This window comes from Siminovitchia thermophila (assembly GCF_016909185.1).
Classification (GTDB): Bacteria; Bacillota; Bacilli; order Bacillales; family Bacillaceae_C; genus Siminovitchia; species Siminovitchia thermophila.
Map to the genome: position 1 here is coordinate 1 of NZ_JAFBFH010000013.1, position 115,343 is coordinate 115,343.

Genomic DNA, 115,343 nt, shown 5'->3' on the forward strand with positions numbered 1-115,343 from the left:
TTCTAGGCAATTCAAGTATAAAAGAATTGGATGTTTGCGTGTATATTTTTATGTGCAAATTATGTGGAAACCCCAACATTTAGTATAGAGCCTTTATATTACAGGCTTTAGATGTGAACCTCATGAACGACTCCTTGCCCTCATCGTTTTTCAAGAGAAAGAGCCTATCCTTGTCTGTCCGGGAATGGAGGCGGAAGAGGCGAGACGGGCCGGATGGAATGAAGAAATTATCGGATACAGCGACACGGACAAACCTTGGGACTTGATTCAAAAACGCATGAGTGCCCGTCTGAACAAGATCCGCTTATGGGCGATCGAAAAAGACCATTTGAATATTACAAAGTTTGAACAGCTTCGGAAATTGTATCAGGATGCTTCATTTCTCCCTGCCGAACCTTTTCTTAATGAGTTGCGCCTCATCAAAGACAGTAAAGAAATTGAGCTATTGGAACAGGCATGCGAACTCGTTGATTTTGCAGTAAAAGTTGGCGTGAATGAAATAGCCGAAGGAAGAACAGAGGTTGACCTCATCGCAACAATCGAATATGAAATAACGAAAAAAGGAGCCGGGATGGCCTTTTCTCCACTCGTTCTTGCCGGGGCAAACACCGCTTCTCCACATGGCGTACCGGGAGATACGAAAATACGAAAAGGAGATTTTGTTCTATTTGATCTGGGCGTCTCTTTTAATGGATATTGTTCAGATATTACAAGAACCATTGCCTTTGGCGAAGTAAGCGATGAACAGAAAAAAATATACGAAACGGTTCTGAAAGCACAGGAAACAGCCGTGCAACTTACAAAACCGGGAGTACCGGCAAAAGAACTGGACATTGCAGCCCGCAATATTATTTCTGAGGCGGGATACGGCCATTATTTCACCCACCGGCTGGGACACGGCCTTGGCATCGGCGTCCATGAATATCCGTCGGTACATGAACGAAATGATATGCCTTTAAAAACAGGGATGGTTTTTACAATCGAACCGGGAATTTATATACCCGGCTTTACCGGAGTCCGGATTGAGGATGACGTGCTCGTGACAGAAAACGGCGTCCGGGTCATGACAACATATCCCAAAACGTTGCAAATAGTAGAATAATTGAAAGGCAGAGCAACCGCTGTGGCAGACTAAGTCCGGATTTCGTAGAGTAGAGTTTCAGATGACAAGCGGGGATTTACATTGTGCGCGATTTTTTGATTTTCGCGGGTATTTCCCTCTATACGCGGGTAAGTTGCTCTCATACGCGGGTAACCTGCTCCATATGCGGGTATTTTCCCCTATACGCGGGTAAGTTGCTCCTATACGCGGGTATTTTTCTCTATGCGTCTCTATGCGCGGGTAAGTTGCCCCCATACGCGGGTAAGCTGCTCCCTTGCGCGGGTACTCCTGTTGATCCACCGGGATTTTCGCCGTTACCGCCCTATTTAGTCCGCAGTAGTGGCACGAGGTTGCTTTCGCTCGCCTCATGGTGAAACAAGAAAGCGAGTCTTCTAAAAAAAACGCCCGGAAGAACCCGGGCGATTGTTATTAGTATTATAGCAATTCTTTTGCGTCAACAAACTCGTATCCAAGGTCATCTGCGACAGCTTTGAATGTCACTTTTCCGTCTAGGACGTTGATTCCTTTTGATAGAGGTTCGTTATCTAAGCAAGCTTGTTTGTAGCCTTTGTTGGCGATTTGCAGTGCATATGGCACTGTTACGTTCGTCAAAGCCATCGTGGATGTTTGCGGAACAGCACCAGGCATGTTGGCAACAGCATAGTGAACAACACCGTGTTTTTCATATGTTGGGTTGTCATGAGTTGTTACTCTGTCGCTTGTCGCGAAAATACCGCCTTGGTCAATGGCAATGTCCACAAGAACAGAGCCCGGAGACATGGATTTCACCATTTCTTCGGAAACCAGTTTAGGGGCTTTTGCTCCAGGAATAAGAACTGCGCCAATCACCAAGTCAGAATCTTTCACGGCATTGGCAATGTTGAATGGATTGGACATTAATGTTTTAACGTCGTTTCCAAAAATATCATCAAGCTGGCGTAAACGGTCTACGCTTAAGTCGATGATCGTTACGTCGGCTCCAAGGCCTACTGCCATTTTTGCAGCGTTCGTACCAGCCTGGCCGCCGCCAATGACCGTGACTTTCCCACGTTCAACACCCGGTACACCTGCTAAAAGCTTTCCTTTTCCTCCATAAGTTTTGGATAGGAATTGCGCACCGATTTGAGTAGCCATCCTTCCTGCAACCTCACTCATTGGAGATAGCAACGGAAGTGAGCGGTTTGGAAGCTGTACAGTTTCGTACGCAATGGCAACCACTTTGCTTTCTATAAGCGCCTTCGTCAATGCAGGTTCTGCAGCAAGATGCAAGTATGTGAAAAGGATCAATCCTTCGCGGAAGTAACCGAACTCTTCCTCAAGAGGCTCCTTCACTTTCATGACCATTTCCGCATCCCATGCTTCTTTGGCGCTATTTACGATTTTTGCACCAGCTTGTACATATTCTTCGTCAGTGAAGCTTGATCCAAGCCCCGCCCCTGTTTCGATATGTACTTCATGTCCTGCTTGGGTTAATGTATAAGCACCGGCAGGTGTCATGGCTACGCGATTCTCATTACTTTTAATTTCCTTTGGCACACCAATAATCATCATATTTCCTCCTAACTGTTCTTACTAGCCACAATTTGAATATATCACTTTCATTCTATAAACGAAAGCTTTCCCGAAAAACATTTTTATTTTTTTCGTGAACAAACGGGGATGCTTTGAAACATCCCCGCTCCATTTGCGCTTAATGGTCAATTTTTATTTTGATGAAAAACTTCTTTTAGGGTTGAAATAATGAAATCGACATCTTCATCTGTACAGGAAAGTGGTGGAGATAATGTTAAAATATTGTTATAGTCCGCTACCGTGTCTCCGTTTTTACCAATAATGAGTCCTTTATCTCTGCATTCGGACATGATTTTCGCAACCCGCTCATTTTTTGCTGGTTCCTTCGTTTCTTTATCCTCCACCATTTCTATCCCCATCAGAAACCCCATACCCCGAATGTCACCGACATAAGGGTGATCCTTCAATACAGCCAGCTCGTTTTTTAAGCGCTCTCCCAATTCTGAAGAACGGGCTACGAGATTTTCTCTTTCCATAATCTCCAAATTTTTCAACGCCAATGCACAAGCCGCGGGATTTCCGCCAAATGTATTGACATGGCGGAAATGGCTGTTTTCTTCACTTTTCTTGAATATTTCGTAAATGTCCTTTCTGACCGCTGTGACTGAAAGAGGCAAATAGGCACTTGTCAGACCTTTTGCCATGGAAATCATATCGGGCTTTATATTGAAATGCATATGGCCAAACATTTTACCTGTTCTTCCAAAGCCGCAAATCACCTCGTCAATGATGAGAAGAACCCCATATTTCCTGCAAATTTCCTGGACTCTTTCCATATAAACCGGATGTGGGATAATGACTCCGCCGCCGGTGATGAGCGGTTCCATAATAATGCCGGCAATCGTTTCCTTTTGTTCCCAAATGATTTTCTTCTCAAATTCCCGGGCTTTTTGAATATTGAATTCTTCCACTGACATTCCTGCCGGCCTTCTATAACTGTCCGGCGGCGCCACATGCAAAAAGCCGGGCACGAGCGGTTCATACTTATACTTTCTCAAAGCCTGCCCTGTTGCAGACAGCGCTCCCATTGAACTTCCGTGATAGGCGCGATACCGGGAAATAAATTTGTAACGGGAAGGCTCCCCATTTTGTTGATGGTATTGTCTTGCAATCTTAAAAGCAACCTCGTTTGCGTCCGAACCGCTATTCGAGTAAAAAATCATATAATCGTCATCCAGGTATTCATTTAATTTTTCAGCAAGGTCAATTGCCGGCTGGTGACTTTGCGTCATCGGTGTATACGTCATTTTAATCATTTGGTCATAGGCCGCTTTGGCAAGCTCTTCTCTTCCGTATCCGACATTGACACACCACAACCCCGACATGCCGTCCAACACTTTGTTCCCCTTATGATCAATCATCCAAGCCCCTTTTGCTTCAGTAAAAATTGTCGGGGGACTTGTTTCCTTATAAGGAGAAATATGATGCCAAACATGTTTGCGATCTTTTTCAATCAATGGATCTGTTTGGGTTGTTGACATATGAAACCCCTTTCTTGTTCAAGGCCAGAAGCATCCCGCATAAATTGCGGGATGGCCGAACGATTATTTTCGTATTCTATTTTTCTACCGTCCGATAACAAACAAGATGCGAACACCAGGACTAGAAAAAATGCAACGCCTGATAGAAAGCGTGATGCGTGAGCTTTGGCTTCATTTCAGAGGAGTTCTCCCTTCCTCCATGTGGCAGACTGATCCAAAGCTCTGACCTTGGTAAATTGGTCCACCTACACATTTTCATCCGGCAATTTCCCAGACTAGGCGCCGCATCCCATTTTCCAAGATCAATAGGCGTGTCTCTGTGTCACCATTTTCTTGCGCGTGTAAAATTCGATGCCATCACGGCCGTTGGCATGCAAGTCACCATAGAAAGATTTTTTGTAGCCCGAGAATGGGAAAAATGCCATCGGGGCAGGCACGCCCAAGTTAATACCAAGCATCCCCGAGTCGATTTCTTCTCTGAATTTGCGAATCGCTTTCGCGCTGTCCGTAAACAAGCAAGCTCCATTTGCGAATTCGGACTTGTTTGCAAACTCAATCGCTTCATCCAAATTCTTCACACGTACAACTGATAAGACCGGAGCAAAAATTTCTTCCTTCCAAATTTTCATGTCTTGTGTCACATTTTCAAAAATGGTTGGTCCTACGAAGTAGCCGCCTTTTGCTAAAGATTCATCTTTCCGGCCATCACGCACAAGCTTGGCCCCTTCTTCGATCCCGGATTTGATGTAGCCGAGTGTTTTCTCTTTATGGGAATCGCGGATGACCGGACCGAGGAACACGTCTTCTTGAAGCCCGTCTCCCATTTTGATACTGTCGGCTTTTTCCACAAGCTTTTGAACCAATTCATCTGCGATTTCTTCAACAGCTACTACGACGGAGCAGGCCATGCAACGTTCACCCGCTGATCCGAAGGCAGCATTAAAAATGTTTGTTGCGGCGGATTCCAAATCGGCATCCGGAAGGACGATCGTATGGTTTTTCGCTCCGGCAAGCGCCTGAACCCTCTTTCCGTGGGCGGTTCCCGTTTTATACACATATTCAGCAACCGGTTGTGAACCTACAAAAGAGACAGCCGGAACATCAGGATGGCTTAACATCCCGTTTACGACATCGTGGGCGCCGTGAACAATGTTGAATACCCCTTTTGGAATCCCTGCTTCCTGAAGCAATTCCGCCAAACGATTGGCAAGAAGCGGCGTTCTTTCTGACGGTTTTAGCACAAACGTGTTGCCGCACGCAATCGCGAGCGGGAACATCCAGCAAGGAACCATCATCGGAAAGTTGAACGGCGTAATACCGCCAATGACGCCCAAAGGATAGCGGTACATTCCCGATTCGATATTTGTAGCGATGTCAGGAAGCTGCATCCCCATCATCAAGGAAGGTGCTCCGGCCGCAAACTCGACACACTCTATCCCTCTTTGAACCTCACCATACGCCTCGTTGAAATTTTTTCCATTCTCAACCGTAATGAGCCGCGCCAACTCGTCCCACTCATCGACAAGCAGCTGGTGGTATTTGAATAAAACTCTGGCGCGCTGGGGAACAGGTGTTTGTTTCCAAGTTTTATAGGCTTCTTTAGCAGCCTTGACCGCCTCATCCAAATCCTCTTTTGTTGAGATCGGAACTTTGGCAAGCAGTTCCCCGGTGGCGGGGTTCGGTACATCTTCATACTTTTCAGTCTTAGATTTTACCCATTGTCCATTTATGAAATTTGCAAGCGTTTTCGTATTTTCTGCAACTGTACTCAATTTTTCTCCTCCTTATCTTTACCATATTAATGGTTGACTCAAATTTATATTCCCTTCATAATCAATTTTACAAATAAATCTTAGGCAATACATTATACAAAGTGTAAAATCATCGCGCGATTCATTTTACATATTGGAGGCCAACGATATGATGAACGAATTTACGTTAAAAGTGGGAGACATTCTTTCAAGGGAACATTTTCACCATGCAAAAGTTTTAGCTGGTTCAGAGGGACTGAATCGGATTATTCGCTGGGTCCATGTATTGGAAGTTGTCGATTTCGAGTCGCTCATTCACGGCGGCGAATTGATTCTGACAACAGGCGTCGGTCTTCAAACAGATTTTCTTACCCAGCTTACATTTGTACGGAAATTGATTCAATCAAATGCTGCCGGTATTTGTATTGAAAAAGGACCCTACTTTCAGGAAATTCACGAAGATATATTGCAACTGGCCAACAAACATCACTTTCCCATTATCTTGTTTGAAGAGACTGTAAAATTTGTAGACATTACGCAAGACCTTCACAGTTTAATCATCAACAGACATCATGACCTTTTAAAATACCTCGATACGTCTTCCCGAAAGTTTATTGAGCTGTCAATGTCATCCAATGGAATCCAGAAAATTTTGCAAGAGCTCTATCAATATTTCCATCACACGGTTATGTTTTTACCGGCTGAAGGCAGGAACTTTTACTTTCCCGCAGACCAAAAGGAACTTCTTGACATAGCAGTACAATATGTCGAAATGGAGAGAAATGACATTCGGCAACAACAGATCATCAACATTGAACATGAGCGCTTCGTCGTCATGCCGGTCAAAGGCCTTGGACACACATGGGGATGCCTTTTCCTCCATACCGCAAGTTCCGCACCGGAAGAATTTCATTATCTCATTCTTGACCGGGCTGCCCTTTCAATTGCGCAAATCATGTTAAGAAATCGAACGATTGAGGAAAGAAAGCAGCATTCAGAAGATAAGTTCGTACGAAATATTTTACAAGGACGCGAGTTTGATATAAACGAAATGCACACCCATCTGCCCTTCATCCATATGGACATGTGCTACCGGGTATTTGTCCTTCAATTTCAGCCACACGATCAAGAAATCAGCGAAGAAGAATGGGAAGACATTAACTTGCAAAGGGCAATGCTTATACGCACCCTTTTTAAAAGACATGGATTTCTCCCCTCTGTATCAGCTACAAGAGATGAAATTGCCGTGATTGCAGCGATTACAGTTGAAGAAAAAGAAAAGGCAGTGGAACATTTAAAAAGAATTATCCACTATATCGACGAAAATAATGAGAAAAAAGGTTTGTTCGGAAAAACATTCACCATCGGAATTGGCCGGGAATATACCCGTATTAAGCAATTAACAAAAAGCTACAAAGAAGCAAAAGAAGTGATCGGCATTCAGGCAAACATCCATTTATATGATGAAATGGGCGTTTACAGGCTATTTCTTCCTTTAAAAAATACCGGCGAACTGGAAGCATATGTATTGGATTATCTAGGTCCCATACTGGAATACGACCGAACAACAGAAAGCGGACTTTTCCAAACCTTAAAAGTATATCTGGAGTGTGGCGGGGCAAAAAAGGAAGCTGCCGAAAAACTGTTTATCGTCAGACAAACCCTCTATCATCGGCTTGCAAAAATCGAGCAGTTGTTGGGCGCAGACTTCATGAATCCGGATAAAAGAATTGCAATCGAAACAGCTCTGAAAGCGTACGACTTGATAAAGGCTGTCAATTAATGTGGGCTGGGACTGCCTTCTCTTTGACAGTCGCCTTATAATGAAGTTTCACTTTATCCGGCATGTAAGGTGGTGTGAGAGGGGCGAAAAGTTATTTACTCGATTATGCTTAGAACTCCTTGCGTTTGTAAATTTGAAGCGTCACAAAGTATGAAATGATGAAAAGAAACAAGTTAATCAATAAAAAGCTTGAAGAAAAAAGTAGATCGTGGTTTGTGTTTGGACTAAGTGGCGCACCAAAATTTTCTAAAATCCCTTTATATATCCATTCACTCAAGAAAAATAATCCTATAGCTGCAAGTACACCCATCATCAGAATCATATCAGATTTCTCTGTACCGTAATGATAGGTTAAAGGATAAGTAACAAAACCTATAATCAGTGCTAATCCAACCCCATTCATTATTGAATAAACGGCTGTTGTTGTTTGATTTTGTCCCATTATTAGATCTGTTAAAACAAATAATACAAAAGTCAAAATAATCCCTGAAAGCATGATTAGTGAATAGAAAATATAATGACTTTGTACAACTTGACTTCTTTTGATTGGTAATGCTAACACAAATTTATTCCAACCAGATGAGGATTCGTGTTTTAAAGCTTCAAAAGCTGGAGTGATCATAAATAAGATAGGCAACCATGTGGCGAAAGACAACATCATCTCATTATTACTTATTATGAGAAGGCAGACTATAACAACACTTATAAACACGTAATTTCTAAGACTCTTTTCAACTGTAAAATATTGATTCAAAAATAGTCCTCTCATTTTTATAATCATTCCTTTCGCTTCGCTCAAGGCACAACACCGCATGAAAATGAAGGTTATGCCTTTTATCTTTCGTTTTAAAGTAGTAACCTATTTTTGAAGGAGCCTATATACACTACAAATCACGGGGAGGTGAATAAGTGCATGGTTTCACTACACGACCTCGCATTTTTATATGTGTAGCTTGGCTTTTCAAGAACAACTAACTATGACATAGAGAACGTAAACGTATCTTTGCATAAGCGTCTCGTTTATAGAGAGCCTTGCAGTCAATATATAGTTCTTCTTCAATCAAATGGATAGGAGGTAGCTAGCATGCTAAAAATCGTTTATCCGAATTGCTGCGGAATTGACGTTCACAAGACCTTTGTTGTTGCTGTCATCGCAATTACGGATGATCAAGGGTTTACTCAATATTGCGATTGCCCACCGTTTGTTAGTGGCAATTTATCATGTCCTTTTCAATAAAGAGCCTTATAATGCGGATTTATATCATGTGACTAGCTATATTTCTCCAGATAAGGAGCTTTTTATATAAGAGGCCATACAATTTGCAAAAGGTCACGGTTTTAAGATAGCGTATTTTTTTGCAATTTTTTTTATTTCGTATTGTCTTTTTCAAGAACTCCAAGGCTAACTCCTACAACTAATGAATTTCAAACTTTCTCACCTCGCATTAAAAGTAGAGTGATTTCATCTATAGAGAAAGATTCTTTCTTTATTAGATGTCTTACTTTTTCACGATCAGAAACCAGAACATCTGTATCATCTCCGTTTTGTTTATAAGCTACTACCAAGTCCTGATTAATTTCTTTAAATTCATGCTCGTTGCACGTAAGAATTGCATAGTTTTTTAAAAGTTCATCTTTTTGAATCTTTAATAGTATTTTTCCGCCCTTTATAAAAATGAGATTATTTGCGATTTTTTCGATATCACTTGTTATGTGAGAGGAAAGGAGAATCCCTCGATCTTGATCTTGAACAAAATCCTGTAATACATCTAGCAATTCATCTCTTCCCGTTGGATCTAGTCCTGCCGTAGCCTCATCCAAGATTAATAACTTTGCGTTGTGAGACAAAGCAATCGCAACTGATAGCTTCATTGACATCCCTCTTGAAAAGTCCTTAACCTTCTTTTTTAGAGGTAAAGAGAACATTTTTACGTAATAATCAAATTGATCATCATTCCAGTTTTTATAAATACCTCTAAAAACTTTTTTTAAGTTTAGGATGGTTAAGTCTCCAGGTAACTTCATGTCATCAAATACAACACCGATATCATTCTTTAGGTCTGGATCTTTTGGGTCTATTTCTTCACCGAAAATATGAATAGTCCCACTGTCTTTATATAAAGTTCCTAGTATTGAACTCATTGTTGTTGATTTACCAGCTCCGTTTTCTCCAATAAATCCGACGATATCACCATAATTAATTGAAAAAGAAACATCATCTAAAGCAAAATCAGAATCGGCATAGCTTTTCCTTAAATTACTTACTTCTAAGATAACGGCCAATATAAATCCTCCTCATGATTACTTGATTTAAGAGATAACGTCTATTTAGCTTCTCGCTGTATAAAACATTATATCTTCCAATGATGCTGGCTGCCCATTAACTTTCTTACCATCCCTGGTTGATCAACAAGACCTTCAAAACCCGTTAATGTTTCTCGAGTTTGGATAAAGTATTTACGCAGGTCTTTATTTAATAAATCTGTGGCACCTTTAACAATAGTAACGCTCTTTAAGCACCTCCTTACTATCATCAAAGATAATTTTGCCGTTTTGAATATACACGAGATAATCAGCAATTTGTTCTAAATTGATCCAGAATCCTGATATATTATATTCATACTCAACGAGAAGATCTGATCTTGTTAAAGTATCCATAGATGAACAACTTTAATAAATCTTTTCTCTCATAAGGTTGTTGTCCAGGATTATGTTTTTTATATTCTTTAATTCCCATATCGACCAAGCAGAGTGATTCTACGAAAGCATCAATTGCTCGAACAGGGTTTTCCTTATCAATCATTTCATCTAAACACAGTAATTGAAAACTTATTTGATTTCCTGAAAAACCGTGAACATTGCCCATTCTAAAGAATCTCCTCTGCTTATAAGTTACCTATATTATACCTTTTTTTGGTTTTATTTGTTAGACAGTCTGATGTAAGGTGCCGTAAGACGCTCCTACTTCAAAACATGAGTGAATACAAAAGGGCTAAGTGGAAGATAACGGCACCTAAATGCCCGATTGGTTCAACTAACATTCAGTAGGAGATGCAAGAAAACGGCTACTGAATGAAGTTTCACTTTATTGTTCGTTTTTTCATCAGCTGATTTAGTTGTGTGCCAGCCCCTAAAACATGATCTTGGTCTGTGCTGCCAATGTTAGTATATTGCATTCTTTTGATACAAAATTTCACCGTCAAGCATCGTCATTTCCACGGAAATGTGTTTCATGTCTTCCTTATTTGTTTGCAGAAGGCTGCGATCCAATACAACAAGATCAGCCAGTTTTCCCTCTTCAATACTACCTTTGAGATGTTCCTCAAAGCTTGCATATGCTCCATTATACGTATATGCCCTGACAGCTTCCATCACATCGACAGCCTGGCCCGGACCAGCCGCCTGTCCTGATTGGGTCATCCGATTTACCGCAGCATGTATTCCAAGGAACGGATTACAATCGGCGACCGGCGCATCAGACGCAAAGGCTGCCGGAATAGATTTATCCACATAATCTTTTGCCGGATACATGACATGTACTCGCTCTCCATAATGATGCATATACGATTCTCCATTCATATATATAAAAACGGGGTTGGGGATCGGAATAATGTTCAGCTGTTTCATCCGTTCTTGCAGGTTTGGTGCAGCAATCCCCGCATGCTCAATCCGATGGCGGTGGTCAGCGCGCGGGCACCGCTCAAGGGCCTGCTCAATACAATCAATCACCATTTCAATCGCCTTGTCTCCTTGGGCGTGGGCCGTAATTTGAAACCCTTTTTCATGGGCTTCCCCCAATATCCGGTTCAGTTTCTCCTGTTCAATATATTGAATCCCGTAATCATTTGGATCACTCGTGTAAGGTTTGCGGGTAGCAATGGTCGGACCGGTGCTGCTTCCATCAGTAAACAATTTAGCAGGACCGATTTTAAATTTCTCATCCCCGAGTCCCGTCACAACCCCTGCGCGGAGCATCGTTTGAATAAATTCTTCAGAATTGGTCAAGGAACCGATCATGGCATACACTCTTACTTTAATATCGCCGGATCTGACTCCTTTTTGCATCATCCTTATAATGTCCGGGCTACATCCATATCCTCCGGCATCATGTACACTTGTGATTCCGGCTTTGACGAACGTATCCGAAGCCAGCTTATGTGCGCTTTCCAACTCGTGATCGGTAAAAGATGCTGTATGGAAAAGTTCCATATGAGCATTTTCAATCAATTTTCCGGTCAATCGTCCATCTGAATCCCGTTCCCTCATCCCGCCTTCGGGATCGGGCGTTGCTTCATTGATTCCGGCCAACTCCAACGCTTTGCTATTGACGATGGAGAAATGATTACAAAATCGGGTAATCACGATGGGATGATCAAGCGAAATGGCATCCAACTCTCCCCTTGTCGGAAATCGTTTCTCGGTGATGTTCTGTTCATTAAATCCCCAAACTCTCACCCATTCCCCTCTTGTTGTTTCGTTCGCCTTTTTCTTTATATCTGTAAAAATATCTTGCAAAGATTGAACATGGGGAGCCGTACAATTTACCCCCAATAAGTTTAAACCGTAAACCGTTAAATGCAGATGAGCGTCTATGAATCCGGGCAGAAGCGATTTTCCTTCCAAATCAATGACAGTTGTATGATGGCCTATAAAAGACGTTATCTCGTCGTTCGTACCAACGGCCACAATTTTGTTTCCTTTTACAGCAACTGCCTCACTTACATCATTGTCGGCATTGACAGTCACCACCTCGCCATTCTTAAAAACGATATCCGCCTTCATTTCATCCATTCTTTGTAACATCTTTTTAAGCAGCATTGATATAATCATCCACTTCCTTATGATTTTGAGGCTTTGTCATATAGCTGATAACGATTGTGATCACAATATTCGCCATTAGTCCCAATATACCTGCATGAATCTCAAAAGGCGTTGAAGTTGCCACAAGCTGGAAGTAAAAATTGAAGACCGTCCCCACTATTAACCCGGCGATTACCCCGGATACAGTAGCCCTTTTCCAATAAAGCGCGCTATATATCGCGGGAGCAAACTGGACAATCGCCCCATAGGCGCCAATCAGAAGGGCGACTAACCCCTGTCCGCCAAAAATGGTAATGAGATAAGCAAGAGCACCAATTACAAATACGCCAATCCGCATGATCAGTAAAACGGTTCTATCGGATAGATTGGTCCATATGTTGCGAACAATGCCATCCGTTGTTTCCAGTGACGCACTATGGGTAATGGCATCAGCCGAAGACATCGCTGCCGCAAGCGCTCCCGCTCCAACGAGGCCATATATCCACCCAGGAAGATTCATAACAGTCGTAATCAAAAACGGAAATATTTGATCGGCACTTTCAAGATTCTGCTGATCCACGACCCCTTTTGCCGCAAAGCCGACGAGTATAAGTGGCACCAAAAATAATGCAAATAGTGGATAAACCAACACAGTCTTTTTAATCGTGTTCGGGGTGGAAGCATAAGATTTCGAAAATAAATGCGGCCACATCAGAAACCCGATCACTGATACGAGAATGGTCGTTGTGAAGGGAATGGCCCCCATATGGGATCCTTCTTTTCCAATCTGCAAAAAGGCTGGTTGCTCCTGAATAATGCCGTTAAACATTTCGCCTACGCTTCCATGAAGTTGAAAGACGATTGCCAAGCCAACAACCCAGGAAATGACAATCATGAGAAAGCCTTGAAAGACGTCCGACCATGCCGCCGCCCGCAATCCACCTGTTGCTACATAAATAACCACGATGCCATATGATACAAGAGCCCCCAGCCAAAAAGGCATCCTTCCTTCTGTCATCATGTTGAAAATATGGGCCATTCCCGTTAACTGTGTCGCCAAATATTGAATGCAGGCCAGAAATGTAATCAGTCCGACAATCACCGCCAGCGCCTTGCTTTGAAATCGTATTTTTAAAAATTCCGAAACGGTATAAATTGTATATTTCTGGCCGATTTTTCGAACCTTTGGACCGACAATATACCACGGTAAAATGGCAAAGGCTGAATAAATAACGATATAATATGCTGGTGCTCCCCTCTCATATGCCCACCCGGGCAAACCTAAAAAAGCAAATGCGCTAAAAATGGCCCCACCCATCAAAAACCACATGACAATCAGGCCAAGTTTGCCGCCAGCGACCGCAAACTCATCCAAAGATCCATGATCTCTTCCCTTCCCCGCAAGAATCCCGATAATAAGAGCTGTCACAAGATAGCCGGTCATAATAAATAACGCAATTTGCCAATGGGGCATTACATTTCCTCCTCTTCGTCTTTATTTGGATCGACATCATATAAAAAAGCAACCGCGATAAAAGTGACGGCAACCCATAACAAAACCCAAAAGAAGGAAAATGGCATTCCTAAAATGATTGGTGTTGCCTTGTTCCCGATTTCATACAATGGAAAGATCAAAAATAGGAACGGGATAACGCAAGCAATGGAAAAAATGAGGTTGAACTTTTTTGTACTCATGTATTTTCGCCTGCCTTTTTTTCCGCTATTTGCAGCATTGTCTTAAACAATAACTCGGCCCCAAGGGAAATATCTTCGGGGAAAAGAGTATTCTTTCGGATTGTGACTGACCTCGTCTTTGGAACGGACAAAGATCATTCCATAGTCACACACTGTAGACATGGCAAGGGCATCGTGGAACGCCCCGCTCATGAGCTCTGGTGGGTTTAACCCCATGTCCTCGCTTTCTTCCCGCATGATCTGTTTGATCCAATCAACACAATACCGCGGCTCACTTCGGATATCTTCGCTAATGTCATATGTTAACTGATGTTTTTTCACCGATTCCTTGATGACTTCTACTAATCTTGTTTCTATGGCATTTCTCCGCTCTTCATCAATGTCCCGCAAGTCGATCGTAAAGGACACTTTTTCAGGAATAATATTTCGAGAATTCGGAAAAAAACGTAAGCTGCCAACTGTACCGACCGTCGAAGTCTCAGGATCTTCACTTGCCAAATCGTTCAAAGCTGTAATAATTTTGGCAGCCCCGGCAAGAGCATCCTGGCGTATTCCCATCGAGACGGAGCCGGAATCGCCTGCAAATCCGTTCAATTCCACCGTCAACCAAAGCGGACCGGAAATGCCCGATACGATTCCGATCGGCTCTCCTTTCGATTCAAGCACGGGCCCCTGTTCAATGTGAAGTTCAAGGAAAGCATGGATTTGATCATGCCGATATTCACATTCAGGAAATTTTCCAGGATCGCATCCGAATTCGATTAGCGCATCTCTTCTCGTCATTCCTTCCTTATCCTGCCTGTCAAGCTCTCCATCTTCCAAAAGGCCAAGAATACCACTCGACCCAAACAATCCTTTATGAAAACGGTTTCCCTCTTCATCGGAAAAAGCGCCCACTTCCATTGACATGACCGGAACAACATTATTTTCGATCATGGTTTGAAGCGCTTCAAGGGCGCCTAAAACACCCACAGTCCCATCAAACCTGCCGGCATATGGTTGTGTATCGATATGGGAACCGACCATCAAAACGGGCAAATCAGAATGTGCGCCACCAAGACGTCCAATCAGATTTCCAAAATGGTCGATTCTCGTTTTGAGTCCGATTTCTTCCATCCACCTCTTCACAAGTAGCACTGCTTCCTTATCTTCCGGAGAATGTGCCAGCCTTCGTACTCCCGTTTTCCCTATTTGTCCGATTTTTGCAAGTTCCATTATACGACTGTATAATCGTTCGCCATTAATGGTAAAAAACCACATCCCGTCCCCTCCTTAAAGCTATTTTTGATATGTTATAAACAATTCACTATACTTTCAAATTATCTCAATTTATAAAATATTATGTGATGTTTTTACTTCCGATCGTTTGAAATTTTGAATGATCAGTAATCATCATCCGTATACATGTATAAAACCAAAATGAAATCGCTCGCAAAATTCACCCAAGGAGGAGAATGGATGTTTCATTTACCGCCTGAAACTTTTTGGTTGCTGCTGCCATGGCCGCTTATTTGGTTGAGCTTGGCTTTCTTTATGTATAACAAATTAAAAAAAGAAGATGAAGCAGAAGACAAGAGTGAATAATGATGAGTCGGGGGCGAAAAAATGAAACCGGATTTGATCGTTTTTATGATCTATTTGTTAGGATTACTGGGAGTTGGTTTGTATTTTTCCCGTAGAGCCGCGCAATCAGTGGATGAATATCTTTTGGGCGGTAGAAAATTGGGACCTGCTGTAACAGCTTTAACAATGCAAAGCACTGCTATGAGCGGATATATGTTTATGGGCGGCCCCGCGCTGGCTTTTCAACAAGGCTGGTACGCCTTATGGTATGCGATAGGGGATGCCGGCGGTTCGATTATTAATCTCTCTGTTTTGGGAAAGCGCATGAGACGCATGTCCGAAATACTCGGTGCCCTTTCACCTGTAGAATATTTGGAGAAAAGGTACGAAAGCCCGGCGGTAAGAATAGTGGCTTCCATTATTTCCATCGTTTTTTTATTCGCATACGTATTTGCCCAATTTATCGCCTCAGGAAAGGCGTTGTCAACTTTAACGGGACTTTCCTATGAAATTGCTCTTATTCTTGGGGTAAGTGTTATTATTATTTATACTGTGACCGGCGGATATCTCGCTGTTGTCTGGACTGATTTTATCCAAGGAATTATTATGGTGCTTGGCGTTGTAGCGATATTTGTTGTGGCTCTCGCGCATATTGGAGGGTTATCGGCATTAAACGAAAAGTTGGCTGCCATAGATCCCACTTATCTCAGCATATGGGGGAAAGACTTGGCGTATTATGGACAATGGGGAGTTGTCTTGGGAGCCATACTCATCTATTCGATCGGATATATGGGATTGCCTCATGTCGTTGTGCGCCATATGTCGATGGAAAGTACAAAGACGGTGAAAGGCGCGATCATGTGGTCGGCTCTATGGAATCAAATGTTTATTTTTACCCCTTATATACTTGGGTTAATTGGAATCGTCATGCTGCCAAACCTTTCAGACCCTGAAATGGTGATCCCCACACTTGCGTATACGTACTTCCCAGGGATCTTTGCCGCTATTTTGCTTTCAGCTGTAATGGCTGCCATTATGTCCACTTCCGACTCTATCTTAATGCAAGCCGGGACGATCCTTTCCCGGGATATATATCAACGGTTTATTCATCGGGAGGCAAGCCAGCCGAGAATGATCCTTGTTTCGAGAATATGTATTTTATTAGCCGGAATAATCGGGGTGGTTGTTGCTATATATGAACCTCCCTCCGTCTTTACACTCGTTATATTTGCCTTTGGTGCTCTTGGAAACAGCTTCCTTGTTCCATACGTAGCTTCCGTATATTCTAAAAAAGCAAACCATATAGGTGCTTTATGTGCCATGATCGGCGGGGGAACAACTAACATCATTTGGACTTCCATGGGGTTAGAAGGAGCAACGGCTATTCACCCGTTTTTGGCTGGATTGGTCATCTCTATTTTAGGCATGGTGATCGGCAGTCAGTTTGGGAGAAAACCTTCGCAGCCCATGCAAGATGCTTTTGAAAAAGCGAAAGGAAATAGACAAATACCGCTTAATATTGAGAAAAACATTGCCCGTGATCTAAGCCCGGAAACAAAAAATGTTTCCGATTTTCTCGCAGAAAGAAATCTGATGAAGGAATAAGACGATGGAAAAAGAAATATACACACAAGAGATAGAGATTTCGAAAGAAGATACAATCCGGTCTTTTAAGAACTTGCAGCCTTGATGAGTTATTATATTACCCATACTTATTTTTTGAACACTCATTTGCCAGAAAAAATCCATTATCACCTTTGAAAGGAATAATCGGCAGTACAGTTGATGGCATATCAGGCGTTGCCGCACTGGCTGATAAAGCCCCAACATTTCAGATCAAGACCGTTTCTGCTGAACGCCTTCTTCCCAGCACCATTCAGAAACATCGAGCGGTCCAAATCGCCGAAGACTATATATTTCGTACCCTGTCCACTAAAATAAAGGTGCTGCTAACTCCAAAAGTCACATTGCAAAAGCAATTATTATTTTACCGCCCCTATTGGATTGTGGATGCGAAACAGATCGGAAAAGACGATTTTAGATTAATGGTTGACGGGGTTAGCGGAAAGTATCATCCTTTATAAAGTGACTCTCTCATCCTAAATGCTTTTGTTTTTTTAATTTAAAAAGAATAAATGATCTTGCAGGCTTATAAAGCCGTTCCATGATCAAAAAAGAAGGAGGAGTGATGAATGGGGACAGATTCTCCAAACAAGCCCGATCCCCGCTTCAAAATTGCCCACCGTGAAGCGCTAATCGGAGTTGCGCTAGCCATTTTTAATTTTATTTGGTGGTACGGTTTTGCATATGGATTGGGCAGTAAGCCATTAAAAGAATACAAGTATGTTTTCGGCCTGCCTGCATGGTTTTTTTACAGTTGTGTACTGGGCTTTATTGTCATGGCCGTATTGGTGACCCTTGTAGTGAAATTTTGGTTTGTTGATGTGAGCCTGGATGTCGAGGAGGATGATCAAAAGTGAACTGGGCCATTATTGTTTCTCTCGCCTGCTTTGTGATCATCATATTTGCCATTGGAATATGGTCCAGCCGCTCTATCAGATCTTCAAACAATTTTTTGCAGGAGTATTTTCTTGGAGGCCGGGAATTAGGCGGCTTTGTCTTAGCCATGACGATGATTGCTACATATGGAAGCGCGAGCAGTTTTATCGGTGGTCCCGGTGTGGCCTATACCCAAGGGCTTGGTTGGGTGTTGCTGGCGATGACCCAAGTAGTTACTGGATATTTTGTCCTCATGATTTTGGGCAAAAAGTTTGCTATCATGGCCCGAAAATATAAAGCCATTACGATGGTGGATTATATGAAGGAAAGATATAAAAGTCCGTGGGTTGTTATCATTTCTGCTCTCAGCATTATCATCTTTTTGTTTTCCGCGATGGCTGCCCAATGGGTGGGCGGCGCAAGACTCATAGAGTCGATTACCGGAATGAGCTACTTCACCTCATTGGCCATTTTTGCCGCTTCGGTCATTATTTACGTTATCATCGGAGGTTTCCGGGCAGTGGCTTTAACCGACGCGGTTCAGGGCGTCATCATGTTGTTTGGGACGCTCATCCTTTTGATCGCAACCATTGCTGCCGGCGGCGGAATTTCCAATATTATAGCTGATTTAACGAGGGAAAATCCAAACTTGGTGACCCCATTTGGCGCTGAAGCTTCCCTTACACCGGCCTATGTATCGTCTTTTTGGATCTTGGTTGGCGTGGGAGTCGTTGCGCTCCCGCAAATAAGTGTCCGGGCAATGGCCTATAAAAGTACGCAATCCATGCATAGGGCCATCATCGTCGGAACGATCGTCGTTGGATTTATTATGCTGAATATGCATCTGATCGGTGTGTTTGCCAGACCCATTCTTCCCGGAATCGAGGTCGGGGACAAAGTGATGCCGCTGTTGGCAATGGAAGTGTTGCCTCCCTGGCTCGTCGGAATTGTACTGGCAGCCCCGCTGGCCGCAATCATGTCGACCGTTGACTCGCTCTTGATTCTTGTCAGCTCAACGATCGTAAAGGATATTTATTTAAACTATATAGAGCCGAAGGCAACGAAGGCCAAGGTAAAACAATTAAGCTTTGGTGTTACGGCGATTCTCGGGATCATTGTATTTTTAATGGCTTTGGATCCCCCCAACCTGTTAATTTGGCTGAACTTATTCGCATTTGGCGGATTGGAAGCAGCTTTCATTTGGCCGCTCATTCTTGGCTTATATTGGACGAAAGCGAATAAATATGGCGCTTTGACTTCCATGGTGATTGGCATTAGCTCTTATATTTTATTTGATACTTTTTATCCCCAACCCCTTGGAATGCACTCAGTGACCTTGCCTGTAGTCATGTCTTTGATTGGATTTGTCATTGTCAGTCTCCTGACAAACAAATATACCTCAAATCAAACCGATGAACATTTACAAAGGGGTGTGGGCAAATGAAAAAAGCAGAAACGACCAACCGCATATTGAAAAGTGAAACGGAGGAAGTCATCTTATTAACACAAGCACTTGTGCGCATTCCAAGTGTTTATCGTCCCGGAGAAAAAGACGGGAATGAGGAAAGGGTTGCCCGCTTCGTTTACAATTATTTAAAAAAGAACGGAGTGGAAGTCCACATAGAAGAGGTAGAGCCGGGGAGACCAAATGTCATAGGAATCATTGATTCTGGAAAGCCTGGCAAAACGTTATTGTTCGAAGGTCATACCGATGTTGTAACGGAAGGTAAGAACAGTTCATGGACATACGACCCTTTTGGAGCGGAGATTGTCAATGGAAAAATGTATGGCAGAGGCACAAATGACACGAAAGGAAATCTGGCCTGCATGATGACCGCCGGACTTTCCCTACATGAAGAAAAAGAAAATTGGAGCGGCAAAATCATATTGTGCATTCCTTGTGATGAAGAAGGCATGATGATTGGCATTAAAGACTTTATTAAGAGAGGTTGGGCCAAAGACGTTGATGGGGCCATCATTTGTGAGCCTTTGGATAAGGAAGTATGCATCACCCAAAAAGGCGCCATGAGAGTGATTATTCGAACATATGGAAAAATGGCCCACGGGGCCATGCCTTTAAGCGGTATTAATCCAAATCTCCGGATGGCACGGATCATCTGTGAGCTGCATACGCTTGAGGAAAAAGAGAAACAGCATCTCGGAAAACATCCCATGTTGGGATATCCGAGCATCACCCCTACCATCTTGCAAGCTCCTGTTGCCGGGGAGGCACAAATCAATGTAATGCCCGATGAATGCATGACGACCTTAGATATCCGAACAATTCCTGGCCAAAACCATAAGGAACTGGAACATAAGATCCAAGCCATTTTTGACCATTTGGCAAAAGATGATCCTGATTTTAAAGCAACCTATGAAGTCATCGAAGATCGTCCTTGGACCGAAACACCCATCGATGATCCGCTTGTCAAAAGTGTATCCCAAGCTGTGACAGAAGTGCTAAAAAAACCCGCCACGTACAATGGAGTTCCGGGAGCAACGGATGGAACATTCTTACACTTGGAAGGCATCCCCATTGTGACCATTGGAGCGGGCGACCGCGAAATTCCCCATCAAATAGATGAATATGTCGAAGTGGAAGACCTTGTGATCATGACGGAAATTTATCGCAGGGCAGCTTTACTCTTTTTACAAGAAAGCTAGGATGGAATACGGCGAAAACAACGGGACTGGGGCAGAAGCAAATACAATAGCAAAAGGGCCGTGAAAAAACCCTGTAAAAATGAAATAAACCGCATGGAATCACGTTTAAAAGGGTGGTTCCCCCTAAAACCTTGATTTCACGCGGTTTTATTCTGACGATTTTTACGAATATGAATCAGCTTTCAACTTATGTCCCAGCCCCTATATGTGTTAAAAAATCCCGATCATCGCTATGTCAAAATAGTGATGAGACGCTTTTGTTCATTTGAATGTTGAATAAAACTTATAGTAATTGATTGCATCCAATCTCGGCCATTCCCAAAAGATATCACCACTCGAAACGATATACCGGTCAACAAATAATTCAAGATTCATGTTTAATGGTGCGGGGTCTAAATATTCAATATAAAGATAGTTTGGCGTATTTTTGTTATTTTTCACCATAAGATACTCTTCACTTACCATGCCAATCGGATAAAACATGTGATCCATAGAAAGATTTTGATGAGCTTGGATGACTTCATCTAACGAAAACAATATTAAGCCTCCGCCAATGTTCATATCACCAAGATACGCTTGAAGCAATTGTGCCCCGTTATGCTGTAATAAGAACGCTTCATAATCCTTTGGTATATCCCAGTCATTATTTTCCTGAACCTGCTTTAAAGCTTCTGGATCTGCTGGAGGATTAAAACTACAACCTACGGTTATGACTTTACCTTTGGAAAAAATAAGTTCTAATCTGTTGTTATTTTTTTTTAGTTGTTGTTTCAAATTATCTAAGGTTTTTTTTATTAACATTTATAGACCCCCTCCTTGAACTTTAGTAAGCTCTCTACCAAGGAGTTACTACCTGTTGATGTATATCTCTAGGTAACGGAAATAAATTATCAAAACTATGATCCCCTCCATATTGTATTGGGACTACATGGTGAATATCATATTTACTCCAATCCCATTTAGGATCTTTGTAAGTATCAATAAATCTTTTAATATATTGCCCTCTTTCTTCACTAGTTAATGGGTCCACTCTCTTTTCTTTAGGCACTTCACGGTAATCCGCCCTAGCAGGCATAGGCAAATCCATTCCGTTAAAAGCAGTATGTCTAATTTCTGGATATGGTTGTGCTTTTTTATTAAGTAAGCGTTTATGGATAACCTGTTGTACTAAAGTATCTTCAACATATTATTGAAAAAACCTGCACAAATTTTAAAATATTATGTTTTTTATAAAAGATCGACAATACCTATATGAGCGCGTGGATTGAAATCTCCATGCAGCAGAGTTGTAAAAGGATTTCTTTTGGTCGCACTCTAAATAATTAAAGGTTCTATGTCAATTTTTTAACTTATGGGCATTATCAACGAATGAAACATTTACCTCCATTACCATTTCTCTTTTTCTTCAAATATATCACGAATATCCACAAACAGAGTGACCTCTTCGTAAATCACATTGTTCCATAGGGTTCGACGGATATTATTCCAATAGTTGCGACTGCAGATGAACTTACCTGCTTGGGCAGTTGCCGAAGCTCATCAATAAATTTCCCCGCTGCCACGAGTGCATTGAATCGGTCCATTGGAGGGCGCGTCGGCATGCCCGGATTTTCCATAAAAAGTAATTTTATACCATGATGGTCCAGGGAAACGGCATCCAAGACAATAAATCAGGCGGAAGAAAACAATTTATTTTCTTCCGCCTGTATGTTTATAATATTTTGCTCAAAAATGCTTTTGTCCGCTCGTGCTGTGGATTGCTGAACAATTCAGAGGGGTCATTTTCTTCGACAATATAGCCGTTATCCATAAAAATCACACGATCTCCGACTTCACGCGCGAAGCCCATTTCATGTGTGACAACAATCATGGTCATGCCGTCTTTTGCAAGCCGCTTCATGACTTCCAGGACTTCGCCGACCATTTCGGGGTCCAGAGCCGATGTTGGTTCGTCAAACAACATTATTTTTGGCTCCATGGCCAAAGCCCGGGCAATGGCCACTCGCTGTTTTTGTCCGCCAGAGAGTGAATCGGGATAGGCGGAAGCTTTATCGGACAGGCCTACTTTGGCCAGCAGATCGACTGCTTTTTGTTCGGCTTCCTGTTTTGCCAGTCCTTTTACATGAATGGGGGCCATTGTAATGTTTTCTAAAATGGTCTTGTGGGGAAACAAATTAAAGTGTTGGAAGACCATACCGACATTTTTGCGGACTTCATTAATGTCCGTTTTTTTATTTGTCAAGTCTTTTCCGTCAACGATCACTTGTCCTCCCGTTACAGATTCAAGCAGATTTAAACAACGAATAAATGTAGATTTCCCTGAACCAGACGGCCCGATGACAACGACCACTTCTTGAGGCTTTACTTCAAGAGAAATATCCTTGAGGACTTCATTGTCCCCAAAAGATTTTTTTAAGTTTTTTACAGAGATCATTCGGTCCTCATTCTCCTTTCAATATAGTTCATGAGCTGTGTTAAAGAAAGTGTGAGGATGAGGTAAATGATGGCGACTGTAATATATGGTTCCCATACGGTCATATGGGCACCTTGAGCCGCTCGTCCCCAATACATCAATTCAGGCGCAGCAATAATGGCCGCCAATGATGTTTCTTTTAATAACACAATAAATTCATTTCCAAGAGGAGGGATCATCCGCTTGATGGCCTGCGGTAAAATGACGAGCTTCATCGCTTGGTTATGACTCATGCCAAGAGAACGCGCCGCTTCCATTTGCCCCTTGTCAATCGACTGGATTCCAGCGCGAAAGATTTCCGCAATATACGCTGAAGAGTTCAGAGAAAGGGCAATAATAGCTGATACGATTGGATTGGCTGGTGTCATAAAGAGTGGTACAACCCCGAAATGTATCAGAAATATTTGCACCAGGAAAGGAGTTCCCCGGAAAAAGTTAATATACCAAACGAAAGGAAAGCGAACGACAGCAGAATTGGCCATTTTTCCCAATCCAATCATCAAGCCTAAAATGAGCCCGATCAAAGTCCCTGCTAATGTCAGACCCAAGGTTAATAAAGTACCCTTTAAAAAGAATGGAATATATTCAGTAATAATGTCAAAGCGAATATTCAATGGTTTTCACCTTTCTTTGTTACGATTCGAATCGGCCGTTACATACTTAACTGAAAAAACGGCCATCCATCAGTTAATGGACAGCCGCATGTAATCATTCTTTCGCCGCTTTACGTAGAGCTTCTATATCCGGCTCTGCACCATCAAACCATTTTTTATAAATTTCGGCGTACTTGCCGTTATCCAATATCGTATCAAGTGCTTGATCAAACTCGGCTTTCAATTCGCTTCCTTTCTGGAAGGCAATCCCATAATGCTCAATGGCAAATGCTTTGTCATCAGTAATTGTTTGAATGTTGCTATCAGGATATTTCTTCTTATATGCTTCTGCAACGGCTTTGTCGGTTACGACGACATCCACATTGTCACTTTGCAATGCTTGGAACATAAGTGCCGCAGATTCGTATTTGGAAATATCCGGGGAGTTTTCTCCTACAACTTCTTCCGCGTTAAATTGTCCCGTCGTCCCATTTTGCACGCCAATTTTCTTGCCTTTTATATCTTCAGCGCTTTTAATATCAGCTCCTTCTTTAAAAGCAATCATACCGATGGATTCAAAGTACGGTTTCGAAAAATCATATGTTTTTTTACGTTCGTCTGTCATCGTGATTCCCGCCATGCCGATGTCAATCTGTCCGCCCTGCAATCCCGCGAGCATGGCATCCCATCCGGTATTTTCAATTTTCACTTCATACCCAGCTTCCTCGGCAACCGCATTTAGCAAGTCCACATCAAATCCGGTTACCTCACCTTTTTCCATAAACTCAAAAGGAATAAAGGTTGCTTCTGTACCAACATTCAACACTTTTTTATCTCCCGATTTTTGCCCATCCTTCGATTCTCCCGATTTGGTATCTCCGCCGCCTCCCCCACAGGCTGCCAAAAGCAGGGCAGATCCGGCCAAAACGGCCATAAAAGATTTTTTTATAGAATACATCACTATAGATCCTCCTCTTGATACTGTCGTATCTTGATGAAATTTCGTATGATCACATTATAAAATGATAGCTTGTAATCGTTTTATAATCAATACAATTATTTGTATTATTTAAAATTGCCCTATTTTTATTTCGCATATAGAAACGTCCATATTGGATTTTCTTTTTTTGTTCGTAAAGTTTTCATGTTTCAATATCGTAAAAAAGAGAAATATTTGTATATAAATGATAAAATAATAAAAAAGGAGGCGTTTCAAAATGGAATTATCTTATAAAAACATTCTCGTTGCAGTTGATGGATCAAAACAGGCAGAATGGGCATTTAAAAAAGCGGTACAAATTGCCAAACGAAACAATAACGCAAAGCTGAACCTTATCCATGTTGTGGATACCCGGTCATATGGTGCTATCGAAGCTTATGATGTAACGATGGCGGAAAAAGCAAGGGCCTATGCCGAAGAACTGCTCGAAGGCTATCGTAAAGAAGCCGAATCCGAAGGTCTTTCGAATGTACATACGATGATTGAACATGGGTCTCCTAAAGTCGTTATTTCAAAAGAAGTGGCAAGAGACTTGAATATTGATCTGATCGTCTGTGGCGCCACCGGCCTTAACGCGGTTGAACGCCTGTTGATCGGGAGCGTCTCCGAGAACATCACCCGTTCCGCAAAATGTGATGTCCTGGTCGTTAGAACGGAAGTTGAACAATCATAAGAAAAACCAAGACGCGCAGCCTTAGTGGCAATGCCTAACAAATTGCGAAGAAACAGCATTTCAACCAACGAAATCTGGTAAAGAACAACGTTGAATACCGCATTGAAAACATTGCGGAAACGGCAATCAAGCAGAGCATATTACCATCTCAGCAAAGACGCCGAGGCGGTTGTTCCAGGAAAAGAGCGTTATCCCTTCCTTACGGGAAACGCTCTTTTATATGAGTTTCTTAGCTCGTTCCAATTGTATTTTTACTTGCTCAAATCCCGTACCGCCATAGGAATTTCTTCTTCTTACCGCTTCGATCGGTGACAGTACGTTATAAACATCATCGGAAATTTTATCGCAAGCGTCCTTGAACTCTTCCAAAGAAAGATCCAATAAATAACAGTTTTTATGAATGCAGTAGAGAACAAGCTTTCCAACGATTTCATGCGCTTCACGGAACGGAATGCCTTTGGCCGCCAAATAGTCGGCCAGTTCGGTCGCATTCGAGAAATCCTGATTGACAGCTTCTTTCATAACATCTGCCTTTACCGCCATCGTTTCAACCATTCCGGCAAAGATTTTCAATGAACCGACCATTGTATGGACTGTATCAAACATGCCTTCTTTGTCTTCTTGCATATCCTTGTTATATGTCAGTGGCAAGCCTTTTAAAATCGTCAGCATGGAAATAAGATTTCCGAACACTCTTCCGCTTTTTCCCCTGATCAGTTCTGCCATATCGGGATTTTTCTTCTGCGGCATGATGCTGCTTCCCGTTGCATACGTGTCATCAAGTTCAATAAAGCTGAACTCTTTGCTCGACCATAGAATCATTTCCTCGGCCAGCCTCGTTAAATGAGTAATGGCCAAGGCCGAATTGCTCAAAAATTCCACGATAAAGTCACGGTCGCTGACAGCATCCATACTGTTTTCATATACACTGGAAAAGCCGAGCATTTCCGCCGAATAGTGGCGGTCAATCGGAAAAGTCGTCCCTGCCAACGCACTGGCTCCCAACGGCGATATATCGATTCTTTTCAAGCTCTCTTCGAACCGTTGCTTATCTCGCTCCAACATCCAGAAATAGGCTAATAAATGATGACCGAAAGAGACAGGTTGCGCTCTTTGCAAATGCGTGTAACCCGGTAAAATGGTCTCCACGTTTTTTTCTGCCTGTGTTACTAGAGCCGCCTGCAATTCTTTTATATGCGCTATGATGACCTTGACTTGCTTTTTCAAGTACAAATGCATATCGGTTGCCACTTGATCGTTTCGGCTTCTTCCCGTATGAAGCTTGCCCCCGACCGGCCCGATTTCTTCAATGAGCATCTTTTCAATATTTAAATGGATATCCTCTTCGGAAACGGAATATTCCAATTCTCCTGCCTGCGCTTTTTTCTTCAGTTTCAATAGGCCGGCTTGGATCTGTTCACATTCGTCTTGTGAAAGAATGCCTGTTTTACCGAGCATTTTCACGTGTGCGAGCGAACCGTCAATGTCTTCCAAAACTAATTGCTGATCAAAGGAGATGGAGGCCCCAAACTCCTCGATCCATTGCTCTGGCGTCTTGGAAAAGCGGCCTCCCCACAATTTTTTCATTGTTGGACTTTATCCTTTTTATGGATCGTGCTGTGCACTTCCGTCGGCAATCCCCAGAGCTTTATGAAACCGACAGAGGCAGATTGGTCAAATTCATCATCCGCTGTATACGTAGCAAGTTTTTCATTGTAAAGCGAGTTCGGTGATTTTCTGCCTTCAACGATCGCATGTCCTTTAAACAGCTTGACGCGTACCGTCCCATTGACATATTGCTGTGTTTCTTTCAAGAATGCTTGGAGTGCCGGTGTGAGCGGTGAGAACCAGAGACCATCATAAATAAGTTCTGTCAACTTCTTGCCGATCACAGGTTTGAAGTGGCCGATATCTTTTACAAGGGTCAAGTCTTCCAATTCCTTATGGGCGGTTAGTAGAGTAACGGCTCCGGGGCATTCGTACACTTCGCGGGACTTAATGCCGACAAGTCGATTTTCAACATGGTCGATTCTGCCGACACCATGCTTTCCGGCCAGCGTATTCAAGTGAAGGATCAATTCACTTAATGGGTATTTTTTTCCGTCAACCGCAACTGGTACGCCTTTTTCAAACTCAATTTCAATGACATCCGGTGTGTCCGGCGTATCTTCCAATGCTGCTGTCAATTCATACGCATTTTCTGGAGGTGCGGCCCACGGATCTTCCAAAATCCCGCATTCGTTGCTTCTTCCCCAAAGGTTTTGGTCAATGGAGAACGGGCTGTCCAAGTCAATTGGAATGGGGACACCTTTTTCTTTTGCATATTCAATTTCTTCTTCACGGGACCAGCTCCAATCACGGACAGGCGCCAATACTTCCAAGTTGGGGTTCAACGCTTTAATGGAAACTTCAAAACGGACCTGGTCGTTCCCTTTTCCTGTACATCCGTGAGCCACCGCATCCGCATTTTCTTTTTCAGCCACCTCCACAAGCTTTTTCGCGATTAGCGGTCTGGATAAAGCGGAAACGAGCGGATATTTGTTCTCGTACAAAGCATGCGCCTGAAGTGCGGGAAGCACATATTCATTGGCGAATTCTTCTTTTGCATCAATCATATAGCTTTTAACAGCGCCCATTGTCAAAGCTTTTTCTTTTACAAAATTCAAGTCTTTTCCCTCGCCGACATCGAGGCAACAGGCGACAACTTCATATCCTTGATCAATAAACCATTTTACTGCAACAGAGGTGTCCAACCCTCCGGAATAAGCGAGAACAACTTTCTTTTTCACACAAAAAACCTCCGTTTGGGGTGTATAGTTATACATGAATGTTTATAATTAATCATTTAATATAAGAGATAATAACACACATTTCGCTATTGTACAATACTTATTCATCATTATGTATAAAAATAATAACAGGGACTCACCGAAAAATCGGGTAGTCCCTGCCATTATTTTTGTATTTCCCTGATGATATGTCCCAATTCGTTCAAAATTAATTTTTTCATAGCCAGCTTGACGGCACCGCTTGATCCAGGGGTGATAAATACAGCTTTATCTTGGCATACGCCTGCCGCCGCTCTTGACAGCATGGCAGCAGAGCCAATATCCTCCGTATAGCTGATCATTCGAAACAACTCGCCAAAACCGACAATTTCTTTATCAAATAACGGAACGAGCGTTTCAATCGTGACGTCTCGTTTGGCTATTCCCGTCCCGCCATTGACAATGACGGCTTGTACTTCTGGCTGCCGGATGGCATTGACGAATGCCGCTTGAATAGTCTCTCCGTCATCTTTGGCCATTTCATAATACTCAATAGAATGCCCGTGTGCTTGTAAGAGTTCTTTTATTAACTTTCCGCTTTTATCCGTCTCTTCCGTTCTTGTGTCACTGACTGTGATAACAGCACAGCGGACTGAGCGCGGCGCTTCTTTTTTATGCTCATGGACACTCATAGTTCTCCGCCGCCTTTTTGAAGCAAATGTTTATATTGGTAATACTTTAAAGCAAATTCAGTAATATTTCTAGTCGTCCTGTAGTTGATGCCCGCACCGATCAGCATGGAAAGAAACGGCTGGCCGGATATTTTTTTCTTGGCAAACATGACAATCAACGCTGTTTTTAAAACTTGTTTCATTGGCTCGTCAATCCAAGACTGGTCCGTCACTCGTTCGGGAATGTCGTAGTAATATTCCTCTCCCTCTTTTTTCAAGTCGTTCATCAGATCTTCCCAGCCGAACATTTTAAGGCGGTTCGGCATAATGGCTGTGTGGTATACTTTCAATGTTTCAAGGAGGCCGGCGGGGGACTGGACATTATAACCGAATGACATCGCGGTCAACTGGATGGCTCGCAGGTTAATGACGAGCATGGCCAGAAAATCGCTGCTCACCCATATGGCTTTCCCTGATCCGGTCATACCGCCTTGGATGAGGGAGTATAATCTGTGTCTTGCCGCCTGCTGTTCTGCCAAATACGTCAGCTTGTCTACAGAAAGCCTTCTCAAATCGGCTAATGTTTCGATGTCTCCGCTCATTGACCTGGCAACACTCAAGATTTTTTTAGGCGCTTCGGACTGCAATTGCGATCCCCGAAGCAATGAATTTAAATGGAAAAGCCATCCATCCACTTTTTCAAAAAATTGAATTTGCAATGAATCAGGCAATAATGAAAAGACTTGGTCTATCCATTTATCGTATGCGTTCTCAAAATCGGTCGGTTCATGTTCAAACATTGATTGCCGCCATTCTTGCAACTCTTCCCAAACGACTGCTTCCCTTTTTGTCCAATCCATTGCAATCATCCCTTCATCGTTTTATTCTTAAGTATAAAAAAGTAAGAGTAAAAACACAAAAAATAGATTCAGTGAATTACTAGACGCATTACATCGCGCGCAATCATGAGCTCTTCATTTGTCGGTATGACAAGAACTTTTACCGGCGAATGCGGATAATTTAGAAAAGCCTCTTTGCCGCGGATTTTATTTAAATCCGGGTCCCAATACACACCCATAAATTGAAGGCCGCTTAACACCTTCGCGCGGATCACATCGCTGTTCTCCCCGATTCCCGCGGTAAAAATGATCGCATCCACCCCCGACATGCGGGCGGCATAAGATCCCAAGTATTTATGAATACGGTCAGCAAATATGTCCAATGCCAGTTCTGCGCGGTGATTTCCTCTGCCTGCTTCCAATTCAATATCGCGAAGGTCGCTTGAAAAACCGGAAACACCAAGCAGACCGGATTTTTTATTTAAAATATCCAAGATTTCGTCTGCGGACTTCCCTGTTTTTTCCATTAAGTAGGGGATTAGCGCGGGGTCGATATTTCCTGACCTTGTTCCCATCGTCACCCCGGCGAGCGGCGTGAACCCCATCGACGTGTCGATCGACTTTCCTCCTTTGATGGCGGCGATGCTCGCTCCATTTCCAAGATGGCAGGAAATGAGGCGAAGCTGTTCAAGGGGCCTTCCAAGAAGCTCAGCCGCCCGCTGTGATACATACTTATGCGATGTTCCATGAAAGCCATATTTTCGAATGCCATATTTTTGGTAATACTCGTATGGAAGACTGTATAAATAGGAGCTTTCGGGCATAGTTTGGTGAAATGCCGTATCAAAAACAGCAACCTGCGGCACAGAGGGAAGGGCTTTTTGACATTCTTTTATCCCGACAATATTGGCCGGATTATGCAATGGAGCAAGTTCTATCAGTTGCTCCATTTTTTCTAACGTTTTTGGTGTTATGGGCACTGAATCATGAAAGATTTCTCCGCCGTGCACAACCCGGTGGCCAATCCCGCCCACCTCTTCCGGGGAGTTAATCGCCCCATTCGCCATCATACGGTCAAGCAAAAGCTTTATCGCCGCTTCATGATTGGGAATATCTGCTTTTTCCTTCAGCCTTTCTCCTTCAATCGTCATGGCCACCAGACCGTTGGGCAGGCCGATTCTTTCTATCAGCCCCTTCCCTATCACTTTCTCCTCCGGCATATCGAAAAGCTGAAACTTAATCGAAGAGCTGCCCGCATTAACAGCAATTACTTTAGCCAATAAAAATCATCCTTTAGCGGTCTGTTTATTTTATTTGTTTTCCTGAAACCATTTTTCCATCTTAACCAATATTTTGTCCAATGCTTCTTTATTGGACAGCTTTGGAAGAGCAGCCAAGAGCACTTCTTGGGGCGGCTTAATCCCAGGTTTCTTTTTTTGAATGATAAAAATGCTCTTTGCCGCCTGACTATTCGCGAACATGGAAAACGGCAATTGCAAGACTGCCTGAATGTAAGCTGTTTCTTTTAAGAATTGCTTCAGTTTTGGCGCTTCTTTTGTTTCAAATAAATCGTTTGGAATAAGGAAAAATAAATATCCTCCCGGCTTCGTATAGTTAAGTCCCTGCTCAATGAAGAGATGATGGGCATAAGAATGGCCTTCATCACTTTTTAAAGTAAATTCCGCAGCTCGTTCATCATTTGGATAGTAGCCCACTGGCAAGTCGCAGACAACGGCATCAACCGGATCGATCAACAAAGGGCCAAGCCCATCTTGATGGAATAACTCGATCGGATGCATCAACAGATTTGCTCCGGTGTATGCCAGCCTGATCAAAATATCGTCTACCTCGACGGCATAAGCATGCATGTTCACGTCCGGTGCTTTTTTATTTAAAATGGTTGTCAGTAAGTTGCCTGTCCCGGCGGCATGATCGAGAAGCCGAATTTCATTTTTCCCATTCATAAATTTTGGAAGCAGATAGCTGATAAAATATCCGATGGTGTCCGGTGTCATTTGATGGTTTTGCTGGACATGGTTCTTCATACCTTTTAAAATGGCAAATTGGTATGCCTTGCGGATTTCTTCGTTATGGTAGGCTGAAAGCTGAATCTCTGAATACTTTTTCGCCAATCTTTTTTCAGTCAGCTCGCTCAGTTCAGCTTGCATAACCTTTTGGTGAAACAGGTTATCCCCTGTTTCAGCAAGAGCTTCCAAATAGGTGCACTTTAATTCTTCTTGTAATATTTCAGTTGTTTCATTGATCACTTCAAACAGTTTTTCGATTGGAAATGTTTTCAACGTTCTACCTCCCGCGACAAACTACTCTTACTTATTTTATCTTTGCAACGTCTTGTTAACAAGGATTTGCTGTTTCGCTAATATATTTTCAATTTGGCCACTGACTTAGAAGGTCATTGCCGTGAAAGAAAAAAATCCCCTTACCGGGGATTAGATCTTGTTACTTCGCATTTTTTACTGCTTCGATGGCAGCTTCGTAATCAGGATGATCGGTTACTTCACTAACATATTCTGCATAAGCTATTTGATTATTGCTGTCGATGACGAATACGCTGCGGGCAAGAAGCCTGAATTCTTTTATGACAACCCCGTAGGCTTGTCCAAAAGACAGGTCACGGTGGTCTGAAAAAATCTTGGCGTCGTCAAGGCCATTTTCCTGGGCCCATCGTTTTTGGGCAAACGGCAAGTCTGCAGAAATGGTTAAAACAGTCGCATTTTTAAGGGCTGTTTCTTCATTAAAACGTTTTGTTTGTACCGCGCATACTCCCGTATCCACGGATGGAACAACACTGATGACGCGCACGCCGCTAAAATCGCTCAACTTCACTTCTGACAAGTCTTGGGCCAAAACGGTAAAATCAGGTGCTGCATCTCCCGGTTTGACTGGATTTCCATCAAGTGTAACCGGATTGCCGCCAAATGTCACTGCTGGCATAAACATTCCCCCTTGTCGATTATATCTCCCATCATGATGGATTTTATTCGAAATGGCAAGGAAAAAGATGCCAGAAAAAAACTAAATATGATAATCCAATCTTTTATCCTTTTGGTCATGTTTTTCATCGGAAGAATGCTTGTTCTTGGCAGATTGACTGTTTTTCATAAACCATTGGACTTTTTCGATCGCCGCGGGAGCCATATCCATCATTTTTTCAAGCAGATGAGTATTCTGTTCAAGGTGAAGCATATTGACGCCATCGGAATTGACGACCAAAAAGGCAATAGGCGTGATGGACACTCCCCCGCCGCTTCCACCGCCAAACGGCAGGTCTGTCGACTCCTCATCATAACCTCCTCCCGATTTGCTTCCTGCCGAAAATTCGCTTCCTCCCATGGCAAACCCGAACCCTACTTTAGAAACTGTTAAAATCACACCGCCATCAGGAATTTCAACCGGATCGCCGATGATCGTGTTCACATCGATCATTTCCTTTAGATTCTCCATGGCCGTTGTCATTACACCTTTGATTGGATGTTCCATCATCTGTCCTCCCATTTTGTAACTTTTTCCGTTGTAAATATAGTTGCAGTATCGTCCATATAGCTTTTCCTGTCCGGATCGATACCATACATGAAAGGTTCGTTTTCGCTGAGTAGGATTGAAAAGAAGGATCAAGGGAGATTTCCGGCTCACATTTCATGCAGGATAAGCTTTTAAGCCAGGCGGAAGCCGTCCCTTTTAAAGCCCAAACAGCACCGGACAAAACCCCTGTTGCGGCAGCATCATTCAAGCCGACGCTGGAATGCCAAACGAACCGGTGAATTTGTATCTTCGGAAACTGCTTCCATAAAAAAGACTTAATCCCTTTCATTTTTTCAACATTGGCTTCATCCTTTATTTTTTCCCGGAAACGAAAAACCTCTTCCGCCGTTTTGTTTTCTTTCAACTTTTCAGCAAGCTTTTTAAGATCAACATTTCTATTGATCCGAATGAGTCCGTATAAAAAACGTATTTGAATGGATAAGATGCACTTGGAAACATCCGCGCTCAACTGTAATGAAACTTTTATATTGGATAACAGGATGAAAATGACCAACAAGCCTGCCACCATCATCGCTGTAATCAAAACCGTACCCATAAGCTACCTCCGGCATCAGTTTTGCCGTATGAAAAAAAAAATAAACCTGCCTCTTTATAGGCAGGTTATTGAAAAACCCTCGAAAGCTTAAGCACGGCAAATCCATTCGCCGTTTTGGAGAGATTTTATATTTTTTCCCATTTCATATCGACGTTCGGGCGTTACGATCGTCTTTTGTGAGTTACGCCCTACTTGTGGGATTTGCGCATCCTCTTACTCGAGACTTTGGAAATTACGATCCATTTTGCAAATTATACTTGCAACTTGTGGGAATTACCTTGTGCGACTTACTTGCAACTTGCAAGAATTACTATCCACTTTTTTTGAGTTACTCGTACTTTTTGGATATTACTAGCCACTTTTGCCAGTTACTCGAGACTTTGGATATTACTAGCCACTTTTACCAGTTACTCGCGGCTTTGGAATTACAATCCATTTTTACGATTACTTGCAACTTGAAAAAATTTCCATCCACTTTTCATCTAGCCCATATTTCGATTTAACTCGTTCTTTTTGAGCAATTCCTATGCAGTTAGAATCTAACCTTGCCCTACTCATAGGCAGGTTTCATCGTGTTGGAACGCTCGTGTATAACGGTTGTCTCGGCAAACAAATCATGCAGTGCCTGTTTCTTTGGCGTGAAAGCGGCTATTACATACAAGATCTGAAAAGTGGCAGAAATATAACGTCCGATCCATTCCCGAAAAATAACCGTTGTCCAGCTTAATTCCCGATCGTTGAGGGGGACGACTTTTAATCCAAAGACCATTTTTCCAAGTGTCTGGCCAAAAAACTTTGTCATCAAAATAAAATATACATAAAATACGACAGCCGTTGTGATATTAATGGGTGTAAAAATCCCACTCGCGTCTAATGAAAGATCGAGAAGGCGAAAAATCGGCTTGATTAAGATGCCATTGATACCGGCGATCACAAGCAAGTCAAGTAAATAAGCCCAAAACCGCATCCAAAATCCGCCATATTCCCATGCTGCCGTCTTGTCAGGTTGCAGTTCATCCATTCATTGCCACCTCCCTTATTGCGTGTATAAATACATGAGCCGCGGTGAATTTGGACGATTCAAGGCGTGGAGAAGCTCATTTACCCCAGATGTTCCTGATAATTTTTGGGCTGCCACGCTGAAAAACGATCCAAAGCCGGCGTCGGAAGTAAATCGAATTACTTCGGCACCTTGCAGTTTATGGTCTTTTTTCATTCTTTCAATCGCATCTTCACTATAACCGAACTCGTCTATCAGATTTAATTCCTTCGCCTGATAACCGTCATATATGCGGCCATCGGCGATTTTCCGGACTTCGTCCTCAGACATGCCCCGCCCATCAGCAATGACCTTGACAAAGCCGTTGTACGAGTTTTCTATCATGCTTTGAAGGATCTGGGCTTCTTCATCTGTCATTTCTCTCGACGGACTCATAATATCTTTAAATTTGCCGCTTTTGATCGTTTTATAGTCGATACCGACCTTATCAGCCAATTCGCTATAATTTAAGCTTTGCATGATCACACCGAGAGAACCGGTGATCGTTTCAGGAGTTGCGAAAATTTTATCAGCAGATGCTGATATATAATATCCTCCAGATGCAGCCATAGAGCCCATCGATACATAAACGGGCTTTTTCGTCTCTTTTTGAATTTCGACTAATTTGTCATGAATTTCAGCCGACTCTTTCGTACCGCCTCCTGGGGTGTTTACATTGAGAACGATTCCTTTGATACTGTCATCGTCTTTAACCTGATTTAATTGCTTCATAAAGTCTCTGTGAAAATATCCTTCCGACATGAAGGAAGGTGCTTCACCTGTATCCTGAATAACCCCATCCACATTTAAAACAGCAATCCGCTTCATGGGATCTCCAGACTCCATAACTTCTTCGCTGAACGTCTGGGTTGCCAGAAAATTTTCCTTAAACATTTTCTTAAAATCGCCAAAGAAAAAAGCACTGGCCATGTTCATTATAATGGACACAAAAAATATACCCGCCGCAATACCAAGTGCGGCCCACCTTTTTCCATTCATTCGACTTCCTCCTTCCAATGATACATACGGATAAAGCTTTTAAAGGGTTTCACTTTCATGATAAACTTTATCAAAATAAGGAACATGAAGAAAGTGAAATGGGCGAAGGGAGAATTTACCAAATGGTCCGGAAAAAAATATACTTTTTCTATAAGCATATTTTCTATCAAAACGACAAGGCAGCGAGCGCCAAAATAGCCGTTCTTCATGAAACGGCAGAAAGACACGGCTTTACAATCGTTGAAAACGCTCGTGAAGCCAACATTATTGCCAGTATTGGGGGAGACGGGACTTTCCTGCAAGCCGTTCGGAAAACAGGATTCCGTCAAGATGCTCTTTATGTCGGAATTGATGACGACCGCTTCCGCGGTCTGTATTGCGACTTTCAAATAGATGATCTCCACGGAATGATCGATGCGATGACAATGGAGCAAATCGAGGTAAGAAAATATCCTGTCATTAAAGTGGATATTGATGAAGAAGGCTCCTTTTATTGTTTGAATGAATTTACCATTCGCTCCACAATCATTAAAACACTTGTACTGGACGTGTTTATAGACGGCTTTCATTTTGAAACATTCCGCGGGGACGGGATGATTATTGCTACACCGACAGGGAGCACCGCATATAACAAGTCAGTCAGGGGAGCCGTTGTCGATCCGCTCCTGCCCTGTCTCCAAGTAAGTGAAATGGCTTCCGTTAACAGCAATCGCTATCGAACGCTCGGATCCCCGTTCATATTAAGCAAAAACAGGACGTTGACCTTGAAAATAGCCCAAGGCGGAAATGAATATCCAACAATGGGCATGGACAATGAGGCTCTTAGCATCCAGCATGTGAAAGAAGTTGATATTCAATTAAGCGACCGCTATATAAAAACAGTCAAACTGAAAAACAATTCTTTTTGGGAAAAAGTCAAAAGAACCTTTTTGTAAGGATGTTATGCCGTTTTATCGCGCTGTCGCACATGTGTCCACTTAACGGAGGACAGGGAAAATAGGACGAGCGCTCCCCATATAAAAGTAAAAGCGACAAGCCTGACCGTTCCAAAAGGTTCCTTATACAGGAACACACCGAGTATCAACATGAGGGATGGCGCAATGTATTGCAAAAATCCCATTAGATAAAGTGGGATCCTCTGTACCCCTTTTGCAAAAAACAACAACGGCAAAGCGGTGACAGCTCCCGATCCCACAAGTAAAAGATCCACACTCCAGGAACCGGACAAAAAAGAGCCGCCCCCTTTAACAGCAAGGACTGCCAAATAGATAAGCGCTACAGGCATGACAAACATCGTTTCAATGGTCAGCCCCGAAGCTGAATCCATTACAACCATTTTTTTAATCAATCCGTATATTCCGAACGATAAAGCCAAAGCAAATGATATCCACGGAAATTGCCCATAGGCAAAAGTCAAAATAAGTACTCCGACCAAAGCGAGAAAAAAGGAAATGACATGTATTTTCCCCAGCCTTTCTTTTAATACAACAACACCTAAAACGATGCTGATAAGCGGGTTAATATAATAACCCAGGCTTGTTTCTACTACTTTTCCCACATTGACCGCCCAAATAAAAATAAACCAGTTGGCGCTGATCAAGAGAGAAAGAGCGAAAAAGGCAAGTATCGTTTTGGGACGACGGATCACTTCCCTTGCATTTTTCATAAAAAAATTCCACTTTCTGCTAAAAACCATTAACAAAAGCATAAACCAAAAAGACCAAAAGACCCGGTGCGCCAATAATTCTTGCGCCGAAATAGTATCCAGCAGTTTCCAATAAACAGGTAAGATCCCCCACATAAAGTAGGCGGCAGTTCCATAAAAAACGCCGCCTTGCTCTTTTTTAGTCATGGCCAATTTCTCCCGATATTTAGTTTCTCGAAATATTTTCATTATATCCGATTTTGAGAAATTTGGCTATATAAGATGCATTTTCTGAAAGACTAACTATTGAATTGCTTTTTTTCCTGATCTCGTTTCCGAAGCTCAACCCGGCGTATTTTTCCTGAAACTGTCTTAGGCAGTTCGTCAATAAACTCAATTTCCCTTGGATATTTGTATGGAGCGGTCATCTGCTTCACATGTTCTTGTAATTCACCGATCAGATCCTTACTATCTTCATATTGTTCTTTCAATACTACGTAGGCCTTTACGATATTTCCCCTGATTTCGTCTGGGCTGGCCACAACCGCACACTCCCTGACCGCGGGGTGCTTGATGAGGGCATCTTCGACTTCAAACGGACCAATCGTGTAGCCGGAACTGATGATAATGTCGTCACCGCGCCCTTCAAACCAAAAATACCCGTCGGCATCTTTTCGCGCTTTGTCCCCTGTAATATAGTAATCGCCCCGGTATTGCATCGCTGTTCTTTCAGGATCTTTATAATATTTTTTAAATAAAGCCGGTGAATTTCGGTGCACGGCAATATCGCCGACTTCATCAACCACACATGGACTCCCGTCTTCATCAATAATTTCAACGATATTGCCGGGTGTCGGTTTCCCCATCGAACCTGGACGGAGTTCCATCTCTTTCGTAATTCCTACAAGGAGCGTGTTTTCCGTTTGCCCGTATCCATCCCTGACATCAATATTGAAATGTCTCCTAAACACATCAATTACTTCCCGGTTTAGCGGCTCTCCCGCAGAAACGGCACTATGTAAATGCTCCAACTTGTATTGATCCAACTGATCCACTTTAGCCATCAGCCTATATTCCGTTGGCGTACAGCAAAGGACATTCACATGATATTTGTCCATTAAAGCCAAGTACTTCTCCGGTTCAAATTTTCCATGATAGACGAACCCCGTGGCTCCTGTTCCAAGCACCGAAAGGAAGGGGCTCCAAATCCACTTTTGCCACCCTGGACCTGCAGTCGCCCAAACAACATCATTTTCTTCAATGCATAGCCAATTGGGCGCGGCTGTCCGCAAATGGGCATAACCCCATCCATGCGTGTGTACAACGCCTTTCGGATTGCCGGTCGTCCCTGAAGTATAGGATAAAAATGCCGTATCCTCTCTTGTGGTAGGAGCAATTTTCATTTCGTCTCCGGCGCTTTCCATCATTTTTTCAAGGTGCTGCCACCCTGGGGCTTCCCCGCCAACAGAAAACTTTTTCAAACGACCAGCATACTCTGATTGATTTAATTGCTCAACGTAAGGACAATATGTGACAACTGCTTTTACGTCTCCATGGACAATTCGATATTCCAGGTCTTTCGTTTTGAGCATTTCTGAGCTTGGAATCACTATGATGCCGGCTTTAAGAGCCGCCATATAAACAGCATATGCTTCAATTAGCCGCGGAATCATCACGAGAATTGTATCCCCTTTTTTCAATCCGGATTGGAGGAAAACATTTCCAATTTTATTCGCCTTTTTCAACAGCTCGGGATACGTAATTTCTTGCTCTTTTCCCTCTTCATTTTCCCACTGAATCGCAATTCGCTTTTGTTGATCTGCAAATCGTTCCATTTCCAGCATGATGTTATAGTTTTCCGGCGCGATCAAGCTGTCTCGATCCACTTTATCCACTATGGTCTCCCCCTTTTTTTATTCGCCTATTATTATACAAAATAATAAGAAAATTTAATATCAAAAAGAACTATTTCATTACACTAAACGCAGCCGCTTTCTTATCGCTAAATAAAAGGAAAGGAAGCGGGACAAAGCCCGCTTCCATAGCCATACGTTATAAGATTGTTATCTTAATTGTCCGCCACCCATTTGTTGTTGAGCCATTGATACAAGGCGCTTGGTGATTTCACCACCAACAGATCCGTTTGCACGGGAAGTTGTGTCAGCACCAAGGTTGACACCAAACTCTTGAGCAATTTCCATTTTCATTTGATCGATAGCTTGCTCCGCTCCAGGAACAAGGATTTGGTTGCTGTTGTTGTTTGCCATGTGTTTTCACCTCCTTGTAAGGATAGATTGTGCGAAAACACACGGCATCATTCAAAAAAAACTTGGTAAATGTTCCTGCTTTTGAAAAAAGATTCTACAATTAGAATAAATGGGCGTGATCTTCTCCGGTTTCCTGTTCGATTCCGCCGCTTTTGACGACAACCGTCTCCGTTTGGTCAATGGCTTCGGATAACAGCGGTTTCCAATCAAACTTACTCTCATATTCAATGATTTTTTCTCTTTTTGGCCTTGTTTTTGGTGCTGGCGGGGTAAAAATGGTACAACAATCCTCATAGGGTCTGTTAGAAATGTCAAGAGTGTCGATATCTCTTGCAATTTGGATAATTTCATTTTTGTCCATCGCAATTAACGGCCTCAGTATAGGGGTATTCGTGACATCATTAATAGCCAACATGCTTTCCATTGTCTGACTGGCAACCTGTCCCAGGCTTTCTCCATTAATAATCGCAAGCGCCTCATGTTTTTCTCTCAGTTCATCTGTAATCCTGAGCATCATTCTTCTTGTGGCAGTCATGGAATATCCCTCAGGAATTACCTTATGAATCGTTTCCTGAATGTTCGTAAACGGAACGATATGGACTTTAACCCTTCCGGTAAAAGGAGCAAGCTTGGCCGCTATATCCAGCACTTTTTGCTTGGCCCGCTCACTCGTATACGGCGGACTATGAAAATGAACGGCCTCAATGTCAACTCCCCGCTTCATTGCCAAATATCCGGCAACGGGACTGTCAATACCGCCCGAAAGCATTAACATCGCTTTTCCAGATGAACGCGCGGGAAAGCCGCCTCTGCCTTGAATGATTTCTCCGGATATATAGGCGGCATCGTGCCTGATTTCAACAACCACATTAATATCCGGTTTTTTCACATTTACCCGAATGCCTTCCACGTTAATCAAAATATGGGCGCCAACAGCATGATTAAGCTCGTTCGTATCATATTCAAACGTTTTATCGGCCCGGCGCGCCGATATTTTGAACGTATTCCCCGGCTCGTACGTTTTTTGAACGACAAAAAGGGCTGCGTTCCTGATTTCCTCTATATCTTTTGGTGTTTTCACCGCGGGGCTGAACGATTGGATCCCAAAAACATGACGCAGCTTTGTCATAATTTGCTCGTAAGGCTCCCCATTTAAAATGATGTACATTCTGTCATGTGCCGCTTCTACTTTGGCATTGCGGAACTTATATAAAATATATTGAATGTTTTTCTTCAGCATTCTGATAAAATGCTTGCGATTTCTCCCTTTTAATGTCATTTCTCCGTATCTGATCAATATTCTGTCATATTTCATCCGTTTCGCCTCATTACTTTCGTTAATCTAACCAGCACTTTTTCAAGCGCGGCCACCATTTGCACCGCTTCATCCATTGTGTTTTCATACGAAAGGCTAATTCTGATCGCCCCATTTGCGATTGAATCAGACACCCCCATCGCCTTCAACGTACCGCTTGGTGTTTTATCTTTGGAAGAGCAGGCACTCGTCGTTGATACGATCATCCCTTCTTCCGATAAAGCATGAACAACGACTTCACCTTTTAGTCCCACGCAAGAAACATTGATGATATGGGGGGCCGCTTTTTCTTCAGGCGTGTTGACAAGCAAATCCGGCATTTTTTGGAACTCGTTGAACAAATAGGCGCGGATTTGCCACAGCTTTTCCATTTCTCGTTTCCGCTTTTCTTCCGCCATCCGGTAGGCCTTCGCCATTGCCACGATCCCGGCTGTATTTTCCGTCCCGCTTCTCATACCATTCTCCTGGTTTCCCCCTGATAAGAGCGGCGCGATTCTAACGCCATCTCTTATAAAAACAAACCCATTCCCTTTCAATCCATGAAATTTGTGGGCAGAAAAAGTGCAGATGTCAATGTTCGATTCATACAGATCCAAAGGCACCTTGGCCGCACCTTGAACGTGGTCGACATGGTATAGTACTTTCGGAAATTGTTTTAAAAGCTTGCCGATCTGGGCAATCGGCTGTATCATTCCCACTTCATTGTTTACATGAATGACGGAAACAAGAATCGTTTGATCAGTTATATGATGTGCTATATCATCTGGATGAATAAATCCATCTTTGTTTACGGGAATGTACGTCACTTGATATCCCAATTCCCGCAATTGTTCACAAGATTCCTTTACGGACGGGTGCTCCACGCTTGTCGTAATAATATGGTTGCCGCGGTCTCGATACATCATGGCCGTTCCTTTGATCGCCAGGTTATTTCCTTCGGAGCCCCCCGATGTAAAATAAATTTCACCGGGTGTTACAGCAGCAAGATGCGCGATTTGTTCACGTGCTTTTGTTAAAAGCTTTTCCGCTTCTCCTCCCATTACGTGAAGTGAAGAAGGATTGCCGAAAAATTGTCTGCTGACATCTGTAAATGCTTTTATGACAGCGTCATAAGGTTTTGTAGTAGCACTATTATCCAAATAAATCATGGTTACACCTACTAATGAATTCGATAGTCAATCATACATATTAACATACACAATGAATGATGAAAATATGGATGGCAAAATTTTAAGCAAAAAGAGCGAATCCCCTTCGGTTCGCTCTTTTTACACATGCAGCTCTTCATTAAACATTTGCTCAATCCGCTTTAAGGCACCGGGTTCTATTTTTTCAACGGCTGTGGCTGCTTGCTCCAATGCCGCACGGTATTCATAATTACGAAAGGCGCGCTCAGCCGTTTCCAAGCTTTCCCGAAGCTCCTTATCTTGTCCCCTGTACCGATTTGCATATTGAATAACCTGTTCGGCAAACCTTGCGTTTTCGATATGCTCTTCCATCCGATTATACAAGTGATCGACCGTATCGGTTGCCTCATATAAATATTTTTGAACCATTTCCATGTTCAATGGTTTTTCCCGCAGACAGCGAAACACATCTTCCACTTGCTCGCCCGCCTGTTCATAAAGCGACTCGACATCACTTGGCAATCCCGGCATACGGCTTTTTTGCACAAGCCGGACGATTTCGCTTATTTTCCTCTTGAGGTCGGCAATTTTTTCCCGTGCCTCCAGCTCATCTTTTCGCAAGCGTTGGAGATGTTCTGCAAAAGCTTTTTGCTCCTTTTCCAATTGTTCCAGCTCGCTTTCTATTTCGGCTAATTCTTCACCTAGAAAAGAAAAAGCTGATCGATCCTCTGCCAGTTTTTCTTTGAGCAACTCGTTGCGCTTTACTAGCTGGCTTAATGATTTTTCCAAATTTACTGGGATGTCCAAATGATTCTCCATTAATTGATAACTCTCTTGAACTTGATCAGTCTCCGATAGGAGTTTGGCATTTTCTTCAACCAGTTTAAGCAAAAAGGCTTCCGTCTCTTCGTTTTTTTGCATGATATATTGCCTTGCATATACTTCTTTTTCCAAAAGGTCATAAAGTGATTCAATTTTTTCTTTCGCTTCTTCCAGCCCTTTTTCCACTTCTTCGGTTTCGGTATTGGACAAAAGCTCCTTGTATGTTTCCATCTCTTTTTTGATACTTTCCATCATTTGATCCATTTGGATATGTTCCAGGACGTATCCTTGTTCGATCATTTCCCGATAGCCACTTGTCAACTCTTCCAATTTGGAAGGAATACTTGTCTGGCATTCCTTCAACAAGATCGGAACCTTTTGCAACTTTTCTTCCAGCAGCTTCAACTCATCAGCTACAGAAAGAATTACTTTCCGCGCCCCAAGATAGTCGCCTTGTTCCGTTAATTGCTCATAGTTGGCAATTTTTTCTCCAACTTCTTTTAACATGCTATCCAAACGATTCAGCGCACTTCCATATGTATGACCTTCTGTAATCAGCCTTTTCTTTGTTTTGTTATATGTCTCTTTCAACTGATCAAAATCAGTTCTATTTTTTTCTTCACTTTCAACAAGCTCTTTTAATTGATCGAGAATTTCTTGAATATCTTTATCAATTTCTGACAAGCTCGTTTCAATTTTTGCACGGACTTCTTTCACTTTGTTAAAATGGAATTTATCCGTAAATTCCTCCGCATCAAAGAGAAGCTCATCAATATGAGGTAATCGGACAGTGACAATTTCATCCCATGTTTTCCGCCATTTTTCAAATAATTCCTCCGTTTTTCCTGTCATATTCAACTGCTTTACTTTTGCCAATTCTGCTGCGACAGGCTGGTTCATGATTTCCATTTTTACCGCTTCCAGCTGATCAATGTCCTTGTAATACTTTTTTCGGATGATATAACCCACCACAAACAAAAGAATGACAAAGATGATCGCGCTGATGACGAGTTCAACACCGTATTTCATTGTCTGCCCCTGCTCCTTCCATCATTCAGCCCAAACATATATATATCAACTTTCGTATATCTTTTTATTTCCTTCTATAATACCATGTCGGCGACATTTTTTGACTGATAAATGCATATTTTTCTCAATTTATTTCTATAACGAATAAGGAAAAAAATTCGCTCCGCCTCTTGAGTTCCCATTTTTCAATCCATATCCTGCCTGTCTTTTGAGCTTAAACAATAAAAAAACGCCCTGTCATGCCGGGCGTTAAACACTCTTCAAAGCAGCAGGCTGAAGCGACTCAACATAGGCAGAATCTCGTCGGGACCCGATCGTTGCACCAACCCAGTCCTTGATAAATCCGTAATATTTTTCTATAAAATAAGAATCTTGCAGATGGATTCCCCACACTTCACTTACATATTGGCTGTTTAAATAAGGCATGGTCAGCATTCCCTTCAACTGGATAATGAACATACTCAACGGCAAAACTGTTTTCTTTTCCTCAAGCACCGCTGAAGCCAATATTTTCAGGTAATATCGTTCCTTCATCAAGTAGGATGAAATAATTTCCCGTGACACTTGGGAATCAATCGTGATCTCCCTCCATACAAGCCTTGTTAACAAATAGCATTCACTTTGATAATATAAAATCTTTTTAATCGCTCTATTGAAACAAATTTCCGGCTCTTCCCACTCCAACTTTTTTGCTTCTTCTTCCAGACACAGCACATAAGATTCAAAAAAGCGGATCAGACAAGCTTCAAGCAAACCTTGCTTTCCTTGAAAATAATAAGAAATATTCGCAGGATTAACCCTTGCCTTGGCAGCTATGTCACGGATCGTTGTTCCTTTGAAACCCTTGGCATGAAACAGTTCTATCGCCGCTTCAAAGATCAATTCTTTCGTATTATTTACAGAAACAGACAATGTGAAACCTCCTTTTGATCCATTGTCTTGAAGATCCGGAGCTCGTAAAAGACATGATATATACCATTTCGGTTCGGTCACGCCTTTCACCTGCGAAAATTTCTCGACATATTTTTGTAAAATGTGATAAAAATGATGTTTTTTGAGTGGGAATAGGGTCCACAGGCCAGTCGAACAATGGTCACATTTAGTTTTGAGGACCGGGCAGCGCTTTAGTGCCGAGATTTTCGCCTATGCGCGGGTATTTCCGGCTATACGCGGGTATTTCCAGCTATACGCGGGTATTTCCGGCTATACGCGGGTATTTCTTTCTATGCGCGGGTATTTCCAGCTATACGCGGGTATTTCCAGCTATGCGCGGGTATTTCCAGCTATGCGCGGGTATTTCCGGCTATACGCGGGTATTTCCAGCTATGCGCGGGTATTTCCGGCTATACGCGGGTATTTCCGGCTATGCGCGGGTATTTCCGGCTATACGCGGGTATTTCTTTCTATGCGCGGGTATTTCTTTCTATGCGCCGGTATTTCCAGCTATGCGCGGGTAAGGGCTTTGGCTTGCCCCGCGATCAGCCCGGAATTGGCGGCTTGATCATATGCTGCCAAAGAGTCTGCGCGAAATCGGATTTGCCGCTGCACCAAACGAAAAAGAGAATCTTGACTTTATACGTAATTCCCCATATAATTGAGCTTGTGTGTAAAATAATGCAGCCTGAAAGATTGCATGGATGTGCCGTATTTTATTCCTCTTTTGAGGTGCATCGCGTAACCCGCTGCTGCTAGGGCGAAGGTGCATGAAAATAAAATATCCGTCTATGTAAATCTCGTATCGGTTTTTATTTTACAACAAAATAAAACCAAAGGAGGAGTCATTTATGGCTCGTTATACCGGCCCAAGCTGGAAATTATCACGCCGACTCGGCATTTCTTTAAGCGGTACTGGAAAAGAATTGGAAAAACGCCCATATGCACCAGGACAACATGGTCCGAACCAACGCAAAAAACTATCTGAATATGGATTGCAGCTTCAGGAAAAACAAAAGCTTCGCCATATGTACGGTGTTACTGAGCGCCAGTTCAAAAACACTTTTAACAGAGCTGGAAAAATGAAAGGTAAACATGGTGAAAACTTCATGATCCTTCTTGAACAGCGCCTTGACAACATCGTTTACCGTCTAGGTCTTGCGCGCACTCGCCGCCAGGCACGCCAGCTCGTAAACCATGGACATATCCTGGTAGATGGACGTCGCGTTGACATTCCGTCTTACAAAGTCATCCCTGGCCAAGTCATCAGCGTTCGCGAAAAGTCAAGAAACCTTGACATTATCAAGGACTCTGTCGAGGCTACTAACTTTGTTCCAGAATACGTTTCTTTTGATCCAGACAAGCTTGAAGGAACATTGGTACGTCTCCCAGAGCGTTCCGAATTGCCTCCCGAAATCAATGAGGCCTTTATCGTTGAGTTCTACTCACGTTAATAAGATTGCTTTGTATAGCACAATATTTAAAAGCCCCAAACCCTTGGTATATAAAGGTTTTTGGGGCTTTTTATTTGAGTAACAGTATCATTTAGCTGTTTAGGGAAGTTCTTAATCAAAATGATCGGCCAGACGCCGGATTGATCACTTCATGTATCTTGCTTAACAATTCTTATCAAGATTTTTTATGTCGATTCCCAACTTTATCACTAATGTCTTTTTCAGCCAGCCCAAAAGTTTTTGGGGTGGAACAATATCACCATTGCATGTAACAATTCACATTCCAGTCCATTTGATCATATTTTCGCTAAAGCCTCTTTGTATAAAAAAACCCTGTCTTCTTTAGTCTTTGCTTCAATCCCACAAATTTTCCCATCAAAAATCCAACTCGGTTCGGCGTGGCAGGATTGGCTCAAAACCGAGTATCCTATCTAAAAGCTTTATCGTTCAATCCTTTTGGCGTCGTCGTTGTTAATGAAATCCAAACGTCCTTTCAAACGTAACTCAAAGCCAACGCGGATGCTGATGCTGACGCGGATTAGCTCCATATCATTCCACATCACTGCGTTATTCGAGGAACGTCTTTTTCCACTGGAACAGTATGGACTTTATCGAATGCTATTGGACATATATTTCGATAGTTCTTGTTCAGCAGTTCGGGTGTCCGGGTAAAACACTAACGTCGTTCCTTGATTGTGATTCGCTCCAAACGCCATCAACTGCGACGAAAGTTTCGAGATTAACAAAAAAGAGACTGCATCATGTTTCCTTCACCATCTTATATTCCGCCATACCTTCTTTTTCGTTTTCGGTATTCTTCAAGCGCGCGCAAAAATTCCTTCTCGGAGAAATCCGGCCACAGCACATCGGTAAACCAGAATTCCGTGTACGCCAGCTGCCAGAGAAGAAAATTGCTCAGGCGTTTTTCCCCACCAGTGCGAATAAGCAAGTCGGGGTCTGTCATACCAGCTGTATACAGATATTCTGAAAACCGCTTTTCATCAACGTCAGCCAGTGACAATTTCGCATCGTTTACATCCGCGAACATTTCTTTCATAGCACTCAGCATCTCGCTCCTGCTTCCATAGTTGAGCGCAAAATTCAACTGAAGACCGTCATTATGCCGCGTACGTTCAATTGCATACTGTAAGGCCTCCCATGTATGGGCCGGAAGATTGGCCCTGTCACCGATTACCTCGATGCGGACATTATTGGCTATAAGGTCTGGCAGATAAATATGCAGAAACTCCTTGGGAAGTCTCAATATAAAGTCTATCTCTGGCTTTGGACGTTTCCAATTTTCCGTGGAAAACGTATAAAGTGTCAGAACCTTCACTTTGCACTTGACTGCTGCTTTGACAATTTTTACGACGGCAGATACCCCTTCTTTATGGCCAGCAACCCTGGGCATGCCCCGCTTATGCGCCCAGCGTCCGTTTCCGTCCATAATGATGGATATATGTTCGGGTATATTATCTTCTGGATAGTGGAAGAGTTCTTTCGATTGCTTATTTTTTAAAAAAGGAATTTTCATTGACATTGTCTGTCCCCCGCGATATTGTTAAAATCTTGCCAATTACCCTCTGGACACAGTTCAAGACTGCAGACAGAGGCGGACACAGCACCTTTTCAGATGTAATTCAGAAGCCTTTATATATTTAAAAAGCTATTTTCCTTCTATTTTTATATGTTATTTAATATGCTGATATGATCGTTTCTCACCTTCTGAACATTAACCTGTTTGCATCTACTCTCGTGACATTTTCCCTCCTTAGCCTGCTTTAACGTCGCTACTGCAACATCCTAATAAAACTCATGAACCCACGTGAACAAGAGGTTTGATTTGGATATTCCCAAGCTCCAAAGAGGATGCGAGCTCTTCTGCTATGCATACATAAAAGCAAGTGCAAGTAGCATAAAAAGACGATAATAACGACTGATAAACACGGGCAGACGCCACCGCCCCACATATTGGTGGGTAAAAAGTTCAAATACAGCGCAGCTGCAAGGGGACAACTGCCACAAAGAGATATCTGCAAGCCTCACCACATCTGGCATAAATAACTACTACACTTGTGACATGAATACGTTGTAAAAAGGACTCCTGTAAGCAGGACCAAAAGCCTATATATGTCTGGAAAAATTTAAGAGAAGGCGGAACAACTCCATTGTTCAAGCTCAATGCTTTTTCGGAGATTATTGTTCGTTCATGAGTAGCAGTTTTTTTATACATTTGATTCATATGAAAAGATAAATCAACATTCAACAGGAGTAAGAATCAATTAAGTGTTTTCATCACTTCTGTATTCTAAAATATCCCCGGGCTGACAGTCCAAGGCCTTGCAAATTGCCTCTAAAGTTGAAAGTCTAATGGCTTTTGCCTTTCCATTTTTCAATATAGAAAGGTTAGCCATTGTGATTCCAACCTTCTCCGAAAGTTCTGTTACGCTCATTTTCCTTTTAGCCAGCATCACGTCAATATTGATTATAATCGCCATTGCTTTCACCTCAGACTGTTAAGTCATTTTCTGATTTTATATGAATCGCTTCTTCTAAAAGTCTTTGAAGAACAGCAGCAAAGACTGCGATTACCATTGAAGCAAAGATAAGGATCATTCCGATTATGATGAGACCTGGTGCATCATCCATCTCCGCCACGAGATAAACAAATGGCGTCATTACGACATACAAGCCACTGATCACCATTGCAGAGAATTTGATATTTTTCAGACGTTTAACAGATAATTCAGAGAAAGATTGGTGATTGTCAATATATCCTAAAAGCTTAAAAGCCTGAAACAATGCCACGAAAAATGGAATCACCGATACATACAAACCAATCCCAATTGGATAAAGTAGATGGGCATAATCTGGATTTACCGGATTTTTAACTAACCAAGTCAATCCATATATACAAAAAGCAAGAGCAGGCATTCCCATAAAAATAACAGCCGTCTTTAGAAAGAGTGTTGATCCCCGCTTCATAAAAAGCACCTCACTTCATTATTTTTAAATTGATTATAAGATACCATTTATCGAATTTCAATAAAAATTTTCTTTTTATTAATACATAATTATCGATTCATCAATTTTATTGAAAAGCAAAAAGCACTCTTCATTATAAGGAAATGCTATAATTTTAACTCTCTGTTGTGTTTAAGCGACAGTTATAAGTGGTTGTTCCACAATCTGCTTCTATAATAAAAAGGGCACAAATTCAGATTGTTGGAAACCACCATACAAGTGTTATGAAAAATGGTTGGAATATTGAATTCACTCTTAGCAAAACATCCTTTTGGGGAATTTTTGGCGGCAGTTTTTAAAGAATGCTTTGCTCCCGAAGTTTTTCCTTTGTCCAGCCGCCGCACCAAACAAATCAATAGCTCCCCCCACCTCCATTTCTGAGGGTCTTTGAGCATTAAAAAAATAGCAATTTAAAAGGTTGATTATTTTTCTTGTAACTTCAATATTGCTAAACAGACAACGCCAAAATTGATAATAAAGTGATTGCATGATTAACTTCAATTTTCCCTAAATACTTAAAACCAATGTACTTACACCCATCGCTAGTGCAACAGCAATGAATATAAATCTCATTAAATTTGTCCTCATTGACATCCTCCCCCTTCCAATATATTACATTGGGTAAAGACTTTAAACTATGACCGTGATTTGTGCGGTATGTATTAAATCCGCATATCAGGGCTTTCTGTCTATTGGGGATATTTCTTAAATTGGATTATTCCTAACGCAAAAATGTAGAATGCCCGCCGAGATTCATTTCATTCCTCCGCGGCTAAAGAAATGAGAACTGTATTGCGTTCTTCTTTTAACAAAAAGAGTGTGTAACCTCACTTTATGTAACAAGCCGGAAGCAAAAGCGGCCTCCATCCTTGGTATATAGGACGAAGGCCGCTTTTGATTTTCCCTTCCTACTTGCGGATTAAAAAACCGGCGAATAAACATTTATGAATGTGTTGTCAGCATAAGTTCATATATTTTGCGTGTTGTGTTAACATTTCTGACGGTCATTTTCTTGTATAAATTTGTGCCCACCAGTTTTGTCATCCCGCTTTTGGTCACATTTTTTCTGTCAATGGACCATAAAACAGCCCCAGGCACATATTGAACTGTATCAATCTCCGGTTTAATGACTAACTTGCCGAGTACTGATTCATCATCCACATCATCCCATAAAAACATCACATCACTTTTCATGTGTTGATCGTTTTTCCATGATTCAGGGAGGGAATCCATGATCATTGAAAAATCATCAAGGCTACGGACCAACACCTTAATGGATAATCCAAAATCTTCCTGTATCACTTCTTCCAACATGTGAGAGATTTCTGCTTTTGAAAGGCTATCGTTTGTAAAAATGATATTGCCCGTATTGATATATGTCACAACAGCTTTCATGCCCACCCGTTCAAATGATTGTTTCAGCACTTTCATATTAACTTTATTTTTTCCTCCCACATTAATCCCTCGAAGAAGTGCAACATGGATCATAGACGATTCCCCCAAAGTTTTTGTTACAGTTATTATACAACACGAAATTCGTATAAAAAACGCACTTTCTATCCCCCGCATTTGTCATGAAGTTGAGACCTCTCCGTTATTTAGGAAACATGCCCATTTCAACCATTTTCTCTTTGGCCCAATTAAAGTTTCCTCCAAAACAATACATTTCTTTTGAATGAATCCAATAAATCTTGTCGAACAGCTTGTTGAGAAAATAACGATCATGAGAAACCGCTAAAATGGTGCCGTCATAATCTTCAAGTGCTTCTTCCAATACTTCTCGGGATTCAATATCAAGATGGTTCGTTGGTTCGTCTAAGATGAGCAAATTCGTGTCTTGGTGCATCAGTTGAGCCAGACGAAGCCTCATTCTTTCTCCTCCACTCAGTTGTGAAACTTTGTGGAACACCATATGTCCATAAAATAAAAATCTCGCCAAAATATGCCTCGCTTCTCCCTCCGTCATCCTCACCTCATTGCGAAATGCTTCTAAGACGGTCTCACCTTTCACTTCCGAAAAAATATGTTGAGACAAATAGCCAATCTTTACATTACTGCCTATTCTCACTTCTCCTTCATCGGGGGCGAATTGTTGAAGAATCATTTTGATCAACGTTGATTTTCCTGTGCCATTTTCTCCAATAATCGCCACTCGCTGTGATAAGCCACATGCATGTTGACATCCTTAAATAGGAGCTTTTCTCCAAACCTCTTTGAGACGCCTTTGAGCCGTATGACATCTTTTCCACTTCGATCTCCTGCCGCCATTTCCAGTTTCATTTTCTTGCGTTGCAATACAGGCCTATTCAACTTTTCCATTCTTTCCAATGCCCTTTCCATATTTCTTGCTCGTTTATGAAGCCCTTCATTGGGAGGATTGGCCCTGTTTGCCCAATCGCGCAAGCGTTTGATCGCTTCTTGCATTTTCTTTATTTTCTTTTGTTGTTCTTCATAGGCACGGAATTCTCTTAGTAAACGTTCTTCTTTTTCTTTCACAAAGCCTGAATAATTTGTATGGTACTGCTCAACTTTCCCATCTTCCAAATCCAGCATTTTATCTACGACATCATCCAAAAAATAACGGTCATGGGAAACGACAACAACTGTCCCGTTATAAACTTGCAAAAAGTGTCCCAACCATTCCACCGTTGCCAAGTCCAAATGATTTGTCGGTTCATCAAGCAATAAAAAGTCAGGATTCTTGAGAAGAATAAAAGCCAAGCTTACCTTTGTCTTTTCTCCGCCGCTGAGGGCCGAGTATCGCTTATCCAATAAGTCGGAAATATTTAAGCCATTGACGATTCTTTCTATTTTGGCATCTATTTCATATCCGCCCTTTACGGAGAATTGATCTTGCACATGGCCATACTGGTCTATTAACTTCCCCATTGTTGCTTCGTTTGTTTCACGACTCATTTTCTCTTCAAGTTTCCTCAGCTTTTCTTCCATTTGTAAAAGTTCCGTGAAAGCGGTTTTTAATATTTCCCTAGCGGGCAATTGGTTGTGATAGTCCGGAATTTGTGCAAGATAACCGATGGAAATGCCTTTTTTCCAATGAATGAGACCCGAATCAGGCGTTTCGTTGCCAGCCAACAACTTCAATAACGTAGTTTTGCCGCTTCCATTTCGTCCGACCAACCCCACTCGGTCCCTTTCTTGAATGTCAAATGATATATTGTCAAATAAAAGATTTCCTCCATACATTTTAGAAAGTTTATTTACGCTGCAAATCATCATGTATACTTCCTCCTTTAGTACATAAACACAAAAAAGCCATGGGAAACACACTTTCCCCATGGCTTTTGACGCATAATGAATGGCACAAAAAAAAGAGCATGAAAGCTCCTCTTCAACCGTTCTTATATATCGTGGGTATAGAGATGTTTTCACCGTTTTAGATTTGCTATTAAGTTGTTAAAAAAGGGCATACGTGTCCCGTTAACAACTGCAACAGCAAATTTTGCACGGTTAAACAATAAGAATTCCGTCCAAAATCCGTGCACTAAAACAGCTTGATTCAACATCTCTCCCCACCTCCGTTTCATGATTCGTTGATTTCATTTTATCGGGTCCTCCTTCTTTTTTCAAGTAAGGAGACATATCTTTTACAATATATCCCGCCACCCGGGCATGCCCAAGCTTCCTTCCAAATCATTTGCGTTCACGAAAAAAGAAGCGAGGAATGCCAGTGTTCCGACGAGGGATATAGTGATCAATGTCCACACCGGAACCCGGGATAGCCCAGCTTTCATTTCCTTGTCCAAATTCCAGCACATTCTTGTCGATGTAGCTTCCCGCCAAAATGTCCGAAGTCAAAATAAGGGCAATACGGAAACTGCAAAATTAAACGGCACCCGCCTGGTCGAATACAAGTAAAACTGCCGGCGACATCCTTGCAAAAAAGCATTTCAGTTGAATTCACCATCACGCTTCTTTAGTATTTTTACTAAAGAAAAGTCCATTTGCCACGAGTGATCAACCATAAGAAAGAAGGGATTCATATGAAAAAAGTGCGGTTAGGGAAATCAGGCCTATTTGTCAATCCGATTGCCTTGGGAACAAACTATGTAGGCGGCCACAACTTATACGGTGATGTAGATGAAGAAGCCGGAAAACAACTTGTACGGACAGCGATTGAAAATGGTATCAATATGCTGGATACTGCCTACATATATGGGTTGGGCCGCTCGGAAGAATTGATTGGAGAGGTCATGAAAGAAAACTTCAATCGAACGGACGTGGTCATCGCGACGAAAGTGGCGCATAAGCAGGTTGATGATGAAATGGTATATGACAACTCCCCCGGATTTTTGCGTAAAGAGGTGGAAAAAAGCTTAAAACGACTGCAGACTGATTATATTGATCTGCTTTATATTCATTTTCCCGATAAAGACACGCCAAAAGATGAAGCGGTCGGCGCATTAAAGCAAATGAAAGATGAAGGAAAAATCCGCAGCATCGGACTGTCAAATTTTTCTCTGGAGCAGTTAAAAGAAGCGAATAAAGATGGCTATGTCGATGTTTATCAGGGGAATTACAATCTGTTAAGCCGGGAAGCAGAACAGGATATTTTCCCGTATGTGATTGAGCAGAATCTTTCCTTTATCCCGTATTTTCCGCTTGCGGCCGGACTGCTGGCTGGCAAATATACGAAAGAATCAACATTCAATGATTTGCGGGCTGACATGCCTCATTTCCAAGGGGAAGCCTTTGTTCAAAATCTGGAGAAAGTGGAGCGGCTTCGCACAATAGCGGATGAAAAAGGAGTCGAAACGGCAAACGTCGCGCTTGCCTGGTACTTAACGAGGGAAGCCATTGATGTCGTCATTCCGGGTGCGAAGCGAAAAGAACAAGTCCTAAGCAATTTAAAAACATTGCAAGTTACATTAACAAATGAAGAAATACAGGAAATTGATCGTATTTTTCAATAAGAAATATGGACAGACGCAGGCGGAGAAATTTCTCAGCCTGCTTTTTATCGCCCTTCGGATAACATGTCACATCGTCCCAGCAATAAGTTGGTGAAAACTTGCCTTCTGACATAGAACTCGTTATGACAGCCAGCTTATGCTTACGCAGTCTACATGTTCATCATTACGTTATGAGAGCCAGCTTGTGCTTACGCAGCCTACATGTTCATCATTACGTATGACAGCCAGCTTGTGCTTACGCAGCCTACATGTTCATCATTACGTTATGACAGCCAGCTTATGCTTACGCAGTCTACATGTTCATCATTACGTTATGACAGCCAACTTGTGCTTACGCAGTCTACATGTTCATCCATTACGTTATGACAGCCAGCTTATGCTTACGCAGTCTACATGTTCATCATGACGTTCTGTCAGTTCCTTGTCTTCCTCCATGTACATGAGAACGAGTTTTTCCATCCCTTCCCTATAAGCTTCTATTCATATATTCATGCTGAAGGATCCCCATGTGAATAATATCGTGCCATGACCCTTCCCTGAACAAACACTCACGACTGGTGCCCTCAGGTTGAAATCCCATCTTTTTGTATAATTTTATGGCTTTTTCATTAAATGAAAAAACCTTTAGAGATACCCTGTGCAGATTCATTTCCAGAAATGCGTAGTCAAGCAAAAGCTTCAACCCTTCTGAACCATAACCCTTTCCCCAATAATCTTTTTCTCCAATATCTATAATGCATTCAGCGTTTCTATTCTTATAATCAATGTTGATTAACGAGGTAATGCCAATGGGTGAATTCAATTCTTTTTCAATGATCATATAACTTTTTGCTGATGAGGAGCCCAAAATGATTTGCTCCACAAATTGTCTCGTTGCTTCTAACGGATATACATCTAAAAAAGGATTCGTTGTACGCATGACCTCTATATCATTTCTCCATGCATGATAAAGTTCTATATCCTCTGTTGTCATTTGTCTTAACCTTAATCTTTCTGATTCAAACAGCATTCTCCGTCACTCCCCGCAAGTTTTCAATTTCGGATCAACATATTTTCCAAAGAAAAAAGCTAGACTGATAATTGATCCTTTACTTTTGTTTTGTCGGTCCCCAACTGAAACATGTCCAGCCTTTCCATGAATAATATCACATTCGTCCTGGAAAATATGACCCATTATCAAACGTTAAAATTTCATATCATTACATCTTTTTAGAAAAAGCCCCTGAAGCTTTAGATTTGCGGCCCGCTCCCGATTCTAAGGCTTTTCCTTTCCTCATATTTCATCCCTCTCAGGACATATTACCAGTAGGAGGTGGAAACATTGGACAAGAAACAGAAAGAACAAAAGAACGTGAATGCTGAATTGGATGGCATGGGCCTTTTCGGAACGACATCTAATAAGAATATTGGCGGTTATGAAACTTCCGGCGACATTGAAAACGCCGGCAAGCCGGAGAAAGGTTTTCAAAAGCCTGACGAGGAAGAAATGCAGGCATCCATTCAAGAAGATGATCGGGAACAATCTTATTAAAGGAGGCAGAACGCGCGAAATGGTTCAAAAAGGAAAAAAGCAGTATCGAGTAACAACAGGCGATTATGAAAATAAAACAGGCGGACTACATTTTGGTTATGAATATAGCTCCGGAAATAGACTGAGCAGAAACAAAAACAATGAGCAAAGAGCACCAAAGGAAAAAAGTGGCGACAAACCAATTTAAATGGTAAAAGACGTATGCCATCGCCAATATTCCAATCCCTCCATATATTAATACAGGAGGTGTTGTGATTGCGAAGAGCCATGAGAAGAAGCCGGGGTCTTTGTATTTTTCCAGGGTACAATTGGTGCGGCCCCGGCTGCAGCGGCCCTGGAGCTCCCGTAAATGATGTGGATGCTTGTTGCATGAGACACGACTACTGTCTGCAGAACAATATTCATCCCTGTATATGCGATGATGAGTTTATGCATTGTTTAAAACCAAAAATCGAACCGTACACACAAAAAGGCCGGGCCAGTGCGCTTATGTACAACTTTATGAGATTAAAAACCGCGTTCTTTTGCGGCTAAAATAATCGGATTGAATTCGGGAATATTTTTCATGAAAAAACCCGGCAAGCCAGACGGCTGCCGAGTTTCACTTTTAATATTGAATTAAATGGTATTTTTTCTTCCCGCGACGGATGATCGTGAATTTTCCGCCGAGCCTGTCTTTTTCCCCAAGCTCATACCCGGTGTCGGTGATTCGGTCCCCATTAACGGAAATCGCTCCATTTTGAATATCTTCCCTCGCCTGCCTCTTAGACGGCGAAATTTTGGCGGCTACGAGCAAATCCACGAGTCCATTTGTTTCTTCAGCTTGATGCTCATATGAAGGAACATCTTTAAAGCCTTGTTCAATTTCTTCTATAGATAGCTCTTTTATATTACCGCTAAAGAGAGCTTCGGTAATCCGGATCGCCTGCTGAAGCGCTTCTTCCCCATGAATCAAACGTGTCATTTCTTCAGCAAGCGCCTTTTGTGCTTTGCGAAGATGCGGCTCTTCTTTCAGTGATTTTTCAAGCGCTTCGATTTCTTCCCGCTCAAGGAACGTAAAATACTTTAAGTATTGAACCGTATCTGCATCGGCTGTGTTAATCCAAAATTGATAAAATTCGTAAGGAGTCGTCTTTTCAGGATCAAGCCAAATGGCGCCTCCCTCCGTTTTCCCAAACTTTGTTCCGTCCGCTTTCGTAACGAGCGGAATCGTTAAACCGTAGGCTTTGGCATCCTCTCCCGCCATTTTGCGGATAAATTCAAGTCCTGTCGTAATGTTCCCCCACTGATCGCTACCGCCAATTTGCATTTTACAGCCGTATTCTTTATAGAGGTGCAGAAAATCGATCGCCTGCAGAAGCGTATAGGTGAATTCCGTAAAGGAAATGCCCGTTTCCAGACGGGTAGCAACAGTTTCTTTCGCAAGCATATAATTCACGCCGATATGCTTGCCAAAATCACGCAAAAATGTCGCTAAGTCCATCGAACCGAGCCACTCATAGTTGTTTGTCATACGAGCACGGTTTTCACCCGTAAAGTCAAAAATCCGCCTCAATTGGGCCTTAATGCCTTGAACATTTTTTTCAACCTGTTCCAGCGTTTGTAACTGCCTTTCTTCTTTTTTACCGCTCGGATCACCAATCTGTCCCGTAAATCCTCCGACCAAAACGATCGGACGATGCCCGTGTTTTTGAAAGCGGCGCATTGTCAGAAACGGCAATAAATGTCCAATATGCATGCTGTCTGCCGTGGGATCGACTCCACAGTATAAAGAAATTTTTTCCTTATCCAGAATTTCTTTTATGCCTTCTTCATCCGTTTGTTGATAAATAATGCCGCGCCACTTTAAGTCATCTAATAATTGCTTCAACATATTTCCCTGCCTTCTGTTTAAAAATAGAAAACGCCCCTTCGTTGTCTACGAAGGGACGATTTATTCACCGCGTTACCACCCAACTTGGGAAATCAAATTTCCCCGCTCATCGATATAACGGTTCTTACCGTTTGCCGCTACTATGAAAGTTCACGGCAAAAGCTCCTGGAAGTATTTCATCGTACTGTTTGTACCGGTTTTCACCAACCACCGGTTCTCTTCATAACAGGGACAGTCGACTACTTGATCCATTCTTAGCTCAATATATATCGTTGTATAGAAAATATTGTAGCTACAATGCACCGCCATGTCAAATTGTCACGAAAAAACGCCTTCCATATGCTATAATTAGTTGTGATTTCAGGAGGTATTTGTATGAAGAGTTTTTTGAAGGCACGATGGGAGCGACTTAAACAGCGTGCTTTTACCATTGAGAAAAAAGAATGGATGAAAGGTTTCCGGATTACATATGGCGTGGCGTGGAACTTGACCTTTCTATTGACGATATTTCTCGTACTGGGCGGCATCTTTGCAGGCGGAGTTGGCGCCGGCTATTTTGCATCACTTGTAAAAGATGAAAAAGTCCGGCCCGCTTCCAATATGAAACAGGAGATTTTCCATTATGAAGAAACATCCAAGCTTTATTTTGCCGACAATATTTATTTGGGGAAACTCCAGTCTGACATTGACAGAGAAGAAGTCAGCATTGAAGAAGTTTCGGATCATTTGAAAAAAGCCGTCATCGCGACAGAGGATGAGTATTTTTACGAGCATAAAGGGGTCGTTCCCAAAGCTTTAATGAGGGCTGTTTTTCAGGAGTTAACCAACTCTTCTGTCCAAACAGGCGGCAGTACTTTGACACAACAGCTCATTAAAAACCAAATTTTAACGAACGAAGTTTCTTTTGACCGAAAAGCAAAAGAAATCCTGCTTGCCCTAAGGCTTGAAAAGTTTCTTGAAAAAGATGAAATTTTAGAAGCTTATTTGAATGTTTCTACATTTGGCAGAAATTCATCTGGACAAAATATTGGCGGGGTTCAGGCCGCGGCAAGAGGAATATTCGGGGTGGATGCGAAAGAGCTGAACTTGCCGCAAGCAGCTTTTATTGCCGGCTTGCCGCAAAGCCCGTTCAGATATACGCCATTTGCCAATGGCGGCGGATTAAAAGAGGAATCGCTTCTTGAACCCGGCTTAAACAGGATGAAAACCGTTTTGGCCCGGATGCGCGCAGAAGAGTTTATTACCCAAAAAGAATATGAAGAAGCGATTCATTATAATATTGTAGGCGATTTTATCAAGCCACAGCCGCGGGCTTATGAGCAATATCCATATCTGACCGAAGAAATTGAAAGACGCGGCATTACCATATTGATGGAAATCCTTGCCAAGAAAGATGGTTACAGTGAAAAGGACTTGCAAAAGGACAAGGGCCTTTACAACAAGTATGAGACTTTGGCACGTCGGGACATCCGGCACAACGGCTATCATATCCATACGACAATTCATAAACAAATATATGACACTCATCAAAAAGTAAAAGATGAATACAACAATTACGGTTATACGAAAGTTAGGCAGGAGAGAAATCCGGAAACGGGAAAATTGGAGAAAATCAAAGAACCTGTCCAAGTGGGAGCCATTTTAATTGAAAATAAAACCGGTAAAATATTAAGCTTTGTCGGCGGCCGCGACCATAAACTGGAAGCAACGAACCATGCCACCAAGGCAAAGCGGCAAAATGGTTCAACGATGAAACCACTACTCGTCTACGCGCCTGCTATGGAAATGGGGCTCAGCGCTCCTGGCGCGGTTGTGGCAGATATTCCACTCTCAACAGGCGGTAAAGTTTTTAGAAACTATTCAGGCAGGTATTATGGACTTGTTTCATCCCGAAAAGCGCTTGCCCATTCGTACAACGCCTCCGCCGTTTATACGTACTTAAAAACGGTCAACAACAACCCGGCCGCTTATTTGGAAAAAATGGGATTTACGACACTGACGAAAGCGGATCATACCAACATAGCCGCTGCACTCGGCGGGGTTGAAGACGGGGTTACAGTGGAAGAAAACACGAATGCTTTCACGACATTCGCCAATGGCGGTAAATTCATCGATGCCTATATGATTGAAAAAATTACGGATCATGACGGCAATATTATTTATGAACATAAAGCCAAGCCTGTCGATGTATTTAGCCCACAAACATCTTATTTAATGATTGACATGATGCGAGATGTGCTCAGATACGGAACGGCTTCTGCTGTCCCCGGAATGCTAAAATTTTCAGCGGATTGGGCCGGAAAAACGGGAACAACGAATGGACCGAATGATGCATGGTTCGTTGCTTCCAATCCAAATGTCACACTTGGCGCCTGGATTGGATATGGGAAGCCAGCCCCACTTTCAACTGATGGAAGTGAAGGAAGACGCAATCTCAACATATGGGCAAGATTAATGAATGGCGCCTATGACGCGGCTCCCGACCTGGTCAAACCAAAAGAAAGGTTCAAGATGCCAGGTGGAATTGTACGGCGTTCGTATTGCGGCATTTCCGGAATGCTTCCATCAAAAGCCTGTTCAGCAGCAGGCTTGGTACAGTCTGATCTGTTTAACGCGAAATTTGTGCCGACGAAGGTCGATAATAGTTTAGGAAACGGGCGGTACGTCATGATCAAAGGAAAAAAATACATGGCTCTGCCTTCCACACCACAAGAATTTACAAAACCAGGCGGTATGCTCAGTCCAGAATTCGTGAAACAAATCTCACTTGGACGAGCGATTAATCCGGCTTATTTGATTCCGGACAATGATCCAAGGTGGAAAAACTTACTGGCTGCAGGAGCGATCATGCAGGACGATGGAAAGGCACCGGCAAGTGTTTCAACCACCATGTCTAACGGATTGCTCACTTGGAATGAATCTCCCAGCCATGATGTCGTTGGTTATCGGGTCTATTCCGGGTCAGGCAAAAGAGTCGCGTCTATCGCATCCGGTTCTTCTCTATCCTACCGGGCGGGCGGCGGTTCGTATTATGTAGTGGCCGTCGATATTGCCGGCCGTGAATCGGCACCGTCCAACAAAATGGAAACCAAGCAAGTAAACAAACCGGCAAAAACAGAGGATACTCAAAAGAAACAAACCGAAGTTGATAAAAACAAAGATAAAGATAACAACAAGGAACAACAAGCACCAACACCACCGGCTCCAAATACACCGCCGCCTAAAAAAGAGGAACCAAAAGAGGAGCCAAAAGACCAACAGAAAGATGACGGGAAAAAGGAAGAACCAAAAGAGCCTAACCAAGGTGGAAACGACGGGAACGGGAACGAAAATGGCGGCAATCCGGTTCCAGATAAAAAAGAGGAACCGAATCAATAAAATATTCCAAAAGAAACCTGCTCCCAGGGCGGAGCAGGTTCGCTTTTGAGCTGATGTTCCCTCATGACAAGAATTGACTTGAATGTGAAAGATAAATGCAGGGCAGTCGGTTTGGCCGAAAAAGAGCACAACAAACAGATTCAAGCGATTGAGAGAATATATGTGAAATTTACGATATCCTACATCTTTTTACAAAAGAAGGACCATGAAAAATAAAGAAATTCTTTACTCATGAAGTTCTTTGAGGGGCTTTATTTTTTCCCTTAACAAATGACCATCTTCAATTATTGTAATATAATGAATATACCGCATATAAAAAAGGGATTAAGGAGTATGAAAATTCATTTCAACAAAGATGAGTATTCACTCTCTATTCATGTTTTGTTTATGAGTCATACTAAACAGATTCCTCATAGCATTGGAAAACCCTGATTTTGTTGCATTTCATGAAAGCAATGTAGCTATAGAATGGATAAAGGTAAATGGGTTTTTTATGAATATTGTGTTATTTACTCCTCTTGTTTTATCAATATCATTTTTCTTAGCTTTTTTATATTCAAATGATCAATCAAATGAGTGAGTAACATTTTAAAAGAGGCTATTTAAAAAACTGATAGTTTCTGGCATTCAACAAGCAATCGTGTTTCAAATCACACAAGCACATTGAAATGTTGGTGAAGTCGTTTTCGTTGTTACTTTTTTAAAGCGAAGTTATTCCGAACGAGCAGAAGTGACAGCGCTCGTGAAAAAGCACCTGAATTTCAGGAAAAAATTTAATGAAATAGGTAAATAAGTCGTGGATGACAAGATCAGACGAAGGAATTTAAGCAAAAAGCCGCATTGAATGAATCAATGAAAAAATGGCCGCAGAACCATTTCAAGATTCTTGAATGTCCCAACGATTTGATGTATTCTCTGCTTTTGACTAGGTTGGATTTAATTGAACGCTACATGGCAGGGAAACTTCAGGCGATTGATCAGCATTTTGTTTGTACATGGCCCCCTTCATTGGATTTTCGCTCCTACCCTTTGACTTTCGTTCCTACCCAAAAATAGAAAACCTTGTAAACTTCAGTAGACCCAGATCATGAATTAATTCAAGGTCTATCAGCGCTAGCAATAAAGATGAAACGGCTTAAGCCCTCAAAAAATCAGGGTTCAAGCCGCTTCCACTGTCTACTTGACAGAAACATTTCACTTTTGGGACAGCTTTTTTATGGTTAGTCCTCCATCGTCGACAAGTCGCCTGCCGGCAGTCCGAGTTCCCATGATTTCAAGACACGGCGCATGATTTTGCCGCTGCGCGTTTTTGGAAGCTTGTCCCGGAACTCGATTTCACGAGGTGCGGCATGAGCAGCCAGCCCCGTTTTGACGAATTGGCGGATATCCTCTTTCAATTCCTCACTTGGTTCGTAATCTTCCATCAGTGCAACAAATGCTTTAATGATTTCCCCGCGGACAGGATCCGGCTTCCCGATGACACCCGCTTCTGCCACGGCAGGGTGTTCAAGCAGTTTGCTCTCTACTTCAAACGGACCTACCCGCTCGCCGGATGTCATAATGACATCGTCGATTCGGCCTTGGAACCAAACATATCCTTCTTCATCCATAAAGGCGGAATCTCCCGATACATACCATCCTCCTGGAAGGAAGTAAGAATCATATTTTTGTGGATTTTTCCATATCTCCCGCATCATCGCCGGCCAGCCTTTTTTAATGGCGAGATTGCCCATCCGGTTTGGTGGCAATATATTCCCCCGATCATCCACAATGGCGACTTCCACCCCAGGGATCGCTTTCCCCATCGATCCAGGCTTTATCTCCATACAAGGATAATTGGCAACCACAATGGCGCCTGTTTCCGTCATCCACCATGTATCATGAATACGTTTGCCAAACACTTTCATTCCCCAACGAATCACTTCCGGATTTAGCGGTTCGCCGACGCTCAAAATATGCCGAAGTGAAGATAGGTCATATTTTTCAACAAGTTCATCACCTGCACCCATCAACATCCGAAATGCCGTTGGAGCGCTATACCAAACCGTCACACCGTAGTCCTCAATCGCTTGGTACCAATTTTCCGGCTTAAAACGACCGCCTGTAATCACATTCGAAGTTCCCGTAAGCCAAGGACCGAAAATTCCGTAGGAAGTGCCCGTTACCCAGCCGGGATCGGCCGTGCACCAGTAAATATCGTCTTCCTGCAAATCCAACACCCAACGGGCAGTTTGATAATGTTGAATCATGGCATTATGAACGTGCAAAACACCTTTTGGCCTTCCCGTTGACCCGGACGTATAATGCAAAATCAGGCCGTCTTCGCGATCGACCCACTCTATCTCCAAATGCTTGTCCGCTTCTTTCATTTTCTTGTTAAAATTAATAAACGGCCCGGTTTCCTCAATGTTTTCTCCTACTAGAAAAATGGCTTTCAATGCAGGAAGTTCATCTACCGGAACCCTATGAACCAAGTCAGGCGTTGTCACAAGCACTTTTGCCTCACTGTCTTCAAGCCTGTCTTTGACCGCTCCTTCCATAAAAGCCTCAAACAGGGGGCCTACAATCGCGCCGAGCTTAATGGCTCCCAAAATAGAAAAATATAATTCAGGCGAACGCGGCATAAAAATAAAAACACGGTCTCCTTTATTGACACCGCCGTATGTTTTTAAAACATTTCCCGCTTTATTAGAAAGCTCTTTCATTTCTTCGAACGTATATGTTTCCTTTCTTGACTCGTCCCGGTAATAAAGGGCGACTTTATTTTTCCGAAAGGTTTCAGCATGACGGTCAATTGCTTCATAGGCCATATTAACTTGGCCGGTTTCAGCCCAAGAAAAGTGCTTTTCAGCTTCTTGCCAATCAAATGTTTGCCTTGTTTTATCATAATCTTGCAAATTGTAAACACCTTGGGCAGCAGGAATGCGTTGTGTTCCCATGAAGTAATCCCCCCTGTTAAGAATTATTCATTCATTATAATATAAAAGCCAAACATTCACAATTAGTTCAAATTTCTTCCAAATCATGTATAAAATTTGCTGTTTACAAATGTAAGCGTTGCACCATTCGTGTATAATGAAAAAAGAAATAGACAGACCGGAAATATCTGACCTATAAGGAGGTGCTTGAATGGAGCATAAAAAAAGATACAATGCTCTGGAATTGAAAACCCGTAAAGGGAATGTCCTGATCGAAGGACCTATTAGCAGCGAATCCCTCCAAGACATGGAGTTTCATAAAGATCTCATTTCTTTCCGCCCTCCCCAGAAACAGCAAGAAGCACTTGTTGAGATTGCCGCATTGCCCGAAGGACGCATCATTGTTGCCCGTGTCAACAATACAGTGGTCGGTTACGTCACATTCGTATATCCCGATCCGCTTGAGCGCTGGTCAGAGGGAAAAATGGATAATTTAATAGAGCTTGGAGCAATTGAAGTAATACCTGAATATCGTGGAGAAGGAATTGGGAAAGGCTTATTGAAAGTTTCCATGATGGATGACGCGATGGAAGATTATATTATCATTACAACGGAATATTATTGGCACTGGGATTTAAAAGGAACTGGCCTAAATGTGTGGGAATATCGAAAAGTGATGGAGAAAATGATGCAGGCCGGAGGCCTGGAATGGTATGCGACCGACGATCCGGAGATTTGTTCACACCCTGCCAACTGTCTCATGGCACGAATCGGAAAAAGGGTTGACCAGCGTTCAATAGAGCAGTTTGATCGTCTGCGATTTACGAACCGTTTAATGTATTAGCTTTAGTAATGAAAAGGAGTGGAGATGGATGATTGTCGAGCAAATCATGACGAAAAATGTATTGGTTCTTACGCCGGAAGACAATGTCAAGTCAGCCCTGTCCCTCATGCGTGAAAATAACATACGCCACCTTCCGCTAGTGAATAACGATGGAGAAATTGTCGGCCTTGTCACGGAACGTGATATTAAAAGCACCCTGCCTTCTTTTTTAAAAGGAGAAGCATTAAAGGAACACCTCGCCGCTTCTTTGTCCACCATCATGACGGAAAATGTGATTACAGGCCATCCTCTCGATTTTGTGGAAGAAGTGGCCGTCCTTTTCTACGATTATAAAATTGGCTGTCTGCCGATCATTCATGACCGGAAACTGGTCGGCATTATTACGAGCACTGATCTCCTGCACACGATGGTTGAATTAACCGGCGCCAATAAACCAGGGTCGCAACTGGAAATTCGGGTGAAAAATAAAACCGGAGTGCTATATGATGCGGCTGGAGTATTTCGCAAACATCGCGTCAATTTGCATAGTGTACTCGTTTATCCGGACCCAGATGACGATCAATATCAGATCCTCGTTTTCCGAATTGCCACGATCAATCCCATCCGGATGATTGAAGCTTTGAAAGAAGAAGGATTTGACGTACTATGGCCCAATCTGCCGGGGATATCATCATGAAAAAAGATTCAGTATTTATTTATTCGGATGAACTTTTAAAATATCGCTTTTCTGAACATCACCCGTTTAATCAGTTTCGGCTCACTCTAACAAACGATTTGCTAAAAAAAATGGGGGCACTTGCAGACGACGCTATCATTCCCCCCAGGAAAGCAACGGAGGAAGAGCTTCAGCTTAATCATGATCCGGCATTTATCCATGCAGTAAAGCAGGCAAGCAGTGGATATTTGCCGCCAAGCAGAGCGGAGAGTTTCGGGCTTGGAACCGAAGATACGCCCATCTTTGAAGGCATGCATGAAGCCAGCTCTTATATTGTCGGCGGAACGCTGACAGCTGTTGATTATGTGATGCAAGGAAAAGCGAACCACGCTTTGCATTTGGGCGGGGGGCTCCACCACGGATTTAAGGGAAAAGCTTCCGGATTTTGCATTTATAATGATAGTGCTGTAGCGATCAAATATATCCAAAAGAAATATGGCGCACGGGTTTTGTATATAGATACCGATGCCCACCACGGAGACGGCGTACAATGGTCCTTTTATGATGATGAAACAGTATGCACATTTTCCATTCACGAAACAGGAAGGTACTTGTTTCCCGGTACCGGTAGCACAAATGAATGGGGCCAGGGAAAAGGATATGGCTATTCTTTCAATATCCCACTGGATGCGTTTACAGAAGATGAATCTTTTATTTGGGCCTATTCTACGGCTTTGCGCGAGATTGTCGAATATTTCAAACCAGATGTTATTTTTTCCCAAAACGGTGCGGATGCCCACTATTTTGACCCACTGACACATTTGTCTGTCACCATGAATACATATCGGGAAATTCCGAAGCTGGAACATGCGCTTGCCCATGAGTATTGTGAGGGCAGGTGGATTTCCGTTGGCGGGGGCGGCTATGATATTTGGCGAGTCGTCCCTCGCGCTTGGTCCCTTATTTGGCTGGAAATGACAGGAAAACATGCTTCCGGTCCGCTACCCAAACAATGGCTGGATCGCTGGCAAAAGCTTGCTCCTTTTGAGCTGCCGAAAAATTGGGAAGATGAGCCAAATTTGTACAAGCCTATTCCGCGCAAGGAAGAAATTACACAAAAGAATGCACAAACAGTCGAGCGGGCCCTATATTTCCTACGCCAACAGTTGGAGAGGGAAAGAAAAAAAGGAGATGTCCAATAAGGTGAATTTTCAACCTTGGACATCTCTCTTGATTGGCACATTTTAGTGGAAAAATCGAAGCATAACGGTTTATTCTTTCGTAGACCCTCTTGTTTCCAGACGGTGTGGAAGAACAACAACGTTATCCTGTACTTTTTCTTTGTTCATATATTTTGTTAGCAGCCTCATGGAAACAGCCCCAATATCATAGAGCGGCTGCACGATTGTTGTCAATTGCGGGCGCACCATCAATGTGAGCTTTGTATTATCAGAAGTGATTACTTCCAGGTCATTTGGTATCGATAAGCCGTCATCTTGGGCACCGTGCAGGACACCAAGGGCCATTTCATCATCACCCGATACAACCGCTGTTGGTCTCGGGTCAAGTTGCTTCATTTTTTGCCACGCCTCAAGCCCGGTATCATACGTATATTCGCCTTCAATGACATATTCCTCTTTGAATTCCAATCCTGCTTGTTCCATTGCTTCCTTATAACCCACAAGCTTATGCCCATGATTAATTAAATCACGCATCGGCCCCATCACAAATGCGATGTTTTTATGCCCCTTTTCAATAAAATGCGTTGTCGCATCAAACGTAGCTTGTCTGTAGTCAATATTGACAGAAGGAAGCGAATTGGAAGACTCGATTGAACCCGCAAGCACGATCGGAACAGGAGACCGCTTTAACTCCTGGACAAATTCATCTGTAATATTTTGGCTCATGACGACAATACCATCTACTTGCTTTCCAAGCATCGTATTTAGCAAATGCAATTCTTTGTTTACATTTTGGTCTGAATTGCTCAAAATAATATTGTATTTATACATGGTCGCAATGTCTTCAATCCCGCGGGCAAGCTCTGCGTAAAAAATATTTGCGACATCTGGTATAATTACCCCAACCGTTGTTGTCTTTTTACTCGCAAGTCCACGCGCTACCGCATTTGGCCGGTATTCCAATCTATCGATTACTTCCAGTACTTTTTTCCTCGTGGCGGGCTTCACATTTGGATTTCCGTTGACCACCCTTGATACGGTCGCCATTGAAACATTTGCTTCCCTTGCCACATCATATATTGTTACATTCATCTTCTTCACTCTCCTGTTCAAAGCTTGCCACACGATGTATTTTCATTTATCCCGCATGTAAGGTTCCGTAAGACTCCCACTTCAAGAACTGAGTTGATACAAAAGGTCTAAGTGGGAGAAAACGGCACCTAAATGCCCGATTGGTTCAACTAACATTCAGTAGGAGATGGAAGAAAACTACTACTGAATGAAGTTTCACTGTATCCCGCATGTAATCTACCGTAATACTCCTACTTCAAGAACTGAGTTGTAACAAAAGATCTAAGTGGGAGAAAACGGCACCTAAATGCCCAATTGGTTCAACTAACATTCAGTAGGAGATGGAAGAAAACTACTACTGAATGAAGTTTCACCTTTATTATATACATTTTTCACTTCTTTCATAATCATACGCCAAAAAGCCATCCTGTTGCAAACCTTTTCACCTCTCGTCAATAAATTTTCATAACTTTTCTTTCACAAACGGAATTTGACAAAAAAGTTCGACTGTTGTCCATTTTTGGAGCACTGTTTTGCTTTGCGAAAAGCGACTTTTACCTCTCTGATGTACGATCGTTTCAAGTAGAAGACAGCGAGGCAGAACATCCCTGTTATTTGTAATGTCGGCAACACAAATCCATGAGAAATCGTAAAGTTGATATGTAACAACGTGAGTACAATCACTTCCTCATCAGATTATTGCCAACCCCTCCATCCATTTCGTGACACTGTTGCGTATTCCAATCAATTCCGAGTGGATTTGCTATTCATCATCCTTTTGAAGGTTTCCCCCAGTAACGTTCGGTTAATACGTTGACTTTATCAAAAACTGATAGAAAATTCAATCTTATTTTATGGATCAGCACCGAACAATCATTATTGTAACGCAGGATTGATGTCGTTATTCCGTGAGAGTCCTTCCCCTTTGATCGATCCGTACTATTATTAGCTTAAAAATGGTAACCATTCATGTTTCTTAATTATGGCCATTCACTATGTTCCTAAACGAAATTCCTCTATCAAAGCATTGCTGCTTTTATCCAGGACATCATTGTAGCTATACCCTTTGAGCAGGAAAAAGTAACAGCGTTTTTTATTCAATTGATTATCTTGTCCATAGTATTACGTTTTCAATGGCGTTTTTCTCACTTTACAAGTATAATTCGATAAACAACGCCATCTTGTATAAAATTAAAAACTGTTAAAATGGGTGGGACACAAACAATCGAAAAGGGGAGTTCCATATGGAAAAGGAAAAACCGTCTTTGGAAGAATTACTGTCGCAAGTCACCGAGGAAAATAAACATGAAAAAATTGATTTCGGAATAGTTGGAAAGGAATTAATTTGACAGGAAAGAGATGACCTTTAAAACCGGCTTGAACGAGACGGGAATTGGAAGTTGCTAGATTGACAGAAATTTTTTTCAAACTGGCCACGCGCTGGCGATCGAGAAACGAAATATCAGAGAAACACTTAAACTATCCCCATAAAGGGCAACCCCCGCCTTTCTTTGTCCAATTAAATAGACAGGCAACTTTTATCAAGCCGCCTGTCTATTTTTTAAGGGTTCATGGATTTATTGACTTTTTCCGCCAGTTGCTCAGCCTTCTCCGCTACTTCATCGCTGGCTTCGTTTGCCGCGGTTTGAGCTTGATCGGCAGCTCCTTTGGCATTTTCCGCGGTAAGGTCAACTGTACGATGGGCCGTTTCCTGCATTTGGTTCGCTCCGTCTTTAGCGGCTTCTGCCATCGTATTCGTTGTTTCTTTCGCCGTGTTGCGGAACTGACCCGCTTTCTCCTTTACCGTGTCTGCCAAATTGCTGCCTTTATCCATTGCGGCTTGGCGGAGCTGGTTCGTTTTTTCAACGGCCGTCGTGGTAAGATCACTGCTTTTTTCCATGACGGTTTCCTTCCATCCACTTGATTTATCCTTTAGTACATCCATTTGTTCACTCAAATCACTTCTCAATTCCCTGCCTGACTTTGGAGCCATCAATAATGCGGTTGCAGCTCCTACGATACTGCCGATGATCACACCTGTTAAAAAATTACCAGTATTATTGTCATGATTACCCATCTATTTCTCATCCTTCCTCAAATTGGTATGATTGATTTATCCTCTTCCGCCTTCCAACTGTTGAGTATGGATCATTACTTCAGACTTGGCTTCTTCACTTTGCTTGGCTTTTTTCTTTGTAAACCATTTATCCTTAATCTCTTTTGCGACTGCTCCCCATTGTAAAGCTTGGGCAATCTTGTCCTCATTTTTCACAACTGTAGAAGAGACCGTTTTCGTCACTCTTTGCAGCGATGTGTTGAGGTCCACCACAGTGTCGCCAACCCCTTGTACGGCGGTTCCCACACCTTTCACCGCATCTACAACTGTATCGAGTTTTTCTACTTTCACTTGAATATCATCAGCAAGGGCGTTCGTCTTATGTAATAGCATTGTTGTCTCGCCTGTTACACCCTTTAATTGGTTTTCAAGCCCATCTAAGGTTGTAGAAACACTTTCCATCGTTTCTTTCATTGCCTTTAATGTTTTCGTCAAACTAATGACAAGAATGAAAAATGCAATAGCAATTAAGGCAACGCTTAAATAAAGAATGATACTCATTCACTCCACACCTCCTGTATACAACATTTCCTACCCTAGTTTGTCCAAGGATAAACTCTTTTAACAATCTTCTTGATGCAAACATGCTTGTTCTTTTTCTCTTTACATATTATAAGGAAACCGCCCCCCAAAGGCGGTTTCATTGTGCTTTTTTTAACTGTTGCTGCAATAGATTTTCATATGCTATCTGGAATTTCTGAATGTCTCCAGCCCCCATAAAAAGGAGTACGGAATCATCCAACAATAAAAGCGGGGAAGTATCATCTTCCTGTAGTATCTCGGCACCTTCAATTTTGGCTTTTAAGTCATTGATGGAAAGCTCTCCCTGGTTTTCCCTGGCGGAGCCGAAGATATCGCATAAATATACTTTATCGGCTTCACCCAAACTTTCCCCAAATTCACGTAAAAACGTTTGTGTTCTGGTAAAAGTATGCGGTTGAAAGACGGCAACGATCGGTTTATCAGGATACTTCTGCCTGGCTGCATTTATCGTCGCTTTAATTTCAACTGGATGATGGGCATAGTCATCTACAAGAATCTGGCTTCCCATTTGTTTTTCGGTAAAACGGCGCTTGACACCGTTGAACGTTTTCAGTTGCTTCTGCAAAATCTTACAATCAATTTGCTCGTAGTGGCATAAGGCGATGACCGCAAGAGCATTTAAAATATTATGGTCACCATATGTTGGAATTTCAAATGTCGCATAAAAATGATTGCGAACGAAGACATCAAACTTTGTTCCGGCCGTCGATTTTATCATATTCCGGGCTTGGAAGTCATTTCCGTCGCCAAAACCGTAAAAAAGCACCGGCACTTTCGCTTGTATCTTTTGAAGTTGTTCATCATCCCCGTAAGCGATAATCGCTTTGTTGACCTGCAGAGCCATTTCCTGAAACGCACTAAAAACATCACCCACATCGGAAAAATAGTCTGGATGGTCAAAATCAATATTGGTCATGATGGCATAATCTGGATGGTATGATAAAAAATGTCTTCGGTATTCACAGGCTTCAAAGATAAAATAGACAGCCTCTTTATCCCCTTTGCCGGTCCCGTCTCCAATCAGATACGAAACGGGCTTGACACCTTGCATAACATGGGCAAGCAGACCGGTCGTAGAGGTTTTCCCATGCGATCCCGTTACGCCTATACTCACAAACTGTTCCATGTATTCGGCAATGAATGTGTGATAACGGATCACTTCTACCCCTTGACTTAACGCCTCATCTATTTCTTCATGTGAATCAGGAAAAGCATTGCCGGCGATGACTTTCATGCCCGGTCTAATATTTTCACGTTGAAAAGGTAATATTTTTATTTTTAGGTGTTCCAGAGCCTCTTGGGTAAAGAAATATTTTTCCACATCCGATCCCTGCACTTTATAACCCGAATGATGGAGAATTTGTGCAAGAGCGCTCATTCCGGAACCTTTAATACCGACGAAATGGTATACAGTCATAGCAGAACCTCCAGCGATCGTCTATCTGTATGTATTATATGAAGTGGAAAACTTTTTGCTCAAAGGTCTTTCTGGAATTGACTGCTCATTATATTATGAGCTTCCGACAACATTCATATGTATGAACAGATAGGTTTTTGTATTGTGTCATTATACCATTGTTTCCAAATGGGAACCAATGGTAAAGCGGCTTGGGGAAATTTTCCTTTTAATCACAAACTTTTTCAAGCCGCGGATTGGGACGGTGCCTTCTTCCTGCTTTTGCGGAAGGCTTTCCATTTAACATGACGCAGTCCCCGGTAAAACCGGTGTTAATTTTTAATAAACTGCTGCCGATACCATACATGTCAACCGGTACACCAGCTTTTTCAAACTCCGCTATTCTCTCTTCATTAAATCCGCCAGAAACAACAATTTTCACATGGTGAAATCCCTCGTCATCCAGCGCTTTTCGCAAAGCAAAAATAAGATTCGCGTTAACCCCGCGAGGATCAAAGGTGCCAAGTAAATGTTGGTTTCTCAGGAAGTATTTGTCAATCATAGTCCGGGACGTATCGACTCTTACTCCTTTTAATTCCGACCCAAATTCACGGGCAAGTTTTAAAGAATCGGTTATCACGTCGTTATTATAATCAACAAGCGAAACGAGTTCATCCTCCGGAAACGTCTCTTTATATGCTTTGGTGGCGGCAACGATATCGCCGTTAAAAAGCTGAATCAAGGCATGTGGCATCGTTCCCATTCCTTCTTTTCCCCACCATTCATTCATGGCCGGTGTGGCCTGGGCTGTTGATCCGCCAATATAAGCCGCATATCCGTCTCCCGCCTGCTGTGTGAAATGATCATCACGGTCCCCCATAAAGATGACGGGTTTTTGTTTTCCAGAAATGGCCGCGGCCTTTGATACATTATACACGTTTGTCGCAACCGAAGTTCTTCTGGAAAGAATACCGTCAATGATCCCTTCTAAAAAACCAAAATCCTGATATGGTCCCTTAATTGTTAACACTGTTTCAAAGGGAGTGATTTTATCTCCGTCTTTCAATGAATATATTTCCAAGTTTTCAGGATGATCGGCGAAGCATTTCACGAGCGCGATCGCTTCATCCGTTCCGCATAACACAGCATGTTTTCTTTGGAAAAACTGCATTAATACAGTATTGTCTTGTTTGTAACGCTTGGCAATTTCCCTCGTTTTTAAAAAATAAACTGCAGAGAACCACCCATCTTTCACTCGTTCATCAAACTTAAACGTTTCATTTGTAAGCCGTTTGATTTTTCCCTGCAGCTTTAAATCAATTTCCTTCATCGCAAATACTCCTTGTGTCATCGTCTGCCCAATAGGATAAAAAACAGGCATTGAGCGATCCACAAATAGAATACCATTTTCTTCACTATTGTACTAGCGAATCTTTTAACGAATGTAAATCTTCTTCTTTGATGAGGACATCTCGCGGACGGCTGCCACGTGCTCCCGTAATCACCCCGCGTTCCTCCATCATTTCCATTAATCTGGCAGCCCGATTATAGCCAATCCGGAATTGTCTTTGCAATAATGAAGTAGATGCATGGCCCTGTTTGATGACAAATTCGCACGCCTCCACAAACAGTTCATCTTCATTTTCCTGTAGCTCGGCTTTTTTTAACAGTTCTTCCTGTTTAAACAAATATTGCGGTTCCCCCTGATCTCGCACGTGTTCAATGACACGGTCGATTTCTTCATCTGATACGAATGTTCCCTGAAGGCGGACAGGTTTGACGGAACCGTTATTTAAAAACAACATGTCGCCACGCCCCAACAGTTTTTCTGCTCCGCTTACATCGATGACAGTCCGCGAATCGACTTGTGAAGAAACGGAAAATGCGATTCTCGTTGGGACATTTGCTTTGATCAGGCCAGTAATGACGTCAACGGAAGGCCTCTGTGTCGCGATTAAAAGATGAATTCCGCACGCCCGCGCTTTTTGGGCAATCCGGCATATCGACTCTTCGACTTCCGCTGGCGCTACCATCATCAAATCAGCCAGCTCATCAATGATAATCACAATATACGGCAATTTGTCGCTGTATTTTCCATTCTTTTCAGCCACTTTGTTAAATCGGTTTATATCCCGTACATTTGCATGGACGAACAACTCATAGCGGTGTTCCATTTCATCCACTGCCCATTTTAAAGCGGCGGTTGCCGCTTTTACATCAGTAATCACCGGGCTGACTAGGTGAGGAATATAGTTATACGGCGCGAGTTCCACCATTTTTGGGTCAACAAGCAGCAATTTTAACTCATCCGGCCTTGCTTTATACAGAAGGCTGACAAGAATGGAGTTGATGCATACGCTTTTTCCTGATCCAGTGGCGCCAGCAATGAGACCATGCGGCATTTTTCTCAAGTCCGTGACGACAGGAGCCCCAGATATATCTAATCCAAGAGCCGCTGTTAAAGGGGACGGAGAGCGAAAGAATGTGTCGCTCCCGATAATTTCACTGATTTGCACCGGACGGCTTTGTTTATTCGGCAATTCAATCCCGATGGAACGAGTTCCTGGTATCGGAGCTTCCATCCGAATATCCCTGGCCGCCATGCTCAGTTTAATGTCGTTGCTTAAATTCGTAATCTTGTTCACTTTCACGCCCGGGTCCGGCTGCACTTCAAATCGCGTTACGGAAGGGCCTTGGCTCGCTTTGACGACTCGGGCCTTGACATTAAAATTTTCCAAAGTTTCATCCAAAAGTGCCGACTGTTCGTTTACCCAGTCCTCATCATTTGTCCTGGCCACTGGAGGCTCAAGCAAATCAATTCGTGGAAAAACATATGACAATGAATGTCCATCGTTCGTTTCTTTCGACTCATCGGCTGACGATTTGCCCGGAATAGGAGAACGAGAATGAGCCGCTTCTTTGTTTTTTTGTTTCTGCCATTTGAGTTTATCCTGGGAAAGCATCAATACATTGAATGGCAAATGAGCCCTTTGTTTACTTTTGGATGTTTGGGCAGGCTCTTCGCGCTTCTTTTCTTCTTGGTTCGAAGAGCGGCTATCTTCTGGTTGCTGTACTCCGCTTTCAAAGTCAGTGCGCTTTTCCGCATTCTCCTGTTCTTCTAATGCCAGTGCTGTATGGGTCTTTTCTGTCTGATCTTGAATTAGGGACTCAACTTCTATAGATTCAGTTTGCGCAATCTTATCTTCAGCGTCCCCGATAGATGGAACTTTTTCGGTTGGTGAATCAAGGGTCGTGTCTGAATCCATGGTCTCAACATATTCGTCAACTTTTGCAGAAGAGGATGATTCGCTATAGGTTGTTGCATTAAGTTCCTTTTCGTCATCCACTTTGATATCTACTGGTGTTTTTTCCAACTTATTCTTCATAAGCACCGATTCATCATGATTCTCTGCAAATTCGTGTAGATCTTCGCTTTCTGTATCAGTTTTAAATGGCTTCTCTTGCCATGGCACTGGTTCCAATGCCGAGGCGGCTTCCTGAATAGCCTTTTCTTCTTCAGGAAATTCTATATCCGGAATTTCCTCTTCAAAAGGGTCTTCCTCGATATTTTCATGAGCCGGAAAAATTTCCACTTCCGAGTCCTGATTTGAACCGGAATTAAAGCCTGAATGTGTTTCAAATTCGTTCTTCAATTCTTCTTCTTTCACTTCTTCGCTAAACTGGCGGGAAAAAGAAGCCGTCAATTCAAATTCAGGGGCATTGTTTCTCTGTTTTTTGGGACGATGGAAGCCGTGAACTGGCGAAGGTATATTCGTCGGCTCAAAAGGCCGGCTGTTTTTTGGTTCAACCTTGCGCCACCCCTCTTTTACATATGGTTGCTCCCGGCTCTCCTTTGGGACGGACTGGGCAACGCGCTTTTGATCGGTTCTGCCCGTTTTGATCTCAGGGGAACGAGGAGACGGATGTTTAGATTGATTTTGTTCCTTACGTTCTGTCCGACTTTTTTGAGGCGGATCTTTGATTAAGGGGAAACGAAATTCTCCCTTCGGATATTGGTACGTTACGCGTGTTTTCATTTCAGTATGCTGTTTGCTCTTGTGAAGTTCATTGGCAGCAACATGTTCCTTTGTATCTTCAATCATTTCTTCTTCAGAAAAAAAAGTTGAAAGAAATTTTTTCCACCACTTCAATTATGATCACACTTTCCATTTGTGATTTTTTCTTTTTATTTTGTACAAATACTGCCAGCCTTCATTATAACAAATAATGCATAGAAATTGATTCGTTTGGAACATTAAAAAAGAATTACAGATTTGACAAGGAGGGGACAACATGAAATTTTTAAAGCCCATTATCGGTGCAGGATTAATCTCGTTAATGCTTGTAGGTTGCGGTGCCAATAATGATAATCACGATCGATTCGGCAGTGATGATAATCAGCCGCTCGGAGTTCGTTATGATCCTCAAAACAACCGTGACGGAATTTTTGATAATGATGATGGTCTCGGTGTTGATGACAACAGCGATAATCGAACCAACGTCAACAACACGAATAACGGAAACAATAATAACCAAAACGTTGATGTTGCCGATGATGTTGCTGACAAAATTACAGGGCTGGATGAAGTGGAGCGGGCATATGTGCTTGTCACAAACCGCAACGCCTATGTGGCTGTAAAACTAACCGACCGTGCCAACAACAAGTTGACTAGGGATACGGAAAGAAAAATCGCCAAGGAAGCAAGAAAAGCGAACGATCGCCTTGATAATGTGTACGTTTCGGAAAACCCGGATTTTTATAACCGGATGGAAGGTTACCGAAATGACATTAACAATGGCCGGCCTGTTAGTGGTTTCTTTGATGAATTTACAGAAACAATCAGGCGCGTTTTTCCGAATGCCAGATAAAACAGGAAAGGACTTCCCCGTTATGAATGCGGGAAGTCCTGTTCAATGCTTCCATTTCCTGAAGCTTTCATTTGCTCGGAGCCTTCTTCATAGTTCACGGCAATATTTACGACCACTCGTGCATCATGCGGCCATTTTGCCTGAAGTCCTTCACGGACATCCCCAATATAATCCTGCTTTGGCCCTCGGACTTGAAAGAACTTTAACTTTTTCACCCACACGACTCCCTTATTTACTCAAACTGGGAATAACACTTTGCTGATTACTTTCCACGAATGATTTTATGTAGTTCCCCGTACTTTGTCCGCATACTTTTCATATATCGGTTCCACCGCATCCTTGAATGGTTCATGATCTATGTCTTCAATGATCTCCATGCCATTTTCCTTTGCTGTCATTCTATACTCTTTTTTCAACTTTTGGACAACTCACGCTGATAGGTTCCGGCTTTTTTTGAAGCATCCAGCAAAATCTGTTGCGTATCGTCAGGAAGCGATTCAAACTTCTTTTTGTTCATAAGGATCATGCCAAACGAGTACATGTGAATTGTTATCGCTCTATAAGAAAGCGCTCCCTTTTTTCTCTTGCTGTTTTTCTTTATCATTGCTAAACATCCTGTTGCGACTGGTTAGGCAAAAGCCCCGTCCAGATTAAGATTAAATAACCGAGCAACACCGTAAATAACATCGGGATTCTCGCTCTTGTGGCGATACGATTAAACCCAATATCACCATCGCCGCGATGACTGGTTCCTGAAACATTTTATTCCTCCTTTGATTTGAAACCTAGTGAATTCTGTAAACAGAATGGCATACGAATCCAAAGCTTAACCCCAACCTCCAGAGCATTTTCATCTATATTAAATTTAGGATGATGATGGGGAAAATTTTCTTTATAATCAGGATGGCCGGCCCCTATGCCTATGAAGCAACCAGGAACTTTCTGTAAATAAGCAGAAAAATCTTCCCCGCCCATTATTGGAGGCGCTTCCAAAATCGAGGAAAAACCAAATGTTTCTTGAACCAACTGTTTTATTTTCAACGTCATATCCGGATCATTGTATACGGAATCGTATCCATATTGATAATGATAATCGTATGAAGCCCCATGCGCTTTTACGACTCCTGACGCAATTTTCTCGATTTGCAATGCGATTTTCTCGCGAACCCCCTTGGAAAAAGTTCTCACGCTGCCGCCAATTTGAACAGTTTCCGGGATAATGTTTTTAGCTGTTCCTCCCTTAAACTCAGTTATGGATACTACCGCTCTTTCAGCCGGGTCAATCTTTCGTGAAATAATATGTTGCAAATTATTAACGACCTGTGCTCCAATTGCAATCGGGTCGATTGTTTCCTGCGGCTCTGACGAATGGCCCCCTTTGCCGATAATATGTAAGTCGAATATGTCGGAATTAGCTGTAAAGATTCCGGATTTAATGGATATTGTTCCGGTTGGTATTGGAGAAAATAAATGCATCCCAACTATTTCACTCACACCATGTAATACACCAGCCTCCACTAATTCTTTTGCCCCGCCTGGAAACTGCTCCTCAGCATGTTGAAACAAGAATATGATTTTTCCCGGTATATCTTGTTGAATATGAGAAAGAAACTTTGCCGCGCCCAGCAACATGGCTGTATGCCCATCATGGCCACACGCATGCATGACTCCCTTGTTTTGAGAAGCAAATGATAAGCCAGTCTCTTCTTCTATCGGCAAAGCATCCATATCTGCTCGAAAAGCAATGGTTTTTCCGGGTAATCCCCCAGTCAATGTTGCCATTACACTTGTCTCAGTTGGCCTTGTAACTTCTAGATTATTGAAGTTACTCAACGTTTTATAAACAAATTGGGAAGTTTGCTTTTCTTTATATGATAGTTCAGGATATTTATGAAGATGTCTTCTCCATTTAACGACTTCATCGATATAGGAGCTGATGTCTACCTGATTAAAAACTGTCTTTTCCATCAGTTTTTCCCCTTTCACCATATGCCGCGCTAACAGCATATTATTTTCTCACCATAAAACAATGTGTATTGGTGTTGATCAAGTTATGGTTCCGATCCATTTCAAATCCGTAAATGATCAGTTCTTCTGACTTGTCAGCACTTCGCAAGATAATCTTCTGCCGTCAACCTTACAACGGAGTTGGTCACCAATTGTACCCTCATACAAACCTCCATTCCACCGGGATTCGTTTTCTTTATTGCTTTTGCGCACCAATTTTTAAGGGCTCATTATTGTTTATTCAATTCTGGCCGCTTCCATGATGGAAAGCTACATTTGAAAGCTTTTTCTTTTATCAGACTCAAATCTCAAAATTTTGGAAGAAAGAAACTATCCAAATAGATCGATCTGCAGACAAACAGATTTTGCCTGTCTGTTTGTCGTTGAATGAATTGTTCATGAAGTCAAAATGTTTACTCCAGTAAACAATATAATCTCCAGCCTACTTATTGACAACAGCCCAAAAAGGTTGCTGTAGACCCACTCGACTGTTGGTTGCTATCATAAGATGAACAAGCGGGAAGGAATGATATGTATGTCTCAGCAGTCTTATGAAAACCTCAAAATGGGTGAGCGTGGGGCCATTTTGAGTATTGGCGCGTACATTTTTCTTTCAATTCTCAAACTGTATTTCGGTTATACGGCCGGTTCAGAGGCTCTAAAAGCGGACGGCCTGAATAATACCACTGATATAGCAGCATCCATCGCCGTATTGATCGGATTGAAGCTTTCCCAAAAACCACCCGATAAAGACCACCGATACGGCCATTGGAAAAGTGAAACGATCGCCTCTATGACAGCTTCATTCATTATGCTCGGAGTCGGAATTCAGGTGTTAAATAGCGCTTTTAAGACGATCATCCATGGCCAAAATGAGCCTCCTGATACGATAGCCGCCTATGTTGCACTCTTTTCAGCCGCGGTCATGTACTTCGTATATGTGTACAACAAAAGATTGGCAAAGAAAATACGCAGCACCGCGGTTATGGCAGCTGCCAAAGATAATCTTTCTGATGCCTGGGTCAGCATTGGAACCGTTGTGGCGATCATTGGTTCCCAATTTCGCATGCCCTTGCTCGATTCCATCACCGCCTTTATTGTCGGGTTACTCATATGCAAAACGGCGTGGGATATTTTTAAACAGGCATCCCACGAGCTTTCTGATGGCTTTGATGAGAATAAAATTTCCTTGTACAAAAAGGAAATGAGAAAAGTGGATGGAGTAAAAGGAATTAAAGAAGTAAAAGGGAGGAACTACGGAAGTAATGAAGTGATCGATGTCGTAATCCTCGTAGACCAAACGTTGGATATTCAAGAAGCGCATAACATTGCCACACTTGTGGAGGAAAAAATGAAAAACGAACACGGAGTGTACGATGTCCATGTTCACGTTGAACCGGAGCCAAATGAATAGCCGGCACCTGTGCGGCACCGGCTAAGCCCCTGCTTCTATTAAGATTTCCTCAATCTCTTTAAAGCCCTTTTTACGAGCATGCTGCAACGGAGTGACCCCGTCTTTATCAGCAATACGAACATCTGCACCGTGTTGTATCAACATTCGAATCGTTTCCTGCTGCTTTACATCTCCATCGTTTAAGATAATTGCTTCCAAAAGAGCAGTCCAGCCCAGATTGTTTACATGATTGACGTCGATATCCGTTTTTTCAAGAAGCTCCTTGATTACATCCGTATATCCATGTTCCGCCGCCGGAATTAAGGCAGTGCCTCCATATCGGTTTGTCAAGGATGGATCTGCGCCTGCCTTTATGGTCAATTGCAATATGTCCAAATACCCTTCCGCCCCGGCATAGAGGAATGGATTATTCTTCATGTCATCCTGAATGTTGACATCCGCCCCTTCATGAATTAGCACTTTTACAGTATCTGTATCAGCATTGTAGGTGGCAATCATGGCAGGCGTCCGGCCTTTTGCATCTTGTCCGTTAACATCTGCCCCTTTTTTCAGGAGTTGTTGAATCTGCTGACGATCCCCTTGTTCTGTCGCCAGGAACAATTGTTCCTGTAACGTTAGCGATTCCTCCTTCTTCATGTTTGCATCCTCCTTCCCGCTCTCCGAACACCCCTGAAGCAACAACAACACTATAAATAGTAAAGTATGCTTTTTCAAACGAACACCTTTCTTTCAAGAGAGTCAGGCCTAGATGAACATAAGCCGACCTTTTTCTCAATTTATCCGAAAAAACGGCGGAAAAGGCAGTTTTTTTTCAGTTTACTTATGTATATCCATCGCGGCGATTTCCCATTCGTGGATTTCATAATGGCGTGCTCCCGTTATAACATATGGATCTTCTTTCACCCAAGATTCAACTTGCTCAAGACTTTCTCCCTGGTAAATGACAAGTCCGCCAGTCCCATCAACAAAACGGCCAAACATGACTGCTTTTTTTTCTTCTCGTTTGCGGGCCAAAAACTCCAAATGGGCGGGGCGGTTCTCCCTGCTCTTTTCTTCATCTTTCATTGGTAAAAAAACGGCAAAATATTTCATGTCTTTTCCTCCAGCACATCATCATTTTTCTTCTCATTATACATGAATTATGCTTGAACCGGATCATTCACTTTCATCACTGTCCCCCTATTTGATAACGCATTGTGTAAGTTGTCGGCGGCCAACTGAGCCATTTTCATCCGTGTGGCAATGCTCGCACTGCCAATATGGGGGAGTGTGACAACATTTGAAAGGGTCAATAAAGGATGAGAAAGATCTACCGGTTCTTTTTCAAAAACATCAAGGCCTGCTGCCCAAATTTCTTTGTTTTTGAGCGCATGATACAGCGCTTCCTCATCCACGATCCCCCCGCGGGCTGTATTGATCAACACAGCTGTTTTCTTCATAAAGGACAACTCATTTTTGGAAATAAGATGATGGACCTCCGGGCTGTATGGTAAAAGAAGACAAATAAAATCGGATTTTGTTAAAACCGTTTTAAAGTCGACATACGTGGCGCCAATTTCTTCTTCGGCTTCTCTTTTTCTCGAGCGATTATAATACAGCACTTCCATTTGAAACCCTTTTGCCCGCCTCGCTACCGCCTGGCCGATGCGGCCAAACCCGATAATGCCCAGCGTCGCGCCAAAAATATCCATCCCCGTCAACTGCATAGGTGACCAAGTTTGCCAGTTACCTTCGCGCAGATAACTGGATGCTTCCACAAGCCGCCTGGCCGTTGCCATGAGAAGAGCGAAGGTTAAGTCAGCAGTCGTTTCTGTTAAAACTCCAGGTGTATTGGTGACGAGAATTCCTCTTTTTGTCGCTTCATTAACATTAATATTGTTATAGCCTACAGCCATATTACTAATCACCTTCAAATTGGGAGCGGCTTCCATTACTTCTTCATCAATCGTTTCAGTCAACATGCAAAGCAATCCTTTAGCTTCTTTTACCTTTTCCAGCAAAAGCTCTCTTGGGATCGCTTCTTCTTCTTTTTCCCACATGTCGATATGAAAGGACTTTTCCAGCTTTTCTATAATACTGGAAGGGAGTTTGCGCGTAATGTAAATGTTCTCTTTCAAATTGTTTATCTCCTTTCCACATATCATTACATTTTATCATCTTATAATACTATTTCGACCACTTGCCGCAAATCTCCTTTTCAGCGAAACTCGATGAACGTATACTCAAATAAAAGAGGGGGGGATTGCTTGAAAGTCCATTTGAATATCAACCCAAACATTCAAGAAGACGAAATCATGATCGTAATCAAAGAAATGAATGCCAAAGTGGAAAAGCTATTATCTATCATTCATGATGAGAAAGAAAATGGGGTCATTTCTCTACAAAGGGAGGAGAGAATTTATCTTGTAGAACCGAAAGAAATTTCCCATGTTTTTTCAAAAGACAATAAATGCTTTGCATTTAGAGGTAAGCAGCAATACCGATACAAAGATACGCTCAAACAATTTGAAGAGCGGTACAGTCGGCATCACTTTGTGAGAATCTCAAAATATTGTTTGGCAAACGTGGAGTGGATGGATTACTTTGAAGCTACTTTCGGCGGCAGTCTGGTCGTCGCCTTTAAAAACGGGGAAAAGGAAATTGTTTCCCGAAAATATGCAAAGGAATTAAACAAAGCACTATTTAAGGAGTGAACACAACATGCTGGTCGTTAAATCAATCAGAAATATTTTAATTGGCTTTGGCATCGCGAACATTTTTTTACTTATTTTTATTCTGTTTGCGGGTGCAGCTGGCCAGACAGAAATCGATATTGACATATTAAGGACGCAAGTGATTGGCAGTATATGCTTCGGCGCATTTTGCGGAATCTTATCATTAATATTTGAAAGTCAACGATTATCCATTGTTATTAAAACTGGTATACAGCTTTTCGCTTTACTTATTGGATTTGCCGCTTTCGGCTATTATCTAGGGTGGTTCCGTTCACTTGAAGAGATGATGTTTATGCTCATCATTTTTATGATTATATACGTGATTATTTGGCTGTTCATGTATATCATTCAAAAAAAATTGGCTGACCAACTGAATAAAGGAATAAAGTAGCGGGTATATGTCTTACCCGCTTCTGTCATGTTAAGCACTGGCATTGATTCCTCGTTAAACACTGAGAAAACAGCGGGTCAGGTTTTATTCCAGGGTGATATTCTAACTCGCCTCAACAATAAAATCTGTATATGGCTTTCTTTCGAGTGAAACAGACACTTTCTAAAGCCCTTCTTTATTAAAAACCAACTTTGCGCCGCTCTGTTTGCCATCAACATCCCATTCAACGTTTTACATGTGAAGACATGGAAGATATCTTCTCAATTTTAAACAAGATACTTCTGTTTCATTAAACTCATCAACAACAAATAACCTTTTCATTGTTACGGACTGCACCTTGTTTTCGAGGTTTAAAGCATAGCAGTGGATGGCAGCTTGACGATGAATTGATGATAATTTCCGTCCGTTTCCAGGGCAACACTTCCATCCTGTCGTTCTGCCAGTTCCTTTACGATGGCCAGTCCCAGGCCATTTCCGCCCGATTCGCGGTTTCTTGATGTATCCACGCGGTAAAAACGTTCGAAAATCTGCGGGCGCGATGCTTCAGGAATGAATTGGCCTTGTCCTTCCACTTGCAAAACATAATGATCTTTTCTCCGCTTTCCTTTTAAATGAAGAGTCGTATTTTCGATACCATAGCGAATTGCATTATCCAATAAATTTCCAACGATTTGTTTCAGGGTATCTTCCGTTATATGGAAAGCCGCCTCTTCAACAGCAACTTCTATTTGAATATGTTTTTGATCCAGCTTCATTTGATGAATGGAAACCATATGATTGACGATTGTTTTGATATTTGCGGGATTGCTTGGTTTGGCATCCAAATATTGATTCCATTCCCGCTCCGAAAGATGATGCAGTTGCTCAATTAACTTGCTTAGCCGTTCAGCTTCGCCATGTAGAGAGTGCAGCACATTTTTATCCGGCTCGATGACACCGTTTTTGATGGCTTCCAAATAACCTGTAATATTGGATAATGGCGTACGGACTTCATGGGCTAAATCTGCCGCCATTTTATTGCGAAGCTCTTCACTTCTTTTGATTTTTTTAATCAGACTATTAAAATTTTCAGTGAGAAGCCCGACTTCATTCCTCGTTGTAATCGGAACGAGCCGCATTTCTTCCCCATCGCTCATACGTTTCGTCACATCAGAAAGCATTCGGATCGGAATAATGATTCTCCTGATCCAAATATAATGAATGACAACAGCTACCAAGAACGCAATAATACTTACCCGAATTAAGTAAAAATCCATCGTCTCGTCGAACGATGATTGCATGAATGGCCCGGCAATATTCATGTCATTCGCAAGAAAACAAGCATATTCTTTGACGGAAAAACCGGCAATGATAATGACAACTACAATAACTGCCAAATTGACCCACGTTAACTCCCAAAAAATCCCTGTTCTCCAAATCCCTTTCATATACGGTTTATTTGGTGACAAATTTATATCCCACCCCTCTTACGGTTTGAATCATGGGTGCAGAGACACCCCCTTTTTTAATTTTCTCTCGAATATTTTTCACATGAACGTCAATCGTTCGCTCAAAAATATCTTTCTCATGCAGCGGATATAACGTCTGTAGCAATTGTTCTCTTGTCATGACTTGATCAGGATGAAGCATGAGCTTTTTTAAAATGGCAAACTCGGAAGCTGTCAATTGGAGCTGTTTGGAACCGACCCAAACTTCATGTTTGTTCGGCTTTAAGGTCAGATTGCCGAAAGATACCTTTTGACAGTAATGACCGGCTCTCCTCAATACCGTTTCTACTCTTGTGACCAGTTCTTCCGGGCTGAACGGCTTTGTCACGTAATCATCCGCCCCCATCTTCAACCCGTGAATGCGGTCTTTTTCGTGGATTTTTGCCGTGACCATAATAATGGGAACATCACTGACAGCCGTTTCCCGAATATACTCACATACCTCTTCACCCGATTTTTCGGGCAGCATTAAATCCAGGATGACAAAACAAGGCGACTCTTTTTGAAACAGACGGATGGCTTCCGTCCCCGTCGCCGCAGTCACTACATCAAAACCGGCTTTTTGAAAATAAGCCGCCATGAGCTTTTGCAACATTTGGTCATCCTCAACGACCATAAGTGTTTTTGACATGTTCCTCACCCGCTACTGCAATTTATTGACCTCATTCTCCATCCACTGATACGTCATTGGACCAATGATTCCTTGCTGGATCACACCCTCTTGATCTATGATAAAGCTTTTCGGAATAGCGAAAGCTTCAAATTGTTGTCCAACCATCCCTGTTTCATCAAGGGGGATCGTAAATGCAACATTGAATTCATCAATAAATGTTTGTACCACTTCTTTGTTATTTTCCGCAGCAGTTAAGTTGACTGCCACAATCTCGACTCCCTTATCTTTGTAATTCTGATAAAACTTTTGCATATCCGGCATTTCCGCCCGACAAGGAGGACACCAAGTTGCCCAAAAGTTTAATATGACGATTTTTCCTTTATAATCAGCAAGCCGGAACTGTTGTCCATCCAGTGTGGGCAGTTCGATTGCCGGAGGGCGGATTCCTGCTGAAAGGCCGCTTTCTTCTTGACCGGATTCCGCTTGAGCGTCCGGTAACAGGACATCCATTTGACTTTCATCAGCTATTTCATACTTGTCCTTCCCGATATATTCTTTATACAAGAAAATACCCATGAATGCCACTAAGCCGACTAATAAGAGCCATCTCCACTTCATTGCTCATGCCCCCTTTATAAGTTAAAAACGGAAAACCGCGCAAAATAGGCACTTATTTTTGTCATCTGGCCGGTAAAAATCATCAGGCCGAGTAAAATCATGATCGAGCCATTCACAATGGAAAATTTCCCTAAATAGCGATTGATGGATCGAATCATTCGTACCGATTTAGTCATCATGAAAGAAATAAACAAAAACGGCAAAGCCATGCCCAATGAATAGACACCGAGAAGCAGCATTCCCTGCCCTACAGTAGTGCTTGCGCTCGCCAGCAGTAAGATCGTTGATAACGTTAACCCTACACATGGAGTCCAGCCGCTTCCAAATGCGACTCCAACCAGGACAGATGAGAACCAATTTTTCGGCTTTTGCAATTTATGCTCCCATTTCCGATCTTTCATTAAAAAATTCAGTTGGAAGACCCCGAGCATTTGCAGCCCAAAAGCGACAATTAAAATGCCGCTTATATGTTCAATCAACTTTCTGTTTGCTTGAAAAAACTGTCCGACAAAAGTGGCTGAAGCGCCCATTATCATAAATACAATGCTAAAGCCCACAATAAAAGCGATAGAACGTTGGAGCAACAAGCTTCTGTCAACACGCAGCTGCTGGTTCTGAACATTTCCTCCCGTTAAATGCGATAAATAAGCGGGCAGAACCGGAAAGATACACGGCGAAAAAAACGATAACAGCCCGGCTACAAATGCCACCCACATGGAAACCGATTCCATTTTTCCACTCCTCACACATCTTTTTCTACAGTCTGGGTTATGATTGTTAAAGTTTGATGAAGAACTTAAATAGCCTCGGCGCATGTGATTCTTCGGTAAGCCGAACGGGCTTCCTTCCTTAGCGCATCATAAAAGCCAATCAACCTCATGTGAAATTGACCGGCTTTCATGTAAAGTGATATCGTTTTTGAAAATGCCCATCCAACTCATTCATCAAGTTCCGTAAATATACGGCGCAATCGCTCTTTACTGACCGGACCTACAATCTTATGTCGAATAACCCCTTCTTTATCAACAACATAACTTGTCGGAATCGTCTGTGCTTGATACGTATTGCTTACTTCACCCGTCTCATCGAAAACAATCGGGAATGAGAGCTCATTTTGTTTGGAAAATGTCCGGACTGCTTCTTTATTTTTTTCCAAATGCAAGAGATTCACTGAAAGAAGCGCGATATTTTCCTCTTTGTTTTCCTCAAAAAAATTTTGTATATGCGGCATTTCAGCACGGCACGGAGGGCACCAGCTTGCCCAGAAATTTATAAACACATGTTTTCCTTTCAAGTCCGCAAGCGAGAGCTCTTCTCCCCCATCCGTCTTCAATCGAAAATCGGGTGCCCGCTGTCCGGGTAAATGGCCGACTCCTTCCGGCGCTGTGGATGTTTGCTTTTCGCGATCCTCGCTGAAATGCCCAATGAGAAAAAGCCCAATACTAAACATAATAAGCGACATAATCATCTTTTCTTTCATACGTTCTCCTTTACGAGCAAATTGTTGCTCAAAAGAATGGCGCATAATGGAAAAATAATCGCCAGACTCCATTCCGCCAGTGTCAACTCATTCGGCAGTTGAAAGATCATGGCATAGACAATGAAAATTAGTCCCGCTTTTTTCGGCAAGCGATCAAGCGCGTTTCTGTCCCACAGCCATACGATGAATAATGTCGTTGTGAATACAAAGGAAAGGATTATGAAAAGATTTTCCCCTTGGGTAATAGCGTGTAAAAATAAATACAAGCCATATCCTGCTGTACCAAATAGCAATAACGTCTCACTCAACTGTTTGTAAATCTTTTTCTTTTTTGCTTGGCGATACAGATACAAAAAACTTACAAACAGGCCAAGAAAAAACCCTTTCGTGCCGCCGGTAAAATATAAAACGGATGATACATGTGCTTTTACAGTGTCAAAATCAAACACGACAATGCTGAATTTCCACACAACCCCGATGACAAATAAAGCATTGATGATCATTTCCAGCGACTCTTTCTTCATTTGATGGTGTTTTACATAAACGCTCGTTAAAAGCCACCCGCCAACAAGCGAAAGCAGTGCCAATACCCAATGAAGGGGAATCGTGAATGTACCAAATTGCAAGAGTTGCATGACAGTTTCATTCCTTTTTCCAGAATTTCACCTATTATGCGATAGGTATGTTAAGAATGTGTGAATAAAGAAAAAGAACCGAATCATAACTCCAAAGATGGCCTTACGTCATTCGATATCAGAAGTGGTATCACAAACAAAATAAAAAAGTCTGGGACACAACTAAATCAGCTGATGAAAAAACGAACAATAAAGTGAAACTTCATTCAGTAGGGCTCCTACTGAATGTTAGTTGAACCAATCGGCAGTAGGGCTCCTACTGAATGTTAGTTGAACCAATCGGGCATTTAGGTGCCGTTTTCTCACACTTGGACCTTTTGTATTCACTCAGATTTTGAAGGGGGAGTCTTACGGCACCTTACATGCGGGATAAAGTGAAACTTCATTCAGTAGGGCTTCTACTGAATGTTAGTTGAACCAATCGGGCATTTAGGTGCCGTTTTCTCACACTTGGACCTTTTGTATTCACTCAAGATTTTGAAGGGGGAGTCTTACGGCACCTTACATGCGGGATAAATTGTCTCAGTGTATAATGCGCAAGCTTTTAGCGTAGTCAACATATGTAGACTCCTGCGGGAATAGCTCGAGTTGAAGATCCCTCAGGAAAGCGAAATATGTTGAGTAGCGATGATAGGAATTTTTTTTACACAAATAACGGGACAAAACCCTGTAAAAATGAAATAAACCGCATGAAATCAGGTTTAAAAACCTTGATTTCATGCGGCTTGATTCTCACGTTTTTTACGAATATGAATCAGCTTTCAACTTATGTCGCAGTCCCATTTCGTATTCGCTTATGTCCCGGCCTCGACAGTCTTTCCCAAAAACAAATGTAGCGCCGGACTTGTTTTTTGATGAAGCAAGCTATATCAATAGCTTTCATATGTTTTAAACACAATGCAGGACGCCCAAAACATGCAAGCGAGTAAAATGATGCTTGTTACTGCCATTGTCTCAAAGGAGTCCGCCCATTTGCCAGTCATTAACATACTACCCGCTTGATCTTGCGCATTGGCTGGACTCCATCCCATATATTTTGGAAAAAGGGAGCCGGAAAGCGCGATGGCTGCAACTGTAACCAAACTGGCACCAGCAATACCGGCGGCTTTTTTCAGCACTGTTCCTGCCAACAATGTAACCGTCAAGGCAAATAAAATCCATATGCTGTAAGCGGCAAAGCTTTTGATAAAACGGATAAGTGCCACGTCTTTAAATAAGAGATTTGTATAATAATAGGCGAGTCCGTAGCTCAACGCAAACGACAAAAGGTAGAGCAGCGCATGGGAGAGCCACTTGCTTCCGATATAGTGTAAGGCATGTACCGGCCTCGCCATGATGAGTGTCAGGGAGCCGCTGTTTCTTTCATCGGCAATGAGGTTCATAGCGCCAAGGACAAAGATGGCTGTTCCGATCAACCCAAATTGGGACAGCGTTCCTACCAGGACTTCTTCCCCGGACGGCATCGGAATTTGAATAACGGCTCCCTCGGGCAGATTTCCCGCCTTATCCAATATTTCGGGCATATAATACTGGGTGATCGGCTGTGAGATGGCCAGTAAAGATAAAACAACCGGCATCCAGATCAGTTTTTTATCGTGCCAAGCCTCCCGCCACTCTTTTTTAAACAATGTCCAAAAAATATTCATTCTTGAATCAACTCCATATAGGCGTCTTCTAATGTTTGCTCCAATATGGAAAAGCGGGTAATCGTCAACCCGTTCTCCATACATTCTGTCAGCAGGCGGTTGCGGTCATTTGGTTTTTCCAACATAAATTGCGCTGTTTTGGGTGTTGGGAAAAAAACGTCCTTTACATATTTTCTAGTCCCAAGCCACCCCTTCAAGTCTTCTTCTGTTTCGAGAATAAAGGAACTGCCCAGATGGTCCCTTTTTAAAGAAGAAAGAGGACCTGCCCACTTGACCTTTCCATCTTTTAACACGACAATATCATCACAAATTTGTTCGGCATCATGTAGAACATGGGTAGAAAACAGGATCGACATCTTCGTTTTCAACTCATTCATCATCATCAATACATCTCTGCGCCCTGTAGGGTCCAAAGCGGAAACAGGTTCATCCAAAATTAATAATTTTGGTTTATGAAGTAGGGCCTGTGCCAAACCAAGCCTTTGCTTCATCCCGCCGGAAAAGCCGCCGATTTGCTTCTTTTTAGCGTCTTCCAGACCTGCAAAAGCAAGCATCTCTTCCACTCTTTCCCTCAATATTTTTTTCGGTACGCCGGAAAGATTCCCGGAAAAATGCAAATATTGCTCGGCAGTCATCCACGGAAAGAAGGATGGATATTGTGGCAAATAGCCGATGTGCTGCCTATTGATGTTTGTCTTCCCCAAAAATATGATCCTGCCGGAATCCGGTGTTAAAAGGCCGGAAAGCATTTTGAGTGTTGTTGTTTTTCCCGATCCGTTTGGTCCCAATAAAGCGACACATTCCTTTTCTTTCATGGTGATATTTACTTGATCAACTGCTGTATGCAGCTTGAACGTTTTCACCAGTTTTTCCGCTGATAATATCATTTTGCACCCCTACCCTCTTTTTGGCCTGCCAAATACAAAATATAAAACCGGCCCCAGTATACTGATGAATAAAATAATGAGAATCCACAGCCATTTGGGTCCCCTTGTATGTTCTTCCTTTACGCAGCTGATAAGCGCTGTAACAATTAATACGAGATCCAACACAATGAGTGGAATGATCAATTCCCAAGATGGGGTCATGTGTAACTCTCCTCTCACTTTTGTTTTTTACGATAAGGCCTGACGACAAAGAAATAATAAAAGATAGTTGGAAACGGCAATTGAATGAGCCCCCACAGTCCCCAAAACCAGGCATATGCGCCCTTTTTTCTGGCATCCACGAAGAGAAGGATGCTTTGTGTCAGCATAAACGGCGATAGAATCAATAAGACAAGCAGTTTATCAGACTCCATCATCAATCTCAGCCACCTCTGCCGATTCATTCCGGCGTTTTCTTTCCACCATGTAAATAATCGGAACCGTTGCCAAAGCCAATCCCTGAATCCATAAAAATACTTTCGGCAACTTGAATGCGATCACCACATAAGACATGAAAATGACGAGAGCGGTGCATATAAATACGATCAACTCACGCTTCAGCGCTTGCCGGCGTGCTTTTTTACGTTCCATCAAGGCATTCATGATTTGATTGCGACTCGGTGTTGCGGCGTCCTGGGCATTTTCAATTTTTTTCAAGTCTTCGGTGAAATGTTTCATCCACTCTTTGTTCTCCTTCACGTCGGCCACTCCTTTCTTAATTGTTTTAACCCATGATGCACGCGTGATTTTACTGTTCCTTCTTTCAGCCGAAGTATAATAGCGATTTCTGCATACGTGTAACCGTAATAATGTTTTAATAATATCGGTACCCGCATTTCCGGTTCGAGTTCAGCGAACAGCTCCATATTCTCTGTCCATCTCTCTCCGTTCATGGCAAGTTGCCATTTCATTTTCCGAAGGGCTTCAGCTTTTGCCTTTTCAAATATTTTTCTTCGCCTTTTTTCTTTTCGCTGTAAATCAAGAAACAGGCGGGAAGCGATCGAAATAAGCCAAGTAGAAAACTTGGATTCTTCCTTAAAGCTTTGTATGTGAACGTATGCTTTTAGCATCGTTTCCTGGGCCAGATCTTCAGAAACATCCGGCCGGAGGCTCAGCTTGATTAAATATTTATATAAAAATGGATAATTCCTTTGAAATAACGTGGCGAATGCCTCGTCCTTTCCGCTTTTTGCCTCTTGAATCAATCTTTTCTCATCATCGCCCACGTTCAACCGCAGCCAAGCCTCCTTTCTTTCTGCTGTTCTCTCACTTATTATGACGCGCATGCGGACCAAATCGTTCAAAAATAAATAATTTTTTTGGGAATGACATAAAGGATTACAGCGATACAGAATGTAGTATGTAGTGCAAAATGATGCAAGGAGTGGATTTTCGTGAATTCATTACGTCAATTTCAACTGTTTCGCGGCCTCACGCTCCAAGTACTGGAGGATTTGAAAGAAACAAAATGGGATGCACAGCACCCGGGGCAGCCTAATACTATTTGCTGGAATACCGGCCATTTATACATAACGAGCGAGTTCCTCATGAATAAAACTGATCATCATTATGAAGTTCACCAACCGGAATGGAGCGCCTTTTTCGCTCCCGGAACAAGGCCTTCGGATGACGGAAGAACCGCCATCCCCTGCCAACATAATAGAAGCATTGAAAGAACAACAGAAGCAGCGAATCACCGATTATTTTTCCGGCAAACTGCAAAATAAAGCAACCGAAGCATTTGTTATAGCGGTTCAAAGCGTGCGTGGGATATGAGCGAGGATGATTTTTCAACCGATCCCATCTTTTTTAACAACAACATGGATACAGTCGACCTGCTCGTTCAGTTTACCTCCTATCACGAAGGCCTTCATAGCGGGATCATTAAAACTTTGAAAAATATTTTATAAAGTGAAACTTCATTCAGTAGGGCTCCTACTGAATGTTAGTTGAACCAATCGGGCATGTAGGTGCCGTTTTCTCCCACTTGAACCTTTTGTATTCACTCAAGATTTTGAAGTGGTGTATTTGGCACCTTACATGCGGGATAAAGCCAAAAAGGATCCTGTCTTGAAGCATTCATTCAAAACAGGACCCTTTATGAATTTCTACATTAGATGGAGGGAACCAAAATGTTCATTAAGTTTCGATCCCCTCATTGAAGCATTTGAGCTGGATACTGTGACACGCAAGTGATTGCTTGAAAAGGCGAATGCATATCGGCAAATATTCCGCTGACAGTGGCTAGATCGCGCGCTTTAATTTGCGAATATATCCCATTCGTATGAACAGGAAATAAATGACTTGGATGACAAAAAAGCTGCCTAGCACAAGTGTTGATTCTTTTACAAGTGAAAAATCAAACATATTGTGTAATGCCGTCAGTGCCACAGCTCCGTGAATCACCGCCACTAGTATGGGAGCGAAGAACAAAAGGCCAAGTTGGATCGTAACGATTTTGGAAAGCTCTTTATGAGTCAGCCCCAGCTTCCCGATCGCTGCAAACTTGCGCTTTTCCTCATCCAAATCCGTGTAAAGGCGGAAGTATAGAAAGCTGCCTGCGGCGACAAAAAAGACCGCTCCTATAAACAAACCAATAAATAACGTCGCGCCAAACGCTTGATTGATAAAGCTCCACGTAGCGGCAAGCGAAAAGAATTGATAGGGCTCTTCAAATCCTTCGGGCTGAATGGCACTGTTGATCTTTTTGCCAATCTCGCTCGTTTCCTTCCAATCTTTTGTATAAAATGCATAAAAAGTTTTTTGATTTTCAATCTTTGTCAGCTTTTCAAACAAGCGATCATCAACGATGATATAATCTTGATAGTCTGGAAATATACCGGCCTCTTGCGAAGTCGTTTGTTCCAAACTCACTTCATTTTTCTTCAGAACAATCGTCTTATGGCTCTCCTTTTCTACATTTCGTTGACTGCCATTTAATTCACGTTTCGGATAAACGACCATCGCTTCGTTCCCGCTAAGGTTTGCCTTCTTAAGCTCGAATTCACCACTTTGAATAAGATTATTATAATCCGACTCCCTTACAATACTGAGGGACTGATCATATTCCTCACCTGTAGCGAGCAGTTCTTTCACCACGACTTTCGTTTCTTGAAAAGGAATTCCTTCCTGATCCAATTCATCGCGAATAAAAGAAACATGTTCTGTTTCACTTTTGTTCTCTTCCCCTGATACATATTCAAACGCGAAGGGACTTTCCTCCACTAACGAAGTCGTCACCATCGACCGAAAACCGACAAGCGATCCAATAGCGGTAAAAGCAACAGTTGAAACAATGGCAACAAAGAAAAACGTACGCGCATTATCCTTCATTCGGTAGGCAAGGTCTGAAAAAAGCACAAGGTTCGTTTTTTTCCAAAAGAAAGATTGCCTCTTCTTTAAAGCACGGATCACAAAGACACTGAGCTGCGTGAACAAAAAATACGTCCCTATGATGACGACCGTTGTCACCGGGATCATCGCCACCGCCACCCCCAAACCTTTCACAAGCAATGCGGCGACATATCCACCGATGAGCAACACGGCAGCTAAAAGAGAAAGTAGCAACGATCCTTTCGGTTCAGCCTTCGGGACAGAACTTCCTTTCATTAAATCAACCAACTTGCTCCCTTTTAAAATAACAACTGTCGCAAAAGAAATAATCACAAACAGGAAGAGAAATGAAACAAACGTTAAAGCGAGTGCTTTTACAGGAAAGTAGAAAAGTAATGGCTCTTCCAATTCCAATATATTTTCCGCCGCCAACAGCAACATTTTTGAAAAAATAATCCCGAGGCCGATCCCCAATATTGTTGCAAAAAAACCGATGATTACATTTTCGAGGAACACCATTCTGCGGAGCTGCATATTTGTCATCCCATGCATGACAAGCAAGCCAAATTCTTTTTTTCGTGTTTTTAAAAACGAACTCATAGAAAATAACACGAAAATAAAGGAAAAGACATAAATGATCGCTTCCGCAAAATGCAATCCAAGCGAGACGCTTGAATGAATCGTTTCTTTATTAAAAGCGGGGTGAAAGGCAAACATGGCATAAACGAAAAACACCATCACCGCAAACGTGCTGCTTAAAAAATAGCCGGCATACGTCCGTTTGTTTCGCATGACATTATTAAACGCGAACTGTCGAAAGGTCATGCGAATCCCCTCCTAATAGTGATAACACATCAATGATTTTCTGGAAAAAAGCCTGGCGATTGTCTCCGCGATGAATTTCATTATAAAGCTTGCCATCTTTAATAAAAATCACACGATGACAATAACTTGCGGCAATCGGATCATGAGTCACCATCATCATCGTTGTTTGATCTTTTTGATTAATCTCTTCCATTGTTTCCATGACATCTTTTGACGATTTTGAATCAAGGTTTCCCGTCGGTTCATCCGCAAGCAGCATATCCGGTGAATGAATGATCGCACGCGCAATCGCCGTCCGTTGGGCCTGTCCGCCCGAAATTTCATAAATGCGCTTTTTTAGCAGTTTACTGATCCCAAGTTTTTCAGCGACTTTTTGCAACTTTTCTTTCATGACTTTCACTTTTTCACCGTCAAGAGTGAGCGGAAGCACAATATTTTCTTCGACCGTTAATGTGTGAAGCAGATTAAAGTCTTGGAAAACAAACCCAAGCTGCCTACGGCGAAAAAGAGCCAATTGCTCATTTGTCAGTTGAAACGGATTGTTTCCATTGATCAACACTTCTCCTGTTGTCGGCTGATCGATCGTGGCAACCATATTCAGCAGCGTTGTTTTTCCGCTTCCCGAAGGCCCCATAATGCCGACAAACTCCCCTTTATTAATCGTGAAATGAATATTCTCAAGTGCTTTGTAAGGTACTTTTCCGTCATATATCTTACTGAGCTGCTTGACATGTAACATTTCCATGCAAAAAAACCCCTTTCTTAACTCAAGTGTTAAAACTGGCACTATCATAAGCTTAATCGTTAAGCGGGGCCTCCATCTATCGGTTCACCTTTCATTTTCCTTACAATGACGTAAGGTTGTTCAAAACGTAATGCGAACGGTTGTCCCAACCCCAACTTCTGACTCAATATCAATGTGATGGCCGAGGCGTTCACACACTTCTTTGGCCAGATATAAGCCCATACCTGTCGATTCCCGATATATCCGTCCATTTTCACCGGTATAAAAAGGGTGGAACACACGCTTAATATCTGTTTTCGGGATGCCGATTCCTTGATCGCGTATTTCAAGGCAAATCCCTTTATCGCAGTGAAAGCCGGCAACGATTACTTTTTTATTGCTTTCTCCTGAATATTTCACGGCGTTGGTAATGAGCTGGTTCAGGATAAAGGTCATCCACTTTTGATCTGACTCGACTATTAAATCATCAGTCATTTTCACCTCGGGATAAACATGGCTTTTAATAAAAAGCCGCTTATTTTCATGAACCGACTGTAAAGCCAGCTTTTTTAATGAAACACGCTCTACCTTGAAGTCATGTTCAAAGGTATCAAGCCGTGCCGCATATAATACCATTTCAAGTCCTTTTCCAATTTTGTAAGCCTCTTCGCGAATACTGGAAAATTGCGGATTATCTTCTTCCTGAACTAATAATTCGATGACGGAAAGCGGTGTTTTCATCTGATGAACCCATTGATTGATAAATGTCGCGTGTGTATTTCGCTGTTCCTCATAGCTGTTGAGCCGATTGATGTAATAAACATATTGAGATTTCAACAAATTGCCCAGGGCAACGGGAAGAGGAGCATCTCCGTATGTTTGATTGACTTCTTCCAAATAATGAAGACTGGAAGATAATCGTTCATAAAATGCCTTATGACTGATATAGCGATACAATAAATAACAGCCGAAAATAAACAGCCCGATAAACAACGCATAAATAGCAACGGATATATGCCGGTAACCATCAAGCCAAATAATGAACAAGACAGCCAAAAGCTGAACAATGACGACAAACATGAAAGGGATATGATCCCGAATAAACAGTTTCATTTACGCTTCTTCGCCTCCCCATGTGGGAACGATCCGGTATCCTTCCCCCCGTATCGTCTCGATCGCATTGTCAATCCCAAGCTCATTCAGTTTTTTTCGGACACGGGTTATATTCACATTCAATGTATTATCGTCCACAAAAGATTGATCATCCCACAGCTTTTCCAATAAGGTTTCACGACTGACGACTCGCGGACATCGCTTGAGGAGCATTTCAAGCAAAACCGCTTCTTTTTTCGTTACAGAGACTTCCAAACCGTTAAAATGGATTTCCATTCTTTCTATATAAAGGGAGAGTCCCTCCTTCTTTATAATTCGTTCTTCCATTTGCGGCGCATATTCCCCATACGCCCTTCGCAAGTTGCTGCGAATTTTTGCGGTAACAACATCATAATGGAACGGCTTTGTAATATAATCATCCGCACCATGTTCCAATGCCATTATTTGATCCATCTCACCCGAGCGTGCCGATATGAATAAAATGGGACATGTGGACACATTGCGAATTTGTCTGCACCAGTAAAAGCCGTCAAAGCTTGGTAAATTCACATCCAATAGAACAAGATCAGGTTCTTCTTTCATAAAATATTCCAAAATGGCGTCAAAATGGTCGATCAATACAACAGCATAACCATATTTTTCAAGATGGGTCCGCAAAAGATCTGCCAGTTTCGGATCGTCCTCGACAATCATAATTTTTGACATAGTCCCTCTTCCTTTGTTTTCTTTTTATTGTAAATCCAATAGCAGGCGAAATACAAAAAATGGCTCTGCATTTGGCTATACTTGACGGTGTCGTCACGCTTTGAAAACGATGAATGTAACAGCCGGATCATAATAAACCTTTTTTTGAAAAAACTAATAAAGTGAACTCGCTCAACATCTGCTTATATTCTCGTTGACAACAATTGAACAAAGTGAGATCGCAAGCGGGCTTTTGGCAAGCTCAAGCAGCGAGATCATCAAAAAAACTTACAATTGTTCTTAATGCGATGACGATGTGGAGGGAGCTGTCCTTGTCCTGTCGTTTCGCTCGCGCTCGTCATCCTGTAAATCAAAACGCCCGCCCTTGTGCGACATCATCGAAAAAACTTACGGCTTTTTCTTCGTGCGATGCGTTTTGCCGATCCAAGCCAAGCGGGCTTTTACTGGCAGTTGATCCTACACTTACCATTTTCATTTTATCTCGACTTTTTGGAGTGGCGCTTTACTGCCGGTTAAAGTTGATAACATATGGCATAAAGCACTTTTTAATAGATTTGCATCTGTTTTTCAAATATTCTTAAAAATTCTCATCCCTTGAATTGCCTCGCCATCATTGTTAAGGTAAAACATGTTGATAGCAGTCCGAAGCATCTCCATAAATGGAAGGAGAGAAAAAGTTTTGTGGAGTAAAGTCTCTAGTGTTTTTTGGGTATCAACAGCCATACTATTGGTTGCGGTTTTATTCGGGGTAATTGCCCCCAGTCAATTTGAAGCAGCTACTTTTTCTATAAAATCTATGATTACCTCTAGTTTTGGCTGGTATTATTTAATCTTGGTTACTGTCATTGTTGCGTTTTGTCTTTTCCTCATTTTTAGCCCCGTAGGTGCCATCAAGCTGGGAAAAGAAGGGGAAAAGCCCGAATACTCCAAACCAACATGGTTCGCCATGCTTTTTTCCGCAGGAATGGGTATCGGCCTCGTTTTTTGGGGAACTGCCGAACCTATATCCCACTACGCTGATGTCCCACCCATGTCTGATCCTGGAACAGACGCCGCCATTAAAGAATCAATGAGATTTACTTTCTTTCATTGGGGAATTCACGCATGGTCCATATATGCCCTGGTGGGCCTTTGCCTGGCCTATTTTAATTTCCGCAAAGGAACACCAGGCTTGATTAGCGCAACGCTCAGTCCCGTTTTAGGCAAATATGCCCGAGGTCGACTTCCCATGTTGATAGATATTATTGCGGTGACAGTCACCGTTGTGGGAGTGGCGACGACACTCGGTTTTGGCGCTGCGCAAATCAATGGTGGTCTTTCATATTTGCTGGGCATTCCAAACAACTTTCTCATACAACTGATCATTATTGTCATCGTCACGGCATTGTTTTTAATGTCTGCCTGGTCCGGTTTAAGTAAAGGAATTAAGTATTTGAGCAATACGAACATGGTACTGGCGGTCGTGTTATTAGTACTCATCTTTATCCTTGGCCCCAGCCTGTTTATTTTAAACATGTTTACGGATACCGTTGGAGCCTATATCCAAAACATTATTCAAATGAGCTTGCGAATTGCTCCACTTGAACCCGGCTCCCGCGAGTGGATAAACGACTGGACCATTTTCTATTGGGCATGGTGGATATCTTGGTCGCCGTTCGTCGGCATTTTTATTGCCCGTGTATCAAAGGGCCGGACAATTCGGGAGTTTATGATTGGTGTGTTAATCCTTCCGGTCATTGTCAGCTTTATTTGGTTCGCGGCCTTTGGTTCCACAGCAATTGATGTTCAACAGGCCGGCGCTATTGATTTAACAGAATACGCCACGGAGGAAGTTTTATTTGCTGTATTTAATCAAATGCCTTTTTCCGCCATTCTTTCAATAGTGGCTCTCATTTTGATCGGAACCTTTTTCATCACTTCGGCGGATTCGGCAACCTTCGTACTTGGAATGCAGACATCCTACGGTTCTTTAACACCGCCAAACAGTGTGAAGATCGTCTGGGGTATCATGCTGGCTGCCATGGCTGCCATTCTCCTTTACAGCGGCGGTCTGGATGCGTTGCAAAACGCGCTTATCATAGCGGCCTTGCCTTTTTCAATAATCATGATTTTAATGATGCTCTCGATTTACAAGGCTCTGCGCAAAGAGCGGGCCGAGTTAGGTTTGACCAGAAGAAAAAAAATGCAACAAATGTAATCAGCGCGACTCAAAAAAAGCTGATTTCCGCTTTAAGGGAAATCAGCTTTTTAAGTTATATATTTATTTTACGATTAAAACAGGTGCCTTCACTCTTTTGGCGACTTTATGGCTGACGCTGCCAAGCACCATTTCCTGGAGTGTATTGAGCCCGCGGCTACCGACAATCACCATATCACATGAGCTTTTATTGGCATATTCCACGATCGCCGGTCCTGGATCGCCATGGAGCATGGTGAGTGTATGGGAAATGTTGGCATTCTTGAAAACTTCTTCTACAGGAATCAATTTTTTCCTGCGTTCCGCTTCCAATTCTTCAATATTTTGGCTCTGAAGCACCTCACTTTTCGCTTTTGAAAAGTCTACTACGTAAATAATTTCTACTTCAATACCTTCGGACATTTGCGCAAGTAGTGCCGCTTTCTCTGCTGCACGGAGCGAATTATTGGATCCATCAGCAGCAACTATTAACCTTTTTAACATGTTGATCTCCTGCCTTTGTCTATTCATGGCCTTTACCAACCATGCGATTTGCCAGTTTTTTGGAGGCGGCCGGTATATCAAAACCAGCCAATGTGGATGATTGCCAATTTCGGGATTCTAGTATATCGTGATCATTCTATGTAAGCCATCCTCAGTTGATTTAGAAACATCACAAGAAAAACGATATACTATTCTATCATCCATTTGGAAAACTTTTACCAACGGTTAACATCATAACATACAGCGCTCTACATTTCATCACCCATGAAAAAAACCCCGCTTTATTTCAAACGGGGTTCGTTGTTTGTTCACATTTTATCAATCATGCAAAGGCTTGACCCGTTTCATATTGATCGTCTTCTAATACGAGAATGCCTTTTTTCTCAGGTGCATTTGGGAGACCGAGCTCACGTGCCGAGCAAATCATTCCGCTGGAAGCCACTCCCCTTAACTCCGCATCCTTGATAACCATGCCGCTTGGCATGACGGCACCCACTTTGGCCACGACAACCTTTTGGCCTGCTTCCACGTTGGGAGCCCCACAAACGATTTGCAGTTCTTCCGACCCGACATCGACGAGACAGACACTTAGTTTATCTGCATTCGGATGCTTTTCTTTCTGTTTAACGAACCCGACAACAAACTTTGGTGAAAGATCTGCTTCCAACTTCTCTTCCATTCCGTTTTCTGCCAGCGCCTTCTCGATGTTCTTCACCAATTGCTCGGTCAGTTCCACTTTTCCATTTGCATCAATATCTATGTATTTGGATGCGTGAAAAAGGTTGAACCCTCCTGTTACATTCGTTTCCCCGTCAAAGATCCGGACCGCATCCCTTTTTCGTTCAAATTGAAACTTTTCCCGGTCTACATCCTTCAACACGATCATTAACGTATCGCCAATTCCTTCACGGTTATAAAATACATTCATGTATTGTTCCCCTTTCCATTGTCTACTCTTCTATTTTTACCCATAATAAATATCGGCTCAAGTTTGCCTTTTTCATATATAAATGAGAGCGCCGTAATGGGTACAAGGCCATTTGTAAAAAAGCTCATCGTCATTTGCGCCAGTACATCGTAGCCGGTCTCATTCCGCAAGTCGGCGATGATGAGAACATCTTGATGAGGAACCGCCACAGCCATTTCCCCTTTTATATTTGTTGCCGTTTCTTCTAAAAACTTTTCGTTTAATATTCGGCTTGCGTCGTATCCGTCATTTGTATTCAGAAAGTAGAACTCGTTTCCGGCCACCTCGTCTTTTTTCATGGCCGTCGGAAGCGAGCGGACATTGAATCGTGCCATTTCCCGGATTTCGTGCGGATCGAGACCCTCTTTCTGTATAAACTCATCATCAATCAGGCGATATGTTTTTCCAAGGTCGAGCGCATAATACACTCTTGTCTCTGCCGTATGCTCATCGGTAAGAAACTTATTGCCGTCTTCGGATTCAACGGGAAATGAGGTGGAGCGAATCACGGGAAAAATATTTTTTTCACTTCCGGCAACAACTTGTTCCCGATCCATGACACCAAGCGCTTCTTCGGCGTAATAAACGACTTCATCAATCGCTTTTTCCTTGCGCTCATGCCATTTGGCAACGATTCCCGGCAAGGAAATATCAATCCCTTTGCCATTTTCCGCATTTTCAACACGCAATAATTCTTTTTTTCGATCATATGTAATCGTCCGGCCTTCTTTGCTTAGCCGCGCCTCAAGCTCTTCTTTTAGTTTTCGCTCATTCATTTTCAATGAAAGACCCTCCCTGGGTAAAATACGCTACCATCCATCATACATCAAAATGACACGGGCTAAAAGAATGAACGCTTTACTCTTTTTTCGTATTACACCACTCAACCATGAAATGCAACAAAGTCTTCGTAAACTTGCATAACTGTTCAATGTTTATTTTTTCATCCACGGAATGAGCTTCTTCCACTGTTCCCGGCCCGTAAATAGCTGAAGGGATTCCCGCTTCCTGGAACCAGCCTCCATCCGTAACTGTTTTGGACATCCCTGTTTTTGCAGCCGTTTGCCATACGTGTTGATGAGACTGCTGCAGCCTCTTAATCGCGGGATGACTTTCGTTCAGCTCCAGAGCCGGAAAAATTTCACCCTTTTCCTCAATCATGGATCGGCCACCCCAGCGGAACTGCGGAGGATTGTCTTTTAGCCAAGGGTCAGCCTCAGCGACACGGCGAATATGGCTTTCGATCTCAGCAGTAACAGACTCATATGTTTCATTCGGATAATAATGAACGGTCACCCACAAACGGCATTCATCTGCTATAAATGCGGGATGCCTTCCTCCTTCAATTACGGCTGGATTAATGGTGTTCGCCCCAGCCGGAAAGCCCGGATAGTGCTTGGTTATCGCCCAATGGCGTTCTAATTCCTGCAACCCGGCAATGATTTTCATCATTTTTTCTATGGCGCTCGCTCCATATACCCCACCGCCGGCATGAATCATATGTAGACGCATAGCATCGTGGAAAACCTCACGGCTTTTCACGGTGATCCAGCCAGTTATCACTCCTCCCTGCCCATGGATTTCACTATCGCTCACATCCATGACAAGGGCAAAATCACCTGAGTATCCCCGTTCAATACAAGAAAGTGTTCCGGCTTCTCCCACTTCTTCCCCAATTACCGACTGGAATTGCAAATCGCCTTTCAGCTCAATACCATGCTCATTCAACAATTTAAAAGCAAAAAGCGCTGCCGCCATTGCTCCTTTCATGTCCGCAACGCCCCGGCCATAAGCAAAACCGTTCTTGGTTATCATGTCAAAAACAGGGACAGTCCATTCACTTTGATCCCCTACTTCCGCTACATCAATATGGCCATTGATAATCAAACTGTTGTAACGCTCCCCCTCGGTTCCCTTTTTGATCCCAACCACATTCGGATCATTCTCGTAAACGTCCCAGCTATCTGTTTCGAAGTGTACCCGCTGTAAAAACGATTCAATATATTGTTGGACTTCCCTCGTATTCCTCGCAGGAGGACTAACCGTTGGATAACGAACTAAATCCTTTAAAATATCCAGCAATTCACTTTGCCTCTGATCAACACTTGCGCTCAAATCATTTTGTATACTTAGCATGATGATTCTTCCTTTCTATATATGGTGAAAATCCCTGGCGAGTGCGCCTTAGGCCGATGATTCCCCGTCACAACTGGCATGTCAACTACATAGAGCTACTTCCATCCCTGACACTTTATTACGTTCCAAACGTGAAAAAAGCCGCTCTTCACGCAGGAAGGCAGCGGCTTTTAAAACAATGACAAAGCAGCCTGCTTCCCTACGCCAGCATAAACCGGATCAGGTTCAAAGGGTTTACTTCTCAGCCGTCAAGGCTCCCCCAGCAGAAAATATTTCCAATATTCTTCTATCATCATCTATCTTATCATAATATTACTGATTGTACACAATACCGGAAGGCGCCGCGCATTGAAGCATGAACGATCACAAAGCGCTCGGCCATCGAAAGAGATTGCGATACATAAAAAAGTGAAGCACGCTTCCTTCCAACCGCAAGCTTTTGAAAAAAACTGTCCAGCGTTTAACAGCTCCGGCGAATTCTTGCCGACTTTCGCTGAAAGCTGAGCGAAAAAGCGCTCCTTCACACTTACTCAGACAGGCCGTTTATAAAGTCCTCGATTTCTTCCAGCGTTTTTCTGTCTTTGCTTACAAACCTTCCTGCTTCTTTCCCGTCATGGTATGCGACAAAACTTGGAATACCAAAGATATCCATTTCTTGGCATAGTTCAAGAAATTCATCCCGATCGACGTATACGAAATGATATTCCGGATAATCCGCTATTAACCGCGGCAATACAGGTTCAAGCACCTTACAGTCCGGACACCAGTCGGCGGAAAACATAAAGATGGCACGTTCTTCATTCTTCAATTGCTCAAATTGTTCTTTTGATTGCAGTTTTTCCATATTACTTCCCTCCAGCATTTATAAGCATCTGGCCAGGTTTAATCCAGCCGCGCTTTCTCATATATTCTGATATGATTAAGCTTATCACAGCCGGACCAATAACATGGAGTACAATGACTTGGATCAGAACACTTGTTGAAAATCCCATCGTTGTAAATGTCATGATCTGCCCGACAAAACCGCTCGTTCCCATACCGGCTCCAGCGGCATTGCTGGTCATTCTCCATACGGTCGCCCCAATTGGAGCCAATAGGATGCCGGCAACTGTCGGTGGAATTAATATAAGCGGATAGCGAATAATATTCGGAACCTGCAACATGGAAGTCCCAATCCCGATAGCAAGCAAACCTCCCACTTTATTTTCCCTGTAGCTTGCCACCGCAAATCCGACCATCTGTGCACTGCAGCCAATCGTGGCAACGCCGGCGGCAAGTCCATTCAAATCAAGCATCAAAGCGATAGCCGCACTGGAAATGGGAGCCGTGAGAGCAAGTCCCATCAATGTGGCGACCACTATCCCCATGACGATCGGACGCTGGTCTGTAGCCCACATGATCCAGCTTCCGAAGACCGTCATAAATGTCGAAATGGGCGCTCCCACGAACTTTGCCACGGCAAATCCGGTAAAAATAGTAACAAGTGGAGTAACAATAATATCAACTTTCGTCTCCTTGCTAACCATTTTTCCAATTTCCGTTGACATTAACGCGGCCACATAACTTCCTGCGGGACCGCCAAATTCAGCACCGGCCGCACCAGTTGCCACTGCCGCAAAAATGACTAAAGGTGGCGCGCCAAGCCCAAAGGCAATCGCCACTCCGATTGCCGGCCCCATTAATCCCATCGCCATTTCGCCCATTTCAACGAAAAATGGCCATCCGAGTTGTTCACCAACCGTTTTCATAATCAAACCGATTATCAAAGAAGAAAAAAGTCCGAGCGCCATATAACTTAACGCATCAATTACATAAGCTTTTGCAGTTAAATGGACACCTTTCCTGTCGAGAAATTGTTTCAACGCCAAATCCTCCTGTAAAAAAATAAATACAAGTCCACTTAACTAGTGTAAAGACAACTGTATTTTTTGTCTATCTTTTATTTCATATTTTTCCCCATAAACAAAGAAAACACCCCCACACAATGGGAGGTGCCAATAGAAAGATTATGATTCAACAATATTGATATACATCTCCTCTGCTGGAGGAGCTTTTTCCACATAATCCGTATCTTCCAGCCACTGGATGACTTCATTCCATAAATCTTCCGACTGACTTCCAAACGCTTCGTTTTCCTTTTCCATTTTTGGAAGCAAAATATTCAAGCTTTCCTGTTCTACTTCTTTGTTGAGAGGAAAGTTTTCATCGTCCTGATTGTTTAATAAAATTTCCAGCGCTTCTTCCGGGTTTTCTTTCATAAACTCATACCCTTTTGAAGCTGCCTTCCAAAAAGAACGGATTGAATCTTCTTTTTCTTTCCATGTATCATCATTTGTGACAAACACCAGCTCGTAGTAACTTGGAACACCATAATCTACTGGATTAAAATGCTCCGTTTCTACTCCTTGGTTGGCAAGCATAGGGACTTCATGATTGATAAAAGCACCGGTAACCGCATCCACCCGCTTTGTCGCAATCGCCGCATTCAGCTCAAAACCGACGTCCGTCATCTTCACCTTGCTCATATCTCCGCCATCAGACTCCACGATTGTTTGTACGAGCGGTTCATTATGCGGCGTTCCCGGCCAGCCGACTGTTCTTCCTTCCAAATCTTTCGGTCTCTTTATATCACTGTCTTTCAAATAAATAATATGATTGAGCGGACTTCTGACAATCGCAGCGACCGATTTTACCTGTACCCCATCAGCCCTTGCCGTTATCACATCAGATTGATAACCGATGCCAAGTTCAATATCTCCTGTAGCTGCCAGATTAATAGGGTCCGTTGGATTGGCAGGAAAACGGATGTTCACATCCAGTCCTTCCTCTTCAAAAAAACCTTTTTCCTTTGCAGCATATAAATAACTATGGACGGCGTTGGGATACCAGTCCAGCATAATGTCAAAAGATTGTAATTCTTTATCCGTTTCCTTCGTTTTATCTGGGCTGGAAGCAGTTTCCCCCTGTTCTCCCCCACATGCCGAAAGCAGCATTACAGCGAATAATGCGCAATAGAATACAATTCTCTTTCTCATTTTATATTTCTCCATTTCATCGTTATTTTTTCAAGCCAAGCGACAAGCAAAAACAACATAATGCCCGTCAGCGATAAAAGAACGATTGGCGCAAACACTCCGGCTCCATCAAATTGTGTCATCATTCTTCGACTAAAGTATCCAAGCCCCTTGTCAGCTCCCAGCCACTCCCCGATGGCCGCTCCGATGACGCTCAATGTAACGGCTACTTTTAATCCCGAATAGAAATGGGGTAATGCCGACGGAAGCTCCACCTTATAAAATATCTGTCGTTTTGTGGCCCCCATCGCTTGAAGTGTTTCTTTTAAGTGAATATCGGCCGACCGCAGCCCGTCAAACGTATTAACCGTAATCGGAAAAAAAGTGATGAGCACGGTCACAACGATTTTGCTCCAAAGGGAATAGCCAAACCAAAGGACGAATATCGGCGCAAGCGCAATAATGGGTATCGTTTGCGAAGCGATAAGCAAAGGGAAAAACGCCTTCCTTACAATATCACTCTTATGCATCCAGATGGATAAGCCGACACCAAACACCAGTGACAATAAGAGGCCAATCAGCATGATCAGACTTGTGGACGGCAAATGTCCAACAAAAAGAACGCTTCTGAGTTCCCACAGTCTGTCCACAATTTGTAAAGGTGATGGCAGGATAAAAGGCTTTCCATATAAGCGGGCGCCAATCTCCCATACAACTAAAAGCAATAATACGAGCAGGATCGATAAGCCGTATTTTTTTAAAAAAGTCATAACGTCACCAATTTTCTTAAATCAAGCAATAATTTTTCTTTTAATTCGGTGAAAGCAGGATCTTTTAAATCCTCGACCATCCTCGGCCTGTCAAGCGGAACCAGAATTTCTTCCAAATGACTTACCGGCTTTTCGCTGAATAATAGTACGCGGTCGGAAAGAAACAGCGCTTCCTCAACATCATGAGTAATAAACAAAATGGTTCTCCCCGATTCAGCCCATTGATCAAGCAGCCATTCATGCATGACCGTTTTTGTAACGGCATCAAGTGCGCTGAATGGCTCGTCAAGTAGTAATAAGTCAGACCCGCCCAACAAGGCACGCAGAAACGAAACACGCTGCCGCATCCCTCCGGACAATTCATCGGGATAGCGATGCTCAACATCCTTCAAACCAAATGCTTCCAGCTTTTTAATGACCTCGGGCCACACTTCTTTTTTGCTGAACCCTTTTAATATAAGTGGCAAGGCGGCATTATCAACGACTGAAAGCCATGGGAGCAGCCCATCCTTTTGAGACATATATCCGACGTGCCCTTGCCTGTCGGCAAGCTCCTTTCCATTCACCAAAATGCGTCCGCTGTTTTGCTTCTCAAGCCCTGATACAAGTCGGAACAGTGTACTTTTCCCCGCACCGCTTGGACCAACAACACTTACAAACTCGCCTTTTTTCACTGAAAAGCTGACATCTTGAAGTACAGCCTGGTGTACATTCGAGTCATAAGCAAAAGATACTTGTTGAAAAACAAGAGCTTCACCCATCTTAAAAACTCCTTTCTTGAAATGGTTGCTTATGAGCCCTCCTTTCTTTTTTTTCGAGAAATACAAGGCACCATGCATGAAAAAAGAGCCCTTCTTAAAAAGAAGTGGCTCTGACCCATCTAATAAAAGGCATGCGTAAACAAACATGAGAATATGAATACGCATCTTCTCCACTTCCCTGCGCTAGCATTACCTAGATCAGGTTAAAAGGGTTGAGGAAATCCTCTCTCAGCTTTTGGCACCCCTAGTGTTTCCCGTATGTAATTAACATTCCTGCCCCTATATATATATCCTATTTATTCAAAAAAAGCAAATAGAGTTTGCAAGAAAAAAGGCGTAGTTGATGGTATGATAAATGTAAATGCAAAGGAGGAGAGAATATCGTGAGATTAACCGTATATTTGGCTGGAGAAATCCACAGCACATGGCGCGAGGAAATCAAAGAAAAAGCACAAGCCCTCAAGCTGCCGATCGACTTTGTCGGGCCAATGGAAGATCATGACCGCTCAGACGCCATTGGTGAAGAAATTCTTGGAGAGCAGCCCAATGCCATCTACCGGGACGCGGCAGCTTCCAGCTTTAACAATCTAAGAACACAAGTCCTCATGCACAAATCAGACCTCGTTATTGCCCTGTTTGGAGAGAAGTACAAGCAGTGGAATACGGCCATGGACGCGAGCGCTGCCGTCGCATTGGGAAAACCGCTCATCTTAATCCGTCCGGAAAATCTCCACCATCCGTTAAAAGAGTTGTCCCGAAAAGCTAACGCAACAGTGGAAACAGTGAACCAAGCAATAAAAGCGCTCTCATATATTATTGAATAGGTCCCTATCACCTGAAATTTGTTGAATAGAACCGATAGCAAATAGACAATAGAAATGAGAATACAAACGGTTGTCCACATTGTACTTATCCTTAGGACATGGACATAATTAACGGAAAATATGAAACGCGCAGGGAGCAGTTACAAACTGTGTCCCGCGCGTTTCTCTACTTCTTGACGTAATGTTTCTTTTCTCTTTGCCCGATCAGCAGCTTTATAATATGTTTGAACATTTCAGCCCGTTCAATTCGCCCATTCGTGAAAATGCCGATTGCTCCTTCATTGGAACTGATCCCACTCCGTTTGCTATAATCGTCCATCACGGGCCCCAACTCTTCTCCCATGCGCAGGCGACCCGCAATTTCCTCCGGCAGCAAAATTCGGGCTCCTCCAGCAAGCAGCGGCTTTTTTCCTTTTTCAGCCAATGCTCCCCAATTGCACAAAAATAACCCAAAAGTAGCTTCCGTAACACCGCCTTCCAAGCCAATTGCCACATCAGCTTTACTATTTTCCAAACAAAATTCGGCACGATGGATGGCCCCGTGTATCGTTTCTTCATCGGAAAAAGGCATGGCACTTACATGCGATGGCGCATCGACCGGCACAATTTCGGCTTCTATTTCCAGTTCTTGAAAAGCTCTCTGTACAGCTTTTAATTTCGCCTTGTTTTGTGAGCCAACAGCAACAATCATAAAGCCACTCCTACTCTACTGATCTTTTCTAAATGCGATTATTGTTGTCGAATCGTCTTCACTGCCGACCAATCACTTGCTTTTACAAGACGAACGAGCAGTTCTTTCGCCGCCGCATAGTCATCAACATGAACGATCGACGCATGTGTGTGGATATAACGTGCGCAAATCCCGATCACCGCACTAGGCACCCCTTCGTTGGAAGTATGTACACGGCCCGCATCTGTTCCTCCCGGGGAGACAAAATATTGGTACGGAATGTCATGTGTTTCGGCCATGTCCAAAACAAACTCCCTCATCCCTTTAAGCATAACCATTGAGCGGTCAAAAATTCTAAGCAATGCCCCTTTTCCAATGTGGCCGAATTCTTTCTCATCTCCCGTCATGTCGTTGGCCGGACTCGCGTCAAGTGCAAAGAAGAGATCAGGCTTAATCATATTCGCGCTTGATGCCGCGCCACGAAGACCAACTTCTTCCTGAACCGTAGCACCGGAGTAGACAATATTTGGCAGTTTTTCATTTTGCAGTTCTTTTAACAGCTCGATGGCCAGCCCGCATCCGTAACGATTATCCCACGCCTTGGCCATCACTTTCTTCGAGTTGGCCAGCGGCATAAATGGACAGACTGGAATAACTTGTTGTCCCGGTTTAATCCCTATCTTTTCGGCATCCTCACGATCATCCGCCCCAATGTCAATGATCATATTTTTGATCTCCATTGGTTTTTTCCTTTGTTCCTCGGTAAGCAAGTGCGGCGGAATAGACCCGATAACTCCCATTACCGGCCCGTCGTCAGTGATGACCCGAACCCGCTGGGCAAGCATTGCCTGATTCCACCACCCACCCAGAGGCTGAAAACGGATCATCCCGTTTTTTGTAATTTGTGTCACCATAAAGCCAACTTCATCCATATGACCCGCGACCATTATGTTAGGACCCGATTTGTCGCCGGTTTTGATCCCAAAAATACTGCCCAGCCTGTCTTGTACTACCTCATCAGCATATTTCTCAAGCTGTTTGCGCATAAATTCCCTGACTTGGTGCTCATTTCCCGGTGCGCCCGGAAGCTCCGTCAGCGTTTGAAAAAGAGCGAGTGTATCTTTCTCCAATTCTTCAACCCCTTTTCGGATATTTATTTCATTTTACCATTAAATCGTTTTTGTCAGAAATAGGAATCCTGTGATTTATGGTCGAACTGCCTGTCTTCTTCCTGTATACTTAATGTATGGTGATATTTTGGAGGTGCAGAATATGAACTGGAAAACATTTGTACTTGGAGCTGGCGCCGGGGTCATTGCGGGCTATTTTGCAAGTGAAGCCGTAAGAAAAAATTGTCTTGTACCAGAAGGAAAAGTATTGGCAGATGTGAAAAACGCTTTTAAACAAACAGGTGAAGTGGACGGATCATGGATTAAGTTTAAACCAGAAGAGTTTGAAAAACACGGAATTAAAACAAAGGTGTACCGCGGCGGCGTTTCCCATAAGCAAAATGGGAATTCACAACAGTTTGAGTTCATCGCTGACGCGTACACTGGAAGTGTTATAGACGTATACCCGGTATCACATTAAGAACTACATATTCATAGTCGAAAAAAGGGATGGACAGCGAAAAAAATGTTTCGTTGATCCATCCTTTTATTTAAGCACACGCTTCCCGGGAAAATATGATGAGAGCTGGAAAGCAGGTGGCTGAAAAATGGGCGAAACGGGACTCACCCGTTAAAAATATTCCTCCCTCAATATATGGTCAGGTTTCCTCTTTGAAGTTGGACTGTCGACATTTATTGTGAGACTGTATTTCACCAGCTTTTTGCATTGACATCATTTTTACGATCATAATGATGCACCAATTGGGGCCTTCGCCGGCGATGCAATACATCTCATCATTATAAATGAGAGATGTTTGCCCCTTCATTTTTGGGAGGGGGAGTTATATCCACTTTGCCGGATTATAGGGTTTTTGGCATCCAACTTTACAACATTTTTCCAAGTCTGCCCTGAATGAATGTTCGGTAAACATACTTTCGTAATTTGGTTCAATATATGGAATTTACACCAAAAATACGGAAAACATCCACAAATAATTTTCGTTATTAATTAAAGCCGATTTTTCCTATGTCAAAAATTCTCGGCTTCTACAATTTTTTATTCCAGTTATGATGAAAAGTAATATTTTCTCTCCTATTCTTGGTGTGCTCTTTTCTAAAATAGAGAACTGTGACTGTTAACAATAGAAAAAGGGAAAGAAATCCAAATGTAATGACGACCTTTTCAAACCCTATCATATCGAGTAATAAACCTATGGACACCATTGATATTTGTAATAATGTTCTATCAATCATAGATTTAAACGAAAAAAAACGCCCATGGAACTCATTATCAATCGTTTCTTGGCTTAGAGTATTAAAAACAGGATTAAAGATCCCATAAGAAAAACCAAATAATACAAAAGCGATAATTGGAAATAACAAAATATTAGAAAATGAAAGTAAAAACTGAACGATTACGATAAAAAAACTAGTAACCAACAAACTATAAATACGGGTTTTATGATTAATTTTCTTACTTATAAAAGTGCTGGAAAGGATGAGAGAAATGCCTTCAACAGCGTATAATACACCTTTAATAGAAGGATTGTTTTGAATAGAACTAATTTCAACTATAAATAAATTAAAACCCGCAATAAAAATGGTAGGAATTATAGATAAAAGTAGCATCATTTTAATATCAAATCTTTTTGATATTACTGAAAATACTTCTTTGAATTCAACCTTTTTCTTTTTCTCCCTTATAAAGCCAGCATCTTCAATTTTTAATAAAAATGTGATCATGAAAACAAATAAGAAAGCTCCAAATGAAATAGCATAGAGTAAATATAATGAAGCAACAGTTAATAATAATCCACCCATAGTTGCTCCAAAAATTCTTGATAGAGTTACAATATTCAAATTCAATGAATTCGCTATAATCAGCTCTTTTTCTTCAGTGATTTCAACTATAATAGCTTGTAATGCGGGTTCAAAAAATGAAGCTGAACAGCTTACACCAATACTATAGGCCAACATCCACCAAACGGATTCCGTCATTAACGCAATAAACATAAATCCAACAGAAATCATTCTCAATATACCGACTGTTAATAAAATATGTTTTTTGGCTACACCATCTATTAATCTGCCAGCATAAGGACCAATTATTACGCTAAATACACTGCCTGCCACCAAAAATATAGATTGTAAAAGATGTGATTCCACATTTTTTTGTAAAAATTGTAGATTCCCAATCAGTCCAATCCATAATGCTAATTGAAATAGTAATTGACTCGTCAGTACTATTACTAAATTGCTGTTGTTAAGTATTGTTTTTTTAAATTTCATTACTTAACTCCTTCACAAACCTTAAATCCCGTCCCATTTCTAGAGATTCATTTGATCTATATCCAATTCCTGAAACTCCTAGTACAATTTCTTGATCAAAATTGATTTTTAGTTCTTCTTCGACATATTGATCATTTAAGTGACCTGAAAAAAAGCATCCCAGCCCCAACCAATTTGCTACTAGAAAACAGGTTTGACTTAAATGTCCCATGTCCATCATTAGCACTCTATATGTTCTAGGACTTTGATATTTCCACATAGATCGTTCAACACAAGCTGTATAAAAAAATAATACAGAAGCACGTTTAACATAATTCTGTCCCGCAACCATATCAACAACTTTATCAATCATATCATGTTTATGTATAACTTCGAGTTCGTGATTTTCTACTGAGTAATGATATAGCCCGTTTTCTAAACCATTAACATTTAATATGACTGGATAAACTTCAATTGGGTGTCTACATCCTCCTGAAGGGCTAGTCTTAAAAAGAAGGTTATCTATTCCAATCTCATATTTGCAACTCTGTGCTCCATAAGTTAGATATAACATGGTAGAAAGGTTATTTAAAGTAATAGGTTCCTCATTAAAAGAACGTACTGTTTGACGACCAAGTAACGTTTCTAAAAATCCCGCTTCTCTTTTGTAAGAAGGCAACGGCAATTTGATTTTTTCTGCTCCATCTATATTTTTATAGATACTAGGTGGATTCTCTTTTTTCCTTTTAACACTTAATCGTTTATATTGGTCATTTATATCAGTATATTGATCTTTATGTAAAAGCCGAGTATTATAATGAAAATATTTGCAAGAAAAACCCCAGTTTTCCCAAAACTCCAGTTCTTTTTCCTGTTTATGTTCTTCGGAATCTCTTTTAATTAAAATTTTTGACTCTTTTAACTGAAAAAGAGCATCTTTCAAAAATTCTTCGGAAAAATTGTTTGTATGATTTAATAAAGTAAAAATTTCATTTTCCTCTTTCCACTTAGAAAACAATTCAAGAATAGGATAGATTGAAAAATCTAGGCTTCTTTGCTGATGATGTATAAAATCATCACTAATAAAATGCCCGTTTTTCCAAAAAAAGGCCATATTACTGTTAACCTTTAGTAACATTTCCATCCTCCTAACTTAATTAACTGTAAAAAGGAACCAATGGCTGGCAGAATATTGATGCCAACCATTGGTATTTTGCTTAATTCTCAGGAGATGTTTCACCGTACTCTGCATTGATACGTTGATCGTACTCACTTTCAAATGGTTTGAAGATAGACAATGATACCACCTCCATTATAGATAATATGGATATTTTCTCATTTTCTGCATTTTTTGTAAAGTGATTTTTCTAAAAAAACAAAATAATAAATCTTTTGGACTGCTTTAATTCGGGTTAGTATGGTTAAAAACTACTACGTAAATACATTCACATCAACTTGTCTTGTCGCATGAATTTTTCTTGCCGTTTGGCAGACGATTAAATCCAAATAATCGTTTTTGGTATTCTTGACAATCTCATTTCTTGGTCGAAAGCAGAGGATAACTTATTAAATAATTGGGAGATGTCGCACAGGGAAGCCGGACTTTTTTTATCCGGCTGGCACTTGAAGAGCTCATCGTCTAGGAACGTCTTGAAAAGGTTTTGCCGGATACCTTGTTGCCATGTTCCATTTGTTTATTGGGCGGCTATTTTTATCCTATAAACTCAAAATGGCTATTTTTTAGTCAAAAATATAGGTTGTTCAGTATTCCTAATTATTTTACCGGACACTCTTTTGGTCTTCCTGCCCCTGAGACACGTATTCGGCATCTCTATTAATAGCTCCTCCACAAACCAGACAAACGTACAAGCAATGGATTAAAGCAATCTGCACAAGTTTACAAGCATTGAAAATGACAGAACACACGCTCGCCAAGAAACACAACCAAGACATCTTTTCATGCGCTCTTTCCATTTACCTCCGGCTTTCAATCCACTAGTGTTGCATACTATTGTTTCAGAATTTTGACACGAAAAAATAAAAAAATCCTTTATAATAGATGGAGAGGTGAAAGCCTGTCCAAATCCATTACAAAGGAAATATCCCTATGGACAAGCATACACTATTCACGTCATTTGGTAAATGGGTGAAGCCCATCACCGACCAATTATTTGGCGATGGTGCTTTTCATGCCCCACAAGATCTGTATACAAAGAAACTGACTACCACAAAGTACTTGCTTTTATTCCTATATGCCCAGATGCAAAAGCGCGAGGGATTAAGGGCAATCAGCGATGATCTATTAATGAAAACCTTTCAAAAGGAATTGGGTTTAGATTCAATCAGCGCCTCGCAACTTTCGAGAAAAAACAGGCAGGTTGCCTTTTGCACATCTGGCAATCCCTGACGCAACGTGTTCGCATGGCTTCCGTCGGCCGAAAGAGACATATTCCGAATGTAAAGCTTCTGGATTCATCAACTATTCCACTCAGCCTCAACCTGTATGAATGGGCCGCGTTTCGTTCAA

At 42.3% G+C, this 115,343-nt stretch carries 114 protein-coding genes, 2 pseudogenes, 2 riboswitches and 1 other annotated feature (1 of these 119 running past the window's edge); of the genes and pseudogenes, 32 read left to right on the forward strand and 84 right to left on the reverse strand.

What is annotated here, in order from left to right; translation table 11 throughout:
* Nucleotides 1-97 precede the first annotated feature (97 nt).
* On the forward strand, nucleotides 98-1,102 hold the full coding sequence (locus JOC94_RS10320) for a Xaa-Pro peptidase family protein (RefSeq protein ID WP_321189668.1): 1,005 nt from the start codon (nucleotides 98-100) through the stop codon (nucleotides 1,100-1,102).
* A 435-nt stretch (nucleotides 1,103-1,537) separates the two neighbouring features.
* On the opposite strand, the gene ald is transcribed toward JOC94_RS10320, so the two are convergent.
* The 3 genes from ald to JOC94_RS10335 all read right to left on the reverse strand — a co-directional run bounded on the left by ald (nucleotide 1,538) and on the right by JOC94_RS10335 (nucleotide 5,927).
* The gene (ald, locus tag JOC94_RS10325) at nucleotides 1,538-2,650 is read right to left on the reverse strand and encodes an alanine dehydrogenase (RefSeq protein WP_077111176.1); all 1,113 of its coding nucleotides are present in this window, start codon (nucleotides 2,648-2,650) and stop codon (nucleotides 1,538-1,540) included.
* Between the two features lie 149 nt (nucleotides 2,651-2,799).
* Nucleotides 2,800-4,155 (reverse strand): aspartate aminotransferase family protein, encoded by a 1,356-nt coding sequence (locus JOC94_RS10330; protein WP_205179268.1) that lies wholly within the window; start codon nucleotides 4,153-4,155, stop codon nucleotides 2,800-2,802.
* Nucleotides 4,156-4,457: 302 nt separating this feature from the next.
* A complete protein-coding gene (locus tag JOC94_RS10335; protein WP_205179270.1) occupies nucleotides 4,458-5,927 on the reverse strand; it encodes a CoA-acylating methylmalonate-semialdehyde dehydrogenase in 1,470 nt (489 codons plus the stop codon).
* Nucleotides 5,928-6,075: 148 nt separating this feature from the next.
* Between JOC94_RS10335 and JOC94_RS10340 the strand changes: the two genes are divergently transcribed.
* Nucleotides 6,076-7,689 carry a PucR family transcriptional regulator gene (locus JOC94_RS10340; RefSeq protein ID WP_205179272.1) on the forward strand — a complete coding sequence of 538 codons (1,614 nt, stop codon included), beginning with the start codon at nucleotides 6,076-6,078 and terminating at the stop codon, nucleotides 7,687-7,689.
* Nucleotides 7,690-7,798: 109 nt separating this feature from the next.
* Here JOC94_RS10340 and JOC94_RS10345 read toward each other — a convergent pair whose 3' ends face one another.
* Complete coding sequence (locus JOC94_RS10345; RefSeq protein WP_236017056.1) at nucleotides 7,799-8,488, reverse strand: ABC-2 transporter permease; 690 nt, start codon at nucleotides 8,486-8,488, stop codon at nucleotides 7,799-7,801.
* Between the two features lie 285 nt (nucleotides 8,489-8,773).
* Here JOC94_RS10345 and JOC94_RS10350 point away from each other — a divergent pair, with 285 nt between their 5' ends.
* Entirely contained in the window at nucleotides 8,774-8,926 is a 153-nt protein-coding gene (locus JOC94_RS10350; protein ID WP_171973958.1) for a hypothetical protein, read from the forward strand.
* Between the two features lie 188 nt (nucleotides 8,927-9,114).
* On the opposite strand, the gene JOC94_RS10355 is transcribed toward JOC94_RS10350, so the two are convergent.
* The 6 genes and pseudogenes from JOC94_RS10355 to JOC94_RS10380 all read right to left on the reverse strand — a co-directional run bounded on the left by JOC94_RS10355 (nucleotide 9,115) and on the right by JOC94_RS10380 (nucleotide 15,444).
* Complete coding sequence (locus tag JOC94_RS10355) at nucleotides 9,115-9,972, reverse strand: ABC transporter ATP-binding protein (RefSeq protein WP_077112956.1); 858 nt, start codon at nucleotides 9,970-9,972, stop codon at nucleotides 9,115-9,117.
* 340 nt (nucleotides 9,973-10,312) lie between these two features.
* Nucleotides 10,313-10,555, reverse strand: a complete 243-nt coding sequence (locus tag JOC94_RS10360; protein ID WP_205179274.1) for a hypothetical protein — start codon at nucleotides 10,553-10,555, stop codon at nucleotides 10,313-10,315.
* A 296-nt stretch (nucleotides 10,556-10,851) separates the two neighbouring features.
* Nucleotides 10,852-12,471 carry an amidohydrolase gene (locus JOC94_RS10365; RefSeq protein WP_077110870.1) on the reverse strand — a complete coding sequence of 540 codons (1,620 nt, stop codon included), beginning with the start codon at nucleotides 12,469-12,471 and terminating at the stop codon, nucleotides 10,852-10,854.
* A 25-nt stretch (nucleotides 12,472-12,496) separates the two neighbouring features.
* Nucleotides 12,497-13,963 (reverse strand): sodium:solute symporter family protein, encoded by a 1,467-nt coding sequence (locus JOC94_RS10370; RefSeq protein ID WP_077110856.1) that lies wholly within the window; start codon nucleotides 13,961-13,963, stop codon nucleotides 12,497-12,499.
* Complete coding sequence (locus JOC94_RS10375; RefSeq protein ID WP_077110855.1) at nucleotides 13,963-14,184, reverse strand: DUF3311 domain-containing protein; 222 nt, start codon at nucleotides 14,182-14,184, stop codon at nucleotides 13,963-13,965. The genes JOC94_RS10370 and JOC94_RS10375 overlap by 1 nt, the downstream gene beginning before the upstream one ends.
* Nucleotides 14,181-15,444: pseudogene (locus JOC94_RS10380) on the reverse strand (M20 family metallo-hydrolase). Before JOC94_RS10380 ends, JOC94_RS10375 begins: the two are co-directional and overlap by 4 nt.
* Before the next feature lie 198 nt (nucleotides 15,445-15,642).
* Between JOC94_RS10380 and JOC94_RS23210 the strand changes: the two are divergent.
* The 6 genes from JOC94_RS23210 to JOC94_RS10405 all read left to right on the forward strand — a co-directional run bounded on the left by JOC94_RS23210 (nucleotide 15,643) and on the right by JOC94_RS10405 (nucleotide 20,910).
* Nucleotides 15,643-15,768 (forward strand): hypothetical protein, encoded by a 126-nt coding sequence (locus tag JOC94_RS23210; RefSeq protein WP_268920976.1) that lies wholly within the window; start codon nucleotides 15,643-15,645, stop codon nucleotides 15,766-15,768.
* Nucleotides 15,769-15,789: 21 nt separating this feature from the next.
* Nucleotides 15,790-17,352 carry a sodium/proline symporter gene (locus JOC94_RS10385; protein ID WP_077110853.1) on the forward strand — a complete coding sequence of 521 codons (1,563 nt, stop codon included), beginning with the start codon at nucleotides 15,790-15,792 and terminating at the stop codon, nucleotides 17,350-17,352.
* A 152-nt stretch (nucleotides 17,353-17,504) separates the two neighbouring features.
* On the forward strand, nucleotides 17,505-17,831 hold the full coding sequence (locus JOC94_RS10390) for a hypothetical protein (RefSeq protein WP_077110851.1): 327 nt from the start codon (nucleotides 17,505-17,507) through the stop codon (nucleotides 17,829-17,831).
* 108 nt (nucleotides 17,832-17,939) lie between these two features.
* Nucleotides 17,940-18,227 (forward strand): YhdT family protein, encoded by a 288-nt coding sequence (locus tag JOC94_RS10395; RefSeq protein ID WP_077110850.1) that lies wholly within the window; start codon nucleotides 17,940-17,942, stop codon nucleotides 18,225-18,227.
* The gene (gene panF, locus JOC94_RS10400; RefSeq protein ID WP_205179276.1) at nucleotides 18,224-19,690 is read left to right on the forward strand and encodes a sodium/pantothenate symporter; all 1,467 of its coding nucleotides are present in this window, start codon (nucleotides 18,224-18,226) and stop codon (nucleotides 19,688-19,690) included. Before JOC94_RS10395 ends, panF begins: the two co-directional genes overlap by 4 nt.
* Complete coding sequence (locus JOC94_RS10405; RefSeq protein ID WP_205179278.1) at nucleotides 19,687-20,910, forward strand: M20 family metallopeptidase; 1,224 nt, start codon at nucleotides 19,687-19,689, stop codon at nucleotides 20,908-20,910. Before panF ends, JOC94_RS10405 begins: the two co-directional genes overlap by 4 nt.
* 261 nt (nucleotides 20,911-21,171) lie before the next feature.
* Here the strand turns inward: JOC94_RS10405 and JOC94_RS10410 are convergent, their stop codons facing one another.
* From JOC94_RS10410 to JOC94_RS10430, 5 genes are all read right to left on the reverse strand, one after another.
* Entirely contained in the window at nucleotides 21,172-21,711 is a 540-nt protein-coding gene (locus tag JOC94_RS10410) for an SMI1/KNR4 family protein (protein WP_077110844.1), read from the reverse strand.
* A 34-nt stretch (nucleotides 21,712-21,745) separates the two neighbouring features.
* Entirely contained in the window at nucleotides 21,746-21,958 is a 213-nt protein-coding gene (locus tag JOC94_RS10415; RefSeq protein WP_139345595.1) for an HNH endonuclease signature motif containing protein, read from the reverse strand.
* Between the two features lie 663 nt (nucleotides 21,959-22,621).
* The gene (locus tag JOC94_RS10420; protein WP_077110840.1) at nucleotides 22,622-23,344 is read right to left on the reverse strand and encodes an amino acid ABC transporter ATP-binding protein; all 723 of its coding nucleotides are present in this window, start codon (nucleotides 23,342-23,344) and stop codon (nucleotides 22,622-22,624) included.
* Nucleotides 23,341-23,997 (reverse strand): amino acid ABC transporter permease, encoded by a 657-nt coding sequence (locus tag JOC94_RS10425; protein WP_077110838.1) that lies wholly within the window; start codon nucleotides 23,995-23,997, stop codon nucleotides 23,341-23,343. Before JOC94_RS10425 ends, JOC94_RS10420 begins: the two co-directional genes overlap by 4 nt.
* Before the next feature lie 94 nt (nucleotides 23,998-24,091).
* Nucleotides 24,092-24,934, reverse strand: coding sequence for a basic amino acid ABC transporter substrate-binding protein (locus JOC94_RS10430; protein ID WP_077110836.1), 843 nt, complete (start codon nucleotides 24,932-24,934; stop codon nucleotides 24,092-24,094).
* Between the two features lie 259 nt (nucleotides 24,935-25,193).
* Between JOC94_RS10430 and JOC94_RS10435 the strand changes: the two genes are divergently transcribed.
* Nucleotides 25,194-25,649 (forward strand): universal stress protein, encoded by a 456-nt coding sequence (locus JOC94_RS10435; protein ID WP_077110834.1) that lies wholly within the window; start codon nucleotides 25,194-25,196, stop codon nucleotides 25,647-25,649.
* A gap of 216 nt (nucleotides 25,650-25,865) precedes the next feature.
* Here JOC94_RS10435 and argH read toward each other — a convergent pair whose 3' ends face one another.
* From argH to sppA, 11 genes are all read right to left on the reverse strand, one after another.
* Nucleotides 25,866-27,236 carry an argininosuccinate lyase gene (gene argH / locus JOC94_RS10440; protein WP_077110832.1) on the reverse strand — a complete coding sequence of 457 codons (1,371 nt, stop codon included), beginning with the start codon at nucleotides 27,234-27,236 and terminating at the stop codon, nucleotides 25,866-25,868.
* A complete protein-coding gene (locus JOC94_RS10445) occupies nucleotides 27,233-28,438 on the reverse strand; it encodes an argininosuccinate synthase (RefSeq protein ID WP_328799792.1) in 1,206 nt (401 codons plus the stop codon). The genes argH and JOC94_RS10445 overlap by 4 nt, the downstream gene beginning before the upstream one ends.
* 164 nt (nucleotides 28,439-28,602) lie before the next feature.
* Nucleotides 28,603-29,109, reverse strand: coding sequence for a MogA/MoaB family molybdenum cofactor biosynthesis protein (locus JOC94_RS10450; protein WP_077110829.1), 507 nt, complete (start codon nucleotides 29,107-29,109; stop codon nucleotides 28,603-28,605).
* The gene (locus JOC94_RS10455; protein WP_077110827.1) at nucleotides 29,106-29,948 is read right to left on the reverse strand and encodes an EcsC family protein; all 843 of its coding nucleotides are present in this window, start codon (nucleotides 29,946-29,948) and stop codon (nucleotides 29,106-29,108) included. The genes JOC94_RS10450 and JOC94_RS10455 overlap by 4 nt, the downstream gene beginning before the upstream one ends.
* 68 nt (nucleotides 29,949-30,016) lie before the next feature.
* A complete protein-coding gene (locus tag JOC94_RS10460; RefSeq protein ID WP_077110825.1) occupies nucleotides 30,017-31,207 on the reverse strand; it encodes an acetate kinase in 1,191 nt (396 codons plus the stop codon).
* 30 nt (nucleotides 31,208-31,237) lie between these two features.
* Nucleotides 31,238-32,227, reverse strand: a complete 990-nt coding sequence (locus JOC94_RS10465) for a class I SAM-dependent methyltransferase (protein ID WP_077110823.1) — start codon at nucleotides 32,225-32,227, stop codon at nucleotides 31,238-31,240.
* Nucleotides 32,228-32,387: 160 nt separating this feature from the next.
* The gene (gene tpx / locus JOC94_RS10470) at nucleotides 32,388-32,882 is read right to left on the reverse strand and encodes a thiol peroxidase (protein ID WP_077110821.1); all 495 of its coding nucleotides are present in this window, start codon (nucleotides 32,880-32,882) and stop codon (nucleotides 32,388-32,390) included.
* A gap of 81 nt (nucleotides 32,883-32,963) precedes the next feature.
* Entirely contained in the window at nucleotides 32,964-33,431 is a 468-nt protein-coding gene (gene ytfJ, locus JOC94_RS10475) for a GerW family sporulation protein (RefSeq protein WP_077110819.1), read from the reverse strand.
* On the reverse strand, nucleotides 33,337-34,026 hold the full coding sequence (locus JOC94_RS10480; protein ID WP_077110818.1) for a DUF2953 domain-containing protein: 690 nt from the start codon (nucleotides 34,024-34,026) through the stop codon (nucleotides 33,337-33,339). The genes ytfJ and JOC94_RS10480 overlap by 95 nt, the downstream gene beginning before the upstream one ends.
* A 550-nt stretch (nucleotides 34,027-34,576) precedes the next feature.
* Nucleotides 34,577-35,047: an RDD family protein gene (locus JOC94_RS10485; protein ID WP_077110816.1), complete on the reverse strand. Its 471-nt coding sequence runs from the start codon at nucleotides 35,045-35,047 to the stop codon at nucleotides 34,577-34,579.
* Nucleotides 35,048-35,062: 15 nt separating this feature from the next.
* On the reverse strand, nucleotides 35,063-36,064 hold the full coding sequence (gene sppA, locus JOC94_RS10490) for a signal peptide peptidase SppA (RefSeq protein ID WP_077110814.1): 1,002 nt from the start codon (nucleotides 36,062-36,064) through the stop codon (nucleotides 35,063-35,065).
* A gap of 122 nt (nucleotides 36,065-36,186) precedes the next feature.
* Here sppA and JOC94_RS10495 point away from each other — a divergent pair, with 122 nt between their 5' ends.
* Nucleotides 36,187-36,999 (forward strand): NAD kinase, encoded by an 813-nt coding sequence (locus JOC94_RS10495; protein WP_077110868.1) that lies wholly within the window; start codon nucleotides 36,187-36,189, stop codon nucleotides 36,997-36,999.
* 5 nt (nucleotides 37,000-37,004) lie between these two features.
* On the opposite strand, the gene rarD is transcribed toward JOC94_RS10495, so the two are convergent.
* The 7 genes from rarD to refZ all read right to left on the reverse strand — a co-directional run bounded on the left by rarD (nucleotide 37,005) and on the right by refZ (nucleotide 45,181).
* On the reverse strand, nucleotides 37,005-37,916 hold the full coding sequence (gene rarD, locus JOC94_RS10500; RefSeq protein WP_077110812.1) for an EamA family transporter RarD: 912 nt from the start codon (nucleotides 37,914-37,916) through the stop codon (nucleotides 37,005-37,007).
* A gap of 92 nt (nucleotides 37,917-38,008) precedes the next feature.
* Complete coding sequence (gene mbcS / locus JOC94_RS10505; RefSeq protein ID WP_077110866.1) at nucleotides 38,009-39,595, reverse strand: acyl-CoA synthetase MbcS; 1,587 nt, start codon at nucleotides 39,593-39,595, stop codon at nucleotides 38,009-38,011.
* Between the two features lie 177 nt (nucleotides 39,596-39,772).
* Nucleotides 39,773-39,976: an alpha/beta-type small acid-soluble spore protein gene (locus tag JOC94_RS10510; RefSeq protein WP_077110810.1), complete on the reverse strand. Its 204-nt coding sequence runs from the start codon at nucleotides 39,974-39,976 to the stop codon at nucleotides 39,773-39,775.
* 100 nt (nucleotides 39,977-40,076) lie between these two features.
* Nucleotides 40,077-41,291 (reverse strand): tRNA uracil 4-sulfurtransferase ThiI, encoded by a 1,215-nt coding sequence (thiI, locus tag JOC94_RS10515; protein WP_077110808.1) that lies wholly within the window; start codon nucleotides 41,289-41,291, stop codon nucleotides 40,077-40,079.
* Nucleotides 41,288-42,439 carry a cysteine desulfurase family protein gene (locus JOC94_RS10520; protein WP_077110806.1) on the reverse strand — a complete coding sequence of 384 codons (1,152 nt, stop codon included), beginning with the start codon at nucleotides 42,437-42,439 and terminating at the stop codon, nucleotides 41,288-41,290. The genes thiI and JOC94_RS10520 overlap by 4 nt, the downstream gene beginning before the upstream one ends.
* Before the next feature lie 120 nt (nucleotides 42,440-42,559).
* Entirely contained in the window at nucleotides 42,560-44,269 is a 1,710-nt protein-coding gene (gene ezrA / locus JOC94_RS10525; RefSeq protein WP_077110804.1) for a septation ring formation regulator EzrA, read from the reverse strand.
* A gap of 249 nt (nucleotides 44,270-44,518) precedes the next feature.
* The gene (gene refZ, locus JOC94_RS10530; RefSeq protein WP_077110802.1) at nucleotides 44,519-45,181 is read right to left on the reverse strand and encodes a forespore capture DNA-binding protein RefZ; all 663 of its coding nucleotides are present in this window, start codon (nucleotides 45,179-45,181) and stop codon (nucleotides 44,519-44,521) included.
* A gap of 142 nt (nucleotides 45,182-45,323) precedes the next feature.
* Between refZ and JOC94_RS10535 the strand changes: the two genes are divergently transcribed.
* The gene (locus JOC94_RS10535; RefSeq protein WP_205179280.1) at nucleotides 45,324-45,770 is read left to right on the forward strand and encodes a hypothetical protein; all 447 of its coding nucleotides are present in this window, start codon (nucleotides 45,324-45,326) and stop codon (nucleotides 45,768-45,770) included.
* 283 nt (nucleotides 45,771-46,053) lie between these two features.
* Nucleotides 46,054-46,656 carry a 30S ribosomal protein S4 gene (rpsD, locus tag JOC94_RS10540; RefSeq protein ID WP_077110798.1) on the forward strand — a complete coding sequence of 201 codons (603 nt, stop codon included), beginning with the start codon at nucleotides 46,054-46,056 and terminating at the stop codon, nucleotides 46,654-46,656.
* 778 nt (nucleotides 46,657-47,434) lie between these two features.
* On the opposite strand, the gene JOC94_RS10545 is transcribed toward rpsD, so the two are convergent.
* The 7 genes and pseudogenes from JOC94_RS10545 to JOC94_RS10575 form a co-directional block, all read right to left on the reverse strand.
* Nucleotides 47,435-48,196, reverse strand: a complete 762-nt coding sequence (locus tag JOC94_RS10545) for an isoprenyl transferase (RefSeq protein ID WP_077110796.1) — start codon at nucleotides 48,194-48,196, stop codon at nucleotides 47,435-47,437.
* A gap of 742 nt (nucleotides 48,197-48,938) precedes the next feature.
* Nucleotides 48,939-49,154, reverse strand: a complete 216-nt coding sequence (locus JOC94_RS10550; RefSeq protein ID WP_077110794.1) for a helix-turn-helix domain-containing protein — start codon at nucleotides 49,152-49,154, stop codon at nucleotides 48,939-48,941.
* 10 nt (nucleotides 49,155-49,164) lie between these two features.
* Nucleotides 49,165-49,641, reverse strand: a complete 477-nt coding sequence (locus tag JOC94_RS10555; RefSeq protein WP_077110793.1) for a DUF2975 domain-containing protein — start codon at nucleotides 49,639-49,641, stop codon at nucleotides 49,165-49,167.
* A gap of 981 nt (nucleotides 49,642-50,622) precedes the next feature.
* On the reverse strand, nucleotides 50,623-51,168 hold the full coding sequence (locus JOC94_RS10560; protein ID WP_077110789.1) for a DUF1697 domain-containing protein: 546 nt from the start codon (nucleotides 51,166-51,168) through the stop codon (nucleotides 50,623-50,625).
* Nucleotides 51,169-51,295: 127 nt separating this feature from the next.
* Nucleotides 51,296-52,977 (reverse strand): annotated as a pseudogene (gene abc-f, locus JOC94_RS10570) (ribosomal protection-like ABC-F family protein); the annotation flags it as partial.
* 89 nt (nucleotides 52,978-53,066) lie between these two features.
* Nucleotides 53,067-53,183: an RAxF-45 family protein gene (locus JOC94_RS23540; RefSeq protein WP_321189662.1), complete on the reverse strand. Its 117-nt coding sequence runs from the start codon at nucleotides 53,181-53,183 to the stop codon at nucleotides 53,067-53,069.
* A gap of 102 nt (nucleotides 53,184-53,285) precedes the next feature.
* Nucleotides 53,286-53,456: a hypothetical protein gene (locus JOC94_RS10575; protein WP_205179287.1), complete on the reverse strand. Its 171-nt coding sequence runs from the start codon at nucleotides 53,454-53,456 to the stop codon at nucleotides 53,286-53,288.
* Between the two features lie 225 nt (nucleotides 53,457-53,681).
* Between JOC94_RS10575 and JOC94_RS10580 the strand changes: the two genes are divergently transcribed.
* Nucleotides 53,682-54,611, forward strand: coding sequence for an aldo/keto reductase (locus JOC94_RS10580; protein ID WP_077110785.1), 930 nt, complete (start codon nucleotides 53,682-53,684; stop codon nucleotides 54,609-54,611).
* Between the two features lie 466 nt (nucleotides 54,612-55,077).
* On the opposite strand, the gene JOC94_RS10585 is transcribed toward JOC94_RS10580, so the two are convergent.
* Nucleotides 55,078-55,620 (reverse strand): GNAT family N-acetyltransferase, encoded by a 543-nt coding sequence (locus JOC94_RS10585; RefSeq protein ID WP_077110783.1) that lies wholly within the window; start codon nucleotides 55,618-55,620, stop codon nucleotides 55,078-55,080.
* A 312-nt stretch (nucleotides 55,621-55,932) separates the two neighbouring features.
* Here JOC94_RS10585 and JOC94_RS10590 point away from each other — a divergent pair, with 312 nt between their 5' ends.
* The 3 genes from JOC94_RS10590 (at nucleotide 55,933) to JOC94_RS22925 (ending at nucleotide 56,676) form a co-directional block, all read left to right on the forward strand.
* Nucleotides 55,933-56,142, forward strand: coding sequence for a hypothetical protein (locus JOC94_RS10590; protein WP_077110781.1), 210 nt, complete (start codon nucleotides 55,933-55,935; stop codon nucleotides 56,140-56,142).
* 19 nt (nucleotides 56,143-56,161) lie between these two features.
* Nucleotides 56,162-56,329, forward strand: coding sequence for a hypothetical protein (locus JOC94_RS10595; RefSeq protein ID WP_171973855.1), 168 nt, complete (start codon nucleotides 56,162-56,164; stop codon nucleotides 56,327-56,329).
* Between the two features lie 80 nt (nucleotides 56,330-56,409).
* Nucleotides 56,410-56,676: a phospholipase gene (locus tag JOC94_RS22925; RefSeq protein ID WP_077110864.1), complete on the forward strand. Its 267-nt coding sequence runs from the start codon at nucleotides 56,410-56,412 to the stop codon at nucleotides 56,674-56,676.
* 73 nt (nucleotides 56,677-56,749) lie between these two features.
* On the opposite strand, the gene tyrS is transcribed toward JOC94_RS22925, so the two are convergent.
* Nucleotides 56,750-58,015 carry a tyrosine--tRNA ligase gene (gene tyrS / locus JOC94_RS10600; RefSeq protein WP_077110779.1) on the reverse strand — a complete coding sequence of 422 codons (1,266 nt, stop codon included), beginning with the start codon at nucleotides 58,013-58,015 and terminating at the stop codon, nucleotides 56,750-56,752.
* A gap of 48 nt (nucleotides 58,016-58,063) precedes the next feature.
* Nucleotides 58,064-58,280, reverse strand: a binding site (T-box leader).
* A gap of 110 nt (nucleotides 58,281-58,390) precedes the next feature.
* Between tyrS and JOC94_RS10605 the strand changes: the two genes are divergently transcribed.
* Complete coding sequence (locus tag JOC94_RS10605; RefSeq protein WP_077110777.1) at nucleotides 58,391-61,393, forward strand: transglycosylase domain-containing protein; 3,003 nt, start codon at nucleotides 58,391-58,393, stop codon at nucleotides 61,391-61,393.
* Nucleotides 61,394-61,456: 63 nt separating this feature from the next.
* Complete coding sequence (locus tag JOC94_RS10610; protein WP_171973854.1) at nucleotides 61,457-61,609, forward strand: hypothetical protein; 153 nt, start codon at nucleotides 61,457-61,459, stop codon at nucleotides 61,607-61,609.
* Nucleotides 61,610-62,613: 1,004 nt separating this feature from the next.
* Here JOC94_RS10610 and acsA read toward each other — a convergent pair.
* Entirely contained in the window at nucleotides 62,614-64,332 is a 1,719-nt protein-coding gene (acsA, locus tag JOC94_RS10615; protein WP_077110775.1) for an acetate--CoA ligase, read from the reverse strand.
* 190 nt (nucleotides 64,333-64,522) lie between these two features.
* Here acsA and JOC94_RS10620 point away from each other — a divergent pair, with 190 nt between their 5' ends.
* From JOC94_RS10620 to JOC94_RS10630, 3 genes are read left to right on the forward strand one after another with little or no spacing between them, the layout of a single operon-like run.
* Nucleotides 64,523-65,155: a GNAT family N-acetyltransferase gene (locus JOC94_RS10620; RefSeq protein ID WP_077110773.1), complete on the forward strand. Its 633-nt coding sequence runs from the start codon at nucleotides 64,523-64,525 to the stop codon at nucleotides 65,153-65,155.
* A gap of 28 nt (nucleotides 65,156-65,183) precedes the next feature.
* Entirely contained in the window at nucleotides 65,184-65,831 is a 648-nt protein-coding gene (locus tag JOC94_RS10625) for an acetoin utilization AcuB family protein (protein ID WP_205179290.1), read from the forward strand.
* A complete protein-coding gene (locus tag JOC94_RS10630) occupies nucleotides 65,828-67,012 on the forward strand; it encodes an acetoin utilization protein AcuC (protein ID WP_077110862.1) in 1,185 nt (394 codons plus the stop codon). The genes JOC94_RS10625 and JOC94_RS10630 overlap by 4 nt, the downstream gene beginning before the upstream one ends.
* Before the next feature lie 69 nt (nucleotides 67,013-67,081).
* Here the strand turns inward: JOC94_RS10630 and ccpA are convergent, their stop codons facing one another.
* From ccpA to JOC94_RS10660, 6 genes are all read right to left on the reverse strand, one after another.
* Nucleotides 67,082-68,083 (reverse strand): catabolite control protein A, encoded by a 1,002-nt coding sequence (gene ccpA, locus JOC94_RS10635; protein WP_077110770.1) that lies wholly within the window; start codon nucleotides 68,081-68,083, stop codon nucleotides 67,082-67,084.
* A gap of 1,540 nt (nucleotides 68,084-69,623) precedes the next feature.
* Nucleotides 69,624-70,139 (reverse strand): YtxH domain-containing protein, encoded by a 516-nt coding sequence (locus JOC94_RS10640; protein WP_077110768.1) that lies wholly within the window; start codon nucleotides 70,137-70,139, stop codon nucleotides 69,624-69,626.
* Nucleotides 70,140-70,175: 36 nt separating this feature from the next.
* Complete coding sequence (locus JOC94_RS10645) at nucleotides 70,176-70,679, reverse strand: DUF948 domain-containing protein (protein WP_077110766.1); 504 nt, start codon at nucleotides 70,677-70,679, stop codon at nucleotides 70,176-70,178.
* A 139-nt stretch (nucleotides 70,680-70,818) separates the two neighbouring features.
* Nucleotides 70,819-72,138, reverse strand: a complete 1,320-nt coding sequence (gene murC, locus JOC94_RS10650) for a UDP-N-acetylmuramate--L-alanine ligase (protein WP_077110764.1) — start codon at nucleotides 72,136-72,138, stop codon at nucleotides 70,819-70,821.
* A gap of 208 nt (nucleotides 72,139-72,346) precedes the next feature.
* Entirely contained in the window at nucleotides 72,347-73,447 is a 1,101-nt protein-coding gene (locus JOC94_RS10655) for a nicotinate phosphoribosyltransferase (RefSeq protein ID WP_077110762.1), read from the reverse strand.
* A gap of 85 nt (nucleotides 73,448-73,532) precedes the next feature.
* Nucleotides 73,533-76,268, reverse strand: a complete 2,736-nt coding sequence (locus JOC94_RS10660) for a DNA translocase FtsK (protein WP_408021914.1) — start codon at nucleotides 76,266-76,268, stop codon at nucleotides 73,533-73,535.
* A gap of 142 nt (nucleotides 76,269-76,410) precedes the next feature.
* On the opposite strand from JOC94_RS10660, the gene JOC94_RS10665 reads away from it, so the two are divergent.
* Nucleotides 76,411-76,986 carry a YhcN/YlaJ family sporulation lipoprotein gene (locus tag JOC94_RS10665; RefSeq protein ID WP_077110761.1) on the forward strand — a complete coding sequence of 192 codons (576 nt, stop codon included), beginning with the start codon at nucleotides 76,411-76,413 and terminating at the stop codon, nucleotides 76,984-76,986.
* Between the two features lie 20 nt (nucleotides 76,987-77,006).
* Here JOC94_RS10665 and JOC94_RS10670 read toward each other — a convergent pair whose 3' ends face one another.
* From JOC94_RS10670 to JOC94_RS10680, 3 genes are all read right to left on the reverse strand, one after another.
* Nucleotides 77,007-77,201, reverse strand: coding sequence for a hypothetical protein (locus JOC94_RS10670; protein ID WP_077110759.1), 195 nt, complete (start codon nucleotides 77,199-77,201; stop codon nucleotides 77,007-77,009).
* 197 nt (nucleotides 77,202-77,398) lie between these two features.
* Nucleotides 77,399-77,590 (reverse strand): hypothetical protein, encoded by a 192-nt coding sequence (locus JOC94_RS10675; RefSeq protein ID WP_077110757.1) that lies wholly within the window; start codon nucleotides 77,588-77,590, stop codon nucleotides 77,399-77,401.
* Between the two features lie 158 nt (nucleotides 77,591-77,748).
* On the reverse strand, nucleotides 77,749-78,954 hold the full coding sequence (locus JOC94_RS10680; protein WP_077110858.1) for an amidohydrolase: 1,206 nt from the start codon (nucleotides 78,952-78,954) through the stop codon (nucleotides 77,749-77,751).
* Between the two features lie 574 nt (nucleotides 78,955-79,528).
* On the opposite strand from JOC94_RS10680, the gene JOC94_RS10685 reads away from it, so the two are divergent.
* Nucleotides 79,529-80,407: a cation diffusion facilitator family transporter gene (locus JOC94_RS10685; protein ID WP_205179292.1), complete on the forward strand. Its 879-nt coding sequence runs from the start codon at nucleotides 79,529-79,531 to the stop codon at nucleotides 80,405-80,407.
* 21 nt (nucleotides 80,408-80,428) lie between these two features.
* Here JOC94_RS10685 and JOC94_RS10690 read toward each other — a convergent pair whose 3' ends face one another.
* The 3 genes from JOC94_RS10690 to JOC94_RS10700 form a co-directional block, all read right to left on the reverse strand.
* Nucleotides 80,429-81,121, reverse strand: coding sequence for an ankyrin repeat domain-containing protein (locus tag JOC94_RS10690; RefSeq protein WP_205179294.1), 693 nt, complete (start codon nucleotides 81,119-81,121; stop codon nucleotides 80,429-80,431).
* 102 nt (nucleotides 81,122-81,223) lie between these two features.
* Nucleotides 81,224-81,499, reverse strand: a complete 276-nt coding sequence (locus JOC94_RS10695) for a YciI family protein (RefSeq protein WP_205179296.1) — start codon at nucleotides 81,497-81,499, stop codon at nucleotides 81,224-81,226.
* 47 nt (nucleotides 81,500-81,546) lie between these two features.
* Complete coding sequence (locus tag JOC94_RS10700) at nucleotides 81,547-82,524, reverse strand: 2-hydroxyacid dehydrogenase (RefSeq protein ID WP_205179298.1); 978 nt, start codon at nucleotides 82,522-82,524, stop codon at nucleotides 81,547-81,549.
* 129 nt (nucleotides 82,525-82,653) lie between these two features.
* Between JOC94_RS10700 and JOC94_RS10705 the strand changes: the two genes are divergently transcribed.
* Complete coding sequence (locus JOC94_RS10705; RefSeq protein WP_077110747.1) at nucleotides 82,654-83,100, forward strand: LytTR family DNA-binding domain-containing protein; 447 nt, start codon at nucleotides 82,654-82,656, stop codon at nucleotides 83,098-83,100.
* Between the two features lie 7 nt (nucleotides 83,101-83,107).
* Entirely contained in the window at nucleotides 83,108-83,512 is a 405-nt protein-coding gene (locus tag JOC94_RS10710; protein WP_077110745.1) for a DUF3021 family protein, read from the forward strand.
* 350 nt (nucleotides 83,513-83,862) lie between these two features.
* Here the strand turns inward: JOC94_RS10710 and JOC94_RS10715 are convergent, their stop codons facing one another.
* The 12 genes from JOC94_RS10715 to sigY all read right to left on the reverse strand — a co-directional run bounded on the left by JOC94_RS10715 (nucleotide 83,863) and on the right by sigY (nucleotide 92,143).
* Nucleotides 83,863-84,960 carry a sensor histidine kinase gene (locus tag JOC94_RS10715; protein WP_077110743.1) on the reverse strand — a complete coding sequence of 366 codons (1,098 nt, stop codon included), beginning with the start codon at nucleotides 84,958-84,960 and terminating at the stop codon, nucleotides 83,863-83,865.
* Nucleotides 84,947-85,630, reverse strand: coding sequence for a response regulator transcription factor (locus tag JOC94_RS10720; protein WP_077110741.1), 684 nt, complete (start codon nucleotides 85,628-85,630; stop codon nucleotides 84,947-84,949). The genes JOC94_RS10715 and JOC94_RS10720 overlap by 14 nt, the downstream gene beginning before the upstream one ends.
* A gap of 12 nt (nucleotides 85,631-85,642) precedes the next feature.
* Nucleotides 85,643-86,230, reverse strand: a complete 588-nt coding sequence (locus tag JOC94_RS10725) for a TlpA disulfide reductase family protein (protein WP_205179301.1) — start codon at nucleotides 86,228-86,230, stop codon at nucleotides 85,643-85,645.
* 14 nt (nucleotides 86,231-86,244) lie between these two features.
* A complete protein-coding gene (locus JOC94_RS10730; protein ID WP_077110737.1) occupies nucleotides 86,245-86,961 on the reverse strand; it encodes a cytochrome c biogenesis CcdA family protein in 717 nt (238 codons plus the stop codon).
* A gap of 206 nt (nucleotides 86,962-87,167) precedes the next feature.
* Nucleotides 87,168-87,710, reverse strand: a complete 543-nt coding sequence (locus JOC94_RS10735; protein WP_077110735.1) for a TlpA family protein disulfide reductase — start codon at nucleotides 87,708-87,710, stop codon at nucleotides 87,168-87,170.
* Nucleotides 87,707-88,345 carry a hypothetical protein gene (locus JOC94_RS10740; protein WP_077110733.1) on the reverse strand — a complete coding sequence of 213 codons (639 nt, stop codon included), beginning with the start codon at nucleotides 88,343-88,345 and terminating at the stop codon, nucleotides 87,707-87,709. Before JOC94_RS10740 ends, JOC94_RS10735 begins: the two co-directional genes overlap by 4 nt.
* Nucleotides 88,346-89,214: 869 nt before the next feature.
* Nucleotides 89,215-89,991: an ABC transporter permease gene (locus JOC94_RS10745; protein WP_077110005.1), complete on the reverse strand. Its 777-nt coding sequence runs from the start codon at nucleotides 89,989-89,991 to the stop codon at nucleotides 89,215-89,217.
* On the reverse strand, nucleotides 89,988-90,875 hold the full coding sequence (locus JOC94_RS10750) for an ABC transporter ATP-binding protein (RefSeq protein ID WP_077110012.1): 888 nt from the start codon (nucleotides 90,873-90,875) through the stop codon (nucleotides 89,988-89,990). The genes JOC94_RS10745 and JOC94_RS10750 overlap by 4 nt, the downstream gene beginning before the upstream one ends.
* A gap of 12 nt (nucleotides 90,876-90,887) precedes the next feature.
* A complete protein-coding gene (locus JOC94_RS10755) occupies nucleotides 90,888-91,079 on the reverse strand; it encodes a PLDc N-terminal domain-containing protein (RefSeq protein WP_077110004.1) in 192 nt (63 codons plus the stop codon).
* 14 nt (nucleotides 91,080-91,093) lie between these two features.
* Entirely contained in the window at nucleotides 91,094-91,291 is a 198-nt protein-coding gene (locus JOC94_RS10760; protein ID WP_077110011.1) for a transcriptional regulator, read from the reverse strand.
* Nucleotides 91,281-91,616, reverse strand: coding sequence for a YxlC family protein (locus JOC94_RS10765; protein WP_077110003.1), 336 nt, complete (start codon nucleotides 91,614-91,616; stop codon nucleotides 91,281-91,283). Before JOC94_RS10765 ends, JOC94_RS10760 begins: the two co-directional genes overlap by 11 nt.
* Nucleotides 91,613-92,143: an RNA polymerase sigma factor SigY gene (gene sigY / locus JOC94_RS10770; protein ID WP_077110010.1), complete on the reverse strand. Its 531-nt coding sequence runs from the start codon at nucleotides 92,141-92,143 to the stop codon at nucleotides 91,613-91,615. The genes JOC94_RS10765 and sigY overlap by 4 nt, the downstream gene beginning before the upstream one ends.
* Before the next feature lie 168 nt (nucleotides 92,144-92,311).
* Here sigY and JOC94_RS10775 point away from each other — a divergent pair, with 168 nt between their 5' ends.
* Nucleotides 92,312-92,644: a DinB family protein gene (locus JOC94_RS10775; protein WP_205179308.1), complete on the forward strand. Its 333-nt coding sequence runs from the start codon at nucleotides 92,312-92,314 to the stop codon at nucleotides 92,642-92,644.
* A gap of 517 nt (nucleotides 92,645-93,161) precedes the next feature.
* Here JOC94_RS10775 and JOC94_RS10780 read toward each other — a convergent pair.
* The 4 genes from JOC94_RS10780 to JOC94_RS10795 form a co-directional block, all read right to left on the reverse strand.
* Nucleotides 93,162-95,075 carry an FtsX-like permease family protein gene (locus JOC94_RS10780; RefSeq protein ID WP_205179309.1) on the reverse strand — a complete coding sequence of 638 codons (1,914 nt, stop codon included), beginning with the start codon at nucleotides 95,073-95,075 and terminating at the stop codon, nucleotides 93,162-93,164.
* A complete protein-coding gene (locus JOC94_RS10785; RefSeq protein WP_321189653.1) occupies nucleotides 95,050-95,814 on the reverse strand; it encodes an ABC transporter ATP-binding protein in 765 nt (254 codons plus the stop codon). The genes JOC94_RS10780 and JOC94_RS10785 overlap by 26 nt, the downstream gene beginning before the upstream one ends.
* Nucleotides 95,815-95,940: 126 nt before the next feature.
* Nucleotides 95,941-96,912, reverse strand: coding sequence for a sensor histidine kinase (locus tag JOC94_RS10790; RefSeq protein ID WP_205179310.1), 972 nt, complete (start codon nucleotides 96,910-96,912; stop codon nucleotides 95,941-95,943).
* Nucleotides 96,913-97,617, reverse strand: a complete 705-nt coding sequence (locus JOC94_RS10795) for a response regulator transcription factor (RefSeq protein ID WP_077109998.1) — start codon at nucleotides 97,615-97,617, stop codon at nucleotides 96,913-96,915.
* 679 nt (nucleotides 97,618-98,296) lie between these two features.
* Here JOC94_RS10795 and JOC94_RS10800 point away from each other — a divergent pair.
* Nucleotides 98,297-99,814, forward strand: a complete 1,518-nt coding sequence (locus tag JOC94_RS10800) for a glycine betaine uptake BCCT transporter (protein WP_139345558.1) — start codon at nucleotides 98,297-98,299, stop codon at nucleotides 99,812-99,814.
* Between the two features lie 63 nt (nucleotides 99,815-99,877).
* Here the strand turns inward: JOC94_RS10800 and JOC94_RS10805 are convergent, their stop codons facing one another.
* The 9 genes from JOC94_RS10805 to JOC94_RS10845 all read right to left on the reverse strand — a co-directional run bounded on the left by JOC94_RS10805 (nucleotide 99,878) and on the right by JOC94_RS10845 (nucleotide 107,945).
* Nucleotides 99,878-100,297 (reverse strand): universal stress protein, encoded by a 420-nt coding sequence (locus tag JOC94_RS10805; protein WP_077109996.1) that lies wholly within the window; start codon nucleotides 100,295-100,297, stop codon nucleotides 99,878-99,880.
* A gap of 322 nt (nucleotides 100,298-100,619) precedes the next feature.
* Entirely contained in the window at nucleotides 100,620-101,225 is a 606-nt protein-coding gene (gene ytpR, locus JOC94_RS10810) for a YtpR family tRNA-binding protein (RefSeq protein ID WP_077109995.1), read from the reverse strand.
* Nucleotides 101,222-102,040: a DUF1444 domain-containing protein gene (locus JOC94_RS10815; RefSeq protein ID WP_077110009.1), complete on the reverse strand. Its 819-nt coding sequence runs from the start codon at nucleotides 102,038-102,040 to the stop codon at nucleotides 101,222-101,224. Before JOC94_RS10815 ends, ytpR begins: the two co-directional genes overlap by 4 nt.
* A gap of 82 nt (nucleotides 102,041-102,122) precedes the next feature.
* On the reverse strand, nucleotides 102,123-103,400 hold the full coding sequence (locus JOC94_RS10820; protein ID WP_077109994.1) for an acetylornithine deacetylase: 1,278 nt from the start codon (nucleotides 103,398-103,400) through the stop codon (nucleotides 102,123-102,125).
* A gap of 179 nt (nucleotides 103,401-103,579) precedes the next feature.
* Nucleotides 103,580-103,671: riboswitch (TPP riboswitch) on the reverse strand.
* A 255-nt stretch (nucleotides 103,672-103,926) separates the two neighbouring features.
* The gene (locus JOC94_RS10825) at nucleotides 103,927-104,244 is read right to left on the reverse strand and encodes a thioredoxin family protein (RefSeq protein WP_077109993.1); all 318 of its coding nucleotides are present in this window, start codon (nucleotides 104,242-104,244) and stop codon (nucleotides 103,927-103,929) included.
* A 1-nt stretch (nucleotide 104,245) separates the two neighbouring features.
* Nucleotides 104,246-105,262 carry a PTS transporter subunit IIC gene (locus tag JOC94_RS10830; RefSeq protein ID WP_077109992.1) on the reverse strand — a complete coding sequence of 339 codons (1,017 nt, stop codon included), beginning with the start codon at nucleotides 105,260-105,262 and terminating at the stop codon, nucleotides 104,246-104,248.
* A 144-nt stretch (nucleotides 105,263-105,406) separates the two neighbouring features.
* A complete protein-coding gene (locus JOC94_RS10835) occupies nucleotides 105,407-106,435 on the reverse strand; it encodes an ABC transporter substrate-binding protein (RefSeq protein WP_205179316.1) in 1,029 nt (342 codons plus the stop codon).
* On the reverse strand, nucleotides 106,432-107,184 hold the full coding sequence (locus tag JOC94_RS10840) for an ABC transporter permease (protein WP_205179319.1): 753 nt from the start codon (nucleotides 107,182-107,184) through the stop codon (nucleotides 106,432-106,434). Before JOC94_RS10840 ends, JOC94_RS10835 begins: the two co-directional genes overlap by 4 nt.
* Nucleotides 107,181-107,945 (reverse strand): ABC transporter ATP-binding protein, encoded by a 765-nt coding sequence (locus JOC94_RS10845; RefSeq protein WP_077110008.1) that lies wholly within the window; start codon nucleotides 107,943-107,945, stop codon nucleotides 107,181-107,183. The genes JOC94_RS10840 and JOC94_RS10845 overlap by 4 nt, the downstream gene beginning before the upstream one ends.
* A gap of 158 nt (nucleotides 107,946-108,103) precedes the next feature.
* Nucleotides 108,104-108,201, reverse strand: a riboswitch (TPP riboswitch).
* 127 nt (nucleotides 108,202-108,328) lie between these two features.
* Here JOC94_RS10845 and JOC94_RS10850 point away from each other — a divergent pair.
* The gene (locus tag JOC94_RS10850) at nucleotides 108,329-108,769 is read left to right on the forward strand and encodes a YtoQ family protein (RefSeq protein WP_077109989.1); all 441 of its coding nucleotides are present in this window, start codon (nucleotides 108,329-108,331) and stop codon (nucleotides 108,767-108,769) included.
* 166 nt (nucleotides 108,770-108,935) lie between these two features.
* Here JOC94_RS10850 and JOC94_RS10855 read toward each other — a convergent pair whose 3' ends face one another.
* Together JOC94_RS10855 and JOC94_RS10860 are read right to left on the reverse strand one after the other, a co-directional pair.
* The gene (locus JOC94_RS10855) at nucleotides 108,936-109,460 is read right to left on the reverse strand and encodes a DUF84 family protein (protein ID WP_077109988.1); all 525 of its coding nucleotides are present in this window, start codon (nucleotides 109,458-109,460) and stop codon (nucleotides 108,936-108,938) included.
* Nucleotides 109,461-109,498: 38 nt separating this feature from the next.
* Nucleotides 109,499-110,569: a M42 family metallopeptidase gene (locus tag JOC94_RS10860; protein WP_077109987.1), complete on the reverse strand. Its 1,071-nt coding sequence runs from the start codon at nucleotides 110,567-110,569 to the stop codon at nucleotides 109,499-109,501.
* A 142-nt stretch (nucleotides 110,570-110,711) separates the two neighbouring features.
* Here JOC94_RS10860 and JOC94_RS10865 point away from each other — a divergent pair, with 142 nt between their 5' ends.
* Nucleotides 110,712-111,029 carry a PepSY domain-containing protein gene (locus JOC94_RS10865; protein WP_077109986.1) on the forward strand — a complete coding sequence of 106 codons (318 nt, stop codon included), beginning with the start codon at nucleotides 110,712-110,714 and terminating at the stop codon, nucleotides 111,027-111,029.
* A 566-nt stretch (nucleotides 111,030-111,595) separates the two neighbouring features.
* On the opposite strand, the gene JOC94_RS10870 is transcribed toward JOC94_RS10865, so the two are convergent.
* Together JOC94_RS10870 and JOC94_RS10875 are read right to left on the reverse strand one after the other, a co-directional pair.
* Entirely contained in the window at nucleotides 111,596-112,837 is a 1,242-nt protein-coding gene (locus JOC94_RS10870; RefSeq protein WP_077109985.1) for an MFS transporter, read from the reverse strand.
* Nucleotides 112,827-113,954: a SagB/ThcOx family dehydrogenase gene (locus JOC94_RS10875; RefSeq protein ID WP_077109984.1), complete on the reverse strand. Its 1,128-nt coding sequence runs from the start codon at nucleotides 113,952-113,954 to the stop codon at nucleotides 112,827-112,829. The genes JOC94_RS10870 and JOC94_RS10875 overlap by 11 nt, the downstream gene beginning before the upstream one ends.
* 969 nt (nucleotides 113,955-114,923) lie before the next feature.
* On the opposite strand from JOC94_RS10875, the gene JOC94_RS10880 reads away from it, so the two are divergent.
* Together JOC94_RS10880 and JOC94_RS10885 are read left to right on the forward strand one after the other, a co-directional pair.
* Nucleotides 114,924-115,223 carry a DUF4372 domain-containing protein gene (locus JOC94_RS10880; protein ID WP_083717297.1) on the forward strand — a complete coding sequence of 100 codons (300 nt, stop codon included), beginning with the start codon at nucleotides 114,924-114,926 and terminating at the stop codon, nucleotides 115,221-115,223.
* A protein-coding gene (locus tag JOC94_RS10885) for an IS4 family transposase (protein WP_083717295.1) crosses the window boundary here: on the forward strand, nucleotides 115,202-115,343 show its 5' portion. 656 nt of this gene lie beyond the right edge of the window; 142 of the gene's 798 nt are visible here — the first part of the coding sequence; its start codon is at nucleotides 115,202-115,204; its stop codon lies beyond the right edge, outside the window. Before JOC94_RS10880 ends, JOC94_RS10885 begins: the two co-directional genes overlap by 22 nt.

Excerpts from the sequence above, each read along its gene's own strand:
- JOC94_RS10330 (WP_205179268.1), bottom strand. The coding sequence starts at position 4,155 with ATGTCAACAACCCAAACAGATCCATTGATTGAAAAAGATCGCAAACAT.
- JOC94_RS10625 (WP_205179290.1), top strand. The coding sequence starts at position 65,184 with ATGATTGTCGAGCAAATCATGACGAAAAATGTATTGGTTCTTACGCCG.
- JOC94_RS10760 (WP_077110011.1), bottom strand. The coding sequence starts at position 91,291 with ATGGAGTCTGATAAACTGCTTGTCTTATTGATTCTATCGCCGTTTATG.
- JOC94_RS10870 (WP_077109985.1), bottom strand. The coding sequence starts at position 112,837 with ATGAAATTTAAAAAAACAATACTTAACAACAGCAATTTAGTAATAGTA.
- JOC94_RS10795 (WP_077109998.1), bottom strand. The coding sequence starts at position 97,617 with ATGTCAAAAATTATGATTGTCGAGGACGATCCGAAACTGGCAGATCTT.
- JOC94_RS10725 (WP_205179301.1), bottom strand. The coding sequence starts at position 86,230 with ATGAAGTGGAGATGGCTCTTATTAGTCGGCTTAGTGGCATTCATGGGT.
- JOC94_RS10385 (WP_077110853.1), top strand. The coding sequence starts at position 15,790 with ATGAAACCGGATTTGATCGTTTTTATGATCTATTTGTTAGGATTACTG.
- JOC94_RS10550 (WP_077110794.1), bottom strand. The coding sequence starts at position 49,154 with ATGGCGATTATAATCAATATTGACGTGATGCTGGCTAAAAGGAAAATG.
- JOC94_RS10815 (WP_077110009.1), bottom strand. The coding sequence starts at position 102,040 with ATGAATGAGCGAAAACTAAAAGAAGAGCTTGAGGCGCGGCTAAGCAAA.
- JOC94_RS10420 (WP_077110840.1), bottom strand. The coding sequence starts at position 23,344 with ATGATCTCTGTAAAAAACTTAAAAAAATCTTTTGGGGACAATGAAGTC.
- JOC94_RS10875 (WP_077109984.1), bottom strand. The coding sequence starts at position 113,954 with ATGTTACTAAAGGTTAACAGTAATATGGCCTTTTTTTGGAAAAACGGG.
- JOC94_RS10365 (WP_077110870.1), bottom strand. The coding sequence starts at position 12,471 with ATGAAGGCGGATATCGTTTTTAAGAATGGCGAGGTGGTGACTGTCAAT.
- JOC94_RS10580 (WP_077110785.1), top strand. The coding sequence starts at position 53,682 with ATGAAAAAAGTGCGGTTAGGGAAATCAGGCCTATTTGTCAATCCGATT.
- JOC94_RS10695 (WP_205179296.1), bottom strand. The coding sequence starts at position 81,499 with ATGAAATATTTTGCCGTTTTTTTACCAATGAAAGATGAAGAAAAGAGC.
- JOC94_RS10455 (WP_077110827.1), bottom strand. The coding sequence starts at position 29,948 with ATGGATTGGACAAAAAGGGAAGCAGTCGTTTGGGAAGAGTTGCAAGAA.
- JOC94_RS10865 (WP_077109986.1), top strand. The coding sequence starts at position 110,712 with ATGAACTGGAAAACATTTGTACTTGGAGCTGGCGCCGGGGTCATTGCG.
- JOC94_RS10430 (WP_077110836.1), bottom strand. The coding sequence starts at position 24,934 with ATGTATTCTATAAAAAAATCTTTTATGGCCGTTTTGGCCGGATCTGCC.
- JOC94_RS10835 (WP_205179316.1), bottom strand. The coding sequence starts at position 106,435 with ATGAGAAAGAGAATTGTATTCTATTGCGCATTATTCGCTGTAATGCTG.
- JOC94_RS10825 (WP_077109993.1), bottom strand. The coding sequence starts at position 104,244 with ATGGAAAAACTGCAATCAAAAGAACAATTTGAGCAATTGAAGAATGAA.
- JOC94_RS10675 (WP_077110757.1), bottom strand. The coding sequence starts at position 77,590 with ATGATAAAGAAAAACAGCAAGAGAAAAAAGGGAGCGCTTTCTTATAGA.
- JOC94_RS10740 (WP_077110733.1), bottom strand. The coding sequence starts at position 88,345 with ATGCAACTCTTGCAATTTGGTACATTCACGATTCCCCTTCATTGGGTA.
- JOC94_RS10435 (WP_077110834.1), top strand. The coding sequence starts at position 25,194 with ATGGAATTATCTTATAAAAACATTCTCGTTGCAGTTGATGGATCAAAA.
- tpx (WP_077110821.1), bottom strand. The coding sequence starts at position 32,882 with ATGCCAGCAGTGACATTTGGCGGCAATCCGGTTACACTTGATGGAAAT.
- JOC94_RS10360 (WP_205179274.1), bottom strand. The coding sequence starts at position 10,555 with ATGGGCAATGTTCACGGTTTTTCAGGAAATCAAATAAGTTTTCAATTA.
- JOC94_RS10555 (WP_077110793.1), bottom strand. The coding sequence starts at position 49,641 with ATGAAGCGGGGATCAACACTCTTTCTAAAGACGGCTGTTATTTTTATG.
- JOC94_RS10640 (WP_077110768.1), bottom strand. The coding sequence starts at position 70,139 with ATGGGTAATCATGACAATAATACTGGTAATTTTTTAACAGGTGTGATC.
- ytfJ (WP_077110819.1), bottom strand. The coding sequence starts at position 33,431 with ATGATGGAACATCCAATCAAAGGTGTAATGACAACGGCCATGGAGAAT.
- JOC94_RS10785 (WP_321189653.1), bottom strand. The coding sequence starts at position 95,814 with ATGTTACATGTCAAGCAGCTCAGTAAGATATATGACGGAAAAGTACCT.
- JOC94_RS10605 (WP_077110777.1), top strand. The coding sequence starts at position 58,391 with ATGAAGAGTTTTTTGAAGGCACGATGGGAGCGACTTAAACAGCGTGCT.
- JOC94_RS10340 (WP_205179272.1), top strand. The coding sequence starts at position 6,076 with ATGATGAACGAATTTACGTTAAAAGTGGGAGACATTCTTTCAAGGGAA.
- JOC94_RS10560 (WP_077110789.1), bottom strand. The coding sequence starts at position 51,168 with ATGATCCATGTTGCACTTCTTCGAGGGATTAATGTGGGAGGAAAAAAT.
- JOC94_RS10520 (WP_077110806.1), bottom strand. The coding sequence starts at position 42,439 with ATGATTTATTTGGATAATAGTGCTACTACAAAACCTTATGACGCTGTC.
- thiI (WP_077110808.1), bottom strand. The coding sequence starts at position 41,291 with ATGAAATATGACAGAATATTGATCAGATACGGAGAAATGACATTAAAA.
- JOC94_RS10710 (WP_077110745.1), top strand. The coding sequence starts at position 83,108 with ATGCTGGTCGTTAAATCAATCAGAAATATTTTAATTGGCTTTGGCATC.
- JOC94_RS10845 (WP_077110008.1), bottom strand. The coding sequence starts at position 107,945 with ATGGGTGAAGCTCTTGTTTTTCAACAAGTATCTTTTGCTTATGACTCG.
- tyrS (WP_077110779.1), bottom strand. The coding sequence starts at position 58,015 with ATGTTGAAGCAATTATTAGATGACTTAAAGTGGCGCGGCATTATTTAT.
- JOC94_RS10745 (WP_077110005.1), bottom strand. The coding sequence starts at position 89,991 with ATGAATATTTTTTGGACATTGTTTAAAAAAGAGTGGCGGGAGGCTTGG.
- JOC94_RS10755 (WP_077110004.1), bottom strand. The coding sequence starts at position 91,079 with ATGACCCCATCTTGGGAATTGATCATTCCACTCATTGTGTTGGATCTC.
- JOC94_RS10410 (WP_077110844.1), bottom strand. The coding sequence starts at position 21,711 with ATGTTAATAAAAAAAACCTTAGATAATTTGAAACAACAACTAAAAAAA.
- argH (WP_077110832.1), bottom strand. The coding sequence starts at position 27,236 with ATGAAAAAATTGTGGGGAGGCCGCTTTTCCAAGACGCCAGAGCAATGG.
- JOC94_RS10595 (WP_171973855.1), top strand. The coding sequence starts at position 56,162 with ATGGTTCAAAAAGGAAAAAAGCAGTATCGAGTAACAACAGGCGATTAT.
- JOC94_RS10375 (WP_077110855.1), bottom strand. The coding sequence starts at position 14,184 with ATGAGTACAAAAAAGTTCAACCTCATTTTTTCCATTGCTTGCGTTATC.
- JOC94_RS10665 (WP_077110761.1), top strand. The coding sequence starts at position 76,411 with ATGAAATTTTTAAAGCCCATTATCGGTGCAGGATTAATCTCGTTAATG.
- rarD (WP_077110812.1), bottom strand. The coding sequence starts at position 37,916 with ATGACTAAAAAAGAGCAAGGCGGCGTTTTTTATGGAACTGCCGCCTAC.
- JOC94_RS10855 (WP_077109988.1), bottom strand. The coding sequence starts at position 109,460 with ATGATTGTTGCTGTTGGCTCACAAAACAAGGCGAAATTAAAAGCTGTA.
- JOC94_RS10480 (WP_077110818.1), bottom strand. The coding sequence starts at position 34,026 with ATGGGTACGGTTTTGATTACAGCGATGATGGTGGCAGGCTTGTTGGTC.
- JOC94_RS22925 (WP_077110864.1), top strand. The coding sequence starts at position 56,410 with ATGAGAAGAAGCCGGGGTCTTTGTATTTTTCCAGGGTACAATTGGTGC.
- JOC94_RS10370 (WP_077110856.1), bottom strand. The coding sequence starts at position 13,963 with ATGCCCCATTGGCAAATTGCGTTATTTATTATGACCGGCTATCTTGTG.
- JOC94_RS10735 (WP_077110735.1), bottom strand. The coding sequence starts at position 87,710 with ATGAAAGAAAAGATGATTATGTCGCTTATTATGTTTAGTATTGGGCTT.
- JOC94_RS10585 (WP_077110783.1), bottom strand. The coding sequence starts at position 55,620 with ATGCTGTTTGAATCAGAAAGATTAAGGTTAAGACAAATGACAACAGAG.
- sppA (WP_077110814.1), bottom strand. The coding sequence starts at position 36,064 with ATGAATGGAAAAAGGTGGGCCGCACTTGGTATTGCGGCGGGTATATTT.
- JOC94_RS10685 (WP_205179292.1), top strand. The coding sequence starts at position 79,529 with ATGTCTCAGCAGTCTTATGAAAACCTCAAAATGGGTGAGCGTGGGGCC.
- JOC94_RS10610 (WP_171973854.1), top strand. The coding sequence starts at position 61,457 with ATGACAAGAATTGACTTGAATGTGAAAGATAAATGCAGGGCAGTCGGT.
- acsA (WP_077110775.1), bottom strand. The coding sequence starts at position 64,332 with ATGGGAACACAACGCATTCCTGCTGCCCAAGGTGTTTACAATTTGCAA.
- JOC94_RS10780 (WP_205179309.1), bottom strand. The coding sequence starts at position 95,075 with ATGACCTTTCGACAGTTCGCGTTTAATAATGTCATGCGAAACAAACGG.
- JOC94_RS10510 (WP_077110810.1), bottom strand. The coding sequence starts at position 39,976 with ATGGCAAACAACAACAGCAACCAAATCCTTGTTCCTGGAGCGGAGCAA.
- murC (WP_077110764.1), bottom strand. The coding sequence starts at position 72,138 with ATGACTGTATACCATTTCGTCGGTATTAAAGGTTCCGGAATGAGCGCT.
- JOC94_RS10350 (WP_171973958.1), top strand. The coding sequence starts at position 8,774 with ATGCTAAAAATCGTTTATCCGAATTGCTGCGGAATTGACGTTCACAAG.
- JOC94_RS10720 (WP_077110741.1), bottom strand. The coding sequence starts at position 85,630 with ATGTCAAAAACACTTATGGTCGTTGAGGATGACCAAATGTTGCAAAAG.
- ald (WP_077111176.1), bottom strand. The coding sequence starts at position 2,650 with ATGATTATTGGTGTGCCAAAGGAAATTAAAAGTAATGAGAATCGCGTA.
- JOC94_RS10545 (WP_077110796.1), bottom strand. The coding sequence starts at position 48,196 with ATGTCAATGAAAATTCCTTTTTTAAAAAATAAGCAATCGAAAGAACTC.
- JOC94_RS10495 (WP_077110868.1), top strand. The coding sequence starts at position 36,187 with ATGGTCCGGAAAAAAATATACTTTTTCTATAAGCATATTTTCTATCAA.
- JOC94_RS10630 (WP_077110862.1), top strand. The coding sequence starts at position 65,828 with ATGAAAAAAGATTCAGTATTTATTTATTCGGATGAACTTTTAAAATAT.
- JOC94_RS10805 (WP_077109996.1), bottom strand. The coding sequence starts at position 100,297 with ATGTTAAAAAGGTTAATAGTTGCTGCTGATGGATCCAATAATTCGCTC.
- JOC94_RS10655 (WP_077110762.1), bottom strand. The coding sequence starts at position 73,447 with ATGAAGGAAATTGATTTAAAGCTGCAGGGAAAAATCAAACGGCTTACA.
- JOC94_RS10820 (WP_077109994.1), bottom strand. The coding sequence starts at position 103,400 with ATGCTAAGTATACAAAATGATTTGAGCGCAAGTGTTGATCAGAGGCAA.
- JOC94_RS10395 (WP_077110850.1), top strand. The coding sequence starts at position 17,940 with ATGGGGACAGATTCTCCAAACAAGCCCGATCCCCGCTTCAAAATTGCC.
- ytpR (WP_077109995.1), bottom strand. The coding sequence starts at position 101,225 with ATGAATGTATTTTATAACCGTGAAGGAATTGGCGATACGTTAATGATC.
- JOC94_RS10575 (WP_205179287.1), bottom strand. The coding sequence starts at position 53,456 with ATGTGCTGGAATTTGGACAAGGAAATGAAAGCTGGGCTATCCCGGGTT.
- JOC94_RS10730 (WP_077110737.1), bottom strand. The coding sequence starts at position 86,961 with ATGGAATCGGTTTCCATGTGGGTGGCATTTGTAGCCGGGCTGTTATCG.
- JOC94_RS23210 (WP_268920976.1), top strand. The coding sequence starts at position 15,643 with ATGTTTCATTTACCGCCTGAAACTTTTTGGTTGCTGCTGCCATGGCCG.
- rpsD (WP_077110798.1), top strand. The coding sequence starts at position 46,054 with ATGGCTCGTTATACCGGCCCAAGCTGGAAATTATCACGCCGACTCGGC.
- JOC94_RS10485 (WP_077110816.1), bottom strand. The coding sequence starts at position 35,047 with ATGGATGAACTGCAACCTGACAAGACGGCAGCATGGGAATATGGCGGA.
- JOC94_RS10790 (WP_205179310.1), bottom strand. The coding sequence starts at position 96,912 with ATGAAACTGTTTATTCGGGATCATATCCCTTTCATGTTTGTCGTCATT.
- ezrA (WP_077110804.1), bottom strand. The coding sequence starts at position 44,269 with ATGAAATACGGTGTTGAACTCGTCATCAGCGCGATCATCTTTGTCATT.
- JOC94_RS10680 (WP_077110858.1), bottom strand. The coding sequence starts at position 78,954 with ATGGAAAAGACAGTTTTTAATCAGGTAGACATCAGCTCCTATATCGAT.
- JOC94_RS10880 (WP_083717297.1), top strand. The coding sequence starts at position 114,924 with ATGGACAAGCATACACTATTCACGTCATTTGGTAAATGGGTGAAGCCC.
- JOC94_RS10450 (WP_077110829.1), bottom strand. The coding sequence starts at position 29,109 with ATGAGTGTCCATGAGCATAAAAAAGAAGCGCCGCGCTCAGTCCGCTGT.
- JOC94_RS10405 (WP_205179278.1), top strand. The coding sequence starts at position 19,687 with ATGAAAAAAGCAGAAACGACCAACCGCATATTGAAAAGTGAAACGGAG.
- JOC94_RS10620 (WP_077110773.1), top strand. The coding sequence starts at position 64,523 with ATGGAGCATAAAAAAAGATACAATGCTCTGGAATTGAAAACCCGTAAA.
- ccpA (WP_077110770.1), bottom strand. The coding sequence starts at position 68,083 with ATGAATGTAACAATATATGATGTGGCAAGGGAAGCAAATGTTTCAATG.
- JOC94_RS10840 (WP_205179319.1), bottom strand. The coding sequence starts at position 107,184 with ATGACTTTTTTAAAAAAATACGGCTTATCGATCCTGCTCGTATTATTG.
- JOC94_RS10645 (WP_077110766.1), bottom strand. The coding sequence starts at position 70,679 with ATGAGTATCATTCTTTATTTAAGCGTTGCCTTAATTGCTATTGCATTT.